This is a genomic window from Acinetobacter sp. 243_ASPC, assembly GCF_001054715.1.
Taxonomy (GTDB): domain Bacteria; phylum Pseudomonadota; class Gammaproteobacteria; order Pseudomonadales; family Moraxellaceae; genus Acinetobacter; species Acinetobacter soli.
This window is the reverse complement of record NZ_JVOR01000074.1, coordinates 1-115,343: the sequence shown is the minus strand read 5'-3', so window position 1 is coordinate 115,343 and position 115,343 is coordinate 1. Positions and strand designations below refer to the sequence as shown.

102 protein-coding genes and 1 pseudogene (1 of these 103 running past the window's edge) are annotated in these 115,343 nt (G+C 45.3%); 66 read left to right on the top strand and 37 right to left on the bottom strand.

The genetic code is table 11. The annotated features are described in order from the left end of the window. Positions 1–201: the 5' portion of a hypothetical protein gene (locus ADA42_RS07925; RefSeq protein WP_004934193.1), read on the bottom strand. 96 nt of this gene lie to the left of the window's left edge; only the first 201 of its 297 coding nucleotides appear in the window; it begins with the start codon at positions 199–201; its stop codon lies off the left edge, out of view. A gap of 405 nt (positions 202–606) precedes the next feature. Between ADA42_RS07925 and ADA42_RS07915 the strand changes: the two genes are divergently transcribed. The 8 genes from ADA42_RS07915 (at position 607) to ADA42_RS07880 (ending at position 9,893) form a co-directional block, all read left to right on the top strand. Next, positions 607–1,608, top strand: coding sequence for a sulfate ABC transporter substrate-binding protein (locus ADA42_RS07915; protein ID WP_048764523.1), 1,002 nt, complete (start codon positions 607–609; stop codon positions 1,606–1,608). Positions 1,609–1,869: 261 nt separating this feature from the next. Continuing rightward, positions 1,870–2,781: a 16S rRNA (cytosine(1402)-N(4))-methyltransferase RsmH gene (gene rsmH / locus ADA42_RS07910; RefSeq protein ID WP_004934200.1), complete on the top strand. Its 912-nt coding sequence runs from the start codon at positions 1,870–1,872 to the stop codon at positions 2,779–2,781. Between the two features lie 60 nt (positions 2,782–2,841). Then, positions 2,842–3,123 (top strand): cell division protein FtsL, encoded by a 282-nt coding sequence (ftsL, locus tag ADA42_RS07905; RefSeq protein WP_307888367.1) that lies wholly within the window; start codon positions 2,842–2,844, stop codon positions 3,121–3,123. A 10-nt stretch (positions 3,124–3,133) separates the two neighbouring features. Next, a complete protein-coding gene (gene ftsI / locus ADA42_RS07900; RefSeq protein WP_004934206.1) occupies positions 3,134–4,972 on the top strand; it encodes a penicillin-binding protein PBP3 in 1,839 nt (612 codons plus the stop codon). Between the two features lie 10 nt (positions 4,973–4,982). Beyond that, positions 4,983–6,479, top strand: a complete 1,497-nt coding sequence (locus tag ADA42_RS07895; RefSeq protein WP_048764519.1) for a UDP-N-acetylmuramoyl-L-alanyl-D-glutamate--2,6-diaminopimelate ligase — start codon at positions 4,983–4,985, stop codon at positions 6,477–6,479. 8 nt (positions 6,480–6,487) lie between these two features. Further along, complete coding sequence (locus tag ADA42_RS07890; protein ID WP_048764518.1) at positions 6,488–7,894, top strand: UDP-N-acetylmuramoyl-tripeptide--D-alanyl-D-alanine ligase; 1,407 nt, start codon at positions 6,488–6,490, stop codon at positions 7,892–7,894. Beyond that, positions 7,895–9,013 (top strand): phospho-N-acetylmuramoyl-pentapeptide-transferase, encoded by a 1,119-nt coding sequence (gene mraY / locus ADA42_RS07885; protein WP_004934213.1) that lies wholly within the window; start codon positions 7,895–7,897, stop codon positions 9,011–9,013. A gap of 58 nt (positions 9,014–9,071) precedes the next feature. Continuing rightward, a complete protein-coding gene (locus ADA42_RS07880; protein ID WP_048764516.1) occupies positions 9,072–9,893 on the top strand; it encodes a putative RNA methyltransferase in 822 nt (273 codons plus the stop codon). Positions 9,894–9,910: 17 nt separating this feature from the next. Here ADA42_RS07880 and ponA read toward each other — a convergent pair whose 3' ends face one another. Further along, a complete protein-coding gene (ponA, locus tag ADA42_RS07875) occupies positions 9,911–12,442 on the bottom strand; it encodes a penicillin-binding protein PBP1a (RefSeq protein WP_048764514.1) in 2,532 nt (843 codons plus the stop codon). Between the two features lie 166 nt (positions 12,443–12,608). Between ponA and ADA42_RS07870 the strand changes: the two genes are divergently transcribed. The 14 genes from ADA42_RS07870 (at position 12,609) to ADA42_RS07805 (ending at position 30,132) form a co-directional block, all read left to right on the top strand. Beyond that, on the top strand, positions 12,609–13,679 hold the full coding sequence (locus ADA42_RS07870) for a pilus assembly protein PilM (protein ID WP_004934220.1): 1,071 nt from the start codon (positions 12,609–12,611) through the stop codon (positions 13,677–13,679). After that, the gene (locus tag ADA42_RS07865) at positions 13,666–14,304 is read left to right on the top strand and encodes a PilN domain-containing protein (protein WP_048764556.1); all 639 of its coding nucleotides are present in this window, start codon (positions 13,666–13,668) and stop codon (positions 14,302–14,304) included. The genes ADA42_RS07870 and ADA42_RS07865 overlap by 14 nt, the downstream gene beginning before the upstream one ends. Then, a complete protein-coding gene (locus ADA42_RS07860; protein WP_048764512.1) occupies positions 14,301–15,035 on the top strand; it encodes a type 4a pilus biogenesis protein PilO in 735 nt (244 codons plus the stop codon). The genes ADA42_RS07865 and ADA42_RS07860 overlap by 4 nt, the downstream gene beginning before the upstream one ends. Continuing rightward, positions 15,035–15,559 (top strand): pilus assembly protein PilP, encoded by a 525-nt coding sequence (locus ADA42_RS07855; RefSeq protein WP_004934225.1) that lies wholly within the window; start codon positions 15,035–15,037, stop codon positions 15,557–15,559. The genes ADA42_RS07860 and ADA42_RS07855 overlap by 1 nt, the downstream gene beginning before the upstream one ends. Before the next feature lie 59 nt (positions 15,560–15,618). Then, positions 15,619–17,715, top strand: coding sequence for a type IV pilus secretin PilQ family protein (pilQ, locus tag ADA42_RS07850; protein WP_171249924.1), 2,097 nt, complete (start codon positions 15,619–15,621; stop codon positions 17,713–17,715). Positions 17,716–17,751: 36 nt separating this feature from the next. Beyond that, the gene (gene aroK, locus ADA42_RS07845; protein ID WP_004934229.1) at positions 17,752–18,294 is read left to right on the top strand and encodes a shikimate kinase AroK; all 543 of its coding nucleotides are present in this window, start codon (positions 17,752–17,754) and stop codon (positions 18,292–18,294) included. Positions 18,295–18,317: 23 nt separating this feature from the next. Continuing rightward, positions 18,318–19,406, top strand: a complete 1,089-nt coding sequence (gene aroB / locus ADA42_RS07840; RefSeq protein WP_048764509.1) for a 3-dehydroquinate synthase — start codon at positions 18,318–18,320, stop codon at positions 19,404–19,406. A 9-nt stretch (positions 19,407–19,415) separates the two neighbouring features. Further along, positions 19,416–20,264, top strand: a complete 849-nt coding sequence (locus ADA42_RS07835; protein WP_004944984.1) for a hypothetical protein — start codon at positions 19,416–19,418, stop codon at positions 20,262–20,264. Between the two features lie 455 nt (positions 20,265–20,719). Continuing rightward, on the top strand, positions 20,720–25,201 hold the full coding sequence (gene gltB / locus ADA42_RS07830) for a glutamate synthase large subunit (protein ID WP_048764508.1): 4,482 nt from the start codon (positions 20,720–20,722) through the stop codon (positions 25,199–25,201). 73 nt (positions 25,202–25,274) lie between these two features. Further along, complete coding sequence (locus ADA42_RS07825) at positions 25,275–26,696, top strand: FAD-dependent oxidoreductase (protein WP_048764507.1); 1,422 nt, start codon at positions 25,275–25,277, stop codon at positions 26,694–26,696. Positions 26,697–26,862: 166 nt separating this feature from the next. Further along, positions 26,863–27,753 (top strand): metal-dependent hydrolase, encoded by an 891-nt coding sequence (locus ADA42_RS07820; protein WP_048764505.1) that lies wholly within the window; start codon positions 26,863–26,865, stop codon positions 27,751–27,753. Between the two features lie 128 nt (positions 27,754–27,881). Beyond that, positions 27,882–28,472, top strand: coding sequence for a LemA family protein (locus ADA42_RS07815; protein WP_025094669.1), 591 nt, complete (start codon positions 27,882–27,884; stop codon positions 28,470–28,472). A 23-nt stretch (positions 28,473–28,495) separates the two neighbouring features. Continuing rightward, on the top strand, positions 28,496–29,578 hold the full coding sequence (locus ADA42_RS07810) for a TPM domain-containing protein (protein WP_048764503.1): 1,083 nt from the start codon (positions 28,496–28,498) through the stop codon (positions 29,576–29,578). Then, on the top strand, positions 29,572–30,132 hold the full coding sequence (locus ADA42_RS07805; RefSeq protein WP_004934250.1) for a TPM domain-containing protein: 561 nt from the start codon (positions 29,572–29,574) through the stop codon (positions 30,130–30,132). Before ADA42_RS07810 ends, ADA42_RS07805 begins: the two co-directional genes overlap by 7 nt. 1 nt (position 30,133) lies before the next feature. Here the strand turns inward: ADA42_RS07805 and ADA42_RS07800 are convergent, their stop codons facing one another. From ADA42_RS07800 to ADA42_RS07785, 4 genes are all read right to left on the bottom strand, one after another. After that, complete coding sequence (locus ADA42_RS07800) at positions 30,134–31,150, bottom strand: C45 family autoproteolytic acyltransferase/hydolase (protein WP_048764501.1); 1,017 nt, start codon at positions 31,148–31,150, stop codon at positions 30,134–30,136. A 9-nt stretch (positions 31,151–31,159) separates the two neighbouring features. Continuing rightward, positions 31,160–32,623, bottom strand: a complete 1,464-nt coding sequence (locus ADA42_RS07795; RefSeq protein WP_034440443.1) for a biotin carboxylase — start codon at positions 32,621–32,623, stop codon at positions 31,160–31,162. 137 nt (positions 32,624–32,760) lie between these two features. Then, positions 32,761–35,550 carry an aminotransferase class I/II-fold pyridoxal phosphate-dependent enzyme gene (locus ADA42_RS07790; RefSeq protein ID WP_048764499.1) on the bottom strand — a complete coding sequence of 930 codons (2,790 nt, stop codon included), beginning with the start codon at positions 35,548–35,550 and terminating at the stop codon, positions 32,761–32,763. 61 nt (positions 35,551–35,611) lie between these two features. Continuing rightward, complete coding sequence (locus tag ADA42_RS07785) at positions 35,612–36,478, bottom strand: carbon-nitrogen hydrolase family protein (RefSeq protein ID WP_048764554.1); 867 nt, start codon at positions 36,476–36,478, stop codon at positions 35,612–35,614. Between the two features lie 825 nt (positions 36,479–37,303). Here ADA42_RS07785 and ADA42_RS07780 point away from each other — a divergent pair. Together ADA42_RS07780 and ADA42_RS07775 are read left to right on the top strand one after the other, a co-directional pair. Further along, positions 37,304–37,756 carry a pilin gene (locus ADA42_RS07780; protein ID WP_048764497.1) on the top strand — a complete coding sequence of 151 codons (453 nt, stop codon included), beginning with the start codon at positions 37,304–37,306 and terminating at the stop codon, positions 37,754–37,756. 53 nt (positions 37,757–37,809) lie between these two features. Continuing rightward, a complete protein-coding gene (locus tag ADA42_RS07775; protein WP_048764495.1) occupies positions 37,810–39,090 on the top strand; it encodes an O-antigen ligase family protein in 1,281 nt (426 codons plus the stop codon). Positions 39,091–39,130: 40 nt separating this feature from the next. On the opposite strand, the gene bfr is transcribed toward ADA42_RS07775, so the two are convergent. From bfr to gmk, 6 genes are all read right to left on the bottom strand, one after another. Further along, positions 39,131–39,595 (bottom strand): heteropolymeric bacterioferritin subunit Bfr, encoded by a 465-nt coding sequence (bfr, locus tag ADA42_RS07770; protein ID WP_004934272.1) that lies wholly within the window; start codon positions 39,593–39,595, stop codon positions 39,131–39,133. A 249-nt stretch (positions 39,596–39,844) separates the two neighbouring features. Then, positions 39,845–40,039: a bacterioferritin-associated ferredoxin gene (locus tag ADA42_RS07765; protein ID WP_004934275.1), complete on the bottom strand. Its 195-nt coding sequence runs from the start codon at positions 40,037–40,039 to the stop codon at positions 39,845–39,847. 152 nt (positions 40,040–40,191) lie between these two features. Further along, a complete protein-coding gene (locus ADA42_RS07760; RefSeq protein WP_004934278.1) occupies positions 40,192–40,575 on the bottom strand; it encodes a RidA family protein in 384 nt (127 codons plus the stop codon). A 75-nt stretch (positions 40,576–40,650) separates the two neighbouring features. Next, a complete protein-coding gene (locus tag ADA42_RS07755; protein ID WP_048764493.1) occupies positions 40,651–42,765 on the bottom strand; it encodes a RelA/SpoT family protein in 2,115 nt (704 codons plus the stop codon). Positions 42,766–43,154: 389 nt separating this feature from the next. After that, positions 43,155–43,436 (bottom strand): DNA-directed RNA polymerase subunit omega, encoded by a 282-nt coding sequence (gene rpoZ, locus ADA42_RS07745; RefSeq protein WP_004934284.1) that lies wholly within the window; start codon positions 43,434–43,436, stop codon positions 43,155–43,157. 68 nt (positions 43,437–43,504) lie between these two features. Continuing rightward, complete coding sequence (gene gmk / locus ADA42_RS07740) at positions 43,505–44,128, bottom strand: guanylate kinase (RefSeq protein ID WP_025095725.1); 624 nt, start codon at positions 44,126–44,128, stop codon at positions 43,505–43,507. A 135-nt stretch (positions 44,129–44,263) separates the two neighbouring features. Here gmk and ispH point away from each other — a divergent pair, with 135 nt between their 5' ends. The 12 genes from ispH (at position 44,264) to rplS (ending at position 55,629) form a co-directional block, all read left to right on the top strand. Next, a complete protein-coding gene (gene ispH, locus ADA42_RS07735) occupies positions 44,264–45,214 on the top strand; it encodes a 4-hydroxy-3-methylbut-2-enyl diphosphate reductase (protein ID WP_048764489.1) in 951 nt (316 codons plus the stop codon). 120 nt (positions 45,215–45,334) lie between these two features. Next, positions 45,335–45,781, top strand: coding sequence for a pilus assembly FimT family protein (locus ADA42_RS07730; RefSeq protein WP_048764487.1), 447 nt, complete (start codon positions 45,335–45,337; stop codon positions 45,779–45,781). Beyond that, positions 45,778–46,314, top strand: a complete 537-nt coding sequence (pilV, locus tag ADA42_RS07725) for a type IV pilus modification protein PilV (protein WP_025095723.1) — start codon at positions 45,778–45,780, stop codon at positions 46,312–46,314. Before ADA42_RS07730 ends, pilV begins: the two co-directional genes overlap by 4 nt. Continuing rightward, the gene (locus ADA42_RS07720) at positions 46,315–47,283 is read left to right on the top strand and encodes a PilW family protein (protein WP_048764485.1); all 969 of its coding nucleotides are present in this window, start codon (positions 46,315–46,317) and stop codon (positions 47,281–47,283) included. After that, the gene (locus ADA42_RS07715) at positions 47,280–47,948 is read left to right on the top strand and encodes a PilX N-terminal domain-containing pilus assembly protein (RefSeq protein WP_025095721.1); all 669 of its coding nucleotides are present in this window, start codon (positions 47,280–47,282) and stop codon (positions 47,946–47,948) included. The genes ADA42_RS07720 and ADA42_RS07715 overlap by 4 nt, the downstream gene beginning before the upstream one ends. A gap of 17 nt (positions 47,949–47,965) precedes the next feature. Next, on the top strand, positions 47,966–52,327 hold the full coding sequence (locus ADA42_RS07710) for a PilC/PilY family type IV pilus protein (RefSeq protein WP_048764483.1): 4,362 nt from the start codon (positions 47,966–47,968) through the stop codon (positions 52,325–52,327). A gap of 65 nt (positions 52,328–52,392) precedes the next feature. Further along, positions 52,393–52,866, top strand: coding sequence for a type IV pilin protein (locus tag ADA42_RS07705; protein WP_048764479.1), 474 nt, complete (start codon positions 52,393–52,395; stop codon positions 52,864–52,866). Next, a complete protein-coding gene (locus tag ADA42_RS07700) occupies positions 52,866–53,300 on the top strand; it encodes a type IV pilin protein (protein ID WP_048764552.1) in 435 nt (144 codons plus the stop codon). Before ADA42_RS07705 ends, ADA42_RS07700 begins: the two co-directional genes overlap by 1 nt. Positions 53,301–53,441: 141 nt before the next feature. Beyond that, positions 53,442–53,699, top strand: coding sequence for a 30S ribosomal protein S16 (rpsP, locus tag ADA42_RS07695; RefSeq protein WP_004934313.1), 258 nt, complete (start codon positions 53,442–53,444; stop codon positions 53,697–53,699). Between the two features lie 17 nt (positions 53,700–53,716). Then, entirely contained in the window at positions 53,717–54,265 is a 549-nt protein-coding gene (gene rimM / locus ADA42_RS07690) for a ribosome maturation factor RimM (protein WP_004934317.1), read from the top strand. A gap of 48 nt (positions 54,266–54,313) precedes the next feature. Beyond that, a complete protein-coding gene (gene trmD / locus ADA42_RS07685; protein ID WP_004934319.1) occupies positions 54,314–55,048 on the top strand; it encodes a tRNA (guanosine(37)-N1)-methyltransferase TrmD in 735 nt (244 codons plus the stop codon). A 209-nt stretch (positions 55,049–55,257) separates the two neighbouring features. Beyond that, the gene (gene rplS, locus ADA42_RS07680; protein ID WP_004934323.1) at positions 55,258–55,629 is read left to right on the top strand and encodes a 50S ribosomal protein L19; all 372 of its coding nucleotides are present in this window, start codon (positions 55,258–55,260) and stop codon (positions 55,627–55,629) included. A gap of 66 nt (positions 55,630–55,695) precedes the next feature. Here the strand turns inward: rplS and ADA42_RS07675 are convergent, their stop codons facing one another. Both ADA42_RS07675 and ADA42_RS07670 read right to left on the bottom strand, forming a co-directional pair. Continuing rightward, a complete protein-coding gene (locus ADA42_RS07675; protein WP_048764474.1) occupies positions 55,696–56,667 on the bottom strand; it encodes a lipase family alpha/beta hydrolase in 972 nt (323 codons plus the stop codon). 131 nt (positions 56,668–56,798) lie between these two features. Beyond that, complete coding sequence (locus ADA42_RS07670; protein WP_048764471.1) at positions 56,799–57,836, bottom strand: lipase secretion chaperone; 1,038 nt, start codon at positions 57,834–57,836, stop codon at positions 56,799–56,801. 148 nt (positions 57,837–57,984) lie between these two features. Between ADA42_RS07670 and truB the strand changes: the two genes are divergently transcribed. The 3 genes from truB (at position 57,985) to ADA42_RS07655 (ending at position 60,279) form a co-directional block, all read left to right on the top strand. Then, positions 57,985–58,890 carry a tRNA pseudouridine(55) synthase TruB gene (gene truB / locus ADA42_RS07665; protein WP_048764468.1) on the top strand — a complete coding sequence of 302 codons (906 nt, stop codon included), beginning with the start codon at positions 57,985–57,987 and terminating at the stop codon, positions 58,888–58,890. A gap of 13 nt (positions 58,891–58,903) precedes the next feature. Then, entirely contained in the window at positions 58,904–59,674 is a 771-nt protein-coding gene (locus tag ADA42_RS07660) for a sulfite exporter TauE/SafE family protein (protein ID WP_025095713.1), read from the top strand. Positions 59,675–59,829: 155 nt separating this feature from the next. Further along, positions 59,830–60,279, top strand: a complete 450-nt coding sequence (locus ADA42_RS07655) for a hemerythrin domain-containing protein (RefSeq protein WP_004934341.1) — start codon at positions 59,830–59,832, stop codon at positions 60,277–60,279. A gap of 39 nt (positions 60,280–60,318) precedes the next feature. On the opposite strand, the gene ADA42_RS07650 is transcribed toward ADA42_RS07655, so the two are convergent. From ADA42_RS07650 to serA, 3 genes are all read right to left on the bottom strand, one after another. Continuing rightward, positions 60,319–61,185, bottom strand: a complete 867-nt coding sequence (locus tag ADA42_RS07650) for an EamA family transporter (RefSeq protein WP_004934342.1) — start codon at positions 61,183–61,185, stop codon at positions 60,319–60,321. Positions 61,186–61,207: 22 nt separating this feature from the next. Next, positions 61,208–62,083, bottom strand: coding sequence for an EamA family transporter (locus tag ADA42_RS07645; protein ID WP_048764464.1), 876 nt, complete (start codon positions 62,081–62,083; stop codon positions 61,208–61,210). A gap of 90 nt (positions 62,084–62,173) precedes the next feature. Then, positions 62,174–63,406 carry a phosphoglycerate dehydrogenase gene (gene serA, locus ADA42_RS07640; RefSeq protein ID WP_004934348.1) on the bottom strand — a complete coding sequence of 411 codons (1,233 nt, stop codon included), beginning with the start codon at positions 63,404–63,406 and terminating at the stop codon, positions 62,174–62,176. A 358-nt stretch (positions 63,407–63,764) separates the two neighbouring features. Between serA and ADA42_RS07635 the strand changes: the two genes are divergently transcribed. The 6 genes from ADA42_RS07635 (at position 63,765) to ADA42_RS07610 (ending at position 69,217) form a co-directional block, all read left to right on the top strand. Continuing rightward, the gene (locus ADA42_RS07635) at positions 63,765–65,174 is read left to right on the top strand and encodes an FAD-binding oxidoreductase (RefSeq protein WP_004945052.1); all 1,410 of its coding nucleotides are present in this window, start codon (positions 63,765–63,767) and stop codon (positions 65,172–65,174) included. Between the two features lie 102 nt (positions 65,175–65,276). Next, entirely contained in the window at positions 65,277–65,651 is a 375-nt protein-coding gene (locus tag ADA42_RS07630) for a hypothetical protein (RefSeq protein WP_004945055.1), read from the top strand. A 169-nt stretch (positions 65,652–65,820) separates the two neighbouring features. Further along, complete coding sequence (locus tag ADA42_RS07625) at positions 65,821–66,495, top strand: CsgG/HfaB family protein (protein WP_004934354.1); 675 nt, start codon at positions 65,821–65,823, stop codon at positions 66,493–66,495. Positions 66,496–66,512: 17 nt separating this feature from the next. Next, on the top strand, positions 66,513–66,878 hold the full coding sequence (locus tag ADA42_RS07620; RefSeq protein WP_048764462.1) for a DUF4810 domain-containing protein: 366 nt from the start codon (positions 66,513–66,515) through the stop codon (positions 66,876–66,878). Continuing rightward, a complete protein-coding gene (locus ADA42_RS07615; RefSeq protein WP_048764460.1) occupies positions 66,875–67,549 on the top strand; it encodes a DUF799 domain-containing protein in 675 nt (224 codons plus the stop codon). Before ADA42_RS07620 ends, ADA42_RS07615 begins: the two co-directional genes overlap by 4 nt. 120 nt (positions 67,550–67,669) lie before the next feature. Further along, entirely contained in the window at positions 67,670–69,217 is a 1,548-nt protein-coding gene (locus tag ADA42_RS07610; protein ID WP_048764459.1) for an anti-phage dCTP deaminase, read from the top strand. Between the two features lie 41 nt (positions 69,218–69,258). Here the strand turns inward: ADA42_RS07610 and ADA42_RS07605 are convergent, their stop codons facing one another. Together ADA42_RS07605 and ADA42_RS07600 are read right to left on the bottom strand one after the other, a co-directional pair. Beyond that, positions 69,259–69,561 (bottom strand): putative quinol monooxygenase, encoded by a 303-nt coding sequence (locus ADA42_RS07605; protein WP_048764456.1) that lies wholly within the window; start codon positions 69,559–69,561, stop codon positions 69,259–69,261. After that, positions 69,558–70,184 (bottom strand): NAD(P)H-dependent oxidoreductase, encoded by a 627-nt coding sequence (locus ADA42_RS07600; RefSeq protein WP_048764455.1) that lies wholly within the window; start codon positions 70,182–70,184, stop codon positions 69,558–69,560. The genes ADA42_RS07605 and ADA42_RS07600 overlap by 4 nt, the downstream gene beginning before the upstream one ends. A 504-nt stretch (positions 70,185–70,688) precedes the next feature. Here ADA42_RS07600 and ADA42_RS07595 point away from each other — a divergent pair. Beyond that, positions 70,689–71,918 carry an MFS transporter gene (locus tag ADA42_RS07595; protein ID WP_048764453.1) on the top strand — a complete coding sequence of 410 codons (1,230 nt, stop codon included), beginning with the start codon at positions 70,689–70,691 and terminating at the stop codon, positions 71,916–71,918. A gap of 8 nt (positions 71,919–71,926) precedes the next feature. Here the strand turns inward: ADA42_RS07595 and yccS are convergent, their stop codons facing one another. From yccS to ADA42_RS07575, 4 genes are all read right to left on the bottom strand, one after another. After that, positions 71,927–74,077, bottom strand: a complete 2,151-nt coding sequence (yccS, locus tag ADA42_RS07590) for a YccS family putative transporter (protein WP_048764451.1) — start codon at positions 74,075–74,077, stop codon at positions 71,927–71,929. A 184-nt stretch (positions 74,078–74,261) separates the two neighbouring features. Further along, a complete protein-coding gene (locus ADA42_RS07585) occupies positions 74,262–74,873 on the bottom strand; it encodes an NAD(P)-dependent oxidoreductase (RefSeq protein ID WP_004934372.1) in 612 nt (203 codons plus the stop codon). Between the two features lie 253 nt (positions 74,874–75,126). Continuing rightward, positions 75,127–76,236: an AI-2E family transporter gene (locus ADA42_RS07580; RefSeq protein ID WP_004934373.1), complete on the bottom strand. Its 1,110-nt coding sequence runs from the start codon at positions 76,234–76,236 to the stop codon at positions 75,127–75,129. Between the two features lie 126 nt (positions 76,237–76,362). Continuing rightward, positions 76,363–77,007, bottom strand: a complete 645-nt coding sequence (locus ADA42_RS07575; RefSeq protein ID WP_048764450.1) for a ParA family protein — start codon at positions 77,005–77,007, stop codon at positions 76,363–76,365. Positions 77,008–77,129: 122 nt separating this feature from the next. Between ADA42_RS07575 and ADA42_RS07570 the strand changes: the two genes are divergently transcribed. Continuing rightward, positions 77,130–77,600 carry a Holliday junction resolvase-like protein gene (locus tag ADA42_RS07570; RefSeq protein ID WP_025095699.1) on the top strand — a complete coding sequence of 157 codons (471 nt, stop codon included), beginning with the start codon at positions 77,130–77,132 and terminating at the stop codon, positions 77,598–77,600. 117 nt (positions 77,601–77,717) lie between these two features. Further along, the gene (locus ADA42_RS07565; RefSeq protein WP_004934380.1) at positions 77,718–78,278 is read left to right on the top strand and encodes a hypothetical protein; all 561 of its coding nucleotides are present in this window, start codon (positions 77,718–77,720) and stop codon (positions 78,276–78,278) included. Positions 78,279–78,362: 84 nt separating this feature from the next. Here the strand turns inward: ADA42_RS07565 and ADA42_RS07560 are convergent, their stop codons facing one another. Together ADA42_RS07560 and ADA42_RS07555 are read right to left on the bottom strand one after the other, a co-directional pair. Beyond that, complete coding sequence (locus tag ADA42_RS07560) at positions 78,363–78,917, bottom strand: hypothetical protein (RefSeq protein ID WP_228137566.1); 555 nt, start codon at positions 78,915–78,917, stop codon at positions 78,363–78,365. 16 nt (positions 78,918–78,933) lie between these two features. After that, positions 78,934–79,704 (bottom strand): class I SAM-dependent methyltransferase, encoded by a 771-nt coding sequence (locus ADA42_RS07555; RefSeq protein WP_048764448.1) that lies wholly within the window; start codon positions 79,702–79,704, stop codon positions 78,934–78,936. A gap of 206 nt (positions 79,705–79,910) precedes the next feature. Between ADA42_RS07555 and ADA42_RS07550 the strand changes: the two genes are divergently transcribed. Together ADA42_RS07550 and ADA42_RS07545 are read left to right on the top strand one after the other, a co-directional pair. Then, positions 79,911–80,753 carry an aldo/keto reductase gene (locus ADA42_RS07550; protein WP_048764446.1) on the top strand — a complete coding sequence of 281 codons (843 nt, stop codon included), beginning with the start codon at positions 79,911–79,913 and terminating at the stop codon, positions 80,751–80,753. 202 nt (positions 80,754–80,955) lie between these two features. After that, positions 80,956–82,221, top strand: coding sequence for a hypothetical protein (locus ADA42_RS07545; protein ID WP_048764445.1), 1,266 nt, complete (start codon positions 80,956–80,958; stop codon positions 82,219–82,221). A 69-nt stretch (positions 82,222–82,290) separates the two neighbouring features. Here ADA42_RS07545 and ADA42_RS07540 read toward each other — a convergent pair whose 3' ends face one another. Continuing rightward, positions 82,291–82,851 carry a hypothetical protein gene (locus tag ADA42_RS07540; protein ID WP_004945091.1) on the bottom strand — a complete coding sequence of 187 codons (561 nt, stop codon included), beginning with the start codon at positions 82,849–82,851 and terminating at the stop codon, positions 82,291–82,293. A 315-nt stretch (positions 82,852–83,166) separates the two neighbouring features. Here ADA42_RS07540 and ADA42_RS07535 point away from each other — a divergent pair, with 315 nt between their 5' ends. After that, entirely contained in the window at positions 83,167–84,129 is a 963-nt protein-coding gene (locus ADA42_RS07535; protein ID WP_048764444.1) for a 2-hydroxyacid dehydrogenase, read from the top strand. Here ADA42_RS07535 and ADA42_RS07530 read toward each other — a convergent pair whose 3' ends face one another. The 3 genes and pseudogenes from ADA42_RS07530 to ADA42_RS07520 all read right to left on the bottom strand — a co-directional run bounded on the left by ADA42_RS07530 (position 84,130) and on the right by ADA42_RS07520 (position 86,133). Next, entirely contained in the window at positions 84,130–84,615 is a 486-nt protein-coding gene (locus ADA42_RS07530) for a hypothetical protein (RefSeq protein ID WP_004934400.1), read from the bottom strand. A gap of 174 nt (positions 84,616–84,789) precedes the next feature. Then, positions 84,790–85,179 (bottom strand): hypothetical protein, encoded by a 390-nt coding sequence (locus ADA42_RS07525; RefSeq protein WP_004934404.1) that lies wholly within the window; start codon positions 85,177–85,179, stop codon positions 84,790–84,792. A gap of 78 nt (positions 85,180–85,257) precedes the next feature. Continuing rightward, a pseudogene (locus ADA42_RS07520) lies at positions 85,258–86,133 on the bottom strand (LysR family transcriptional regulator). 111 nt (positions 86,134–86,244) lie between these two features. Between ADA42_RS07520 and ADA42_RS07515 the strand changes: the two are divergent. The 3 genes from ADA42_RS07515 (at position 86,245) to ADA42_RS07505 (ending at position 90,628) form a co-directional block, all read left to right on the top strand. After that, complete coding sequence (locus ADA42_RS07515; protein ID WP_048764443.1) at positions 86,245–87,141, top strand: DMT family transporter; 897 nt, start codon at positions 86,245–86,247, stop codon at positions 87,139–87,141. Between the two features lie 141 nt (positions 87,142–87,282). Continuing rightward, positions 87,283–88,815: a peptide MFS transporter gene (locus ADA42_RS07510; RefSeq protein ID WP_048764441.1), complete on the top strand. Its 1,533-nt coding sequence runs from the start codon at positions 87,283–87,285 to the stop codon at positions 88,813–88,815. Between the two features lie 4 nt (positions 88,816–88,819). After that, positions 88,820–90,628: an aminopeptidase P family protein gene (locus ADA42_RS07505; RefSeq protein ID WP_048764440.1), complete on the top strand. Its 1,809-nt coding sequence runs from the start codon at positions 88,820–88,822 to the stop codon at positions 90,626–90,628. Positions 90,629–90,681: 53 nt separating this feature from the next. Here the strand turns inward: ADA42_RS07505 and glyS are convergent, their stop codons facing one another. Both glyS and glyQ read right to left on the bottom strand, forming a co-directional pair. Continuing rightward, positions 90,682–92,751 (bottom strand): glycine--tRNA ligase subunit beta, encoded by a 2,070-nt coding sequence (gene glyS, locus ADA42_RS07500; RefSeq protein WP_048764439.1) that lies wholly within the window; start codon positions 92,749–92,751, stop codon positions 90,682–90,684. Further along, the gene (gene glyQ, locus ADA42_RS07495) at positions 92,751–93,740 is read right to left on the bottom strand and encodes a glycine--tRNA ligase subunit alpha (RefSeq protein WP_025095686.1); all 990 of its coding nucleotides are present in this window, start codon (positions 93,738–93,740) and stop codon (positions 92,751–92,753) included. The genes glyS and glyQ overlap by 1 nt, the downstream gene beginning before the upstream one ends. Before the next feature lie 169 nt (positions 93,741–93,909). On the opposite strand from glyQ, the gene ADA42_RS07490 reads away from it, so the two are divergent. Together ADA42_RS07490 and ADA42_RS07485 are read left to right on the top strand one after the other, a co-directional pair. Beyond that, positions 93,910–94,863 (top strand): alpha/beta hydrolase family esterase, encoded by a 954-nt coding sequence (locus ADA42_RS07490; protein WP_048764436.1) that lies wholly within the window; start codon positions 93,910–93,912, stop codon positions 94,861–94,863. Between the two features lie 103 nt (positions 94,864–94,966). Next, positions 94,967–96,073, top strand: coding sequence for an HPP family protein (locus tag ADA42_RS07485; RefSeq protein ID WP_048764434.1), 1,107 nt, complete (start codon positions 94,967–94,969; stop codon positions 96,071–96,073). A 66-nt stretch (positions 96,074–96,139) separates the two neighbouring features. On the opposite strand, the gene ADA42_RS07480 is transcribed toward ADA42_RS07485, so the two are convergent. Then, a complete protein-coding gene (locus tag ADA42_RS07480; protein ID WP_004934426.1) occupies positions 96,140–96,412 on the bottom strand; it encodes a PspC domain-containing protein in 273 nt (90 codons plus the stop codon). Between the two features lie 312 nt (positions 96,413–96,724). Here ADA42_RS07480 and ADA42_RS07475 point away from each other — a divergent pair, with 312 nt between their 5' ends. Then, a complete protein-coding gene (locus ADA42_RS07475; protein ID WP_004934427.1) occupies positions 96,725–97,372 on the top strand; it encodes a hypothetical protein in 648 nt (215 codons plus the stop codon). A 39-nt stretch (positions 97,373–97,411) separates the two neighbouring features. Here ADA42_RS07475 and ADA42_RS07470 read toward each other — a convergent pair whose 3' ends face one another. After that, positions 97,412–99,235 (bottom strand): acyl-CoA dehydrogenase C-terminal domain-containing protein, encoded by a 1,824-nt coding sequence (locus ADA42_RS07470; RefSeq protein ID WP_004934431.1) that lies wholly within the window; start codon positions 99,233–99,235, stop codon positions 97,412–97,414. Positions 99,236–99,470: 235 nt separating this feature from the next. Between ADA42_RS07470 and ADA42_RS07465 the strand changes: the two genes are divergently transcribed. Then, positions 99,471–101,744: a hypothetical protein gene (locus ADA42_RS07465; protein ID WP_048764431.1), complete on the top strand. Its 2,274-nt coding sequence runs from the start codon at positions 99,471–99,473 to the stop codon at positions 101,742–101,744. A 147-nt stretch (positions 101,745–101,891) separates the two neighbouring features. Here the strand turns inward: ADA42_RS07465 and ADA42_RS07460 are convergent, their stop codons facing one another. Further along, entirely contained in the window at positions 101,892–103,604 is a 1,713-nt protein-coding gene (locus ADA42_RS07460; RefSeq protein WP_048764428.1) for an electron transfer flavoprotein-ubiquinone oxidoreductase, read from the bottom strand. Between the two features lie 185 nt (positions 103,605–103,789). Here ADA42_RS07460 and ADA42_RS07455 point away from each other — a divergent pair, with 185 nt between their 5' ends. The 5 genes from ADA42_RS07455 (at position 103,790) to ADA42_RS07435 (ending at position 108,194) form a co-directional block, all read left to right on the top strand. Continuing rightward, positions 103,790–104,401, top strand: coding sequence for a DUF1285 domain-containing protein (locus ADA42_RS07455; protein ID WP_048764426.1), 612 nt, complete (start codon positions 103,790–103,792; stop codon positions 104,399–104,401). Positions 104,402–104,447: 46 nt separating this feature from the next. Beyond that, on the top strand, positions 104,448–105,338 hold the full coding sequence (gene murI / locus ADA42_RS07450) for a glutamate racemase (protein ID WP_004934445.1): 891 nt from the start codon (positions 104,448–104,450) through the stop codon (positions 105,336–105,338). 78 nt (positions 105,339–105,416) lie between these two features. Further along, positions 105,417–106,454, top strand: a complete 1,038-nt coding sequence (locus ADA42_RS07445) for a DUF4062 domain-containing protein (RefSeq protein ID WP_004945132.1) — start codon at positions 105,417–105,419, stop codon at positions 106,452–106,454. Positions 106,455–106,512: 58 nt separating this feature from the next. After that, on the top strand, positions 106,513–107,535 hold the full coding sequence (gene hemH / locus ADA42_RS07440) for a ferrochelatase (protein WP_025095682.1): 1,023 nt from the start codon (positions 106,513–106,515) through the stop codon (positions 107,533–107,535). Between the two features lie 14 nt (positions 107,536–107,549). Then, the gene (locus ADA42_RS07435; protein WP_025095681.1) at positions 107,550–108,194 is read left to right on the top strand and encodes an MBL fold metallo-hydrolase; all 645 of its coding nucleotides are present in this window, start codon (positions 107,550–107,552) and stop codon (positions 108,192–108,194) included. 24 nt (positions 108,195–108,218) lie between these two features. Here ADA42_RS07435 and ADA42_RS07430 read toward each other — a convergent pair whose 3' ends face one another. The 3 genes from ADA42_RS07430 to ribA all read right to left on the bottom strand — a co-directional run bounded on the left by ADA42_RS07430 (position 108,219) and on the right by ribA (position 110,292). After that, positions 108,219–108,425 carry a hypothetical protein gene (locus ADA42_RS07430; RefSeq protein WP_004934454.1) on the bottom strand — a complete coding sequence of 69 codons (207 nt, stop codon included), beginning with the start codon at positions 108,423–108,425 and terminating at the stop codon, positions 108,219–108,221. Positions 108,426–108,635: 210 nt separating this feature from the next. Then, positions 108,636–109,574, bottom strand: a complete 939-nt coding sequence (hemF, locus tag ADA42_RS07425; RefSeq protein WP_048764422.1) for an oxygen-dependent coproporphyrinogen oxidase — start codon at positions 109,572–109,574, stop codon at positions 108,636–108,638. Positions 109,575–109,689: 115 nt separating this feature from the next. Next, positions 109,690–110,292 carry a GTP cyclohydrolase II gene (gene ribA / locus ADA42_RS07420; protein WP_004934462.1) on the bottom strand — a complete coding sequence of 201 codons (603 nt, stop codon included), beginning with the start codon at positions 110,290–110,292 and terminating at the stop codon, positions 109,690–109,692. A gap of 300 nt (positions 110,293–110,592) precedes the next feature. Between ribA and dxs the strand changes: the two genes are divergently transcribed. The 3 genes from dxs to ADA42_RS07405 all read left to right on the top strand — a co-directional run. After that, entirely contained in the window at positions 110,593–112,506 is a 1,914-nt protein-coding gene (dxs, locus tag ADA42_RS07415) for a 1-deoxy-D-xylulose-5-phosphate synthase (RefSeq protein WP_048764421.1), read from the top strand. A 118-nt stretch (positions 112,507–112,624) separates the two neighbouring features. Next, on the top strand, positions 112,625–113,455 hold the full coding sequence (locus ADA42_RS07410) for an inositol monophosphatase family protein (RefSeq protein WP_004934467.1): 831 nt from the start codon (positions 112,625–112,627) through the stop codon (positions 113,453–113,455). Between the two features lie 419 nt (positions 113,456–113,874). Beyond that, on the top strand, positions 113,875–115,343 hold a 1,469-nt coding region (locus tag ADA42_RS07405; RefSeq protein ID WP_048764419.1), incomplete at its 3' end, for a DEAD/DEAH box helicase.

Sequence of the window (115,343 nt, the reverse complement as noted above, 5' to 3'; positions counted from 1 at the left end):
ATTGAGCATGATCAGGTCGTTGTCGTTGCCTAAGGCCGAGACATTACGTTTTTGCTGATTGAGCGCCTTTTCAATTAAAGGCGACGGAGCAGTGGTGATTCCAGATGTTTTGACTGCACTATTGTCGAGTGATGCAGCAAATCCCATAGGCGCTAGAATACTTAAGCTCAAGCTGAGCCCCAAAATTTTAACAAACTGCATGTTCATTTCCCCAAAATTACAACGATGAATTGTTTTTAGCGTCCATCTTACGTAGCACTAATTGTACAAATTCACCATGTTTTATCAATATAAAATTTGAACTACGTCACATTTTTTACAAAAAGACAAAGAACTTGGTGAGCTTTTAGCGCGCTAGAGAGACTCCGATGCTCCAAATCTATTATTTAGAAAAACTATGGACAAACAATGAAGATTATAAGAATGATTCCTATTTGTTAAGTCAGGCTACACTTAATCTGATGATAAATATGAGTTTAGCCGAAAATTTATGCATAGCAGAAATAGCGATGAAGACTGATTTTTTTCGTATAACTACTCGTTTGTAACTTTGTTTATGCTTTAAAGGGGTTTTTCTTATCAAAAAAATAGTAAAGGTGAACAACAATGAAAAATATTTTAAAGCTGTCTTTTGTGGCATTGCTGGGGTGGGGTGCTGTACAAACGCATGCAGCAAAAGACTTTTTAAATGTGTCTTATGATCCTACACGTGAGTTTTATCAGGAATATAACCAAGCCTTTTCACACTTCTGGAAATCGCGAACAGGGCAGGAGATTAATTTTAAACAGTCACATGGTGGCTCTGGAAAGCAGGCACGAGCGGTCATAGATGGTTTACAGGCCGATGTGGTGACCTTGGCCTTGGCCAATGATATCGACGAAATTGTCAATGCCGGTCTGATCAAGAAAAACTGGCAGCAGCAATTTCCAAACAATGCAGCGCCGTATACGTCAACCATTGTATTTTTGGTTCGTAAAGGTAACCCTAAAGCCATTAAAGACTGGAATGATCTGACCAAACCGGGCGTGGAAATTATTACGCCAAATCCAAAAACTGGAGGAGCACCACGCTGGATTTACCTTTCGGCATGGGGGTATGCGCTGAAACAACCGGGAGGTAATGACAGCAAAGCCCGTGCCTTGGTTAAGGCCTTGTATCAAAATGTCAAAGTACTCGACTCGGGAGCGCGTGGCTCACTGACTACTTTTGCCGAACGAGGCATTGGTGATGTTCTATTATCTTGGGAAAATGAAGCACTGCTGGCGACACAGGGCCTTGGCAAAGATAAGTTTGAAATTGTTTATCCTTCAATTTCGATTTTGGCTGAGCCATCGGTAGCGATTGTCGATAAAACGGTCGATAAGGATGGAAACCGTAATCTGGCCAAAGCGTATTTGAACTATCTGTATTCACCTGCGGGGCAAACACTGGCAGCCAAATACAACTTTAGACCGCGTAATCCACAGGTTGCAGCAAAATATGCAGCGAAATTTCCCAAGATTAAATTATTTACCATCGATTCCGTCTTTGGTGGCTGGGCCAAAGCGCAGAAGACCCATTTTGTGAATGGCGCCATCTTTGATCAGATTTATGCAGAAAAGCCGTAATGTCGCATGATCTGAAGGGAGGTTATATGTGCTGAATGTTTGAGCAGTTGAAGTGAGGGTAAAAGGCCAAAAATTCATCTGCTTGCTTTCAGTTTTAGCAAGACTGTGCTAAGTAATTGATTTAAAGCTAAACAAAAAAGAAAAATTAAATGAATTTATCGATAAAAAGTAATATTTCCCTACAAAAAGACATTTGGAGCTTTGCTCAAACAAGGTGATAATGTGCAGTTAAATTTTTAACATTTTTCTGACGCCTTACCTATGTCGCATATTTCTGTCTTACTTCATGAAACTGTAGATGCCTTACTGGCCAATCGCGACACAGGAATTTATATTGACGGCACCTTTGGCCGTGGCGGTCATACCCGTTTATTGCTGTCCAAATTGGGCCCAGATGCGCAAGTTTACGGATTTGACAAAGACCCGCAAGCGTTGGCGGTGGCACACCAGCTTGAGCAAGAAGATTCACGCTTTCACATTATTCATGCCAGTTTTGCCGATATTCAAACCGAGTTGAACCAGCGGGGCATTGAGCATGTCGATGGCATTATGGCAGATCTTGGTGTGTCTTCTCCGCAGCTCGATCAGGCCGAACGTGGTTTTAGTTTTATGCAAGACGGTCCACTCGATATGCGTATGGACAACTCTCAGGGTCAGACCGCCGCAGAATGGTTGCTGCATATTGAAGAAGAAGCGTTAGCCAATATTATTTATCAGTATGGCGAAGAACGATACAGCCGCCGTATTGCCAGAGCGATTAAGCAAGCGGGTTTACTTGAAACTACAGCACAGCTGGCGGAGTTGGTAAAAGCTGCACATCCGAAGTGGGAAAAACATAAACACCCAGCCACTCGCACCTTTCAGGCGATTCGAATTGCCATTAATAAAGAGCTTGAAGATATCGAGCAGTTTTTGCCACAGGCGGTCGATTTACTCAAACCTGAGGCCCGTCTGGCAGTGATAAGTTTCCATTCGCTTGAAGATCGATTGATTAAGCAGTTTATTCAAAAGGAATCGACCATTGCAGAAGATTCTGGCTGGGGCATGCCGCAACAGCAAATCGATACGCGTCGTTTAAAGAAAATTTCCCGGATACGGGCCAGTGAAGAAGAAGTAAAAGCCAATCCGCGTTCGCGTAGTGCATGGCTTCGGGTTGCTGAACGTTTAGTATAAAGGCAGAGCATGGATAAAAAAGACAACGTAGACAAAGCAGGATCATTGCCGATAAAAAAAATGATGGTATATGCCACAATGGTGATTCTGGTTTTTGTTAGTGCGCTGATGGTGGTATTTCAGGTGTTTGAGTATCGGCACGATTATCGAGAACTGAGTGGCTTCATGCGTGAAAAAGACGATTTGAATGCCGAGTGGGGACGCTTGCTGATTGAGCAACAAACCTTTGGTGCAACTGCGCAAATTGGTTCACGTGCCGTGACCCAATTACGCATGTACTCTCCACCTGCTGCGCAAACGGCAGTCATTTCATTGCCTATGACCTCTGAGCAAAAACACTAAGGCCTGCTGTATGATCGACAAGCGAACCAAGCAAACAAGAAAAAAACAGCAATCTATTACAGAGAAACCCACGCTGGCGTTTGATCTGTGGCGGTTCTACTTACTGTGGGCGGTGGTATTGCTCTGCTTTGCCATTTTGATTGCACGTGCCTTTTATGTACAGGTGATCAATAAGGATTTTCTGCAAAATAAGGCCAATGCCAATATTTTAAGAACAGAAAAGCTCAAAGCGATGCGCGGCGTGATTAGTGATCGTCATGGCGTGCCACTGGCGATCAGTACGCCAATTATGCGGGTCGTGGTTGATCCACGTGACTATTTCGATACCAAAAAAGAATACGATGAAATTTCTGCCGAGCTGAAAAAAGATCCGAACAATCGCAAGCTCAAGCGACAGTTACCAGACAAAAACCTTAATCTGGATGAACTGGCCGATGCAGTCGGGATGGATCGTGCTGAACTCAAAAAGCAGATGTATGCCCGACCGCGTTCGCGCTATCTGGTTTTGCAAAAAGAGATTCCGCCGCAGCAAGCAGATCTGATCATGAAGCGTAATTTTCAAGGTGTTTATACCGAGAAAAACTATAAGCGTTTCTATCCACAGCCGCAGGCCAATGCTCAGATCATTGGTTTAACCAATAGCGAAGGCATTGGGGTTGAAGGCTTGGAAATGCAGCTGAACAAGCAACTGGCCGGAATTGATGGTGAGCAAAAAGTCATTCGTGATAAGCGCGGTAATCGTTTAAAAATCTCCGAAGTTATTCGAGAGGGTGAGCCGGGCGAAAATATTACTTTGAGTATCGATTCACGTCTGCAATACATCATGTATCGTGAGTTAACTGCTGCGGGTGTGGCCAACAATGCGCGTTCGGCCTCTGCCATTGCAGTAGATGTAAAAACCGGTGAAATTCTGGCGATGGCGAGTTGGCCATCGTATAACCCGAATGACAAAAATGGTCTGTCAAATAAGGATGCCATGCGTAACCGCGGCGCGATTGATATGTTCGAGCCGGGCTCGACCATGAAGCCTTTTACGGTGGCAGCAGCGCTCGAAAGTGGTCAATATACGCCAAATACCATTGTCAATACATCACCGGGCTCGATGCGTTTAGGCTGGCATACCATTCGTGATACGCATAACTATGGCGCGCTTACTCTAACAGGGGTAATTGTAAAGTCGTCCAACGTCGGTTCTGCCAAAATTGCCCTTTCGCTACCGAAAGATTCGATTCCGACCTTTTTCCGCCGTGTCGGTTTTGGTCAGCGCTCAGCCGTGCATTTTCCCGGCGAGAGTGGTGGTCTGATTTTACCTGCAAGCAAGCTAACCCCGTCGCAAATTGGAACCATGGCTTATGGTTATGGCCTCAATGCCACCATTTTACAGTTGGCGCAAGGCTATGCCATGCTGGCCAATCATGGGGTAAAAATGCCATTGAGCCTGCGTAAACTGGATGAAAAACCTAAAGGTGAGCAGGTCCTCAATCCAAAAATTGCCGATCAGGTGCTGATGATGCTTGAGCAGGTGACGATGCCTGGGGGAACTGCAACACAGGCCAATATTCCGGGATATCGTGTTGGGGGTAAAACAGGAACCGCGCATAAATTACGTGCCGATGGTAAAGGTTATGCACAAAATGAATACCGCGCCCTGTTTGCGGGTGTAGCGCCAGTGAGCGATCCGCGCTTGGCCATGATTGTGGTGGTGGAAAACCCGCAAGGACGTTACTACGGCGGTTTGGTGGCAGCGCCTGTATTTACCAGAATGATGCAAGAGTCACTTCGCTTAATGAATGTTCCACTCGATAAACCATTGGATACGCCAAGTAATCCAATTTTAAAACGCCAATAAGAGGTGGAGAATGCGCGTTTCATTTCAAATGATCGCTGCAGTAGATGCGGCGGTTTGCTGGCGAGATCAACCGTTTCAGGGATTTTGTCTCGACAGCCGTTTTATTAAAAAAGATCAGCTTTTTATTGCACTGACCAGTTATTCACAGCCAGAAAAAACCCGTGCTTTTGCCGAAGCGGCACTGGCACATGGTGCTTTAGGTGTGATTTGCGAACAGCCTTTGGGGCTGGAAAAAGAATGGGTGTGTCCAGATGTCCGCCACCGCATGGGTATCTGGCAACGTGCTTATTTGCAGCATACTGCACCTGTTGAGCCTGCACGGATTGTCGCCGTCACGGGGACCAATGGTAAAACCACCATTTCACGCCTGATTGCAGAGCTATTGACTCTACAACATCAGACCTGTGCCGTGATGGGCACCACTGGTAACGGAATTTTACCGCATTTAAATCCATCGACGCACACCACACTCGACGCACTACAGCTTCAGTCTGCCTTACATGACTATGCACAGCAAGGCGCCAAATTTGCTGCGCTAGAAGCCAGCTCGCATGGACTAGAGCAAGGCCGACTGCAAGGCTGTGCCATTGAAATCGCGGTATTTAGTAATTTAAGTCGTGATCATCTGGATTATCACGGCACGCTGGAAGCGTATGCAGAAGCCAAGTCGCGTTTGTTTGCCTTTGAATCATTAAAAGTTGCAATTATTCATCTAGACGATGCCTTTGCACCGCTCATGCTGCAAGTGGCTCGCGCGAATCCCGCTCAGCCTAAAGTGCTTACCTATTCGCTTAAACAGGCCGCAGACTATAGCGTTAAAGATTTAAGCTTTAGCTTGGAAGGTGCGCGCTTTACTTTGGTTACGCCGCAGGGCGAGTATCCGGTACACAGCCCATTGCTTGGGCATTTTAATGTCGAAAACTTGGTTGCTAGCTTAATTGCAGCAGAGCAAGCCGGTTTTGATCTGGCAGTGCTTTGTGCAAGCACCCTACAGCTCAAAGGCGCGCCAGGGCGTATGCAAGTGATCCGCGATCAAGAGCGCGTTTTTGTAGTGGATTATGCCCATACACCAGATGCGCTTGAACAAGTGCTGAAAACTTTGCAGCGTCATGTCGGACAGCGTTTATGGGCGGTGTTTGGTTGTGGTGGCGATCGAGATCGGGGTAAGCGCCCGCTGATGACCCAAGCAGCCTTAAATGGCGCAAATCCAGTCATTTTGACATCGGATAATCCACGGACAGAAAATCCAGAGCAGATTTTTACAGATATGAAAGCCGGCATCGATTTTTCTGGTCATGAGGTGTATGAACTACATGATCGACGTGATGCAATCCGTTATGTGGTCGATCATGCACAAGCGGGCGATATTGTGGTGATCGCTGGAAAAGGCCACGAAAATTATCAGGATATTCAGGGTGTACGCCATTGGTTTGATGATGTCGTCGAGGTACAAAATGCCCTAGACGCTCAGCATCAATCGATTTCTTCGGCCTCTTCTGCGCAGTAGGTTTTTTTATGCATACGTCGACAACCAGTACGGTGCCACTTGAGCCGTGGACCGCAGCACAATTACAGCACGCGACCCAAGGCCATTGGCACAACGGGCGTGCGCCAAGTACGCAAATTAAAAGAATTTTAACAGATTCACGCCACGCCGAAGCGGGCGATGTGTTTCTTGCCCTCAAAGGTGAGCGCTTTGATGCCCATGACTTTGTGGCACAGGTGGCTGCCAACGGCTGTCAGATCGCGATTGTAGAGCATCCACTAGATTTAGACATTTGCCAATTGGTGGTTTTGGACACCCGCTTGGCGCTTGGACACTTAGGTGCTTATCGTCGTCAGCAATATCCAGACTTACAGGTCATGGCGCTAACTGGAAGTAGTGGTAAAACCACCACGAAAGAAATGTTGGGCAGCATCTTGTCGCGACTGGCGCCGACGCTGGTCACGCGCGGTAACTTAAATAACGATTTGGGTGTACCGATGATGCTGCTTGAGCTAAAACCCGAGCACCGTTATGCGGTCATGGAGCTGGGTGCCAATCATCAGGGCGAAATTGACTATACGTCGAAACTGGTACAACCTCATGTGGCGGGTATTTTAAATATCGGTACGGCACATTTGGGTGAGTTTGGTGGGCGTGATGGTATCTGCCGGGCAAAATCCGAGATCTATCATCATATCGATGCTGCAGGCACTTCAATTGTGCCGGCCAATGACGACTTTACCCAGCAGATTCGCCAAGCCGTCCGTACCCAAAAATATTTAAGTTTTGGTGACGGGGGCGAGGTATATGCCACGGATGTGGTGCTGCATGCACAATCGAGTGAATTTCATCTGCATACTCCACGTGGTCAAGCGCATGTGATTTTGCCCTTTGCCGGTGAACACAATGTCGATAATGCATTGGCCGCAACTGCCTTTGCGTTGGCAATGGGTATTGAGCTGAATGATATCGTGACAGGGCTTGAGCATGCGCAAGGCGCTAAAGGACGACTCAACTTTATTCGTCACCAGCAGCATCTGTTTATCGATGATACCTACAATGCTAATCCGGGATCCATGCGGGCTGCCGCAGGCGTACTGGCGCAGCAGACCGGTGTAAAAGTGATGGTGACGGGTGATATTGGTGAGCTCGGTGACGCCAGCACGCAGGAACATTTCGATTTAGGGCATGATCTTGTGCTCGAAGCGATTGATTATGTCGTGGCGGTAGGTGAGTATGCGGCTGCCATGCAACAGGGTGCCCAGCGTAGTAAGCATCCAGAAAAATTAACTGCGTTTGCAACACAGGCAGACGCGCTGCCATTTTTAATTGAATTAACACACCAACATCAACCCCAGTCCATGAGTTTCTTGTTTAAAGGTTCTCGTTATACCCATATGGAAACGTTGATGGCTGATTTGATGGAGAAACTTTAAATGCTGTTATGGTTGTTTGAACATCTATCGGGCTATAACAGCTCGTTCCAAGTGATTCGTTATTTAACATTACGTTCGTTGCTCAGTGTCCTTACGGCACTGGCAATTGGCTTGATGCTTGGTCCGATGATGATTCGTAAACTACAAGCATTGAAATACGGTCAGGCCGTTAGTTCTTTTGCACCTGAAAATCATGCCAAAAAAATGGGAACACCCACGATGGGTGGTGTGCTCATTTTGCTCTCGATTGGAATCAGCACCTTACTCTGGGCAGATTTATCCAATCCATACGTTTGGATTGTGCTGGGCGTGATGGTGGTTTTTGGCGCTGTGGGCTGGGCCGATGACTGGATCAAAATTCGTTATAAAGACAATGCCGGACTGCCTGCACGTAAAAAGTTTTTCTGGACGTCGCTGGCCTCTATTGGTGCGGGAATCAGTTTGTATGTAATTGCACAACATCAAGACAATCCGATTCACACTGCCAACATGCTGGATTTATTGATCCCATTCTTTAAAAATCTCACCATTCCGTTATCGGCCATTCCTTTGGGTCTGGCATTCATCGTATTTACTTATCTGGTGATCAATGGTGCTTCCAATGCGGTCAATCTGACCGACGGTTTGGATGGTTTGGCCATTATGCCGATTGTAATGGTGGCAGCAGGTTTAGGGGTATTTGCGTATTTGGCTGGTGACATCCGTTTTGCCAATTACCTGCACATTCCATATGTGAAATATACCTCTGAGCTGGTAGTGATTTGCTCGGCGATGGTGGGTGCAGGCCTTGCATTTTTATGGTACAACGCACACCCTGCGCAAATCTTTATGGGTGATGTCGGCGCGCTTGCACTGGGTGCGATGCTGGGCACGATTGCAGTTATGGTGCGTCAGGAAATCGTATTTGCCATTATGGGCGGTGTCTTTGTGATGGAAGCCGTTTCGGTATTTTTACAGATCGGATCGCTGCGAATGCGCAATAAGCGGGTGTTCTTGATGGCGCCGCTGCATCACCATTATGAAAAACAAGGTTGGAAAGAGACGCAGGTCGTGACGCGTTTCTGGATTATTACAATTATGCTGGTGGTTTTGGGGCTAATGACTTTAAAATTGCGTTAAGCTACCCATCAGACAAAAAGAGCCGGCACCGCCGGCTTTTTTTATGAGGAAACCGAATATGAATGTGTTGATGTGCCCGGTGTGCGGCGACAAACTGGCGCTTAATCAGATGACTTGGCGCTGTACGCAAGGACATAGCTACGATGTGGCCAAACAAGGCTATGTAAATTTGCATGTGGTGCAGCACAAGCACAGTAAAAGTCCGGGCGATACCCCTGAGTCGGTTCAGGCCCGACGTGCTTTTTTAAGCGAGGGATTTTATCAGCCTTTACGCGATGCCTTAGAAGCTGAACTCGCCAGCTTAAATCCAAAGTACTTGCTCGATATTGGCTGCGGCGAAGGATATTACACCGATGCCATGCAACAGCATGTAAAGCACTGTATTGGGCTGGATATCGCCAAGACGGCGGTTCAACGTGCAGCAAAACTGAATCGACAGGTGACGTGGGTGGTTGGAACTGGCGCAGTGCTACCGGTACTGGATCAGTCCATAGATGTCTGCACCAGTCTATTTAGTCCGATTCCCCAAAAGGAAATTTTACGTGTCCTTCAACCGGAAGGTTACTTGATAGTGGCTACGCCAGCACCCCAGCATTTACTTGGTATGCGCGCGGCCTTGTTTGATGAAGTGAATCCGCATACTCCTGAAAAGTTTGTCGAGCAGCTTCAGCACGATTTCGAACTGGTTAAATCTGTGAGTGTGGAAAGTACGTTTGATTTAAATCAAATCCAACTCAAGCATTTAATCGCCATGACGCCATATGCGTATAAAGCTAAAGCTGAAAAACGAGAAGCACTTGAAGCGCAAGAGGGCATGCACCTCACCGCAAGTTTCCAGCTTTATCTATTTAAAGTCCGAAAAAAACAGCCATCAATTTGATGGCTGTTTTTTTTCGATTAAGTGACCTGATTAATCAGGCCTTCTAGCGCATCGCCGCGTTTGGGCGCATCGCTTTTCTTGGGTGTCGATGGCGCGGTATTCGATGGTGGAACCTGAATCTCTTCACCCGGTAAATCGGCAAAATCACTGTCAGGTGTTGCAACAGGTGCCACAGGCGCAGGCACATATAGCGGACGTGCCAGCGGTGGTGAGGCTTTATCGTCATTGCGATTATTAATTTCAATGGTTGGTTTTTCGCGTGAAATTGGCGCTTTGGCATTTTTGTCCAGACGTACCCACGCAGATGGTGTATTTTTTAGCGACTGATCCATGAAGTTGGTCCAGATCGGTAGTGCTGCAATACCGCCATATTCACGTCGGCCCAGCGTTGTAGGCTGGTCGAAACCGACCCATGCCACTGCAACGAGTTTGCCATTAAATCCTGCAAACCAAGCGTCTTTGGCATCGTTGGTGGTACCGGTTTTACCGCCTAAATCGTCACGACCAATTTTAAGCGCCGCGCGCCCTGTACCATGCAAAATAACATCCCGAAGAATATTGGCCATGTCATAAGCTGAACTGGATTTTAAAATCCGCTGTGCTTGACGATAGTTGGCAGTGTCTTCAGTTGCTGTTAAAGCAGGAGCGGGTGGTTGCTGCAAGGTCTGGTTATTGACCTCAATCACTTCATCATCTGGGGTTTGAGGTGCTGTATCTGTAGCAGCAGGCTGTTCATTGATACAAGGAATACAGGCATACTCAGGTTTTGCTTCAAAAATAACTTTGCCGTAAGCATCTTCAATACGACGGATAAAGTGCGGTTGAATACGATAACCGCCGTTGGCAAAAGTGGCATAGCCAGTCGCCATTTGGATCGGTAAAACTTGCGGGGTACCCAAGGCAATAGTGAAGTTGCGTGGAATCTGATTGTCTTGCAAACCAAAATCCATCAGCAACTGGCGGGCCCGTTCAACGCCCACTGTTTGCAATAAGCGCACCGAAACGGTGTTGCGTGATAAATACAGCGCGCGACGTAGTGGAATCATGCCTAGATAGCGGCCATCGGAGTTTTTCGGCGACCAGCGTCCGATGGTAATCGGGCTATCGTTGACCATGGAGTACGGTGTCATACCACGCTCAATGGCCAAGGCATAAATAAACGGCTTGATGGTCGAACCCGGTTGACGCCAGCCTTGTAATGCGCGGTTAAATTTTGATTGGTAAAAGTTATATCCACCCACCACGGCTTCAATCGAACCGTCATTTGGATTCAATGCAATTAATTGACCTTGAACCCGTGGAATTTGCACTAACGACCAAGCAGATTTATCGTCGTTCGGGCGCAAGCGCACAATATCTTTGACTTTCACAATTTGCGAGGCACGTGACGGCAATTCGCCTACGCTATTGGCATTGCGATAGCGGCGTGCCCACGACATTCCCGACCAAGGCACCGTGACAGTCTGTCCATCCTGCATGCGTGCTTCAAATGTATTGCTTCCGACTTTAATGACTTCTGCAGGAAAGGTATTGGCATAAGGAATGAATTGATTCAGCGGTTTGTCATGTGCCTCTGCACCCCGCCAGCCGTGTCTGCGATCATAGGCTTCAAGTCCATCTTGTACCGATTGCTCGGCGTAGGCTTGGCGCTGGCTATTAATGGTGGTGTAAACCTTATAACCAGAATCGACCGCCTGTTCACCAAACTTTTCGACCAGTTCTGCACGTACCATTTCACCAATATACGGGAAGCGGTTACTTACACCACGGTCTGGCATATCGAGATTGATAGGCTCAGCCACCGCTTGTTGATACTCGGTCTGATTGATATAGCCAAGTTGCAACATGCGTCCTAAAATCCAGTTTCGGCGCTCAAGTGCGCGCTCTGGATTAACCACGGGATTGTACTTAGAGGGTGCTTTAGGCAAGCCCGAAATCATGGCCATCTCAGCAATACTGAGCTGATCAAGGGTTTTGTTATAATAGATCTTGGCGGCAGCCGCGATACCATAAGCATTTTTTCCCAAGAAAATTTTATTGACATATAGCGTCAAGATTTCTTGTTTACTCAGGTTTTGCTCAATTTTTCGCGCCAAGAAAATTTCAGTCAGTTTACGTTTTAAAGTACGCTCTGGCGATAAATAATAGTTTTTCGCCACCTGCATGGTAATGGTTGAGCCACCCGTTTGTACATTTGAACCGGTTACGGTTTCACTTAATGCACGCCCCAAACCCTTAAAACTAATCCCGCTGTGCTCAAAAAAAGATGAGTCTTCAGCTGCCAAAAAAGCATGAATAAAATGTGGTGGAATTTGATTATATTCAACCGGAACTGAAAGTTTACCGCCATATTCTGCGATTAATTGATTGTCTGCGGTATAAACCTGTAATGGTTTAAGCAACGGCGCCTTTTTCAAGGAGCTCATTTCAGGCAAAGACGGGGCAATATAGAGATACATGCCATAAAAACCCATCGGAACTGAGACAAGTACCATGATAATGAACAAAAAAAATGGGTGAACGCGGCCTGAACTGGATAGCTTTTTCATAACAAGTGGGTTTTAATAAGAGCTTAACGCAAACTAATTGTGGGTCAGTATATCCTTTAGAATAGCGGATTGTTAGATGAGATATTGTATCCGCATAAAATTAATGACCTAGATAAAATTAGTCAGCGCTTCTTTGGGGACAGAAAAATAATAGGACAACATTTACGTGCTCAGATTATACCGTAAAACCAATAAGGGGTTGGTTGGGGTTGATATCAGTTCGACTTCGGTCAAAGTACTCGAGCTCTCTGCCAAAAATGATCGTTACTGTGTAGAAAGTTATGGCTTGATTCCGCTGCAAGAAAGCAGTGTGGTTGAGAAAAATATTCTTAATCCTGAAGCGGTGGCCGACGCATTGACGCGCGCCATCAATCTGGCCAATCCACAAGCGACCCAAGCGGCCATTGCAGTGCCCACCTCAATGGTCGTACACAAACTGATCGAAATGGATGCCGACATGACCGATGATGAGCGAGAAGTTCAGATTCGAATGGATGCCGAGCGTTTTATTCCATTTCCTTTAGATGAAGTCAGTCTTGATTTTGAAGTCACGCCAGAACGCCCAGCCAATCCTAATCGGGTCAATGTCCTGATTGCAGCGACACGTACCGAAAATGTCGATACGCGTGTTGAAGTGCTGGAGCTGGCAGGTTTAACGCCTAAGGTGGCAGATGTTGAAAGCTATGCCATGGAGCGCGCATTTCAGGTTTTTGCCGATACCTTGCCGATGGGCGTAAGTACGGTGGGAATTTTAGATATTGGCCATACCATGACCACGCTGTCGGTGATGCAAAAGGGCAAGATTATCTATACCCGCGAGCAGGTTTTTGGCGGTAAACAACTCACTCAAGATGTTCAAAAACGCTATGGAATGTCTTATGAAGAAGCAGGACGTGCCAAAAAAGACGGTTCGTTGCCCGAGGATTTTACCGCAGAAGTGTTTGAGCCCTATCTAGAAGCGCTGGTTCAGCAGGCGGCGCGTTCATTACAGTTTTTCTTTTCATCTTCGCAGTACAACGAAATTGACCATATTTTGCTCGCAGGCGGAAATGCCAATATTCCGGGGCTGGCCCGATTGTTGCAGCAAAAACTGGGCTATCGGGTGACGGTGGCCAATCCGTTTTTACAAATGGATTTTTCACCACAGGTGGATGTTCGCAAGATCGAAAATGATGCTGCATCGCTCATGGTGGCATGCGGGCTGGCCCTGAGGAGTTTCGATGATGACACGCATTAACCTCCTTCCATGGCGCGATGAACTGCGACAAAAGCGTAAAAAAGAATTTATTTTACTCAGTGGTCTAGTGGCAATACTCGGATGTGCTGCCGTTGCATTGGGCTGGACTTATTTTAATTTCAAGCTTAATGATCAAGAGCAGGCCAATCAGTTACTCATCACTACCAATCAAGCCTTAGACCATCAACTCAAAGCACTCGATGGTTTACAGCAGCAGCGAGATGCGATTGTAGAACGGATGAAACTGATTCAGGGCTTGCAATCGCAGCGTCCTGTGGCAGTTCGCCTCATTGATGAAATTGTTCGGGTTACACCAAACAATATGTATCTGACCAAATTTACCCGGACTGGCGATAAATTCACGCTAGAAGGCCGAGCCGAAAGCCCGAATACCGTAGCCGAATTATTACGCAACCTTGAGGCATCGCCTTGGTATCGTAATGCTTTTATGAATTCATTTCTGGCGGTCGACGATACCAAAGAGAAGGCGCCAACGTCTGTTGTGCCAAGACCTGAAGAAGCATACGGTAGTTTTGTGGTCAGTGTCGATTTGGGTGAAATTGGTGTGGCCTATGCGCCACCAACCACTACTGCAACAGCAGCCAATGCGGGGGCCAAGCCATGAAACGAGATCCAGTCGATCACACGGCACCTGAGCAAGCACCTGTGCAGAAAAAACGCATGACGGTGGATAAGTTTTTTCAGCAGTTTAATACGCTCGACATGAGCAATTACGGGAGCTGGCCCAAATCGGTCAAAATCACCTGCTGGATATTTATTTTTTTCTTAGTGGTGGCGCTTGGTTATTTTGTCATGATTCGTCCGCAGTTAGACACCATACAGACCGCGCGTGCGCAAGAACAAAACCTTCTGAATGAGTTTAAAGAAAAAGAATCCAAACTACGCAATCTACAGCAGTATCAGCGTCAATTGGTCGAAATGCAGGCCAGCTTTAATCAGCAGCTGACGCAACTTCCAAAGGAAAGTGAGATTCCGGGCTTGGTAGAAGACATCAACATGACGGGTGTGAACTCGGGTTTAAAATTTAAAAATATTCGGCTTGAAAATGAGGTCAAACAAGAAATTTTTGTAGAGCAGCCAATTTCGATTGAAGCCACGGGTGACTACCATGCTTTTGGTGCCTTTGTCAGTGGTATTTCGGCCTTGCCGCGTATCGTGACCATACATGATTTTGTCATTGAAGCAAAACCTGCCAAAGAAACCTCGGATATTCCGCAGGTCGATTACAGCGTCAAGGCGAAAACATATCGTTATATCGGTGTAGACGAGCAAAACGCTGCCTCGTCGGTTCAGCCATCTGCCGCACCCGCAGCAGCACAAGGGGGGACACCTTAATGATACGTCAACTTCTGTGCTTGAGTGTGGTGGTGCTGGGGCTTGCGGGTTGTGATTCACGCATTGACAGTGTGCAGCAGCAAATGGCCGCTATTCGAAGTCAGCCACCGTTACCGATTGAGCCTGCGCCTGTATTTATGCCTGTTCCGCCCTACCTTTATTCTGCCAATCAGTTACGCAATCCATTCTTGCCGAACTCGATTGCCGCAGAACTCAAGGTGATGTCTGGAAAACGCGTTTACCCAAATCTATCCAGACCCAAACAGCCACTTGAAAGTTATGCGCTTGAATCATTAAACATGAAAGGCAGTATGCGCCGCATCAATGGCCAAATTCTGGCATTAATTCAAACGCCTGATGGTGAAATTGAGCGTGTACAAATTGGCAATTATATGGGGCTGAATGAAGGGCGGATTGTAGCCATCTCACCCACACAAATTGATTTAATGGAAATTGTGCCAGATGGACGTGATGGATTTATTGAACGGCCACGATCTTTGGTTTTAATTGGACCGAAGCCCTAGTGCACAGGGGAATAATAATGAGAAAAAGCTTGAACGTTTTTATGCTTGGGGGAGTCTCGATGAAACAGGTAATTCGTCAATTTACGATGGCAAGTGTGACCTATGCCGTGATGCAAGTTGCAAGTGCGCAGGTCGCCATTACCAATGTCGTCCCGATGACGATTCCGGGACAAGGGACCGAAGTGCGGATTATGTTTAATGGACTGCCGCCACAACCTCAGTCGTATCAACTTGAGCAGCCTTCTCGTCTGATTCTGGATTTCGATCAAGCCACGCAAAAACTGGCCAAACGCAGTATTGCGCTCACCAGCAATGAAGCCTCGGGAATTGAAGTCAGTGCAGATGAAAAACGCGCCCGTGTCACGGTGAATCTTAAAAATTCAGGTGCGTTTACCACACGTGTAGAAGGCAATGTCTTCATTCTTAAAATTAATAATCTGGTCTCTGCCGCGACTCCACTTGCCGCTCCAGCCCCAAAAAACCAGCTTTCTATTGGAAATATTGGATTTCAAAAAGGAGCACAAGGTGAAGGACAGGTGGTGATTGATCTGCAAGGCAGTACCACGCCTGTCGATGTGCAGCAAGAAGGCAGCAAGGTAGTGGTGCGTTTTCCCGGCATAAAAATTCCGACGCATCTGGCGCGCCGCCTGAATACCACCGAGTTTGCAACGCCTGTGGCATCGATTGATGCATTCAATAATGGCAGCAACGGTGTGGTCTCGATTCAGTCGACGGGCAGTTATGAATACATGGCGTATCAGGCCGAAAATAAACTTACCATCAGTCTAAAGCGTCCACAAGATAATGTCAGACTAAACTCAAAAAACAACCAAAACTATACGGGTAAGAAGATCTCACTGGATTTTCAAGACATTGAAGTACGCCGCGTATTACAGTTACTTGCCGATTTTACCAATATCAATATGGTGACCGCAGATTCTGTACAAGGCAATATTACCTTGCGCCTTAAAGACGTGCCGTGGGATCAGGCGCTGGATATTATTTTAAAAACCAAAAATCTGGACAAGCGCCGTAATGGGAATGTGATCTGGATAGCGCCTGTCACCGAGATGATCAAGTCTGAAGAAGATGAAGCCAAAGCGATTGCACAAAGTACCAAGCTCTCGCCGTTACAAACCGAGTTTATTCAGCTTAAATATGCCAAAGCGGTAGATATTGAAAAATTGATTACTCAAGGTCGAAACAGCGGTACTACCAGTACTGCTACGACTGGTGGTGCGACGGTGGAGCCTTTGGGCGATAGCGTTGGCACTTTGTTAAGCCCGCGTGGCACGATTTCTTTTGATCCGCGTACCAACACTCTTATTTTAAATGACACTGCGCAAAAGATTGACCAGATCCGACGCATGATTGATTTGCTGGATATTCCGGTGAAACAAGTCATGATTGAAGCACGGATTGTGCGTGCATCGACCTCGTTTAGTAAAGAAATGGGAGTGAAATGGGGCGTCTTGTCGACAGGCAATGATTTACAGGTCACAGGTAAAAATTCAACCTTATGGAACTTGCGTAATGGCGACACCATTAACAATAACTTAAGTGTTGACTTAGGGGTATCGACAGCAGGCGCCAGCAGTATTTCATTTGGTTTAATCAGCTTGTCTGATTTTATGCTGGACTTGGAGCTGTCTGCCTTGCAGGCTGACGGATACGGCGAAGTGATTTCAACACCGAAAGTGATGTCCGCCGACAAGCAAAAAGCTAAAGTAGCAACCGGTGTGGAAGTGCCGTATCAGTCCACCACCAATTCGGCAGCAGGATCAACTGCCACAACCTCATTTAAAGAAGCATTGCTCAGTCTGGAAGTCACACCCAACATTACCCCAGACGGTAAAATTTTGATGGAACTGAATATTGCCAATGACTCGATCAATAGTTATGCCCAAAACGGTGAGGCCATTTTAAATAAAAATGCGATCAATACCAATGTCTTGGTGAATAATGGTGAGACAGTTGTCTTGGGTGGTGTATTCGAACAAACCACGTCTAATGCGGTGACTAAAGTGCCATTTTTAGGTGATCTGCCTTATGTGGGGCGTTTATTTAAAAAGACCGCAAAAAGTGAAGCGAAAAATGAACTGCTAATTTTTGTGACACCTCGAATAGTTAATGACACTATTGTTGGAAATCATTAATATAGTTTTAATTCAAGTAATTCAATAGGTGACTCCTTGCCAAGCAAAGAGTTTGACAGCCTACCCAATATTTATTTGGTAGGTCCCATGGGAGCAGGAAAGACCACCGTTGGGCGGCATTTGGCAGAATTGTTGGGGCGTGAATTTCTCGACAGCGATCATGAAATTGAACGCAGAACAGGTGCTACAATTCCATGGATTTTTGAAAAAGAAGGTGAATTGGGCTTTCGTGGCCGAGAAACCAATGTGCTCGATGATCTTACCTCTCGTCACCATTTGGTATTGGCTACAGGTGGTGGCGCTGTCACCCAAGCAGCAAACCGAAACTATCTAAAAACACGCGGCGTCGTGATTTATCTGTTTACGCCTGTCGAGTTACAATTACAACGCACCTATCGTGATAAAAATCGTCCTTTATTGCAGGTCGAGAATCCGGAGCAACGCCTTCGAGATTTACTCAGTACCCGAGATCCGTTGTACCGTGAAGTGGCCCATCATATTATTGAAACAAATCAAGGCGCAGCACGTGATCTTGCCCAGCAAATTTTACGCGTGATCTTAACGCCCCAATTGCACTAGTTTTCTCACCGGTTTAAATGTTTATGCAAACACTTCACGTAGAGTTAGGCGATCGCCGTTATCCAATCTTTATTGGTAGTCAATTACAGCCACATAACCTGCTTGCGCCGTATATCAAAGGTCGTCAGGTGATGATCGTGACCAATACCACGCTGGAACAGCTCTATCTGCAACACTATGTAGATGCGTTGACTGCTCTAGACAAGCAAGTGGCTGTATGTGTGCTGCCAGATGGCGAGAAATACAAAAATATCGAGCACTTGAATCTTATTTTTGATGCGCTGCTCCAAGCCGGGTTTAATCGGGATTGTACCGTGCTGGCGCTTGGTGGTGGCGTGATTGGCGATATGGCTGGCTTTGCCGCAGCGAGTTTCCAGCGTGGCGTATGCTTTATTCAGGTGCCAACCACATTGTTGTCTCAAGTCGATTCAAGTGTCGGTGGAAAAACAGGCATTAATCATCCATTAGGCAAAAATATGATCGGGGCCTTTAAGCAGCCTGAAGTGGTCATGGCCGATATGTCACAGTTAAAGTCTTTACCACCGCGTGAGCTGTCTGCGGGCCTAGCCGAAGTGATTAAATATGCCTTGCTCGGGGATCTTGAATTTTTGGCATGGCTCGAAACACACATGGACGAGTTGGTCGCTGGAAATGAAACTTTGCTTGCAGAAGCGGTGTATCGCTCATGCGCTCATAAGGCGCGAATTGTAGCAAACGACGAAAAAGAGCAAGGTGAACGCGCTTTACTTAATTTGGGTCACACCTTTGGTCATGCCATTGAATCATATTTGGGTTATGGTGAATGGCTGCATGGCGAGGCAGTGGCAACTGGTATGGTTATGGCGGCTGATTTGTCGCAGCGCATGGGCTGGATTTCTGAAGCAGATCTGGCGCGTACAAAAAAGATTATTCAGCGTGCGCGTTTGCCGATATCATGTCCGCAAATTCCGTTGGACGCATTTTTGTCTTATATGTCGCATGACAAGAAAGTGCTCAATGGACAGCTAAGACTGGTATTATTGCAGCGTCTAGGTCAGGCAGTCATTACCAAGACTTTTGATGTCGATCAAATGAAAGCCGCAATTCTTGCAAATCAAACTGTAAATCAATAAGGTGAATGCATGACAGCACATCGCACACTATGGCAAAAAATTCAGCATTACAGCTGGCTGGTGTGTGCGCTTGTCTGTCTGTTTTTTGCATTGGTGTTTTGGGCAATTAACGACACCGACAAGCTGGTCGAAATGGATCGTACTGATATTGCGCAAACCCAAGTGCAAATTCAACCCGAGAAAGTGGCGGCCACCAGTCATCTTGGGATGCTATCTCAAGAAGTGAAACCTCTGGATTTAACCACCCGCGTGGTTACGGCCAGTTTGCATGAGTCCGAGTTTCGGGGCACCAAGTTCGTCAGTGAAAACAAGAAAAGCTGGACGATAGAGCTTTTTCGCGCTTCAGATGAAGACATCATTAAGAACTATTTAAAAACTCGTGCTGACCGAAATCAGTTTTACTACTTCCGTCTAACTGGGCCCGATCAGCAAGAGCAATATATGCTGGTTTACGGCACCTTTGGAAGTGAGTCTGCTGCCAATTCGCAGTTAAAACAGCTTGAATTAAAACTACCGGCATCGGTTCGCCCGCATGCAGTATCTTTTGCCAGTCTGGCGCCTCTGGTGAATGATCTGGGGTCTGATGAGTTAGGGCTGGTGGCACAATTGCATGAAATCAATTTAAAACCAGCCGCATTGCCGCGCGTGGAACCTCAAACTTTTAATCCATTGGCAAACGCGCCGAGCTCATCTACGACCAGCACCACGGTTACGCGCCGTGATGCGCAAGGCAATGTGGTGGATGTTCGCCAGTCACGCTCCAATGCCGAATTACCAGCGTCTTCAACCAAAGCATCAGCCATCGATCAAAAGGCACCAAAACAGACCGAGCGCGAAATCAGCGACCCATTTAATTGACGATAAAAGAACCAAAATAGAGCATTATTTTTGATCAATATCAAAATTTTGCAATATTTTGGTGCATTTTAAAAGTGTGCTTTTAGTTTTACAGAATAATAAAAAATATTATTGCTATACAAATAAATAAGTTAACCGTTTATAAATAAATGTGGCATCTTTTTTGCATGTTTGATGCGCTAATTGATCAATTTGTCCTATTTTGGCGCTAAGCCGTCATAAAATTCAATTAGCATGCGAAATCGTCGTTTCGCCTGCTTTAAAAAAGTGCGAAATAACTCAACACGTTTTTGTCATGAAGTTGCTGCCATATAGAGCTAAAAAAGCGTATATTCAGGAAGTAACGCAAAAATGGGTTGTGGAACATTTAGCTTTACGTGAGTAATGAGACAACGTCGCGAAGAAATAATTGATCGTTATACGCTCGAAAGAGCCATGTTGAAGAAGGGTACGCTATGCATTTGCCATCGCCTCACACTGTAGCTCCCGCTCAAGGTTTATACCAACCGGATGAGTTTAAAGATAACTGTGGTTTTGGTCTGATTGCCCATATGAAAGGGGATTCTAGCCACCATCTTGTACAAACCGCAATTCACAGTTTAAGTTGCATGACGCACCGTGGTGGTATTGCCGCAGATGGTAAAACCGGGGACGGATGCGGTCTACTATTGGCTATGCCAAAGCAATTTTTCCGTGAAGAAGCAAAAAAGCTCAGTGACATTACACTCAGCGAAATTTTTGCAGTCGGTACGGTGTTTTTAAATATTGATCCTGCCTTGGCGCAACATGCAAAAACGATTTTAACCAAAGAAATTGAAGCGGATGGCCTGCGTGTCATCGGGTGGCGCGTTGTTCCAACCAATAACGACGCGTTAGGCGAAATTGCTTTGCAATCGTTGCCGGGCTTTGAACAAGTATTTGTGAACTGTCCAATGGGCGTGACTGAGGTTGAATTCAACCGTAAGCTGTTTTTGGCGCGCCGTCGTGCAGAGCAGCAACTCAGTAACGATCCGTTGTTTTACGTGACCACGTTATGCTCGACCGTAATTAGCTATAAAGGCCTCATGATGCCAGCAGCGATTGCGGACTTTTATACCGATTTAGCAGATGAGCGTCTTGCATCGCATATTGTGGTGTTCCATCAGCGCTTCTCGACCAACACCTTACCGCGTTGGCCGTTGGCACAGCCGTTCCGTTATCTTGCCCACAATGGTGAAATCAACACGATTACTGCCAACCGTAACTGGGCGATGGCACGTACACCAAAATTTGAAAATCCACTCCTTCCTGGTTTGACCAAGCTCACACCGATTGTTAACCGTACCGGATCAGACTCATCTAGTCTCGACAACATGCTTGAGATTCTGATCGGCGGGGGAATGGATCTATTCCGTGCCTTGCGCATGCTGGTGCCGCCTGCATGGCAAAACGTTGAAACCCTAGATGCAGATTTACGTGCATTTTATGAATTTAACTCAAAGCACATGGAAGCATGGGATGGCCCAGCGGGTCTTGTGATTCAAGATGGCCGTCATGCCATTTGTATGCTAGATCGTAATGGTTTGCGTCCAGCGCGTTGGGTGATTACCAAAAATGATTACATCACTTTGGCCTCTGAAATCGGGGTATGGGATTATCAACCAGAAGATGTGATTTCGAAAGGCCGTGTTGGCCCGGGTCAGATTCTGGTGATCGATACCTTTACAGGTAAAGTGCTAGATACACAAGATGTCAGCAACCATCTTAAACGTATGCGCCCGTACCGTCAGTGGTTACGCGAAAACTCGCTGCGTCTACAAGGTAGCCCAGAGCTTGAAGAGCATTTAATTGATAAAGGCTTGGCAGGCGACAACCTGAAAGCTGCACAAAAAATGTTCTTGGTAACTTTTGAAGAACGTGATCAGTTGTTACGTCCTATTGCTGAAAGTGGTCAAGAAGCGGTTGGTTCAATGGGTGATGACACGCCAATGGCGGTATTGTCTCGTCAGGTGCGTCCTGTATCGGATTATTTCCGTCAGCAGTTTGCACAGGTCACCAACCCGCCAATCGATCCATTACGTGAATCGATTGTGATGTCGCTTGAAACCTGTATGGGGCGCGAGCAAAACGTATTTGAGCAAGGGCCAGAGCATGCCGATCGCTTGATTATTTCAAGTCCGGTATTGTCAAACTCCAAAATGCATCAAATTCGTACCCTCGGACGTAAAGGCTACGAAATTGCCGATATCGATCTGAACTATCCAGAAGAAGAAGGCTTACAGGCCGCGATTCAGCGTATTTGCGAGGCATCTGCACAGGCGATTCGCGATGGTAAAACCTTGCTGGTGATTTCGGATAAGAAAATCCGCGAAGGTTACCTACCAGCCAATGCAGTATTGGCCACTGGCGCCATCCATCACTATTTGATCAATACCGGCTTACGTACCGATGCCAACATTATTGTTGAAACCGGTGTGGCGCGTGACCCGCATCAGTTTGCGGTGATCTTGGGCTTTGGTGCGACTGCGATTTATCCATACCTGGCTTATGACGTGATCAATGACTTGGTTGCCAAGGGTGAACTCCTCGGCGATCCGGTACACGCTCAGGCCAATTTCCGTAAAGGTATCGAAAAAGGCCTGTTGAAAGTCCTTTCAAAAATGGGGATTTCAACCGTTGCATCATACCGTGGCGGTCAGTTATTCGAAGCGGTGGGACTATCGAAGGAAGTCGTCAATACCTGCTTTATTGGTGTACCAAGCCGTATCGAAGGCGCAACTTTTGCCGATCTTGAAAATGACCAGAAAAAACTGGCCGCAACTGCATGGAAAAATCGTCAGCCGATTGACCAAGGCGGTATGCTCAAGTTTGTATTTGGCAAGGAATATCACGCCTTTAACCCAGACGTGATCAATGCATTACACAGAGCTGTACGTTCTGGCAATTACCAAGACTTTAAAGAATACGCCGAACTGGTCAACAATCGTCCGGTAGCAACTATTCGTGACTTGTTCAAGCTTAAAATCAGCAATTCAATTGCGCTTGAACAGGTGGAGCCGGTTGAGCAAATCTTACCGCGCTTTGACTCGGCAGGGATGTCGATTGGTGCCTTGTCGCCAGAAGCGCATGAAGCCATTGCGATTGCCATGAACACCATGGGTGGACGCTCAAACTCGGGTGAGGGCGGTGAAGATCCAGCACGTTACGGTACCATTCGTAACTCGAAAATCAAGCAGATCGCATCGGGCCGTTTTGGTGTGACACCGGCTTACCTTACTTCTGCAGAAGTGTTGCAGATTAAAGTGGCACAAGGTGCAAAACCGGGTGAAGGCGGTCAGTTGCCGGGCGGTAAAGTCAACAGCTTGATCGCGCGTTTGCGTTATGCGGTGCCGGGTGTGACCTTGATTTCACCTCCTCCACATCACGACATTTACTCGATTGAAGATTTGTCGCAGTTGATTTTTGACTTGAAACAAGTCAACCCGCAGGCAATGGTATCGGTCAAACTGGTGTCTGAGCCGGGTGTAGGAACAATTGCGGCGGGTGTAGCAAAAGCCTATGCCGACTTCATTACTATTTCAGGCTATGACGGCGGAACTGCGGCATCTCCATTGTCTTCGATCCATCATGCCGGTTCGCCTTGGGAATTGGGTTTGTCTGAAGCGCATCAGGCACTTCGTGTTAATGACCTGCGTGGCAAAGTACGCGTACAGACAGATGGTGGTCTCAAAACCGGTTTAGACGTAATTAAAGCCGCCATTTTGGGTGCGGAAAGTTTCGGTTTTGGCTCGACTCCAATGATTGCATTGGGTTGTAAATACCTACGTATTTGCCACCTTAACAACTGTGCAACCGGTGTTGCAACTCAGCAAGATCACTTGCGTAAAGAGCATTATATTGGTGAGCCAGAAATGCTGATCAATTTCTTCCACTTTATTGCGGAAGAAACACGTGAATGGTTGGCTGCACTAGGTGTCGCATCGCTTAAAGATTTGATTGGCCGTGTCGACTTGCTTGAAATCTTGCCGGGTGAAACCGACAAGCATGCCCATCTAGACTTAACACCTTTAATCCAGTCGCATCCATCGGCTGAAGGCAAGGCACAATATTGTCAAGTTCAGGGCAACCAGCCGTTCGATAAAGGCATTCTTGCTGAAAAAATGGTGAGTGCAATGCTCCCTGCAATTGAAGCTGGTACTGGCGGCGAGTTCAATTTCGAGATTGGTAACTGTGACCGTTCAATTGGCGCACGTTTATCGGGCGAAATTGCACGCCGTTATGGCAACCTCGATATGGAGGCGCATCCGGTCGTACTTAATCTTAACGGTACAGCAGGTCAGTCTCTGGGGGTATGGAATGCCGGTGGTTTGCACATTAAGCTTGAAGGTGATGCCAACGATTACGTAGGGAAAGGAATGGCAGGTGGTCGTATCTCGATCTTCCCACCAAAAGGTTCGCCGTTCCAGACTCAAAATACTGCCATCATTGGAAACACCTGTTTGTACGGTGCGACTGGCGGTAAGTTATTTGCTGCCGGAACTGCGGGTGAGCGTTTTGCAGTACGTAACTCTGGTGCATTTGCTGTTATTGAAGGTGCGGGCGATCACTGCTGTGAATATATGACCGGCGGTATCGTGACTGTATTGGGTAAAGTGGGGCATAACTTCGGTGCTGGTATGACCGGTGGTTTTGCATACGTTCTGGATCTTGAAAATAACTTCGTCGATTACTACAACCATGAGTTGATTGATTTAACTCGTATTTCAACTGAATCGATGGAAGATCATCAAGAAAACTTACTGCGTATTCTGGATGAACACATCAAAGAAACAGGCAGTGCATGGGCGTATAAGATCCGCAACGAGTTTGATTTCTACAGTCGCAAGTTCTGGTTAGTCAAGCCAAAAGCTGCTAACTTACTGACGCTGTTGAAAGCAACCAAAGCCGATCCTCAATAATTCCACTACTCATATTTTGACAGGCAAGTGTGGATAACTTTCGAGTTTTCCACACTGACCCACGGAGCAAGACATGGCAGAGCGCCTAAATAATGACTTTCAGTTTCTGGATGTAGCACGCCAAGATCCAGAGAAAAAAGATATTGATGTCCGCAAATCTGAGTTTGTGGAAATTTATAAACCGTTCACGGCTGAGGTGGCTGCCAATCAGACCCATCGTTGTTTGGGCTGTGGTAACCCATACTGTGAATGGAAATGTCCGGTACATAACTATATTCCAAACTGGTTAAAACTGATTGCAGAAGGCCGTATTTTTCAGGCGGCAGAATTGTGCCATCAAACCAATACCTTACCGGAAGTGTGTGGTCGTGTGTGCCCACAAGACCGTTTGTGTGAAGGTGCATGTACCCTCAATGACGGTTTTGGTGCGGTAACAATTGGTAATGCAGAAAAATATATCAACGATACAGCCTTTGCACTGGGCTGGCGTCCAGATATGTCGTCAGTGAAATGGACCGATAAAAAAGTGGCCATTATTGGCGCAGGCCCGGCAGGACTTGGCTGTGCAGATATTCTGGTACGCAATGGTGTAAAACCGGTGGTCTTCGATAAGCGCCCTGAAATTGGTGGTTTGCTGACTTTCGGTATTCCTGAGTTTAAAATGGAAAAAGACGTGATGAAGCGTCGCCGTGAAATCTTCACGGGCATGGGCGTTGAATTCCGTTTAAATGTTGAAATCGGAACGGACATCACCATCGACCAGTTACTGCAAGATTACGATGCAGTATTTATGGGAATGGGCACCTACACCTACATGAAGGGTGGTTTCCCGGGCGAAGAGCTTGAGGGTGTGTATGATGCACTGGATTTCCTGATTGCCAACGTCAACCGTACGCAAGGCTGGGAGCAAAACCCAAACGAATACATCAGTGTTGAAGGCAAGAAAGTGATCGTGCTGGGTGGTGGTGATACGGCAATGGACTGTAACCGTACTTCGATCCGTCAGGGTGCGGAGCAGGTCACCTGTGCATATCGTCGTGATGAAGCCAACATGCCGGGTTCACGTCGTGAAGTAAAAAATGCACGCGAAGAAGGCGTTAATTTCTTGTTTAACCGTCAGCCAATCGAAATTGTGGGCGAAAATGGTCAAGTGACTGGCGTCAAAGTGGTGACCACACAGTTAGGTGCACCAGACAGTCGTGGCCGTCGTAGCCCAGAACCGATTCCGGGTTCCGAAGAGGTTCTAGCAGCCGACGCCGTGTTATTGGCATTTGGTTTCCGTCCAAGTCCGGCAGACTGGTTTGCACCTGCCAATATTGGTTTGGATGGCTCGGGTCGCGTACTTGCTGCTGAACAGCAACAATATAAATTCCAGACATCTAACCCGAAAATCTTTGCGGGTGGCGATATGGTGCGTGGCTCTGACTTGGTTGTGACTGCAATCTGGGAAGGTCGTCAGGCAGCAGAAGGTATTTTGGATTACCTCGACGTGTAACGTTAAAACATCCAAAGACCCATTTCCAAAAGCCTGCACGGATGCAGGCTTTTGTTATTTTTGTGCATTAATCGGGTTGAGCAGTTCGGTCAATTGTACAAGCAGTTTTGCCATAGGGTTTTATCGATTCACTCGCCATACTCGAAAAAAACAGCAGGATTCGGCCATGGCAACAGTGATTCAGCAGGCATCGAAAGCATATCAGCAGCGTCCTAAAGCGTTGGGCATTACCGTGCGGCGCTTACAATTCCATCCTGAAAAAATCAAGCGGCATTACTTTGCCAATTCACCTGTCATGTCGCATTTGCTCACTGCACTTTCATCGACCTTTCCAATAGGAGAGCAGTTTTTTGTGCATAGCGTGCGTAATGTGCGTGATCGAATTGCAGATCCACAGCTTCAGGCTCAAATTGCAGCTTTTATTGGTCAAGAGGCGATGCATTCCAAGGCGCATACTGAGTTTAATGATGCATGGCGCAAAGACGATTATAATCTGGATCGCTTTCAAGCATGGCTTATGCGAAAAGATCGTCATGTACGTAATTTGAATCCGAAAGTGCAGCTTGCCATTACCTGTGCATTTGAGCATTTTACTGCTTTGTTGGGAGGCTATATTTTAAGGCATCCTGAGGTACTCAGTACATTAGATGAAGATGCCATGAAGCTCTGGGTATGGCATGCGATTGAAGAAATCGAACATCGTGCTGTGGCCTTCGATGTGTACCAAGAGATTTATGGCGATCATAAGCTGCGCACTCTGATAATGCGAAGTGTCACCACAGGCTTTGCCAGCCTTACCTTTTACTCGGCCAGCAAACTGTTCATGCAGGATCGACGTAAAAGCTTACCTAAAGTGGGAGCTAATCTTTTCGGGGTTTATTTGGTGGCCAAAATGTTTGTGCAATTATTGCCAGAATATCTGGCCTATTACAAACCAGATTTTCACCCTGCCGATCACGATTACAGCGAACTGATTGCATACTGGAAAGAAAAAATGGCGGCAGATTATGATATGCCGGCATTTCAGGAGACTTCCGCCCAGCTTCGTTACAGCTGAACCTGAATCAACCAAAAAGCGGGCGTCTGGCCCGTTTTTTTATGATAAAGAAAATAAACAAAACAGCGCTAAAATCCTCGTTACAATGCCTTTAAAACACAAATTTTAAAAATAATGAGGTGATTAACATGAATTTATTTAAAAAATTGGCACTTTCCAGTGTATTGGCCAGTACGCTTATATTTTCGGGCTGTGGCTACAACACCTTGCAGGCCAAAGATGAATCGGTCACGGCAGCATGGTCTGAGGTACAAAACCAGTATCAGCGCCGTGCCGATCTGGTTCCGAATCTGGTCAATGTGGTGAAAGGCTATGCCAAACACGAGCAGCAGGTGCTGACCGACGTCACGCAGGCGCGTTCAAACGTGGCTGGCTTGAAAGTTGATAAAGCCGTCCTTGAAGACCCGCAGCTTTTTGAAAAGTATCAGCAGGCACAAAGTCAGCTGACTGGCGCATTGTCTCGTTTGATTGCTGTCTCTGAAAACTATCCCGATTTAAAAGCCAATGAGCAGTTCCGCGATTTACAGGTTCAACTCGAAGGTACAGAAAACCGTATTGCGGTGGCACGTAATCGTTATATCAGTACGGTACAGGATTACAACACCTATGTTCGACAGTTCCCGCAGGCCATGACAGCCAAAGTGATTGGGATGCATACCAAACAAAACTTTAGTGCAGAAGCAGGCGCAGAGAAAGCACCAACAGTCTCATTTAATTAATTTTGCCTGAACTGGAGAATGCCATGACGCTCCCTCTGGCTAGATTACGATGGCGCCTATATCAAGGATCTTGGGCAGTTATACTCGGCTGTTTGACGCTGATGTGGTGCAGTCTCGCATTTAGCGCACAAGGTAGCGACCAAACCCAAGACAATACCGAACTGCTGGCAGCACAACAGATCATTCAACAGCAGCAAGGCAATCAGAAAGCACCCTCATCGAGTGTGGCTGCTGCACAGCAACCCCAAATTGCCAATGATCTGGCCGAAGGGCAATCGATACGATCATTACCCAGTTTAAATGCCCCCGTGATCGATCAGGCCAATTTACTGACCGAGGCACAAAGACAGCAGATTGAGCAACAAATCCGTCAGTTGTACGAAGCAAAAAAAGCCCAGATTGCGGTGGTGATTGTGCCGACTACAGGTCAAGAGGATATTTTTGATTATGCCATGCGTGTGGCACAACAGTGGCAATTGGGTAGTGCCAAGCGTGATAACGGTATTTTAATGACCATTGCGGTCAATGACCGTCGGATTCAGATTCTGACTGGCTACGGTGTAGAAGGCGTTCTTCCAGATATTGTGGTTGGGCGGATTATACGTAATCAAATCACGCCGTATTTTAAGCAAGCTCAGTATGCGCAAGGGATACAGGCAGGTTTAAATGAAATTGAAAAAATTCTGAATATGGATCCCGAGGTCGCGCAGCAGGCAGCGCAGGAGTTAAAAGAGAGCCAAGAACAGGCACTTCATGAGCAACAGGCCCGTTCACAAATGCTCACTTATTCGATGATTATTATTGTGGTCGGGATTTTTGCATCCTTTATTGTGGGGAATCGACTCAGCGCGGCAACAGCAGGCGTTGCGGGGATTGCAGCTGGTATCATTAGTGGTGTGGGAATTATCACCAGCCTTCTGGCAGGTCTGGGTATTTTTCTATTGCTGGTCACGTCTTTGGCACAATTAATTTTTCAGCTGTTTGCATCGGGCGGTGGTCGCGGTGGTGGGGGCGGTTTTGGCGGCGGCGGCGGTTTCGGTGGCGGTGGTGGCTATAGCGGCGGTGGCGGCGGCTTTGGTGGTGGGGGAGCATCAGGATCATGGTAACAACAACCGATACAACACAAATTATTACCCAGCCTAAAATTAGGGCGCAAAATCAACCCAGTTTAAAACGCTGGCTGAAACATTTTTTCTTTTTGCCTGCGGCGAAGCGTTACTTTTCTAAAACCGACATGACTGCAATTGCGCAGGCGGTGACACAGGCCGAACATGGCCACGTGGGTGAAATACAGGTGGTGATTGAAGGTCATATCCCATGCTTGCAAGCCTATCAACAAACTCCGAGGCGCCGAGCCGAGCAACTCTTTGCCGAACTTGGTGTCTGGGATACTGCCCATAATAGTGGCATTTTGCTGTATCTGAATTTATGTGAACAGCAGGTCGAACTGGTGGTAGATCGAGGAATTTGTACCGAAACGCATACGCTGGCGTGGGAAGCTATTTGTCGCACTATGGTGCAACAACTGAAGCACGGTGATTATCGTGCTGCGGTTGTCGATGCGGTTTTGGCGATTGGTGAGGTGCTGGATCAGTTTTATATGCAGCACGATGATCAAGACCAGAATGAGCTGGGCAATGAGCCCATTATTCTGGGTTAGTTTATGGCGCTGAATACAAGATTGGATCGGCTTGTGCCGCCAAGATAATGGTGCGCTGCTCTTCGGTAAACTGTTCAAATGACTGTGGCCACAGCTGTTGTGGCCAATACAGTTCCACACGCTGGGACACCGGACGATAAATCGCGGTGTACAGTGTCCCGTAGCCCCGAAGCCATGCATCTTGGTAGAGCGGTTTGGTGAGCAAACCTTGCACCACCTGTGACGAATGGGTGGAGTGTGTGAGAACCTGTTCTAAAAAGTTCAGACGTTCGTAAGAAAGTGTGGCAGTAGCATGCTGTGGCCATTCAATCTGATGCTGATAATTGGTCACCGCATGGCGTTTAACCACTTCAGTTTCCCGATCTGGACTCACAAAAACGGTGCGCCAGTCTCCGTTACGATCGAGTAGCGTGACGTTATAGGTCATGTGCACAGGCACGCGCTTTAAAATAGCCACGGCTTCTTCGGTGTTTTGCGCCATTTCCAGTACATAACGCAGTACCAGTGGAATACCAAATCCTGTGCCAGTGATGGTTCGCCCCCCAAACGAAAGCGAAGCCGAAACACCTGCTTCATTTACGCCATCGAGTGCGCCCCACAGGCAATCACTCATGGCCATCACGCGTTGATTCACCCAGCGTGTATTGAGCAGATTGCCTTCGAGTAATACAGGTGCAAAATCATAATTACGAAGCAGGATCGGTTCTTCTTGGGTATGAGGATCGAACCATACGCCTTGAGAGCACCCAGCGATGTACGCTGGTGGACACCAAAGTGATAAAAAGCGTGCTTCTACGTCACCGCCTCCGGTCAGTGCAATGAGTTTTTCCCAAATTGGGATCAACTCTGGCATGTAGGTGCGTAATGCCTGTCGACACTCCAGATAGGTTGGACGTCCTGCAACACCACTACGCAAGAACCATGCACGATACCCTGGCCAGAATTGCTGGAAGATCGCTTTCCATTTTTCATCGGGCGTATCTTCTAAAATAGCTTGGAACTGAAGTTCGACAGACATAAGTTTTCCTTAGAGTATTTTGAAAGATCCAGGCGCAGGGGCCAAATCGTGATGTGTTGTGGCAATCGGCTTACCAGCATAATAACTCTTGATTCCACGAATCCAGTCGCGTGCGCGAATGTTAAGACGGAAGTTATCATCCATAGAGCGGCCACGTGTAATCAAAATACCTAAGTCGGCACCTTCATAACGAAAATCGCCAGGGCCTGTGATTCTCAAGAAAAAGGCTTCACGTTCGGTATCGATGGCGCGGCGTGCATAATCGAAGCGCTGATAAGAGATGCTGCCATCTTCAGCCATACGATAAATCCCGGTTGGCGGTGCATGGGTAACTTGATCGACTTTATCTTCGGTGTATTTAATTACCACCTGTGACCACGAATCGATAAAATGCGGCTGCGCCCAACGCTCGTTAATTTCTTTTACATTGAGATCAAAAGGTACGCCTGAAAATTCTAGTAAATGAAATAAGAATAAAGGCGCATCGGCATAGGCAAAAGCAGCATGATTGGTCATCGGGCTGGCGCCACAAATGCGAGGATTCAACTCACCCAAGTAGACTTCATCGGTATCGATATCGATTAAAAAATCCAGATCGAAATAGCCACGATAACCTTCGTTGAGTAATTGATTACCAAATTTCTCCGCCATTTCGCGTGCCTTAATTCTTGCCCGCTCTGAAAAAGCGCCCGGAAAAATTTCATTGCCACACCAGCCGCCTTGATAAGGCGTCAGTTCACGCGCACCGACCACTTCGGTCAGTAATGGCCCCACCAGTGTTCCAGATTGCGTGGCACAGGCTTCAAGCGTTGCGCCGCGGCAGTTGATGCGTTTCATGATCTTGACTTCAGGATCATGAATAATCTCATCTTTATGTTTGTTAAAATCATTTTCGCTGGCAATAAAAAAGGTGGTATGGCCCGAATCACCAAATGCAGTTTGAATTACTAGATCATGGCCTAAACCATGACGGTCGGCAATTTGCAGCAAATGCTCATAGCTGCTCACTTTGGCAAGTGCATTGGGTACCGAATATACGCCGGCTTTATTGCCAATCCGTACAGTTTCCATTTTATTGTCGCAGCGCTGACGTAATGCCGCAGGTGGGAACCAGATGTCCAGACCAATTTCTTTGGCCAGTTCCTCGGTTTTTTCATCAAACATCAAAAAGGTGGCCACTGGATTTCCACCACGCCGCTCGATCAGATCGACCACATCTTTATGTTGCAGCAGATAATTATTGATGTCTTCAATCGAATTAAAATCGTCGTGCAAAGATTCGGGTGGAACAAAAACATTTGGATGACGACCATCAAAACAGTCGATGTAATTGATATAGCGAAAGCGGTTAACCCAACGATCGATGCCCAATAAGTTAAAATTTGTCGCGCTGATGAAGTAAATCGGACGTTCGTTACGATGAAACATCAGCAACATATCAGAAATGCTCGTCACTTTATTACTATAATTCATGTTCACTTCCTTAAGCTCAGCGGTTTTCTGAGGCGTACTACTTGGCCAGTATTTTCTGAGGAACGCATAAATAGAGGGCAGAGACTGAAGACTCATATTTTGTGTTCCGTACGGTATTTGAGTGCTGTGCGCAGGAACTAACCTGCGCGTAAATGATGAATATGTTGGTATTGCTGCAAAGACTCATAGGTCTCTTTGGCTTGCTGTACCCGATTCAGCGTGTCTTGCGTAAACACTCGAAAACCAAGCTCAGGTCGGAAGCCATGAATTTCTTTGACATCTAGTGCAGCCATAAATTGTAAAATTTCTGCGCTGATCACTTGGCCTGGCACCAAAATCGGGAATCCGGGTGGATACGGAATAACAAACAATGCTGAAACCAGTTCTCGTCCGGCTGCAATCGCCGCTGCAGCATCAGCAATATCGATATATTCACAGCTGGTATCTTCATACGACAGGAAAAAGGCCTGACGGATATTGCCATCTCGGGTTTGTATAGCCGGATCAAGACGCTGCCCCTGAAATGCAGCATGGAATGCCGAAAAGTCAGGCAGTGGTGGCTGTTCTTGCGTGAGAGAATTCACGCGCTTTTGATGAATACGCCGTTCTGCCGAGCTCATATCTGCTACGCGTCGATCGACATCGCGGGCAATCTTGATCAGTACTTCAATCAAATATGCAATTGCGGAGCGCGTTGTACCAATATTGATAATAAACAGTACGGTGTTTCGGGAGGTTTTATTGATTTGAATACCGTATTTGTTCATTAGTTCGGTATTTTTAAAGGTATCGCCGTCCATACCAACCATGCCGATCATGAGTGTTGCGCGGGTTGGGTCCATGACAAACTCATCCATGCTCCACGCTTTTTCCAGATTGGCCCAGCCTTTGCCTTCATCAAAATAACTATTTACGCCCGATTCGCGGTAAGCCTCCGGAATAATATTGCCCACGCGTAAAAAGTGAAAATGACGCTTGAGCAAAGGGTGATGCATCACTTGCTCGCGCAAGCTCATGGCCAGCTCTAACTGACGCTGCACCAATTGATAACCTTCCATTTCGACTTGGCGACGTCCGACATCTAGCGATGCCAAAATTTGGTAATTGGCCGATGTAGATGTATGGGTCATGTAGGCTTCGATAAAGGCTTCTTCACTTTTTTCTTTAAAGTCTTGATCCCAGATATGAATCATTGAGCCTTGACGCAGTGCGGTAAGGGTTTTATGGGTCGAGTGGGTAGAATAAACTCTGACACGTGCCTTTGAAGGATCTGGCATCAGACGGGTGTCGAGTAACTGTTCATCGTTATCCCAATCAATCGTCTGTTGCCACTGTTCATACTGTGCTGCATACGTGTCGCTTTTAAAGCGCTCGGCCAGTTTGGCAGCATTGGCCATGGCAGTTCGCTGACGATAAATCGGATGACAACTTGCAAATGCAAACCATGCTTCATCCCATAAAAAAATGAGATCGGGTTTTATGGCCAAGCATTCCATCATGACACGTTCGACATCGTATACCACGCCATCGAAAGTACAGTTGGTCAGTAAAAGTAATTTGACCTGATCGAGTTTGCCTGCATGCTTAAAGTCGAGCAACATTTGCTTGATATGGCGAATCGGCACCGCACCATACATGGAATATTCGTTCAGCGGGTACGAGTCCAGATAGGCCGCATTGGCGCCTGTGAGCACTAAGCCATAATGGTGTGATTTATGGCAGTTACGGTCGACCAGTACGATATCGCCTTCGCGTACCAGTGATTGCACCACAATTTTATTGCAGGTCGAGGTGCCATTGGTGGCAAAGAAGGTCCGTTTGGCACCAAAAGCGCGTGCTGCATATTCCTGTGCATGTTTAAGCGGGCCAATAGGTTCAAGTAAGGAATCGAGGCCGCCTGAGGTTGCAGAGGTTTCAGCCATAAATAAATTCATGCCATAAAACTGTGCCAGATCACTAATCCAGTGGCTGTTTAAAATGGCTTTACCGCGCGCTAGGGGCAAGGCGTGAAACATACCGGTAGGTTGTTTGGAATAATCACGTAAAGCATTAAAAAATGGCGTGCGATAACGCTCGCCCACACCTTTCATGATGGCATTATAAAGCTCGATATGATCTTCTTCACCGAAAAAAATTCGTTTGAATACTTCGCCGCCAGCCTGTGAGGCAATGTTTTCGACGCCCGCATCATTGACCAGATACAAATCCAGCTCTGGGCGTAGTTGTGCAATCCGGCTACCGAGCAAGGTGCCACGCTCGATTTCCGGCAAGCTTTCGATATCTCGATCCAGATCGATCATCAGACGATCCAGAATATCGAGATGATTGACCGAGCGATATGGAAAGCCATGACGAATTACGACGGCCTGTAAGTTAAAATTGATGAGCGTGGCAATGAGGGCATCTTCAAAACTCGGAACCACCACAATATCGAAAATAAACGGATCATCGGCATTGCGTTTGCTGATGACTCGGCGTCGTAACGCATCTTCTTCTGCTGCACTCATTTCATCGACAATCAGAACCTCGAAGTACGGCTGAGATAACCGTGCTTGCTGATCACTTGTGGTTTCAATCTGACACGACAATTCACGTTCGCTTTGTAAAACAGTATGATCGTGACGATAGCTTCCGGCCGAGAGCGCACGATGAATCCGGCGCGCTAAAACGCGTGCTGTAGAAAACTCTTCTCGCTCGATATTCTGGCAGAGTTCATTAAAAACGCGTTTACTTGGAAAGGCCCAGTAACTTTCAATGGGAACCAGAAAATCGAGCGTTAATTTAACCCGTGTAAGTGCCTTAGCACGCTCCACATGATCGACTGCTAAATCCGTTAGATACCCAATATCTTCAACTAAATTAATCCAGCTATCCGAGCGTATCTCCCATACGCTACGGTGCTGGCTTAATGAATATGTATTTTTCATAAGCATATGTCTTTTTTTATAGAAATTTTCTTTATCTTGTAAAGCTCAGGCGAGGCGTGAGTTAGTCTTCAGGTTTGACCAAAGGCCCTAAGCTATCCAGATAAGGAAATTCAGTATTGTCTTTTTGGTACACAGTAAAATGGCAATCGCGGTCACGAAAGCTTTTGAGTGGCTGCCCCAGACTACGAAGTCCGCGTCGACGTTCACGACGTACTTTTTCTAAATCGATTTCAATTGGAATAATTTCTGCACCTGCTTCCGATTGATGCAAAACATAACCCGACGGATCGACCACAATCGATCTGCCATTACCGCCATCACCCACACCATTGATGTCGATGAAATACACCTGATTTTGAGCAGCAGAGGCCCGTGCAATCGCCAGTTCCACATCACGATCAATCGTGTCGGTCATGGTCGGGTGTAAAATCACTTCGGCACCCATTGCAGCAAGCGTTCGTGTAGTTTCCGGGAACCACATGTCATAACAGATCGAGACGCCAAAGCGGCCTACATCGGGTACATCAAATACACAGAATTGATCACCACCCGCCACATCTTTTTCATACGGGCGAAACGGAAACATTTTGCGATAACGAGCAACAATTTGTCCTTCTGGATTAATCACCGATAAAGTGTTGTAAACAATCTCGCCGTCTGGCCCTTCAGTACGTTCGAACAGCGAGCCTGGTATCACCCATAAACCTGTTTCACGTGCCAGTTCTGCCAATTGTACTTCGGTTTGACTTGGCAGTGCTTCTGCCATGTGATGCTTGGGACCGAGTGGCGCCAGTTCTGAAAAAAGCACCATTTTGACCCATGGGAAACGCATGCGAATATGACGCATGTAATTGCCCATTTGCTCGACGTTACTGGTAAATGCAGATACCTGCATTTGAATCCCTGCTATACCAAAGGTGCTTGACATCATTTTCCCCTCACTTACATGTCCTACGATATTTGAATGTCATTGTTTTAACGTATGGTTAAAGTTGATGATTCTAGATCGAAGGAGTAGATCTGCCTTTGTTTAAAAAATCGTTTTTAGGCACATCTTTACGCCGCTAATAATCAGTTTTGGCAATAAAAAATTAAAATTAATTGCATAAAAAATATGTTCTTTTTTAAAAAACTTGCATCACTCCATGATGTTTTTTTTCACACCTACAAGATTAATTTCTGCTTTCGAGATCGTTCGTACAAGGGCCAATTTGATCAAAATACTAGGTGCCAATTTTGGTCATTGTAAAGTATTGTTTAACAAATAACTTTTAAAAATAAAAGCTCGGGTTTTAAATTTGATTGTTTAAAAAAGAAACAATTAAGTGTGTCGGGTGTTCAAAGAAAGCTTAATCCTTTTAGGTGTTGTGTCGTTTAAATCAGCAAATGAACAAGTTTGAAGAAAAACTAAAAAATTTGTTTAAATAGTCAGATAGTGGATATATCACATGATGTTTTATCGTTTTTTTGTCTGAAACACTAAAGTTTTTAGCTGAAAACTGAATTATGCCTAGCTTTATGTTCTAACTTTATTTTTACACTAAATGACCTGACAATTTTTACACCCTTCGACTGACAAAATTTGTCAGTTTCTTACATTTTATGTGACTTAATTTAAAAAAATATTCTCAGAATATGAATAAGTAATTGTTTTTAATGGTTATTAAATTAAATGAAAAAGTTGGCATATTCTGTGCAATCACTTACATAGCGATACACGCGATATAAAAAACAATACTATTGGAGAAGTTTTATGAATGCACAAAAAGGTTTTACCTTAATTGAATTGATGATCGTGGTGGCGATTATTGGTATTTTGGCGGCGATTGCGATTCCTGCTTATCAAAATTATATTGCTCGTTCTCAGGCTACTGAAGCACTAAATCTTGCTAGTGGTTTAAAAGGTCCTGTTGCTGAATATTTTAGTCAAGAAGGAGCTTGTCCGAATAATGATAGTGCAGCTGTTGGCGGAATAGCAGCTAAGGGTTCAATTACTGGAAAATATGTTGCTTCAGTTGCAACAGGAACTACTTCTAATAAATGTACTATTACAGCAACTTTTATTAATTCAGAAGGTGTTAATGCAGGATTAAAAAATCAAACTATTACTTTAACAATGACAGATAATTCTGGTTCAAATTCATGGGCTTGTACTTCTACAGCGAATCAAAAATATTTACCTAAATCATGTAGTGGTACTTCGTAACAAGCAATCATAAAGAGAGAGGATGAATCCTCTCTTTTTTGAGTTTTTAAACTATGTTGCCATATATTCTCTTTTGCATTACTTATAATGTTGGTCAGTTTTCATCTTATGACCTGAATCGAATTGTTCAAATCTTCCTTCCTTTTTTAATTTTAATCACTTTATTCAAAAAAATTGAATTTTCAAAAACTACATTGCTTTTTTTTACAACAATTTTATTCACTCTGCTTTTTCAATTTAGTACTTATGGTGTTTTTCAATTACAAGATTTACTAATGTGGTTGATGCTCTTTTTATCTTTCATTTTTCTGAAATCTGTATATAAAGAGTCCAACTATGATCTGTTCTTCATCTGGCTGTTGGGTGCTTTAAGTACTCTTTCTTGTTTTTTTATATTATTGAGTATCTTTAACTTATTAATACATAATCAGTGGTTTGATTGGCAACTCAATGGCGGTAGTTTGAGAGTTTATGACAGCGTTTTAGTGTGCAATTTCTGGCTGCTGACTTATGTATATTCAAAAAAAGATTTAGTCATTAATAAACTCTATTACTTTTTAGTTTTTTTTATTTTTTTAGGTGTATTTTTTGATGGTGCAAGATCCGCATTCTTGTCCATTTCTTTACCTTTAATAATCCTTTTATTTTATCGAGATTATCGCAAACAACTATTGAAGACAGCTTTAATGGGATGTTGTGCTTTTTTAATTTATAAAAGTACTTCATTTGTACATGCATTTTATTGGGAAAGCACTCAAAAATTAATTGAAATTAATCGATTTTCTAGTTCTGGTCGCATTGAAATGTGGACCTTTATGTTTCAAGAGTGGTCAAAGCAGCCATTGAGTGGATTGGGTGGCGGATACTTAGCAAAAATAGATTATCCAATTGCACATCATGCCCATAATGTTGTACTGCGGCTTATATTTGAATGGGGATGGTTAGGTAGTCTTGTTTTGCTCTGGTTGCTTATTAAGTTAAAAACATTCTTTTGTTCCAACACGCATATTGTGCTCAAAATAGGCGTAATTGGGCTTTTAATCGATGGGCTTTTATCTGGAATGTTCATCTATCCTGTGACACAGATGATGAGTGTACTTTTCTTAGCGGTTGCATTGAGTGATCAACAACAAATTTATACGACTAATTGGAGAACAAAATATTCAAAAGCACTGCTTATCGGTTTTATTGGTTTATATACATTTTTAATTTATCAGTATTTTTATATCGATCTTGTATGTTTAGATTGTTCAAGCCAAACTGGAACATCTTGGCCATATTTTTGGCAATATGGTAGCTCAGAGCATCTGACCCAAAACCATCTCAATCAATAAGAAAGACAAAAAAATTTGTCTTTCTTATTGGAATCACGCATTACACCTGACTTTGAATATAATTTTCAATGCCAATAGTTTCAATCAGATCCAGTTGTGTCGTGGTCCAATCCCAATACTCTTCTTCTTTTTCTAAAATCTCTTGAACTAAATCACGAGACACATAATCCTGCTGGATTTCGCTAATTTCAACCGCTTTTTTGAGCGTCTCAATATTTTCTTTTACTTTACGCACGTCACAGTTCAGCACTTCTTCGGTATGCTGACCAATATAAAGCTTACCCAGATGCTGTAAATTTGGCAGACCTTCTAAAAACAAAATACGCTCAATGATTTTGTCTGCGTGTTTCATTTGGCGGATCGATTCTTTGTATTCGGCAGAGCCGAGTTTTTCAATGCCCCAGTCATTAAACATGCGTGAATGTAAGAAATATTGGTTGATTGCGGTCAGGTGATGATACAGCACTTGATTAAGTTGATTAATAACGTCCCGATTGCCTTTCATGATATGACTCCAACAACAAATGATGCGCCTTATACAGTTAAGGCAATATGCTTTAAAGTTTAATCAACTCTTTAGGTGCTGGCGAGTAGTTTATTGAACAGCAAATGAAAATCGCAATCAAAAACAGTCGAATATCGTGCTTTTAAAAAAATAAACCCGCTGACTGTGATGCGCGGGGAGGAGTATGAAAACTGAATATCAATTAAAAGTTATAAAATAAATTAAGTACTTATTCACACAGCGTATGGTTTATGCAGCGACAGAAATGCGTGCGGCAATTTCAGCTAGTTCTTCATTGATGATACTTTTGGCTTCAGGCGCACAGCGGCCACAGCACGTACCTAAATCGAGCAATTCACGAATCTCGCGATAGCTTTCAGCACCATTGGCAACGGCATCTTTAATATCTTGATCTGTAATACCACGACACAAACATACATACATCGGAGTGATTCACAATCTTAAATGGGATAATAGGTATTATTGATAATATTTATCGTTTGTCAATGAAATTCATTTGGAATTGCTATTTTCATCATTGAGTTTTTGAATAAAAAAACACCACCTTATAGGTGGTGTTTATGAAGAAATATAACTTATTGATTTATAACAACGATACCATCCATCTCAACCAAAGCACCTTTAGGTAAGCTCGCTACACCTAAAGCAGCGCGCGCCGGGTAGGGCTGGGCAAAATATTCACCCATAATCTGGTTGACCAGCTGAAAATGACTGAGATCGGTAAGGAAAATGTTGAGTTTGGCAATATCGGCTAATGAACCACCCGCAGCTTCACAGACGGCTTTTAAGTTATCAAACACACGGCGAATCTGAGCTTCAATGCCTTCAACCAATTCCATACTGTAAGGATCTAAACCGATTTGGCCTGATAAATACAAGGTGTTGTCAATCAGGATCGCTTGTGAATATGTTCCAATAGCGGCAGGTGCATTTTCAGTATGAATAACTTGGCGTGACATCGATGACTCCTCTTCTCAATACAAAATATCATAATCGATGAGTCCAAAGGACAACAGTATCATCGATATAATTGATTAACTTGCTTTAATTTTATTTACTTCGGTTACCGCAGAAGGAAGATATAACCGAGAAACGCGTGGGAATCCAAAAAGCATGCGCAGATCGCGAATAATTTGTGCCACCACTTTACGGTTACTAACCACAATATTGGCATAGGTATGATCGCCATGCGGCTGAACCATTTCAACGCCCGTATGCGATTTACGGCATAAATAAATCAGCTCTGAAATCTGTTCGCCATCGAGTGGCATATCGATGCACAAATATGCGGTAAAGCTGACATCATCCAGATCGTCTGAAGTCCATTGCAGCGGCATGATATTTTCCGGGTGCATATGTTGTTCATGTAGCAAATTACGACAGCGCGCACGGTGTACGATCAGGCCACGACGAGACAAATGCCCCTGAATTGGGTCACCTAAAATCGGATTACAGCAATGCGCATATTTGACATCGACGCCTTCTGTTCCCTGAATCAATCGGTCCGACACTTCATCGGTTTTTTGTGGCGTATCTTGAGAAAATAAGTGGTTGGCCACCAGTTGTGGCAATAAATCACCCACAGCAATCTGTTCAAAAAGCGCTTCTTTGGTTTCTACATGGCGCCATTGCAAGACACTTAACCAGTCTTTTTCCGACAAATCATGAATCGAGCGATTAAACAGCTTGAGAGCACGGTTGAGTGCTTGTTGACCCACCAAGAGTTGCTCATCGAAATCTTGATCGCGCAGCATATTTTGGATTGCGCGACGTGCCTTTTGTGTATTGATAAAGCTGAGCCAGTCTGGATTCGGCGTCGCTAGTACATCGGTAATGATATCGATCACCTGTCCACTCACCAATGGGGTCGAGAGCGGGCGAATTTCACCGTCAATTTTGGCTCCGACTGCATGGTTGCCAAGAAATAAACTGGCCGAATAGGCAAAATCAATCACTGTGGCACCTTGCGGTAATTCGTGCAAATGCCCGTGCGGGGTATAAACCCAAATTTTTTCCTGATGCAGATAGTCAAGCAGATCGTTAAATGTGGTTTTGGCACATTCACCATCAATTAAGGTCGTAAGATTCTGCATAGAGGCTTGAATCGCCGAGCGGCAAGCTTGCGGTGCATTCTCGCCAAGTACCACCCCAAAGCGCGCTGCCTTACGCATCAGTTCAGTCTGAACGGTCAGAGAAAGCGTGGTTTGTTCACCTTTTAACTTCATCATCAGAGACTGATTTCCGCCGGGTAACGGGCGTCGGATGTGATCTTCAAAATCGACAATCTGGAAGTTTTCTTTGAGTGCTTCGACTAAACGGTCACAGTCTGCAATGCTTTGCAAGATAATTTCAAAGGCATGGCTGTGTGTGAGTTCGTGAAGGTTAATTTCATTTTTAACAAAGTGACGCAGTAATTCGATATTGTTATTTTTCTTTTTAATTCGGCCTTGAATTTGGTAGGTGTTTAATAAGTCGCTTAAATGTCGTTCCCAGTTGCTTTGATATTCACATCGTTTAGATTTGGTTTCGAGCAATGCTTCTTGCACATTGTTATACATATCTAAATCGAGATTTTGATAGCACAGTAGCTCAAGGTTATCGGCCATTTCATTCATGCCCACGATACGTGCCATGGGAACAAAAATATCGAAGGTCTCTTGGGCGATACGGGCACGTTTATCTGGACGCAGTGCATCAAGCGTGGTCATGTTGTGATAACGATCGGCAAGCTTGATGATAATCACGCGTGGATCTTGTAAGGTGGCTTGCAAAATTTTTCGAAACGATGCAGCCTTGTTGTACTGTTTATCGCTTGAATGAGTCAGCTTCGTCACACCATCGACCAGATCTGCCACTACTTTTCCAAAGCGTTCACTAATTTCTTCTTTGGTATAGTCGGTATCTTCAATCACATCGTGCAACAACGCGGCCATGAGTGTGTCGGCATCGAGACGCATATGTGCCAAAATACAACTGACGGCAATCGGGTGCACAATATAGGGCTCACCGCTTTTACGGGTAATGCCTGAATGCGCTAGATCGGCAAAATCGCAAGCAGCAAGCACATTATCGACGTCGCTTGCATCCAAGTACGCTTCGATAATTAATTTAAGCTGTTGCTTGGCTTGACTGACCTCTTCACCTGGCATAAAACACCTTTTGATCGCTTGGGAGATGGATAACGATATATCTCTTAATGAAAAGCATATTGCGAAACTTGTCAATTTGTTCACAAAAAAAATCGCAAATATTTTTCTATCGTTAAGATTGGGAGAAACGATGTAAACCTACATTTGTATCAAATCTTTGCTTGAAGCGCACTAATTTAATGAGACTTATTCCTCAATTTGCGCATTTTTTTCTCTTTTTTTGTTGATATTTTGATCGGTTATAGTGCCGCATCGAATTATTTGCTGATTGATTGGGTCGATTTAGCTTCAAAAGCACCGGATTATTTTCATTTTTGGGTTTTGATTTTTATATCAACTGGCATAAAAAAAGCGCCAAATAATGGCGCCTTTTTGCTCTTGTCTTAAACTTATTGGAAAGAAAAACCTTCCAAGTTTAAGCTGTTTGCAGACAACGCAAGATCAAGAGAAGAAGTCTGATAGTCTTGCTCGCGCTGTTTTAAAATATCTTTAGTCACATGACCTTCTGCAATTTCACGAAGTGCAACAACGGTTGGTTTATCGTTGTCCCATTCTACAGTTGGCTCGATGCCTTGACGAGCAAGTTGACGCGCGCGCTTGCTTGCCACTAGTACAAGCTCAAAGCGGTTGTCTACATGGTCTAAACAATCTTCAACGGTTACGCGTGCCATATATGTTCTCGGTTAAGTAAATCTGACTAGACTGCGAAGTATAAAATGCTTTCAATTTATACTCAAGTTTATTCGTTGTTCGGTGTGATAAGTTGTTGAATGAGTTGTTGATGACGGTGTACCTGCTGATTCAGGGTCAGACGGTTGGCACTAATCACCGACTCTAGCTCATGCAAAGCCTTGTTAAAGTCATCATTAATAATGATATAGTCAAAGTTGACGTATTGCTGCATATCTTCTACCGCGCAGCTTAAGCGATGCTCAATCACTTCTACGCTATCGGTTCCACGGTTAGATAAACGCTGACGCAGATCGAACTGACTTGGTGGCAAAATAAAAATTTGTTTGGATTCAGGAAAAAGTTTGCGAACCTGCTCTGCACCTTGCCAGTCAATTTCAAGTAAAACATCATGACCTTTGGCGAGCTGTTGTTTCACTGTGGTTTGTGAGGTACCGTAATAGTTACCAAAAACTTCTGCATATTCAATAAAGCCGTTTTGCTCAACTTGAGACAGAAAGTTTTCTTTGCTGGTAAAGTGGTAGTGAACGCCATCAAGTTCACCAGGTCTTTGGCCTCGTGTGGTGTGCGATACAGAAACGTGTAAATTGGTCACACGCTCTAAAAGCGCTTTGACGAGAGAAGTTTTGCCTGTTCCTGATGCAGCAGAAACGACAAACAATAGACCCGACATGATATTTTTCCTGATTATGATAAAATATCTTGGCTATTGTAGTGTACTACGGACCTAAACAAAATATAGTCCACTATAAAAGTTTATACCGACGCCAAATTTGAACGAAACATCTAGCGAATAATTGAGGATTCTATGGAAATTGTGTTGGCAAATCCACGTGGTTTTTGCGCAGGTGTTGACCGCGCCATAGCAATCGTAAATCGTGCACTTGAATGTTTTAATCCGCCTATTTATGTTCGCCACGAGGTGGTACATAACAAATTTGTGGTCGATGATCTGCGTCAGCGTGGTGCTATTTTTGTCGATGAGCTTGATCAGGTACCTGACGACTCAATCGTCATTTTCAGTGCGCACGGTGTGTCAAAGGCCGTACAGCAAGAGGCTGAACGCCGTGGTTTAAAAGTGTTTGATGCCACTTGTCCATTGGTCACCAAAGTGCATATTGAAGTAACCAAATATGCGCGTGAAGGTACCGAAGCCATTTTAATTGGACACGAAGGCCATCCTGAAGTTGAAGGAACCATGGGCCAGTACGATAAAACTAAAGGTGGCCATATCTATCTGGTTGAAGATGAAGCGGATGTTGAAGCACTGGCGGTTCGCCATCCAGACAAGCTGGCCTTTGTTACCCAAACGACACTGTCAATTGATGATACCGCCAAAGTGATTGATGCACTGCGCAGCAAATTTCCCCAGATTCAGGGGCCGCGTAAAGATGATATCTGTTATGCCACTCAAAACCGTCAAGATGCGGTTCGTGATCTGGCCAATCGCTGCGATGTGGTCTTGGTGGTCGGATCGCCTAATTCATCTAACTCCAATCGTCTGCGTGAATTAGCAGAGCGCATGGGCAAGGCGGCGTACTTGGTCGATAACGCGGATCAGCTTGAGCAACAATGGTTTGAGGGTGTCGATAAAATTGGTGTGACTGCCGGTGCTTCCGCACCTGAAATTTTAATCAAGCAAGTGATTCAGCGCTTGCAAGATTGGGGGGCAGATGCACCTAAAGAATTAGAAGGGCGCGAAGAAAATATTACCTTCAGCTTGCCTAAAGAATTACGTATTCAGGTGACGCAAGCTTAAGCCTGAGCTGTTTTAAAAAAGCGGATGAGTGTCACTCATCCGCTTTTTTATGCCCTTAATCTTGATTGTATGGGTTGTGTAAAAAAATAAGTTAAGCTAGACACTAGGGGGAGTGACGATATGCAAAAAATGAAAGGATTTACCCTCATCGAACTCATTATAACCATAACTGTTTTGGCAATATTGGCCACAATCGCAGTGCCATCATTTAACAGCTTGCTCAATAGGCAAAAGCTGAATGCCTCGGCGCGTGAATTAATGTCGAAATTGGTCGAGGCACGCACTCAAGCTCTGACTATTCGCCAGACCACGGGCGTATGCGTCAGCACTGTGACTAATTGCGCAGAAAACCTTTCTATTTCAAGCAATATTAGCAATCGCATTTTTGTTGCGCAGCTCGATAAGGAAGTCACTCTTGCATCTGGTTCAGCCATACAACTGATTTTTCGTGTAGAGGGAATTCCAGTTGCGAGTAGCAAATTTTCATTACAGCGCCAAGGCATTGCACGTTGTATCGAAGTCGGTGTAACAGGAGACACCACTTACAAAGAAGGAGCGTGCACATGAAGCTTGCAGGGCCTCAACGTGGTGTCGGTATAGTGGAAGTGATGGTGGCGTTGTTGCTACTGGCCATCGGTGTGCTTGGCTTTACAGCGCTTCAGTTGCGTGCGGTAAGTGCCAGTATGGAAGCAGGCAATCAAGTGGCTGCGCTCAATATTGCACGAGACCTAACCGAGCGTATGCGTGCCAACCCTCAGGCCACACAATGTAAGCTGTATCACACAGAAGGTTCTATTAACAGCTCAACAAAGGCCTATACCAAAGCCTCTAACTGCGCCACAACTGTGAGTAGTCAGGCCAGTGCCCAAGCCACCAGTGATTTACAATATATTTATAACCAAACCACAAATTCAGGTATGAGCGTTATTGTGAATACCTGCCCCAATGCCAGCAATGCAGGAACAAATTTGGGGCGTCAATGCATTTATGTGGCATGGGATAAAACCGCACAAAGTTTTAGCAGTTCAGAGACATGCTACAAAAACGGTGCCACCAGTTATGAGCGCAATGCGACGTGTATTTTTCTGGAGGCCTATTAAATGACCCGATTACATCAGGCTGGATTTACACTGATTGAACTGATGGTGGCCATTACGCTGGGGCTTTTGATTACAGCGGCAGCTATTCAGCTGTACCTCACCAGTGTCACCAGTTTTAATGTGCAAAAAGCCATGGCGAATATTCAAGACAGTGCCAGTTTTGGGGTGAACTATATTTTAGATGATGTTCGAAAAGCCAACTTGAGCGCATCCTCTGCATATATCAACGATCAACAAGCAAATGCGGGATTGCTTCTGACTGCAAGTAACGTCAGTGATCAAGTGAGTGGAAAATACTTATTAACGCTTGCCGAGACGGCACTGACCAAAAGCGCAGTTGGAGACAGTAATGTCGATCAAAAAAGTGATCAGCTTACGATTCGTTATCAGGCAACGCAAAGCGACTATGACTGTACCGGCAAAACCCTTGCCGCAGGTACCTATGTGGCTCAGCGATATTTTGTTGGTAGTGACAAAGCGTTGCGCTGTGTGGCCGATCAATATATGCGAAATGGAAACACGATAACCGCAGTAGATGGTAAGCCAAAAACCACACTGGATTTGTCTGGCACGGGGCAAATTATTATTCCCTCGGTCGATTATATGCGCATTAAAGTGGGCTATGTGAAAGGCGCTTTGAATAATCCAACAGCGCTCAATTACGTGTCTGTGGCAGATTATCTCGACACCGCAAAAACACCCGCAATGACCAAAAATATTGATGGTATCTCACAGCAGATCAAGCCATACATCAATGTGATTCAAATTGGCTTACTGGTGCAGTCGAATGAAACAGCAGGCAATGATGTAAACGTTAGAAATCGTAATAAAAAGACTTTTGATGTGTTGGGGCAGTCGGTTGCATTAAACAGTACAAATCAAGATACACGATTGCGTCAGGTAGTGACTCAGACCATTTCATTAAGAAATGCCATGGGTTGGGTGGAAGAGGGGTATGTCACACAATGAAAACCAATCAACAAGGTGCAACCCTGATCGTGGTGCTGATGATTTTACTCTTGATCATGGTGGTAGGAACTTTGGCCATCCGACAAAGTGTCAGCTCGCTCAAAATGGTTGCAAATAATCAGATTCAGGCTTTATTGCTACAAAATTCGGATGCTGCCCTGATGTATTTCCAAAATCCTGTGAATACTAGCACCTTGGCTTCTGCAAATGGTGTCGTTAATTATTTTCGTAATGTCGGTAATCTTAATCAGGAAATGGTGAGCTGCTTTAATAAGACAGCGCCGTTTGTGATGAGCAATATGGGTGTGGTCAATAGTTCAGGCACGGTCGATAACCAAGCCTCATGTAAAAGTACCGATGCTGCGGGTGGGCGCACGCAGGTGGTCACACAGGTGTATATCAAAAAGGCAGCATCATCGGACAATCAGCCATTTGCTGACTATGCGCGTGGTACCGATATTACCACTGCAAAAACGGAAAGCAGTTTACGCCTACAACTGACTTCAGTTTCTGTCATGACCGGATTTTCATCTGCCGAAGATATCAATACCTGTTTGAATAAATCGGCCAGCAGTGCCATCAGTTGTTTGAGTCAGAAGCAGGCCTTGTTTAATTCACAAGTGGCCGAGTATCGCTTCTTATCTGACTTTGAGCCACCTAAGTAGGTCAAGGGAGAACAATCATGAAAAACAAGAAATCTAAAAGATTTAATCCCTTACTAGGTACCGCTACACCTCAGCATCATCGGATGCTGTGTACAGCTATGATGAGCGTTTCACTGATAATTGCATGCAACGCTCAGGCCAGTGATGTCGAGGTTTATCATCAAGGAGCACAATTTGATAAGCGTTTAATGCTGATGGTCGATCAGTCCCGCACCATGGGGGGAGCAGGAGCACTCGATTTATTAAAAGAATATCCTATTTGTGTGGGGAAAGGTGTCTCTAATATTTTAGGTTCAGGGGGTGGGCTGGGGCTGCTAGGCGATAAAGATGCGCTTGAGTTGGTCACCAATACCGTAGGTGCAGTCGATCAGGTGGCTTTACAGGGCTTACTGGGCGGGAGTCTGGATCCGCTGTTAAAGATCACCACAGAGTCACCGAGCAGTAAATACAACTATGCACGTAATTACTGTACCGTAGTCACCACAGATTTGGTGGTAAAAACACTCGATGGCTTATTAAAACCGCTGCTGGGTGCAACCGGGCTAGACGCCAAAAGTTATATCGAAAATACCTGTGATTTTCAGGCCAATGTTAAACTGCTGAACAGTGTTTCTGCGGTGGGTGTATATCGATGCTATGACAAACTTTCGCGGGTCAAAAATGCCTTAACGGACGTATTGCTTGGAAATAGTAGTACAGGGCTCAAACCTCTGCCAGACAATGTCAGTGTCGGGATATCGGTCATGCCGGTTGATGTTATGACCAATGATCGTGCGGGACGTATTTTGGCGCCTGCTTGTAAGCTGTCGACCACTCGAGCCAGTGATACCAATTTCCGTTGTTTTGAAAAGACCTACTCAGGGAGTGCCACCACGTATCGTAACTATCTAGTCGAAAAAATTGCAGGAAATATTCAGTCCAAAGGCGATTTTAATCTACAAAATGTATTGGTTATTGTGCCGAAACTGATTGCAGCGTTGGTGGGTGATATCTTTAGTAAACTCTGGAGCATTCTTTCAAATCCAGTAAAAGGTTTGTCTGAGTTATTAGAATTTAAGGGTACAGCCAGCACCGTCAATGATTTACTCAAAACTCTTGGACTCGCAGGGAATGTTCCAACCGCCAGTACCTATGCAGAGACTGGTGCCTATTTAATGGGAACCACTACCAAGGGTACTGGTGCTAGACAAATAGCAATGAGAATTATTCCAGTAAAAATTCTATTTCTTCCACTATTAGGCTGGTACGATTATAAATGTGATAAATACGGAACAGATAGCTGGCAATCTGATGGTGTAACGTGTAAGGATGATGCTTGGCAGTATAAGTCTGGTGGAATATCAACAACTAATCTTATACAGATAAATGATGATCTGGTCAGCTCCCTTATCAGTGATGGAGTGGTAGGGGGGCTTTTAAATGGTGTGGTTGGTAACATCTTGGGAATCAAGGTCTCAGAGAAACATCTCTACTATGGCTATGATTCACAAGCTGATATTGAATATAGCGGCTTTAGTAATTCGGTCGATGCCAGCAAACGTTCTACTACATTTTATCGCGCACCGACAGATACACCGCAATGTAATGCTAACGGTATTATGGTGATTACTGGTGGCGTACCAAATATCACCCCAACGGTTACCGATGCACTGCTTAAGCAAGGTGCGGAAGGGTTGGGCACACAAAATGCGATTGAGCGTTTGATGGGCCGTTCACTCAATACTTCGGCCACAGACTTGTCGAAGCTCGACCTCAGTAACGTTTTTCAGTGTGATGCATCGGCAGGATTAAAATCGACCACTTTAAGTAGCCGTGATTATGCCACGTGGAGCTGCATTGGTAATTACACCAAAAAGCTACTCGATAAAAATATCACCACGGGTGTGATTGGCGTTGGGCGTGAATTTACCACGATTCCAAGCACTACAGATTCAGCCCAGCTTGAAGCATCTATGACGGGTGTAAATAATTCGCTATTGGGTCAGATTGTTCCGAATTTATTAAAGGATACCTTAAACGTATTGCTTGGTGGTACGTTGGTGAATGGTTTAACCAGTTTGCTTGGCAATGTGTTTCCAACCGATGCCGAGGATGTCAAAAATTTGGCACGGTGGGGCGTATTGGGTAAAGGGGGCTGGTATAACTCAGCCAGCTCAGAAAATATTGCCAACAGTATTTATAACTTCTATGCCAATTTGGGCATTAGTAACCGGGAAACCTTTTTAGGCGTACCTGTGGTGCCAACAGATCCACTTACCCCATACAATCTTGATAACTATGTTTTTCAAAACATGTTTGTTCCCGACGACAAACAAACTTGGTTTGGGAATGTAAAAAAATATTTGGCCGATACAGGTGAAACCATACAGACCAAAACCATCACCGATGTCTGGAGTAATAGCAACATACAATCCACCAAAACCAGTATTTTAACGGGTGGGTTTTCAGACAAATTACCTACAGCGACCAGTAGCAGTGCATCTAGCCGGCAGTTATACGTGAACCGCGCGTGTATCACGAAAGATAAAAAATATGATGTTTCCGCTTCAATTGGGCTGATTGGAAACGACTACTACACCAAGCTCTGCGAAAGTCAAAGTAAAGACCCGCGCCGTAGCGATTTGATGAACCTGCTGGGCTATCAAATTCAAACCACCAATAATCAAGAAAGTCTGATTGCCAAACCTGAATATAAAAAAGTCGGGATGGTGCTTCATTCATCGCCAATCAAAATTACCCAGTCGGCTACCATCAAAAATGATGGTTCTATGACACGGGATGATTATTTGGTATTTGGTACCGTGCAAGGGCTTTTACATGTGGTCAATGCCAGTACAGGTGTAGAAAAATTTGCATTTTTACCCAATGAGCTACTTGAAAATGCCAAGCAGCGTAAAGCCTTTACAGGTACAAATCTTGAGGGACACGACAACTTTAACAATATGCAATACGGCATTGATGCGCCGTGGACCGCCTACAGTGAATATGTGTGGAACACTAAAGATAGCAAACTCACTGTTGGTAAGTCGGCCACAGATGCAACCTGTATAAAAGATGGCGTCTCGACGGGCGCCTGCGGTAAGCAATACCTTTATGGTGGATTACGTATGGGTGGACGCAGTTATTATGCCTTGGATTTGAGCCTATGGGATGATCAAACCAAACCAAGCTTAAAATTCTATATTGATCCTGCTTCTGGCAAAGTTTATTCATCGACCACTCCAGAAGGAAAAAGCTTCGATGCCATCAAGTACATGGGGCAAAGCTGGTCGAAACCAACCGTGGCATGGGTAAACTGGCAGGGCAAACGCAAATTGGTCATGTTTGTGGGTGGTGGCTACGATGCGGGTGGAACCGATGGTAATGCCAATAATGGCGGATACGAACAGGTCAGTTACGCTCAGAGCAATAAGATTGGTTCGGGTGTGTACATGTTTGATGCCGAAAATGGCGATCTGCTCTGGTGGGCCAGCAATTTGGCCACCACAGCCAATACCGGTGCCACCATGGCCTTGAAAACCAACATGCAATATAGCGTCGTCAGCCGGATCAATGCAGTAGATCGAAATGGTGATGGTTTGGTGGATCATTTGTACTTTGGTGATTTGGGCGGACAACTCTGGCGTGTCGATATTAATAACGGCAGTAATCCTCAACAGTTTGCACAGGCAGCACAGTTGCTCGATCTGCAAAACAATAAACCAAGTGATTTAACCGATGCCAATTTACGTTTTTATGAAGCACCTATTTTTAGTGTGTATGGATATGGCGCCAATTCACTTGCCGTGTTGAGTATTGCAACCACTAACCGCAGTTTACCGATTAGTGATCAAAGTGCCGGGGTGGTATTTAATCTTTTCGACAACGATGTCACACAGGTGGGTTTTAGCACCCGTGATATGGCAGCAAACAATAAAAATTTAGTCGCTTATGCACAATTGCAAAAATATGGGGAGCTGACCATGGTCAATCGCCCGCAATATGGTTGGTATGCCAAATTAAGCAACCAGCAAAAGGTGATGGATGAACCTGTGGTCATCAATAAAAACCTGTATGTGAGTATTTTTGATCCGATTGCACAAGAAGGACGTGTGGCAGATTGCTCAATTGGTGTGCAAGGTTTGAGTAGTGTCCGTCGCTTTTGTCTGCCATATGGTGTGTGCGAAAAGTCGGCTGACCTGACAACAACACTTAAACTTGGAAAAGGCATTTTACCCGTGACGATTGGCGCCGGTACCACCAGCAATGGCGTAACGACCCGACAAATCTTGGGGGGGAGTTCAACCGATCGTGACTCGACCAAAGATGTGCTCTCAAGTACCCAAACCACGCGGCGTCAAATTGTGCCATTAAAATGGTATGAACAGTACACCCCTTAAATGCAGATTGCTTCACATCTCTTTATGGGGATGTGAGCTGTCATCATCCAATCAGGAGCGCATCTATGTCGCGTAGCACGCAAGGGTTTACCTTAATTGAGCTGATGGTGGTCGTGGTCATGATTGCCATTGTTGCCACCATTGCGATTCCGAGTTATCAGGAATACGTCCGTCGCTCTAATCTGGCAGCGGCACAGCAAGAAATGCAGAAAATTGCAGCCTTGCTAGAACGACATCGTTCACGTAACTTTAGTTATTCAGGCTTTGCCTTAAAAGGAACAGCCGACAGTAAAGGGCCTTATTACGATGTCGCGAATGCGAGTGATACCACTTTACTATTGCCATTAAACAGTAGCAGTGGGTCGCAAAAATACACATTAGATCTGAGTTTAAATACACAGGATTGGGCAATTAAAGCCAGTAGTGCCGATTCAAATAATTACTCGTTGCTTCTGACCAGTACTGGGTTTCGCTGCAAAAATAAAACAACAAACAATATCGATTTTACGACCTGCGGTACAGGTTCGGAGACATGGTGATGCAAGCAAAGCAAGGATTTACCTTAATTGAGCTGATGATTGTGGTGGCAGTCATTGGGATTCTGGCGGCAATTGCCTATCCGAGTTATCAGAATTATAAAATACGAGTGAATCGCGGTGAGGTTCAGGCCGAGCTGATTCGTGTGGCGCAGCAATTACAAAGTTATAAAGTGGTGAATCGGAGTTATGCCAATGCTTCACTCAGCGGTTTGGGTATTACATCGAATTTTCCGGCTACAGGAACAGCATTTTATATATTAGGATTAACGCTCGATACCGACAATCAGGGCTATGTGCTGACGGCAACACCCAATGCATCAACGATGCAGGCCGGAAATGGTATTGTATGTTTGAATCAGGATGGACAAAAGTACTGGGCCAAAGGCAGCAGCAGTTGCAGCTTGAGTAGCGCCTCGGACTGGGATGGAAAATAAATTCAAAACTATGGATAAGTCAAAATTTAATCTTTCATTCGTTTGCGATTTGACGTAGAATACTGCCCTCTATGAAAGGGGTTTGAAGTGTTGCCGATGGTCGGCGCAGGGATAATCCGTAAGAATTATAAGGCTTTTATCATGGTAGTTATTCGTCTTGCACGCGGTGGCGCAAAAAAACGTCCATTCTATCAAATCGTTGTTACGGATAGCCGTAATGCACGTGATGGTCGTTTCATCGAACGTATTGGTTTCTTCAACCCGACTGCTCAAGGTCAAGCTGAGAAACTACGTTTAGATGCTGATCGTTTTGCTCACTGGGTATCTCAAGGTGCTCAACCATCTGAGCGTGTTGCTTCTTTGGCTGCTCAAGCTAAAAAAGCTACAACTGCTGCATAATTTGTAGTAGGTAGCCCATGACACCAACACAGAATGTACCTGAAGATCGTCTTCAGATTGGACAGTTACGTTCCGCTTATGGATTAAATGGGTGGCTCTGGGTGTATTCCAATACAGAACCTATGAGCAACATGTTTGACTACCTGCCTTGGTACATTCAGACCAAAGCAGGTTGGCAAACTGTCGATGTAAAACGTTGGAAGCCACATGGCAAAGGGCTGGTTGTTTCGCTGAAAAATGTCAGTGACCGTACAGCAGCAGATAACCTTGTGGGCGCCACCATCTGGATTTCAAAATCACAACTTCCGAAAGCCGATGTAGACGAGTACTACTGGTCAGATTTAAAAGGCCTGACAGTACTGGGTCTGGATGAAGAAGAGCATGAAGTGAATTTGGGTCAAATCCATGAGTTATTTGAAACCGGTGCCAATGATGTCATGGTCGTACGTGCGACTGCGGACAGTGTGGATGCTGAAGAACGAATGATTCCATGGCATAAAGATGTGGTACAACGTGTCGATCTGCAAGCAGGTCGAATTTACGTCAATTGGGGCGTAGATTACTAAAATCGTGGGCTTAGCCACAAACGCAGTTGGAAAATATAGGAGTCTGCGATGTTTTTTGCAGTCATAACACTTTTTCCAGAAATGTTTGATGCAATTACGGCTTACGGAATTAGTGGACGCGCAACCAAGCGTCAGATTGCAAAAGTCACTTGCATCAACCCACGTGATTTTGCACAGGGTAATTACAAACGAGTGGATGAACGTCCATTTGGTGGAGGCCCTGGCATGGTAATGATGGCAGAGCCACTGGCAAAAGCAATTACCCATGCAAAAGCGCTTGCCATGCAAGCAGGCTGTCAACATGCACCTGTAGTGTACATGTCGCCACAAGGCAAAACCTTAAATGAAACCGCCGTGCAGCAGTTCGTTCATTATGATGGATTGATTGTGCTTTGCGGACGTTATGAAGGGGTCGATGAGCGACTGATTCAACACTATGTCGATCAGGAATGGTCGATTGGTGACTATGTCCTGTCAGGCGGTGAGTTGCCAGCAATGGTACTCCTCGATAGCATCATTCGGCGTTTGCCCGATGCAATGTCTGACGAACAGTCACATGTACAAGATTCTTTTGTGGATGGTTTACTCGATTGCCCACAATATACCAAGCCTGATCATTTTGAAGGGCTAGATGTACCCGAGGTACTTAAATCGGGGCATCATGCCAATATTGAAAAATGGCGGTTTTTGCAGCGTTACCAACGTACACTTGAGCGCCGACCAGAGCTGGTTGAGCACGTCGAGTTGAGTGCGCAGCAAAAAAAATGGCTAAAAGATAAGTAAGGACAGCCAAGTCAAGTGCGAGTTTGTCCTTGCACCCTACGAGAAGCCATGCTTCGAGTTACTGCTTAAACATTGTTTAAGCTGAATAATAGGCTCTTTAAAGTAATGTTGCTTTAAAGGGAAAGTTAAACAGGGTGATATGCGCTTTAGCCTCTATCCCCAGCGGCGTCAGAGACCTCTTCTCGCCCGCACATATTGGAGATTCCACAATGAGTGGTAAACATCCTTTAGTTCAAGCTGTTGAAAATGCACAGTTGAAATCTGATATCCCTGCTTTTGCTCCTGGTGACACTGTTGTTGTCCAAGTTAAAGTAAAAGAGGGTGACCGTGAGCGTCTTCAGGCATTTGAAGGTGTTGTAATCGCGAAGAAAAACCGTGGTTTAAACTCTGCATTTACAGTACGTAAAATTTCTAGCGGTGTTGGTGTTGAGCGTGTTTTCCAAACTCACTCACCAGTTGTTGCTAAAATTGAAGTGAAACGTCGTGGTGACGTACGTCGTGCTAAACTTTACTACCTACGCGAGTTGTCTGGTAAAGCTGCACGTATTCGTGAAAAATTGCCAGCACGCAAACAAGGTTAATCTTAACGTTGTAAGCTTGCAAAAAAATGCGCCCGTTGGGCGCATTTTTTATGTTTGAAATTTAATTTATAAGCCTTGCAGTTTAAGACGGTTGGCATGTTGACGGAAAATCGATACCGGATCTTGAGCAAAGACCGAGCGAAGCCCAAGCACCTGATTCACTTCATCCAGATGATTCAACACGTAATTGTCGCGTATGACTGTACCAATATGGCTACTACAGGCCGGTACCAGCCCATCATTATTCTGGCCACTAAACACACTGGTAAGGCCAAGTAGGTAATCGGTTGGATCAACAGGGTTGGTTAAAACACTGGCGCCACTCCATGAATAATATTGAATACCATTGACCTTGGCTGCGCCCTGTCCGCAAGCTGTTGTGGGTACACCAGCAGAAAAAGTGGCATTAAACTTATTGGCACCTTCGGTCGAGAGGCTATAGGCTGCGCCAAGTGAATCCATCGGATACTGGCGTGGATCGTCGAGTTGACCAATGGTAATGAAGTTGGTGGCTGCATTGACCAGTGTTGCAATCGGTGCTTCAAGTACCGTTCCAGCTAAGGATTTATAAATTAAATCGGCCAGAGGTGCTCCTTTTGCAGGCCCGCCCACAGTAGACACCGAAGCGACTCGATCCGGCAGTACCCCTGCCACATAGCGAACCGATTGTGAACCATGGCTATGGCCAATCAGATTGACCTTTTGTGCACCGGTAATGGCTAAAATATCCTGTACTTCTGCCAGTAATTGTTCACCGCGAACTTCGGATGTATTGGCTGCAGATTGGCGCGTGGCCCAGACATTTGCCCCGTTTTTGGCTAAATCCTGCGGAATCTGATACCAATAATCCAGACCAAACGCTTCTGTACCCAGTTTATTAAAACCGAATAAGCCATGTGCCAGTACAATTGGATACTTGGTTTGGGCGTAGCTTGAAATGACAAAGGATGTCTTGGCATTTTGAATAGGCGCAGAACTGGCCAGAACCGGCTGAGCCAATACCATTAAAATACCAGTGAATAATAATTTAACTTTCATTGAAGTGTTCCCTGCATTTATTTTTTCTGGATTTGAACCTGCTGATGACGTTCAAATCGGATGTTATGTCCTTGTTAACATGTTTTATTTTTAGTGTAGCTCAACTCCTTTTTTAATGATCAAATTGTGAATTATTCTGTAAGTGGCAAGCGCTGACCACGATCTTTCGCGGCTTCAAAGGTTTGAATACGCACTTGATCTTGCTGGCGACTAAAAGTGGAATTACGAAGTGATTCGATGGCTTTTTGCTTGGCGCTGGCACTCATGGAGCTGTCTAAAATGCTTTGACGCGCATCAAGATATTGGGTCACGGTGGCTTTCCACGCTGTACGCTGTGTATCGAGATTTTCTAAACGAGTAGTGGCTTCGGGGCCAACCAGTTGGGTTCGCATATCGTGTAATTCTTGTGCTGAGCCACCTTTACGTTTTATGGAGGCGGTTAGCTGACGTAAATCATCGAGTGTTGAAAGCTGTTCCAGATTGGCTTTCCAGTCTGTAGGTAACTGATCAAACAGTGCCCGCAGTTGCTTGGCCTTTTCTACATCGCTCAGTGCATTGTTATTTAAAATGCGCATACGATTAAGTGTGTACTGATTGTAAAGATCTTCTGAGCCAAATAAGCCTTCAATCTCGGGGGCAGAAAAGAAACGCTGCCGAAGTGCCATGCGCGATGCAAAAACACTTTGGAAGTAAGCCAGCTCATTTTTAGGGCCAGCGGGTTCAGGTAGGGTGCCCAGAGCCTCCCGATATTTTAAGTAGCGTTGCCACAGATCCGTGGTCTGGCTTAAAGCAGGATCGGTTAAACTCGCGGCGAGGTAGGCTTTAAAATCCTGATCAATTTGGGCTATGGATTTTTCACCATATTGTGTTAGGAAATATTCAAAGCAATTGCGCGTTTGCTCATTGACCACCAACCGATTCGATCCATCACGTTTGAGCTGACAATTGATCTCGGTATCGCGTTGGCTGGTGCTGCTAAAGGGCATTGTAGTATTGGCAGCATTTTGTGCAGAAGCATGCAAAGCACTTGCTGCCGACAATTGCGTTGCAGTCACATCACTGCGCTGTGCTGATGAAGCCGCAGGCCTTAACCACATCACCAGTAAGGTCACCAAGACCACCAAACCGAGGACACCTGTCCAGATATAAATTTTTTTCGATCCTTGCATACAACATTCCAAACCGCACTTATTTTTATTCGATGATGATGTCAATCAATCTCACTAAAAAAATAGCATATCTCTGGCGAAATAATTAAAAAACGGATGAACGGATTTGATACCATGGCGGCTGATTTTATTGACACACAGTACGATTATGACCGCAGATTCTCGTAAGCCATCCAAACGTCCAATTAGTGGAGTATTTTTACTGAACAAACCGCTAGGTCTGAGTTCAAATGGTGTCTTACAGAAAGTTCGATGGTTATTTCGTGCACAAAAAGCCGGGCATACGGGCGCGCTTGATCCGCTTGCCACCGGACTCTTACCGATTTGTTTAGGTGAAGCGACCAAGTTTTCGCATTATTTACTCGATTCAACCAAGCGCTATCAAACCGTGGTCAAGCTGGGTCAAACCACCACCACAGGCGACGTTGAGGGCGATATTGTCCAGACTCGCCCTGTACCTGTATTGACACGTGACCTCATCGAAACGGTATTGGCGCAGTTTCGCGGTGAGATTCAGCAGATTCCCCCAATGTATTCGGCGCTCAAGCGTGACGGTCGTCCCTTGTATGAGCTAGCGCGTAAAGGGGTCCAAATTGAGCGTGAAGCACGACCGATCACGATTTATGATTTAAGCTTGATCGATTTTAATGCCGATAGCCTCACGCTGGATGTGACTTGTTCCAAAGGTACTTATATTCGTGTATTGGGTGAAGACATTGGTGAAGCACTCGGTTTTGGTGGGCATTTAAAAGCATTACACCGAACTCAGACTGGCCATTTTGATTTAATTCCAGAATACACGCTTGAATATTTAGAACAGCTCAATGAATCTGAGCGTGATGTGCTATTATTGCCGCCCTATGCACCAGTTGAATATTTACCAAAGGTTCAAATTCCGGACGGTCGCCTGAAATTTTTCTGCAACGGGCAAGAAAGCAATATCGATCATGATGCAGCGTCAGAAGTATTGGTGTTTGATGGCGAACGATGTCTAGGACTCGCTGAAATTACAGATAAAAAAAGATTGGTGCCGAAACGTATTTTAAATTTATAAGGCATAACCTCAGATGGAAATTGAAGTTCTACTCAGCTTAATCTTTTTTGCGTTTTGTGCAGGTGCAATTGATGCGGCTGTTGGGGGAGGTGGGTTGATTCAGATTCCCGCCATCATGAGCACATTTCCGCAAATGTCGCCCGCAACGGTGATTGGTACCAATAAATTATCATCGATTTTTGGTACAGCATCAGCAGCCTATACCTTTGTTCGCAAGGTCAAACTTCAATGGAAATTACTGGCAGTGATTGCCGTATGTGCATTGATCAGTTCGTTTCTGGGCGCTGCTTGTTTGTCCTTGATTCCACAATCGTTTCTACGACCATTTGTGTTTGTGATGCTGATCGTGATTGCAGTGTATACCTTGCTCAAGAAAAATTTTGGGCAGGTACATTCTGAAATCTCGATTACCCCTAAACTCCTGGTGCTTGCAGCAATTGGCAGTTTACTGATCGGCTTTTATGACGGTATTTTTGGCCCAGGCACGGGCAGTTTCTTCATCTTCTTTTTTATTCGTTTTCTAAATGTTGATTTTTTACATGCCTCTGCCTTGTCTAAAATTGGTAATTTTATGACCAATCTGGCAGCACTGAGCTTTTTGGCACCCACAGGTCATGTCATTTTCCAGATTGGTCTGATGATGGCTGTTGCCAACGTGATTGGTTCGGTGGTCGGTGTTCGTGTGGCCTTGAAATATGGCAGTGGCTTTGTCCGGATTATCTTTTTAATTCTGGTATCTGTCTTGATTTGCCGTATTGGTTATCAAATGTTTGTGACAGGATAAATTCGGCTACAACGTTTTTGATACACAGCACTGACACGAAGTATTCAATTTAGTTTCAAAATTCGACATACACTCTAAGAGCAACTTGATGCGCAGGTTGCTCTTTTTTTTCTTGTTTAGCCAAAATTATAAATAGCCAGAATAGGAAATATGACATGAATATTTTTGAAGCCTTACGTGAAAGCCACGACCAACAGCGTCACTTGTCTGAACAACTGGTTCAAACCAGTGGGGATAGCGATGAGCGCCAACAACTGTTTGATGCACTGAAAAATGAACTGTATGCACACTCGGTGGCAGAAGACCGCTATTTGTATATTCCGCTGATGTTTAATGATACCGGTCTGGATATTACACGCCATGCTCTGGCCGAGCACCACGAAATGGATGAAATGGTCGAGGAGTTAGAACAAACCGATATGAGCAGTCCAAGCTGGATTGCAACGGCGAAAAAACTGGCGGACAAAGTACATCATCATTTGAAAGAAGAAGAACACAAGTTTTTTCAGCAGGCCGGTAAAATTCTCGACGATGCTGAAAAAGAGAAACTGGGCAAGCAATATTTGAACGAGTATGCCAAGTACAAAAAAACAGCGTCTGTGTAACCTGTCTATTTGGTCTGTAACTGTGCGATCTTGCACTATTTAGGTAGCAAGATCGACTTTCTTTTTAAAGGTTACGCCAATCGAGGCCAGAATGACACAGCCCAATGCCAGCCACTGCAATGCGGTAATTTGCTCATGTAACAAGATCAGTCCAGCCAGTGCTGCCAGTGCCGGTGACAGGCTCGATAAAGTACCATAGCTGAGCTTGGTTAAGCGCTGAAGTGCAAACAGATCTAAAGCATAGGGAATAACAGTCGCCAGTACTGCAATTAACAGTGCTTTAGGCCAAAATGCTGGCTGAAGCAGATGTTGTGGCTGATGTATGAGCCCCACGGGAAGTAGCACTACAGCAGAGAGGGTAATGGCAATGGTTAAGGCGTGCATACCAATATTTTGCCGAACCACTTTATGACCAAAATAAATATAAAATGCCCAGCACAGTCCCGCACTCAAAGCAAACACCGCACCTAACAATGAAAAATTGGCCTGTGCTGCATCTTGCCAAGGCACCATCAGGGCAATCCCTAAAATTGCAAATAAAACCCAGATCGAATCACTACGCTGCTGGATCGACAGCAAGGCCAAACCCAGTGGCCCAATAAACTCAAGCCCCACCGCAATACCTTGCGGTAATTTGCCCAGCGACATATAAAACAAAACGTTCATTAAGGCCAGTGCTGCGCTATAACACAGTAAATCGCGCCAAGCGAGTACTGGCAGCTTACGCAAGATTTTCCATGAGCGAAACATGATAAACACCAGAATCGATGCGAAACATAAACGCAAAATGGTCACACTTAAAGGATCGAGTACGGCAATCAGCTGTTTGGCAAATGAGGCACTGATTTGATAACAGGTCATGGACAGCAGCATTGCAATCACGGCGATCAGCGTTGAATTGGGCATAAAGAGATCCAGTTTAAATTATTTAATCCTGCATTTTTCGGGCACGTTGAGTGGTGAGGGTGCAACCGACCGACGCTGTGATAATGGTCGCCAAGGCCAACCACTGATTCCAAAGCAGTATTTCACCCAGAAAAATAAATCCCGAAAATGCGGCAACTGCAGGTTCGAGGCTCATTAAAGTTCCAAAGCTTAATGGCGTTAAACGCTTCAAGGCCAGCATTTCCAGTGAAAAGGGTAAAGCGCTGGCCAAGATGGCCAAAATAATAAATAGAAAAAGATTTGGAAACTCAAACACCTGACCAATATTTCCGCTGAGCAAGGCAAAGGGCAATAAAATCAGTGCGCCAACCGTCATTCCCAAAAATACAGTATGATTTCCCGAAACACCTGAAGGTTTTTGGCCCGCAATAATATATAACGCCCAGCAGGCGCCAGCCGCGAGTGCCAGTACAATGCCCAAGCTGTCTAAGCCATGCTGTGCTTGACCAAAAGGAAACAGCAAAATCAGGCCCAGAATGGCACACCCCACCCAGAGCAGATCGTATCTTTGCCGTGCGTAAAACAGGGCCACGCTTAATGGCCCAATAAACTCAAAAGCCACCGCAATACCTAGTGGTAGGCGCTGGAGTGACAAATAAAACAGCGCATTCATTCCGGCCAGTGCTATGCCATAACTGATAATTGCCCGCCAGCGAATTTGCCCCCAGTTGATGGTCCATGCTTTAAAAATAACCGATAAAATAAGCGCCCCGAAGCATAAACGCATTGCAGAAACGGTCAGTGCTGGATACTGTGCAAACAGCATTTTGGCCAACGAGCCACTACTTTGCACACTAATCATCGCAATCAAGAGGACCAAGAGTGCGTGTAGATGAGATTTGGAATCAGATAAAGACATTTTTAATGTTTGGTATATTTTTGCCGATCATAATCGATCTACACGTAAAAAAGCCACAGGCTGTGCTGTGGCTTTTCAAAACATACAGGCTTAGAACAAGACGCGAACGCGAATTGTGCCTTCAACCTGATTGAGCATGTCTAGGGCTTCTTGAGACGCCGATGCATCGACATCCATAATGAGATAGCCAATGTCACCCTTGGTCATCAGGCTTTGGCCTGAAATATTGACATTTTGCTCTGCAAACAGGTTATTGATTTTAGACAACACACCCGGCACGTTTTTATGGATATGTAATAAACGATGTTTGCCTTCAGTCAGTGGCAATGCGATTTCTGGGAAGTTCACCGCAGAAAGCGTCATACCTTTGTCTGAATACGCAACAAACTTTTCAGATACTTCAAGTCCGATGTTCGCTTGCGCTTCCATGGTTGAACCACCCACGTGCGGTGTCAAGATGACGTTGTCTAGACCACGCAAGGCAGATACGAATTCTTCACCGTTTGCTTTTGGCTCTTTCGGGAATACGTCAACAGCTGCACCCGCAAGGTGACCAGATTTTAGCGCATCGGCTAAATCTTCGATGATCACACACGTACCACGTGCTGCATTTAAGAAGATTGCGCCTTCTTTCATTTTGGCAAACTGTTCTTTCTTGAAGAAGTTACGTGTAGACGGTACATCAGGAACATGTAAGGTCACTACATCCGCAGTGGCCAGAAGTTCGTCGAGTGAACCGACTTGACGCGCGTTCCCCATTGGAAGTTTGGTTACTGCATCGTAATAAATCACGTGCATACCCAGACTTTCAGCCAATACTGAAAGCTGAGAACCGATGGAGCCATAACCAACAATACCTAATGTTTTGCCGCGTGTTTCATACGAACCCACTGCAGATTTGTCCCAACCACCGCGGTGACAGACTGCCGACTTTTCAGGGACACGACGCAAAAGAAGGATTAATTCCGCAAGCACAAGTTCAGCTACTGAACGGGTATTGGAATAAGGCGCGTTAAATACAGGAATACCACGTGCCATTGCTGCTTTTAAATCTACCTGATTGGTTCCGATACAGAAACAACCCACTGCGATGAGCTTGTTCGCAGCTGCAAAGACATCTTCGGTTAATTGAGTACGGGAACGAATACCAATAAAGTGAGCATCTTTAATGGCGTCTTTTAACGCATCGCCATCCAGTGCTGTTTTACGATAATCGATATTGGTATAACCCGCTGCATGAAGCGTGTCGACGGCGTTTTGATGAACGCCTTCTAACAACAAGAAACGAATTTTGTCTTTAGGTAGTGATAGATGTTGGCTCATTACGGCTCCGCTACAAAGGCCAAATTTAGTCGCGGTATCATATCACAGAGTCATGCAAGTTGTTCATTTCTTATATACCGACTTGTCATCGGAAAGCGTGTATTTGCAGGGGAAATGTCGCGCCATCATGCCCCGAAGCGGTGCGTTTTATAGATTTATTCGTGTTTTCTTACAAGTTTTAAAAGCGAATATGCATTATGCGTGCGTATACGCTTTATCCGCTCGGCGCTTACATGTAAAATAAATAGACTGCTTGGCTCTCAGACTTGAGATGCTTAAGAGGCCTTGCCCGTATTGCGCTTGTGCCGTGATGCGATGGTCTCTTCCCACCTGTTACTTCTTGCTAGGTCTGCAAACGATGAACGCTCCAGTCGCTTTAACACCTGAGTTACTCACCCAATTAACGGCAATTGTCGGTGAAAACCGCATTAAAACAGATGCCGATAGCCTTGAAAATTGGGGGCGGGACTATACAAAGCATTTTGATCCGAATCCATCCATCATCGTATTTCCGTCGACTACGGAAGAAGTTCAAGCTGTGGTTCAGCTTGCCAACCGCTTTAATGTTGCGATTACGCCATCTGGCGGACGTACCGGACTTTCAGCAGGTGCTGTGGCAGCCAACGGTGAAATTGTCATCAGCATGGACAAAATGAACCAGATCCTTGAGTTTTATCCTGCAGACCGTATGGTGCGTGTGCAGGCAGGTGTGGTGACCGAACAGTTGCAAAACTATGCCGAAGAACAAGGCATGTATTATCCGGTCGATTTTGCCTCTGCGGGTTCAAGCCAGATTGGCGGTAATATTGGCACCAATGCCGGCGGTATTAAAGTAATTAAATACGGCATGACCCGTAACTGGGTGCTCGGTTTAACCGTGGTCACCGGTAAAGGTGATGTTTTACGTCTGAATAAAGGCATGATCAAAAATGCGACGGGCTATGCCTTACAGCATTTGTTTATTGGTGGTGAAGGCACCTTAGGCCTGATCACAGAAGCGGAAATCAAACTCGAGCGTCAACCGCACAACTTACAGGTGATGGTACTGGGCGTACCAGATTTTGATGCGGTCATGCCAGTCTTACATGCATTTCAAAAAGAAATTGATCTGACTGCATTTGAGTTCTTTGGCGAATTGGCCATGCAAAAAGTGCTCGATCACGGACATGTTCAGCGTCCGTTTGAAACCCAATGCCCATTTTATGTGTTGCTTGAATTTGAAGCGCCGTATGAGCCTATTATGGACAAGGCGATGGAAATTTTTGAACACTGCATGGAACAAGGCTGGGTATACGATGGTGTAATGAGCCAGACACTGGATCAGGCAGCCAACCTATGGCGTTTGCGTGAGGATATTTCAGAATCGATTGCGCCGTTTATTCCGTATAAAAACGATATCTCGGTGTTGATTACTCATGTACCGGCGTTTATTCGTGAAATTGATGCCATTGTACAAGAAAACTATCCGGACTTTGAGATCTGCTGGTTTGGTCACATCGGTGACGGCAACCTGCATTTGAATATTTTAAAACCTGAAAACTTAAGCAAAGACGAATTTTTTGCAAAGTGTCAGGTGGTCAATAAGTACGTATTTGATACGGTTAAAAAATACGATGGCTCGATTTCTGCCGAGCATGGTGTGGGCATGACCAAAAAGCCGTATCTGGAGTACTCACGTTCTGCTGAAGAAATCGAATACATGAAAGCACTGAAAAAAGTATTTGATCCAAAAGGCATTATGAATCCGGGTAAACTCTTTGATTTATAAGCAGAATAATGCTGTGTGACTACATAGTTACCACATTGTAATCCTTTAGGGCGTAGCATCTTGATGCTACGCTTTTTTATTTTCAAGATGTATTGGATGACGATGTTACGATTAGCTGCGATTTCAGGTTTATGTGTGGGACTCATGACCGGCTGTGCTACCACCAGTAAATTGATGCCGTTTAAGGACAAAGCAGGCCAAACGCCAATGCAACAGGTACTCCATGCGCAACCTGAAATTGCCAAAGATTATCAAAATACCTCGATAGAGCAGGTATTTAACCGCGCCGAGTCGCCGACTGTGTCACGTATTACCGTGATTCAAACCGGCTTGCTAGACGATTCAGTCCGTGCGATGCGTACCGAATATATGTTTAAGCGCCTCGACAATGCATGGCAATTGCAAAATAAACAACTGAGTTACCAGTGCGCACGCGCTAAATCACATCGTGGTTTTCAAACGGCAAAGTGTAATTAATTCTATTGTATGCGGGTCTAGATTCATCTGTGCTCGATGGATGGCGCTATACCCGCATGTATTTACTCAACCGATCACGCACTAAAATAAGTCCAATCTAAAGATATTAAGCCGCGTTAAATTTTTTTATACTATGCGTTCTCTTTAAAACCATATCTTTAATTAAACAATGAAAAATGTATTGATTCTCAGTGTGCTGGCAGCATCTGCTCTTATTAGCGCATGTTCAACAACAGAAACATCTAAAACAATTCAGAGCCCGCAGGTTACTGCTGCAACAGCTCAAGTACGATACGCAGGGGTAAAAACACCAGTTTCGATTGGTAAATTTGATAATCGCTCAAGCTACATGCGCGGGATTTTTTCAGACAACGTCGATCGTTTAGGCGGACAAGCCAAAACCATTTTGGAAACGCATTTGCAGCAATCGGGCTATTTCTCGGTTTTAAATCGCGATAATTTGTCTGAACTCAAACAAGAAGCAGGCTTTAGTAACGGCACACAAGCCATCAAGGGCGCGCGTTATGTGATTACTGGTGATGTCTCTGAATTTGGGCGCAAGGAAGTTGGCGATCAGCAGTTATTTGGTATTTTGGGCCGTGGTAAAGAGCAGATTGCCTATGCCAAAGTTAATTTAAATGTGGTGGATGTACGCACCTCTGAAGTGGTGCATTCGGTGCAAGGCGCTGGTGAATATGCGCTGAGTGCCCGTGAGGTGTTGGGCTTTGGCTCTACCGCTTCATATGACTCAACCTTAAATGGCAAGGTTCTGGATTTGGCTGTACGCGAAGCTGTTAATCATTTAGTGACTGATATCCAGTCGAATCGTTGGTCGATGCAGTAATAGCCGAGCCACCGCAAATGAAAAAACTAATTCTATTGAGCAGCTTAAGTGTGCTCTTTACAGGCTGTGTTTCTGCACCCAAATCGTTGTATAGCTGGGGAAGTTATCCTGAGCAGTCGTACCTGATGTACAGTGCGCCGCAAAAAGCCACGCCGGCCGCGCAAATTATCAAGCTTGAAGCCGATATTGAAAAAGCGAAGGGCAAAGGTCTGGCTGTTCCGCCAGGACTATACGCACATCTTGGGCTGATGTACCTCCAGCAAGGCAACAGCCAAAAAGCAGGCGAGTATTTTCAGCTTGAGAAGCAGGTGTATCCTGAATCGAGCATTTTGATGGATCGTCTTTCGAAAAAACTTACGGCAAGTGGACAGGTACGCTCATGAAATCACTTTTAATGTTGTTTGGCCTTGCCACAACCGCACTGATGACAGGATGTGCCAGTTCGACTGCATTGCAAAAAGACACCACGGCCTATCAGCAGCATATGCCTAAATCTATTCTGGTTTTGCCACCGGTTAATGATTCACCCGATGTCAAAGCGACCTACAGCTATTGGTCGAGTGTAACCGTGCCGGTTGCAGAAGCGGGTTACTATGTATTCCCGCTGGCTGTTGTCGACAGCATGTTTAAAGAAAACGGGGTCACCAATGGCAGCGATGCACAATCGATTGCTCCGCAGAAGTTGCAGGAGATTTTTGGGGCCGATGCCGGGTTGTATATCCGTGTGAAGGAATACGGATCGAGCTATCAGGTGCTACAGAGTGTGACCACAGTGGCCGCCGATGCCAAATTGATCGATCTGAAAACCGGAGATGTGCTCTGGAGTGGCAGCAAGCGAATTGCGCAGTCGAGCAATAACGGCAATGGCGGTTTGATTGGTGCTCTGGTCGGTGCATTGGTCGAACAGATTGCCAGTAACTTAAATGACCGTGCTTACCCAATTGCCAGCGCAGTCAATTATCAAATGCTTACACCAACGCCTGCAAATCCGGGAATAGGGCTACTTTATGGCCCACGTTCACCGCAGTTTCAGCATCAGACGAGCGCGAAATAACCGCTTGTTGATTACCAAGTATGATTTCATTCAGATCGCAGCGGACCAATGTGCCGCATGCGATCTTTTTTGATCTAAACACGTTACACTAATCAAGTCTGTCAATCTGTTTGCTGGAGAATGCGGTTGCTAGAGCAAATACAAAAAGTAAGCAATGAACTGATTATCGGGTTAGTCGGGGCGGTGGGAAGTAGCCTGAACATCCTGACCGCTACACTCACCGATCTGCTAGAAACCGAATTTGCTTACGACGTCGAGATTATTACGGTATCCAAAGATATTCTGGCGCAGCATGTCGACGAGCCAGCACATCCACTGAATGCATTTGAACGGATTTATCGTTATATGGATGTCGGCAATCAGCTACGCCATGACCACGATACCGACTTTTTGGCCCTTCAGATTGCACGTCTGATTGCCAAGCACCGTCAAGCATGGCAGGCACAACATCCAGACCAAGATGCAAGCCAGCGCCGTGTAGCCTATATCATCGATTCGTTAAAGCATGAAGCCGAAATTCAGGCGCTCAGACAAATCTACACCAATGGTTTTTTTCAGCTGTCGTTATATGAATCAAAAACGGCGCGTCACAGTTCATTGATTCAACATTATGGCATTAGCCCGGAAAGCGCCCGCATCTTGATTGAGCGCGACGAAGGCGAAGCCAATGCTTATGGTCAGCACACCAGTGAAGCGTTTCACTTGGCCGATTATTTTTTAAAGCTCGATAAGTATAATCCTGAACAATCACGTCAACCTGAGCTGGAGCTACGGGCATCATGTTTGCGCTTTTTAAGAATTCTGTTTGCAGACCCGTACATCACGCCAACCTTTAACGAGTTTGCGACCTATATGTCGTTTACGGCCAGTGTACGTTCAGCCGATCTGTCGCGACAGGTTGGGGCAGTTATTGCGCGTAACAATACGATTTTGGCAGTGGGATCGAATGATGTACCGAAATTTCAAGGCGGTACGTACTGGCCGTATCTAGATGATGAGACAGGCGAGGTACGCGATCTCGAATCGGGCCGTGATTTTATGCGTGGTTTCGATGCCAATACCATTGAAAAAAATAAAATTATCGATGACCTGTTTCAGCAACTGGCTGAGGTGATTGATCAATCGGTAGAGCAAGAACGAACAGCGCCATTAAAACTTCAAATTCAGCAAATCTTAAAAGAAAGTAAAATCAAAAAAATTACCGAATATGGGCGGGTGGTCCATGCTGAAATGGATGCCTTGCTCAGCTGTAGTCGAAGCAACATTTCAACGCAAGGGGCGACATTGTTTGTAACGACTTTTCCGTGTCATAACTGTGCCAAACATATTATTTCTGCCGGTATTGAAAAGGTCGTTTTTGTTGAGCCATACCCTAAAAGTAAAGCCCTGATGATGCATGAAGACTCCATCATGCAAAAATGGGAGGGTCGAGAAGCGGCCGATCAGCCAAAGTTAATCTTTGAGCCATTTGTGGGCGTTGGTGCGCGTAGCTTTGTCAATCTGTTTTCGGTGTCGCTGGGGATTGGACGTAAACTCAAACGTAAATCCAAAGATGGGTATGTGTTGCAGTGGGATGGCAAAACGGCGCAGCCACGCTTGCCGATGTATGGTCAATCGTACCACGAGCTAGAACAGCAGATTGAGCAGTTGCTCAAAGACCAAAATTAAAACAAGGCCCAATGCAGGGCCTGTTACATCGGCCTAAAGCCTTAGCACGCATGATCCAGAATACGAATATCAACCTCGATCACGTGTGCTTTTACACGCGCTTGATAAGCTTGCATGTGTGCAGTCTGTAAATGTGCAACGCTTTCCCAATGTTCAAGCATGACGATTGACTGTGCATCGTGACGTTGAAAACTGACCTCAGACGCATGATCAATCATCGGCTGGTAACCATGGCAGCCATCTTCTGCAAGCACTTCAGTGCGAATACTGTGTAGAGCAGCCAGCACGGCTTCACGATGCTCGGCACCTGCGTGGGTTTTGATTTCGGCAATCACGGTAATCATGCATGCTGCTCCTGATCGTGCTGCTCAAATGATAGAGCAGTCGATGCAAACACGGTTTCAAGGTGTCGACGATACGCCGTTTTATAGGCCTCGATTTCTGGCTGCTTAATCACGTCGTTGGCAATAAAGGTTGGTAGTGCCGTCATACCTAAAAACTGGTTGGCTTTATGAAAAGGGAGATACACACCATCGACCCCTACACCATGAAAGAACTGATCTGGATCTTCAAATGCATCGAGTGGGGCATTCCACGTTAAGGACAACATATACTGTTTGCCTTGAATCAGGCCACCTGATCCGTAAGTCTTCGTACGATCTGAGCGGCTACGGCCATCGCTGGCATACAAACTGCCATGGCCTGCGGTAAAGACATCATCGATATACTTTTTAACTGTCCACGGTGCACCCATCCACCAACCGGGCATTTGATAAATCACCACATCCGCCCAGAGATATTTTTCAACCTCTGTATCTGCATTGTATTTACTGTCTGCACGCGTAACCTGTACCTGATGCCCCAGTTCACTCAATACGTCTGTGGCGAATTCGGTCAGGGTGTCATTCAGTTCACCTTTGGAATGTGCAAAGGTTTTTGCACCATTAATCAGTAAAATTTTGCTCATAGGATTGGATAGAAATTGTAAAAATTGAAGGCAGTATAAAGCGCATAATGTTGCTGAAAAATGCTGGAATGAGAAAAAGATTATTGATTAAAAATCATGAAAACATCTATTTACACAGTCGAACTGAAATTTTTACACTTCAATTTCAATCGGATTAAAAGAACATTTAGCCTGTAATTGCGTGATTTCAAGCTAAAACAAATCAGCTGTTTTTAAGTGGCCTTAGCAGACCGTCAACAATTCTCGCATCGACGATTTAAGTCAAAAATGCTAAAATCATCACATTGAAATACAGATCAGGCATTATGCAAATCGTGCTTTAAAACGCACACGCAGCATAATGATCTTGGCTTTATTCTCACCTTGTATGCAGGGTGAATTTTATTGAGCAGTTCAGCTCTTGATTCATATCAATTTTTTAATAGTTGGTGCTCGTCATCAGGGGCTTTATTTTTTCAAAAATACCGATGCTCGATAATGAGCATGTGAGATACGTTGAGCATCATGCAAAAGAAACACACTACTTCCCTAAATCGTGCAACGTTGATGTTTCCGCTGGCCTTGGTGCTGTTTGAGTTTGCGGTCTATATCGGCAACGATCTGATTCAGCCAGCGATGTTGGCCATTACGCAAGACTTTGGTGTTAGTGCCACATGGGCGCCGTCGTCGATGTCGTTTTATGTTCTTGGCGGTGCCTGCGTGGCTTGGCTGCTGGGGCCATTGTCGGATCGTTTGGGGCGTAAGCGTGTTTTGCTGGCTGGCGTCTTGTTCTTTGCAGTGTGTTGTTTGCTGATTTTACTCACACACAATATGGCCCAGTTTTTGGCATTACGCTTTTTACAAGGCATTGGTTTAACTGTAATTTCTGCTGTGGGTTATGCGGCTGTTCAGGAAAATTTCGAAGAGCGGGATGCCATTAAGGTGATGGCACTGATGGCCAATATCTCGTTATTAGCACCATTGCTTGGCCCGGTACTGGGCGCTTTTTTAATTGATTATGTTTCTTGGCACTGGGGATTTGTCGCCATTGCTGCCTTGGCTTTTTTAAGCTGGTTTGGGCTGAAAGCCAAAATGCCGAGCCAGCAGCAAAGTGTAACGCGTCAGCCATTTATATATTTATTCGATGATTTTAAACGCATTTACAGCGATAGCACCTTTTTAGGCCTCACGCTGGCACTCCCACTGGTGGCGATGCCATTGATGCTCTGGATTGCGTTATCCCCGGTGATGCTGGTGGATGAGCTAAAACTGAGCAGTGTGCAGTATGGTTTGGCTCAGTTTCCGATTTTTCTGGGGCTGATTGCGGGCAATATTGTTTTAATTAAAATCATCGATAGGTTGACTTTAGGTCGCACCATTTTAATCGGACTGCCGATCATGCTATTGGGTACTTTGGTGCTCATGGTTGGAGCGATCTGGCAGCAATATCTCATACCATGTTTATTACTCGGAATGACTTTGATCAGTTTTGGTGAAGGTCTCAGCTTTTCGGTGATTTACCGTTTTGCATTGATGTCTTCACCTGTGGCCAAAGGCACAGTAGCCGCAGCGGTATCCATGTTATTGATGTTTAGTTTTTTCCTGATTATTGAACTGGTGCGCGCGCTTTATGTCGAGTTTCATATCATGGCATTTAGTTTATCTTCGGTGTTTCTAATTACATTATGGTTTGGCTTTCCGCGTAAGGTACTGCTGCAACAAATGCGTATCCGCAAAGCCAATGATCAATTCTAACTTAAGCTTTAACGAATCTCTTGCTGCAACAGTTGCGTACGTAAGTTGATCAGCTCGGGAAGGGTTTCCAAAATCAAACTGATCTGTTTGAGCACCAGCATCAGGTTATCGGCGCCTGAGTTGCTTTGTGCCAAACGCTCAATTTCACGCAATTGTTGCTCGATTTGATCGTGAGGTAATGGCTGGTGCTGCTGTAAAACGGCATGCAGCATCTGCTGACATTTTTGCATGAGTGTCAAAATCTCTGGATCCTCCATCTTTTCCCGATGACTCCCTAAAGCCGAAATGTAACTTAACTGACTGTGGCTATAAACCAAGTAGCGAAAAGCCGAATGAATTAATTCGGGGTTCGGGTGTGGCTCTGCACTAAGACTCGAAATCATGGTCGAGAGTTCAATTTGGCTGTTGTGTGCCAAGCGCCGAGCAATCCGGTACGCCATGCTATTATTGCGGCCCGTTTGATATTGCTCAATCACAGAAGAAAAATACGCCACACAGGCTTGGCTACTGTTACGAATATTGTTGGAAATATTGCGAAAATTCCAGTCAGGCCAGATGAAACTGACCGCAAACCAAGCCACGGCACAACCGAGTAAGGTATCGATCACACGCGGTAAAATAATCGCGTAGCCTGCACCTTTTAAATTAAAAATAAGCAACACCATAAGCGTGGCCATACTGGTGGCCAGCGCGTACTTTTTTTGTCTAAGATAAAAGAAAAACACCCCACAGATCACGGTGATCATGAGTTGCCCATCAACGCTGGGAACAAAATACAGGATGGGCAAACCAAATATAACGCCGAGCAGGGTGCCAAGCGTACGTAATCTTAAGCGACTTTTGGTCGCAAAATAAGTCACCTGACAGACAAACAGTCCGGTCAGTAAAATCCAGTAGCCATTTTGCGCAAAAGGCAGCAGCGAGATGAGCGAACCGGCAGCAAACACAAAGGCGATACGCGTGGCATGACGAAATAAGGCCGATTGAGGCGTCAGATGCTGGCGAAACTTAAGCCATAAATCCCGTATGCCATGAATATCGTCATCCAGTAAGTTCAGGTTATCGATATGATGTTGCATCCGCTGTGGATAGGTGGCTTGAAGATCATCGAGGTTACTCAGTTGATCATCCAGATTATGTAAATTCTTTAAAATTAATTTGAGATTTTTCACCTCGATGTTGTGCGGGTTTTCGGCAATCCAGTCTTGCATCGACAGCTCTAGTTGCATCAATGACTGCTTGATTTCAGGTCTAGGCTGATAGGGTTGGCGACTCAGAATGCATTGGCTTAATTGTTCGCAGGCCTGTGCTTGCAGGCGAATATTTTTTTGAATCCGAAAAATCAGATCGCTGCGGCTAAAATTGCGCTGAATTTGCTCATAATGCAAATAGTTGGCGCTGACCTGTTCATGGATGTCTTGTGCGACAAAGTATAAATGTAACCATTGCATACTGTTTTTATTGACCCGCGATGCCTTTAAACGGCTGAGTAATGAACTTTTGGCACTGTTCAGACTTTGCACGGTTTTGCTGTTTTCGAGTGAAAGTTCAAACAGCAACTGCTCAACATTGTCGAGATTATCGGGATCAAATAAGCGTGACTTTAAGGTGAGTACTTGCGATAAATTTTGAAAAATCTGAGCCAGATTGTCTTGCACGGCAAGTGTAGGCTTGATCATAAAAAACAGTACAGAGGTCAGGCCGTACCAAAGCACACCATAAACAAAATACAGAGGTTGCTGATACCAGTGTGTGTATTCTCCTAATCCAAAAAGGGTATAAACAGACAGCAGCACAGTACCAAATGAAATGATCGCATAACGTTGACCAAGTGAACCCAGCAAAATTAAAAAGCCACTCGATAACGACAGGTACACAATAAAAAAAGCGGGATAGGGCGCCAGTAATTCAAGTATGGTACTGACCACAAAAAATAGTACCGACACATACATTAAATTGCGTAAACGAATAGTCAAGCGGTCATCAAAATCGGTGAGGGCGGTTGCAATTGCACCCAGCGTCACTGGAATGATCAGTTCATGTAGACCTAAGCTTCGAAGCCCCAAGGTGGTCCCGAGCAAAACAATAAAAATCTGGACGCAATACACCAGCGTTGCATTAATTTGATAAGACGACAAAAATTCAAAGCGACTGCGCATAAATGTTATAGTTGTTAAGTTTTTTATGTTTGTAGATTGGGCTTTTTTACACAGGCTGTCAATCCGTTTACCGTATCATCGCTACTAGCACGCTCATGTAAAAAAGGAGCCATTTGAAGGCTCCTCTTTCAAACTGCGAACAAGAATGCAGTCATCAACAGCGACTGAAAATCAGAAACTGAAATTAATAACCTACGGTAAAGCGTTCCTGAACATGGTTGCGCTGTTCAAGTTCATCGGCCAATGCAACGGCAAAGTCCTCGGTTGAAATTTTACTGACATCATCGGCAACCAGCAGTTCATCTTTACCCAAACGGAACTCGCCGGTACGTTTACCCGGGCCGAATTCGGCAGATGGCGAAATATAGGTCCAGTCCAGATCGTCAATCTGTTTTAATTTATCCAGAAAATGTCCTGCTGCCTCAGCTTCGGGACGATACGCCTCTGGGAATTCTTCTGTATCGATTAATCGAACATTCTGATGCGGAACATGTAAGCTACCTGCGCCGCCCACCACGATATAACGTTTCACTTTCGATTCGTAAATGGCTTTGAGCAATGCATTAGCATCGAGGCCATGAAAACGCACTGAACTGATCACTGCATCTTGGCCTTTCAACGCATCGACCAAAGCATCGTGATCATTTAAATCTAATGCAACCGCCATAACGCGTTCTGTTTCTGCAACTTTATGAATATCTCGAGCAATTGCCTTAACATAGTGACCGCGTGACACCAACTCTTCTAAAATTCGAGAACCCGCCATACCTGTTGCACCAATTAATGCAATTTTCATATTTTATTCCTCTGACGTTTATAAAATGCACAAAAATAAAAGTGACTGATTCAAAACTATGACAGTTCGTTTTGTAAATCGCGTTCAGTTTATGTCCGTCAGATGTAAATCAAGGTAGTGCTTTGATGACCAAATAGACGCTTGTGTAGCAGTTTTTTCACAGATATACGGGAGTTTAATGAGCAATGTAAATGGTTTTTGTACCCCATCATGTGGATAACTTGATTGTTATCCACACGAACATAAGGAGGCGTTAGAGTTTTGGGTCGTCCAGATTGTCGTAAATCATTGTGGTTTTAGGCATTGGTTCCGGTTCGATATTTTCATGCAGCCATTCGCGCCAGATCGCCAAAAGAACTGCCAAAATGACCGGGCCAATAAAGAGGCCGACCAGTCCAAAGCTGGCAATTCCACCCAATACACCAAACATAATCAGCAAAAAAGGAATTTGCGTCGCGCCAGAAATGACCAGTGGACGAATTACATTGTCGGAGGTGCTGACAATACAAACTCCCCAAAGCATTACCCCAATCGCACCGACCATCTGGCCTTGAGAAAATAGCCATAAGGCCACCGCGCTATAAGCCAGCGGTGTACCGAATGGAATTAACGCCAGCAAGAAAGTGACTAGGGTCAGTACCATCGGGTTAGGGACGCCCGCGACAAAGTAGCTCAGCCCGGCCAAAATAGCCTGTGCCACAGCAGTCAAACCCACCCCATACACCACCGCACGTGTGGTTTCAGAAATCGTATCTAAATAATGATGAATTCGAGGGCCAATCACCATTTCGAGGGCTTTACTCACTTGCGATAAAATCGTTTGACCATCACGGTAAAAGAAGTACAACGACAGCAAAGCAAAGCACAGTTTGACCAGATTTTTACTGATTTCACTTAATACAAAGCGCCCATAGCCCATATGGCTTTGCAGCCAAAGGGTCACGTTTTGGGTAATATTGCTCGGATTGGTGTTGATTTCATTGAGAATACGTACAATTTCCTTACCTACAATCGGTAGGTCACGGACAAAATTTGGTGCGTCCAGATGCCCAGAAAAAATTTGCTGCTGTAACTCAATAAACAGATTGCGCCCTTCATGCTGTAAAATAAACACCGCAAAGGTAAGCGGAACTCCAATCACTAAAATGATAATGCTGATCATGATGGTGGCGGTCAGATTCGGGCGATGTTCACCAAAAAAACGCTGAATCCGTTTGTATAGCGGCCACGTCATATACGCAATAATCGCTGCCCATACCACAGGAACAATAAAATATTTCAGAATGTGAAAACCCAAAAGTAGCAGGATAATCAACAAACCGAATAATAAAGCACGTTGCAGGGTTGGCGCGTATTGTTGCACAGAACTCTCTAAATCATGATGGGCGAGGCCAAATCATATTAACTGAAAATAACTGACTGGCAAATAAACAGTTGGTTTTATTACGTAGCCAAAAATAAAACTGTTTTATCTGTTAAGAACATTGTTTTAGAACCATTTGCTCTTATCTTCAATCAGTGCATCTAGAAGCGGTTGCCACTGTTTTTGCAACTCAATAAAATTCTTCTGAGTTTTATCAAAAATACTTAGACCCTGCATGGCGAGCTGACCGTAGGCACTGCGTTCATTGATCGATGCAATCGGCGCTTGTTCAATCTTGTCAAAAAACTGTTGAATATCTTTACTGCTTGAGCTGTTGGCTTTCATGCGATTGGCCAGCAATAAAATTTCGACCTTGCCCTTACGAATCCGCTTGATATCGTGGATATCTTTTAAAAAGCGCTTGGTGCTATCAATATCAAAAAAAGAGGGTTGTAGCGGAGTGACGATGGCATGTGATTCACTGATCAGATGCAGTGCCTGATCATCTGAAAGCGCGCCCGGTGCATCAATAATTAAATACTCGATTCCTTTGGGCACTTCACCAATCGATTTTTCATGACGCCAGTCCAGACTTTGAATGCCTGCAACATGACTTGGCCGTTGTTTTAACCATTGCCGTGCCGATTTCTGATTGTCGGCATCGGCCAGTGCAACGCGATAACCTTTTTGTGCCAGTGCAGAGGCAAGTGTGATTGCTGTTATGGTTTTGCCACAGCCGCCTTTTTGATTTGCTATAAGTATCGTTTTCATGCCAGATATAAATGCTTAAATTTCTGATTTAGATTAGCATCTTTTTTCGGGAATATGCGCAGACATGACAAAAGTGTTGCGCTTATTTAAAGTGTGGCTCACATTTCAAAACAGGAATTCTTATGTCCATCTGGATGGCAATGCTGATCGGGGTGTGTATCGGGGTGGTAGTGACCACCTTGATTCTTTCAAACAGTCGTAACGGGCGGATTAAAGCCGAGTACGAGCAGTATATTGCCGAGCTTGAACTTGAGCATCAGCAAGCGCTGATTGCAGCACAAAAGCGCAGTGTCAATACCAGCCGAGCGGTCCTGAAAGGCAAAATGGCCGAGCAGTTTGCGCCGATTTTGCCAGAATTCCGTTATTTACCGAGCGATGCGAAATTTATTGGCGATCCTGTCGATTATCTTATTTTTGATGGCTATACCGATTTTAGAGATGGCGAAGGACATGCCGATGATATCGAAGTGATTTTAGTCGATATCAAAAGCGGAGGCGCACGCCTGACCAAAGGACAGCAGGCGATTGCAGAAGCGATTCGTCGAGGACGGGTGCGTTTTGAAACGATACGGATTGATTTTGATGAGGTTTAAATACGACTACGTATTTTACATAGACGGTTACTAAATGATGCTAATTTTTCCATGGGTTTGAGCATAGTATAATCAATATATCCACATGATTTCATTGCATTCCCGTCGAGGTTCTCTATGCGCAAACGCTTACTGATCAGCTTGTGTGCTGCGTTGTGGCTTGGGCAGGCCAGCGCATCAAATTCTATCGAATACAATATTGCCCGTGGCCTTCAGCCCGAAGCAAAAGGACAGGCAATTTCTGTACTAAAACCGTTTTACGGTGATTTTCGGATTTTAGGTTCAAAGCAGTATTTTCATGATGAACAGGCCAAGTTTTCACCCATAGACTATGCTGTGAGCTGGGGCTTGTTTGCACATCCGAATATTGCATCGCAAATCAAGATCAATCAGTATGACCGCTATTTAAACTGGAGTATGCGCACCGTACCCGTGCCGCCCGAGCAGGCCTTAAAAATGGTGTCGAACATGCACATCATTCCTGCCAATCCAACAATTGCCAAACAAATTACGCAGGTTAAACGAGGTGATTTAGTTCGACTCAAAGGCGACTTGGTTGAGGTAAAAGACAACAATCTGGTCTGGACATCATCGTTAGCGCCAGGCGGGGTTGGTGATGGTGCCTGTGAAGTCTTTCGCGTGAGTTCAATCCAATGGATCGAACGTCAAAATATTTAGCTTGAGATTAAAGCATTTGAATTGAACATATCGAGATACTTTATTCTGATAAAAAAACGGCCTATAAGGCCGTTTTTTTAAGGATTAAGATTTTGTTTTGAGCATCTCTTTCCAGTGTCGAAGTTGCTCTTGTGCCTGCAAATAATGCCCTAAACCTTGGGTCATGGGGGCGCTATGTGCGGTACTGCTGGCAGCGGAGGTCTCGGTAGTGCTATAGGCTTTGGCTTGAATATCCCAATACTGGTAAAACAGTCCCTGAATATAGCGGCCTTGTTCGGTCTTTAAATCCAGTGCTTTGAGCATTTGCAGCGCAGAATTTACGGTATCGGCTTTTCGGTTGCGTTCAAACTCAGGCGTTAAATCTCCGCTTTTTTGCAACTTGATCAGTTCTGCTTCCATGTCGCTGTTCATTGCATTAAAGCGTTGTTCAAAATCATCTAGCGCGGCAATATCCTGCGCATCTTGCGGGGTATTCTCAAAGCTTTTAGGTGGTGGTGTTTGAAGCTGCTTCATCACATCCTGCTGCTGTGCGCTAGCTGCGGGTTTCTCGGTGCTGTCGGGCGTTTTATTGCAGGCAGTGAGTAATAGCGAGCCACTTGCGGCAACAATCAGTGCATACACATACGTACGGGTTTTCATTTTCATCACCACTTTTTTAAATTTTTTTAAAGTCATAAACATAGGTTACATAAGGAAAGGTAATTTGGTCGGAAGGTCGTTTTCCAGTGAAGCTAAATATCACGGCTTCAAATTCAGCTTTCAACGCCAGTTGCTCAGCCCCGGGCATGGCCGCAATAAAACTGGTTGAGAGTAAGCGCTGGCTCACCACCTGCTCGACGCTTCCACAGTGCGAATGTGGAAACACATGCGCGCGTTCAAGCTGAAATAATTGCTGATACTCAAATACTTTTTTCCATTCGCCACTGTGATAGCGCGGTGTATCGCCTTCTAAGGGTGCCAAAATATCTGCAATGGCTTTTACCCAAGGCACATGCTCATCGCGCTGATTCCATATCAAGCCCAAATGTCCTTCAGGACGAAGCAGCTGATGCATTTCATTGAGAGTTTCGATATTGGCAAACCAATGAAAAGATTGTGCACACACAATCGCATCAATGCTTTCAGATGCAAGTGGAATGGCTGTGCTGTGTGCCTGAATCGCGATGACATCAGGATGTGCAGCCTGAAGCTGTTGCAACATCTCGCGTATTGGCTCTACAGCATAAATTGCTGAGGTGACTTGTTTGAGGTAGGGAAGAAATTTTCCTGTACCCGCACCCAAATCAATCACACTGGACTGCGCATCAAGCGCCAAGTCTTGCTTGAGCCAGTTCACCACTGCTTCTGGATAGTTCGGGCGCGCATGCTGATACAGTTGTGCAGCGTGACTGAATCCTTGTTGTGCCGTCTGGTGAATCTGATTCATGGTGGCGTACTCGTACGAAGTGAGAGGGCTAACTGCCTTCATTCATTATAGAAAGATCTGCTGAAGTGGTGATTGAAATAGCATTTTTAATACAATTTAATCCGTTCTGAACCAGTTTTCGTTTTAGCATGGCTCTGTGGTATCCATAAACATAAAGCGTGACATGATCCTGATGGATCGAACACCTTGAACCTAATGAGTAGAACATGACCCAGAATATTCCTTTGATTCAGCTGCACGACGGCAATACCTTGCCCGTACTCGGATTTGGTACCTATACCCTAAAGGGGAGCGCAGGCGTCGATACCATGCTGCGCGCCTTGACGCACGGTTATCGTTTTCTCGATTCGGCATTTAACTATGAAAATGAAGGCGCTGTAGGTCAAGCGCTACGGCAGTCGGGTCTGCCACGTCATGAGGTGCAAATCAGCTCTAAACTACCAGGGCGTCATCATGCTTATCCTAAAGCACTGGAAACTATTCAGGAGTCGTTGTATCGCATGCAACTGGATTATCTGGATCTGTATATGATTCATTGGCCTAATCCAGCGCAGGGTTTATATATCGAAGCATGGCAAGCCCTGATTGAGGCGCAGCAACGCGGATATGTGCGCTCGATCGGCGTGAGTAATTTTCTTCCCAAGCATCTGGAAATTTTGCGTCGAGAAACCGGTGTGGTGCCAGTGATTAATCAGGTCGAGATGCATCCTTATTTTAATCAGGCCGAACAGCGTGCCTACGATCAGTCGCACAATATTGTGACCATGGCGTGGAGTCCGCTCGGACGAGCAAATACAATTCTTGAGCATGTCCAATTAAAGCAGATTGCACAGCAGCTTAATCGCTCAGTGGTACAGGTGGTGTTGCGCTGGCATCTTCAACACGGCGTGATTCCGATTCCTAAAGCCACGAGTGATACAAACCAGTGTGCCAATTTAACCATTTTTGATTTTGAATTAAGTTCCGAACAGATGCAGCAAATTGATGCCTTGACCCGTGCAGATGGTCGATTACGCGACCAAGACCCGGCGAGTTATGAAGAATTTTAATGGGTTGTATCTCCCGCTTCATTTCTAAAATGGCGGCGTAACAGGGCAGGCTCAGAGCAGATGGCTTGCCAAGAAATCTGCATTGTGTCATCTTTTGCCCTGTTTTATCTGGCATGCCCTTATAAAATAAGCAATTCACGCTGTAGTGCAGTGGCTTGCCTTAACGCAAAAATGAACATTGGTCATAATTTTCGGTGTATCCATGGACAAACAAATAATTTTTGAAGATGAACATATCCGTGTCATTTTTCTCAAAGGAACCTCAAGTGAACTGGTCATCTCTTTTGGTGATCTGATTACACGGGCCAAAGGTTTGTCAATTAATGCCGAAAAATCCTTAGTCAAATACGACTATAACGTGCTCGGTATCATGCCGAAAGTGAAATCATGGTTTCCCGAAGCATCGATGCAACAGATGATGGAGCAGGTCAATCCGATTTTAGACACCTTTGAAACGGTGGTCGGATATGGCGGCTCAATGGGGGGATATGCGGCCATCAAGTTCTCTGCTTTACTGCGGATGCAGCGCGTAATTGCCTTTGTGCCACAGTATTCGATCGATCCGCAAGTGGTCGAAGACCGCCGATATGCCGAATTTTTTGATGTTAATGTGCATCGCGATATGGAAATTCGTCACGAAGATGTTTGCAGCGATGCCGAATATATCGTGGTGTACGATCCCTACTACCGTGAAGACCGTGAACATTACCTCAAAATCAAGCAGGTGGTACCGCAGCTTTTGACACTGCATTTGCCATTTACCGGGCATGAAGCTTTATCTGTGCTGGCCAGTTCGAGCTTGCTCAACGATTTTATTCGCCATCCGCTCGATCAGCGTTATTTTTATCAGCAGATGCGTAGCGTTAAGAAAAACAGTAAATTTTACTACCGTACCGTCATCCATAACCTGATGTCGCGGCACAGCGCGGCACTGGGCCGGATTTTACGCAGTAATGATTTGCATCTGGACGATCAATATCTCGATGCGAATTTGAAGCAACTGATCACGCGAGTTATGCTCAACCGTCGTCAGGTGACCGAGCAAGATTTACAAAAGCTCGGCATCAAAGTGAACTTGTCGCAGGCCACCAGCAACCAGTTACAAGATCATTTTGGCAATCTGGTGGTGTTTAATCTGATTAGCCACAAGATTGAGTGTTATCCTGAAGAAGCAGTAACTCGTAATAATAAATACTTGATTGCGGTCGAAGCCAAAATGAGCGGCTTGCTCAAAATAGAAATTAATGGCGAGCATTATCTGGTGGTCATGAATGATCGGCGGGTGGCCAAATTATTTAAAGAGCATGAAACGCTCACTCCAGATATGAATCCGATTGTGATTAAAAAATATCCTGATTATTATGTGCTTAGTTATAAAAACTTAAACTTAAGCAGCGATGAGCATGGACTATGTCATTTTGCTGAAGGCTCAGTGGGTGAGCTAGAGAAATTCAGTGCCGTCCAGTAAGTGCATACTATATAAAAAAGGGACGAGATATCGTCCCTTTTTCAATTCATATTCAATATGGCTAAACGCTTAGCGTCCCACACCTACTTGTGTTTGTACGCCAAGATTACGTGGGGATACATTGGCATCGACACCTGCATTGGCATTGATCGATCCGACACGAACCCCCACTTGTGTATTGGCTTTTACGCCAGCGTTTGAGCGCTCTTTTTTCTGATTCGACCAGCGTGAATCTGCACGTGCTTTTTGTTCTGCACGGTACTGGCGCGCTTGTTCACGTTGACGCTGCTCTTCATAACGTGCTTGTTCAACGCCACGTTCACCACGGTCGGTCACACGGTCTGCAACACCAAATGCACGATCAGTCGCATTCACTGCGATATCGCGCGATGCATGAACAGCTTGACCCGCAACACCGAGTGAAGCACCAGTGGCTGTGGTGGCAATATCACGCGTGGTATGCAAAGTAGTACCCACGATGTTGCCTACGCCACTACCTACACGGCCCAGTAAACCACCATTCGAATCAACTTGTGCATTTGCACCTACATTGAGCGCAGCACTCCCCGCGAAAACACCAGCAGAAGCAAGTACGCTCACAGCCAAAACAGCAGATTTGATCATTTTCATTTTTCTGTCCTTTAAAATCACACTCGGCGCAAAGTCGAGCGGTTGACATGTGTATCATATTCAACAAATCGTGATTTGTGTGCGTTCCATCAAAAAAATTACACGCCAAGAACAGCAGAAACGTAGATGCGGAGAAATCGTGAAGAGCAGCAAACAGATCGATTTTATCGTTTGATCAAGGGTAACTAGACAGTATTTATAATCGGCAAGCCTTGATATTGTTCAGACTGAAGCCGTATAAAGAAAGAGCGAATTCGGGTGCTGAGCATCTGTTCAGCAATCCCTTTTTTTATAATATTTACAAAAGAGCAGCATATGAGTCTCAACGCGGCATTTTTAGATTACGGTTCACTCGATATGAATGATCTGGATTTTCAGGCATTACGCGACTGTTTTCAACGTTTTGAACTTTATACAGCCACGACACCAGATCAGGTACTTTCACGCTTACGCAATATCGATGTAGCGATCACTAATAAAGTGGTTCTCGATGCACAAACAATTGAACAATTACCACACTTGAAACTGATTTTAATCTCGGCAACTGGAACCAATAATGTCGATTTAGCGGCAGCCAAAGCACGCGGTATTGTGGTGTGTAACTGTCAGGGCTACGGCACAGCTTCGGTTGCCCAGCACACTTTAACGCTCATGCTGGCGCTGGCAACATCTCTCATTCGTTATGATCGCGCCGTTGCGGCAGGTCGCTGGCAGCAGGCATCACAATTTTGCTTTTTAGATTATCCAATTATAGAACTCTCTGGAAAAACTTTGGGAATTGTTGGTTATGGGGAGTTAGGTCAGGAAGTTGCACGTTTGGCACAAGCCTTTGGTATGCAGGTGCTGGTGGCCAATATTCCCGGACGGCCAGCACATGCAGATCGACTTGCGCTTGAAGAACTCTTACCTCAAGTTGATTTTTTAAGTTTGCACTGTCCGTTAAGTGAACACACCCGACATTTAATTGATGCAGAGGCATTGGCGCGTATGAAGCCTACGGCTTTCGTGATCAACTGTGCCCGCGGCGGAATTGTACATGAAGCCGATTTGTTAGCGGCTTTAAATCAGGGCATTCTTGCTGGTGCTGCAACAGACGTACTGAGCGTCGAACCGCCTACATCCGGGAATCCGCTGCTCGATCACACGCCCGATAATTTGATGATCACGCCACATTCAGCGTGGGGCAGTGTGCAAGCCAGACAGCGGATTGTCGACCAACTGACCGAAAATACATTGGGATTCTTACAGGGTCAGATCAAGCGTCGAGTCAATGTCTGATTAAGGTGTAGCACTTTCACCAAGAGGCGTGGTCACAGCACCCGATGGCGCAGCAGATGACGGTGCTGGAGATGCTGTCGTTGACGGCTGGCTCAGGCTACGCTGTTCAATGGGAACGGTAGCACTTGGGTCACCTGCAACTGCGGCTTTGGTTTGTTGCCATTTTTGTTCGGTATAGCTTTTGGCATTGCTGGCTTTTTGCTGTGCAACCTGAGACTGCTCTTGTCCAAAGTTTTTGGTGTCTTCCCATTTTTCATTGATTTTGGCAGAGGATTTATCAGCACCGCGTTGGATCGAATTGCCAAGACGGTTCAGGTTTTCTCCTGCCTTGTAAGTTAACACTCGAAAAATATTGGGATTATCGCCATACGGTGGCGTTTTGGCATCTGAGGGATTGGATGCTGTGCTGTTTGCTGCAAAGGTCACGCTGGTGATGGTCAGCGCTGGTACGCTCAATGCAAGACTCAGCAGTAAAGGCTTTAACATAAACACGATCCTGTGAAGTTCATCTATCAAGTCTGCTTTATATTAACCAGATCGGCGCCAATAAACAGCTTTTTAGAAAAAAACCTTACAGCTTGCTACACGAGGCATACAGGTGTGAGGAAGAAATAACAGCAGGACTCTGCCCTTAAACACGTTAAGGGCAGAAGAATTGGTTTATTGGCACAGGGCCACGTTTTCTTTCTTAAAGTTGTCACGCAGTGATAGGAAGTTGGCTTGTACGTTTTTATCGTATAAATCGAAAGTCTTAGCGGCACTTGTACCATCTTTGGCAATCACGATAGAGGTTGCCGAAATGAGGGTATTGCCACTAAAGGTCCAGTTCTCGCGTGCCTTACCGGCTTCCATCATCCCGGTAAATTCGATGGTGCATTGATTTCCTAGTTTGATCAGTTTGGCCTTGTTGTGTTTGGTGTCCGGAAAGGCCTTGATATCTTTAACTTCTTCAATCACCCCAACTGTGGTTTCAGGAAGAGGTGGATTACTTGAACATGCAGTGATAGCCAAACAAGTAAATCCCACAAGTGAAAGCGTTTTTAAGTTCATATTTTCAGTCTATGTTGTTGTTCATTTTCTTGAGTATAGCGAACTTTAAACCAGAAGATAAAATCAAAAGCCCGGTTTTTAGCAATTTTTTGTAGAAAATTCCTGCTGTAGCAAAGCTAAAAAAGCATCGCGAGCTTTATGATTTAAGACATTTTGATGCTAGAAAAACTGATTTTGAATCGCGGTCAGATGATCAAACTGATAAGCGCAAAGCTGAGGCAGATTTTTGTATTGCTCATACATGCTTTTGGGAATCAACGACACGCCTGAGCCTGCACTCACGCAGCCAATAATGGTGGCATAGCTGGTAATACTGGTCATCGGGAGTGAAATATTTTTAAGTTTGAGCCAGTCTTCAAGTGCTGCACGATAAGGACAGCCTTCGGTCCACATAAAAATTTCTTTGCCAATCAAATCTTCTTGCGTCGAAATTTCGCCAAGCGATTCGGCCGCAATCAACACCATGTTTTCTTGATAAATCTCAAATTTTTTGAGCAATGGAAATTCAATCGAACCTGCCACAATCGCGCCGTCGATTTTATGCTGGCTCACATCGAGCAGAAGTTGTTTCCATGTCCCTGTGGTGATTTGAATGTTAACCTCGGGATAGCGCTGATGAAATTTAGCGAGTAACTGCGGCAGGCGCGTGGTGGCCGAAGATTCGATTGCACCGATGCGTAATGGTCCTGAAGGCGCAGCATCGAGATGAACACTACGTTTGGCTTCATCGCACAGTGCCAAAATTTTCTGACAATAGTCCAGAAAGATTTCTCCCGACGGGGTGAGCTGTAAGCGCTTTCCATCACGATAAAACAGCGCCGTATTTAATTCTTCTTCAAGCTGTTTGATGCGTGTGGTGATATTGGAGGGCACACAATGTAGTCGAAGAGCGGCTTGCACCATACTTCCTGCCTCGACAATTGTATGAAACATACGAAGTTGACTAATTTCCATGATCATACTTCATTAAAAATGAATGATGCAATCAATATAAGTTAATTTTTCTTAATACAACAGTCCGCTACGCTAAAGCCATCGCCACTTGAGATCACAGCCGAGTCCACCATGGCCATATCACTTTACTCACCACTACGGGTACAGAAATATCCAGTGAAGCTCTATGCTTGTATTGCCTTGACCGTATTGTGCTGGGGCTACTCACCGATAGGTGTACACAGTGCACTGATGGCCTATCGTCCCGAGCAGATTGCACTATTACGATTTATATTGGCGTCGCTATTTTTACTGGTGCTGGTGGCCAAAAAAGGAATTCAACCGCTAAAGATTAAAGATCTTCCTGCGCTGGGTATTCTGGGTATTTTTTCAGTCACCTTGCATCATTTACTGATCAACGCCGGACAGCAATATGTGAGTGCAGTGGCTTCAAGTATTTTAAGCCAATCGATTCCGTTGTTTACCTTACTGATTTCAGCATTTGTGCTTAAACAGCGCATTCAACTGAAGCAATGGGGCTGTATTTTACTCGGGCTTGTGGGCGCTGTACTGGTCATCACAGCGGATCGTGGTGTGGAGCCTCCTAGCTTGTACAGCCTATTCATTGTATTGGCAGCGGTGGCATGGGCAATTTATTTTAATCTATATAAAAAGTTCGCCCTCAATTACGACGTACTCAGCATGATGTGTTATGTCATCTGGTTGGGGACACTGCCTTTATTGCTGTTTAGTCCACATCTGCCGCAAGCGGTGATGGCTGCTTCGTGGCAAGCCAATCTATCCATTATCCTGTTGGGGATTTTTCCGAGTGCATTGGCGCATGTGTTGTGGGGCAGTGTACTGAAAACACTTCCGTTAACTCAAGCATCAAGCTTTTTATATTGTACGCCACTCGTGGCGATTGCACTGGGCCTAATCATGACAGGAGAGAGGCCGTCATTAGGGGTACTCATAGGTGGTGCAATTATTATTATGAGTCTCATCATAATGAACTATATTAAAAAATAGCGCTTAAAAAATGAATAAAATTAATCTAATTATCGTAAATTGACATTTTGTCTAAAAAATAACAACACGGCGTCATTGTGCCTGGCTTCCGTTTTGTTAGGCTGATCTCTTCAAAATAAAAAAATAATATGAAGGATTCATATGACGAAGGATGAAACAAAACGATTAGACCGCGGATTTTTAGGACATCCCAAACCGCTGCAAGGGTTGTTTTTGACCGAGCTTTGGGAACGCTTTTCCTACTATGGGATCCGACCACTGCTGATTTTGTATATGTCGGCTATGGTGACTCAAGGTGGACTTGGGCTTCAACGTACCGATGCAGCGGCGATTGTCGGCTTATTTGCTGGATGTATCTATCTGTTTACCTTGGTCGGTGGCTGGCTGTCCGACCATTGGTTGGGTCAAGAGCGTGCGGTATGGTACGGCTCAGTGATCATTGCACTGGGGCATTTATCAATTGCACTCACCGCATGGTTTTCAACCGTGTTTTTTTATTTAGGGCTGGTGCTGCTGGTGATTGGTTCGGGTTTATTTAAAACCTGTATTTCGGTGATTGTGGGCACACTTTATCAGGCACAAGATCAGCGTCGTGATGCGGGATTTTCCATTTTCTATATGGGAATTAATCTCGGCGCATTTCTGGCACCTCTCGTCACTGGATTGCTCTTACAACGGTACGGTTGGCATGTCGGCTTTGGTATTGGCGGTATCGGTATGTTGATTTCCCTGCTGATTTTTCGTTGTTTGGCTATGCCACAGGTACGCCAATTGAACCAGAATATGCCTGTGCAAAGCTCGGTACTGCGTGATCCTGCCAAAATTCGTAAGATTAAGCAGGGTCTTAGCCTAGTCGCTGTGTTACTTATAGCTGGATTTTTTTCCCTCTATCGAGGTTGGATCGTGATTCAGCCTGTGGTGATCGTGGAGTATTTCGCCTTAAGTATATTGGCGATTGTGACGGTCTATTTTGCCTATTTATTTTTGTTTCATCGTTTAAATCGTATTGAAAAAACCAAACTACTGATCTGTTTTATTTTGTTTTTGGCCGCCACATTATTTTGGGCTGTCTTTGAGCAACAGCCCACTTCATTAAATCTTTTTGCATTGGATTATACCGAGCGTCATATCGGTGGCTTTGAAATTCCGGTGGTTTGGTTTCAATCAATTAATGCCATCTTTATTATTATTTTCGCACCACTGGCGGCATGGTTATGGATCACGCTGGCACGACGCCAACAAGAGCCAGGCTATTTAGCCAAGTTTAGTCTGGCCTTAGTTTTTGCAGCATTTGGCTTTCTGGTGATGATTCTGGCTGCCCAGCAAGTACTGCATCATGGCGGTTTAGTATCGCCGTTCTGGCTTATCGGATGTTTGCTGTTCATGACATGGGGCGAGCTATGTTTAAGCCCTGTCGGCTTGTCGGCCATGACTCGTCTGGCGCCGAAAGGTTTGTCTGGGCAAATGATGGGCATTTGGTTTACTGCTACAGCGATGGGCAATCTGGTGGCAGGCTGGATTGGTGGTCATGTTTCTGGTCAACAACTGCACCAGTTACCGCCGTTATTTTCAAAATGTGTGGTAATTTTATTGATTGGCGCAGCCGTGATTGCGCTGTTACGAAAACCGATTCACCGTTTGATGCAGCATCAACACGAATATCAGCAAGGGTAAGGTCATGCAGATTCAACAACTCAGTGCACAGTACCGTTTGGCACAATTACGGGAGCAGATGCAACAGCATGCTATAGATGCCTACCTGATTCCCAGTGCCGATCCGCATATGTCGGAATATTTACCAGAACACTGGCAAAGCCGCAGCTGGCTTTCTGGTTTTACCGGTTCGGTGGGAACCCTGGTGGTGATAGCCACTGAAGCGGGTTTGTGGGTGGACGGCCGTTACTGGGTACAAGCCGCGCAGCAGCTTGCGGGCAGTGGCATTGTATTGCAAAAACAAACGCCAGATCCGCGTACTTCCTATGTGACTTGGCTGAGCCAACACTTGCCTGAGGGTGCACATATTGCGATGGATGGTGAAGTCACCTCACTCCAATTATTCGAGCAACTCAACACAGCGCTCGGAGCAAACTATCGTCTGAGTACCGATCTGGATTTAATTGATCGTATCTGGACGGATCGGCCTGTGTTGCCCTGCGCTGCGCTATATGCATTGCCTGAGCAGGTCATTACACAGTCACGACAGGAAAAAATCGCTGCAATTCGTGAGCAGATGACACAAAAACAGTGTCAGCATCATTTCATATCTGCATTGGATGATATTGCTTGGATCTTGAATTTACGTGGTGCCGATGTCGAGTTTAATCCGGTTTTTTTGGCACACTTATATCTCGATGATGATCAAACCTTCATTTTGTTTATCGATGATGCCAAGCTGTCGAGCGAGATCAAAGCCAGCTTGATCCGCGATGGCCTGCAAATTATGCCTTATACCGCCACCAAAGAGGTATTGAGCCAGCTCAAGGCAGGCACATTGTTGATCGATGCAGCGAAAATATCGGTTGCCCACGTTCAGGCCTGTCCGGCACAGATCAAGCGCAAGATCGACCTGAATCCGAGTAGTCTGTTTAAAGCCCAGAAAACACCTATCGAAATTGAGCGGATGCGCCAGACCATGGTCAAAGATGGTGTTGCATTGGCACATTTTTTTGCTTGGCTAGAGCAGGCTTTGGCCGAGCAGCAGCCAATTACAGAGCTCACGATTGATGAACGTCTTACCCAGTTTCGTCAGCAGCAATCTGGATTTTTAGGGCTGAGTTTTGCCACCATTGCAGGATTCAATCAAAATGGTGCCTTGCCACACTATCGTGCCACAAACAGTTCATTTGCCCAGATTCAAGGTCAGGGCTTATTGTTGATCGATTCAGGTGGCCAATATCAGACAGGTACCACGGATATTACCCGTGTGGTGCCGATTGGGTCACCCACACCCGCGCAATGCCGCGACTATACTTTGGTGTTAAAGGCACATATTGCACTTGCGCAGACCGTATTTCCTGAAGGGATTGCAGCACCTTTACTCGACAGTATTTGTCGAAAAGAATTATGGCAGGCGCAACTGGATTATCGTCATGGCACGGGTCACGGCGTTGGCTTTGCGTTAAATGTGCATGAAGGCCCGCAAGTACTGTCTTACTATGCGCCAATCACGCCCTATTCGGGTATGAAAGCAGGCATGATCACCTCCAATGAGCCGGGACTTTACCGCGAGGGGCAATGGGGGATTCGACTTGAAAACTTAGTGGTGAATCAGCCTATGGCCGATGCCCAGTCGGACTATGGTAACTTTCTTTATTTTGAGACACTGACGCTATGTCCGTTTGATGATCGTTGTATTGATATGGCATTGCTCAATGAATCCGAGCGCCGCTGGCTCAATGATTATCATACCTTGGTGTGGGAAAAACTTTCACCTCATCTGACTGGCTCAGCGAAAGACTGGTTACAGCGGATGACGCAGCAGCAATAAAAAAAGCCATGTTTTTATCAGATAAAAACATGGCTTTAATTACAAAGTAGGAATTAACCCTGCAATACACTCACATCCGCAACCGCAGTAAATAAGTGACGCAACTGTGCCAACAAACGTAAACGGTTGGCTTTTAACTCTGCATCATCAGCCATTACCATCACGCCATCAAAGAAGGCATCAATCGGTGCGCGAAGTGCGGCAAGTTTAGACAGTGCAGCAGTGTAGTCTTTTGCTGCAAGTAATGGCTCAACCACAGGCGTGACGGCTTGAAGCTCAGCAAATAATGCTTTTTCTGCATCTTCTACTAAATTGGCTTCAACGACTGCACCTTCTGGTGCCGCTTCTTTGGCAAGAATATTCGCCACGCGTTTATTTGCAGCAGCCAGTGCTGCCGCTTCTGGCAAGGCACGGAAGTGGTTGACCGCATTCACGCGCTTATCAAAATCGAGTGGTGATTTTGGTGCCAGTGCTTGAACGGCTTGAAGTACGTCAACGGCAACGCCTTGGTCTTCATATTTGGCACGGTAACGACCTTCCAAGAAAGCCACTGCATCAGTACGGGTTTTATCGTGATCTTTGACGATATCGCCATAGCCTTGAAGTGCAAGATTGACCAATTCTTCAATGGTCACGTTCAATTCATTTTCAATGATTAAACGCAAGATCCCAATAGCAGAGCGACGAAGTGCAAACGGGTCTTTCGAGCCTGTAGGCGCTTGCCCAATACCAAAAATACCCACCAGCGTATCCAAACGGTCTGCAAGGGCAACCGTGGTACCGGTTTTAGTTTTAGGTAAAACATCACCGGCAAATTTTGGTAAATATTGCTCACCTAACGCTTCTGAAACCTCAGTGTTTTCACCTTCAATACGCGCATAGTAAGTACCCGCAATTCCTTGAAGTTCTGGGAACTCGCCCACAAGTTCAGAGGTTAAGTCGCATTTTGCAAGTAATGCTGCTTTTTCAGCATCAGCTGGGTTTGCATTCGTAATTGAAGATAATGCAACAGCAAGTTTGGCAATACGTGTTGATTTGTCCCAAAGCGTACCAAGCTGTGCTTGGAATACCATATTGGCCAGCTTTTCCTTACGAGACGCAAGCGGTTGCTTTTGATCTTGTAAGAAGAAGAACTCAGCATCAGACAAACGAGGACGAACAACTTTTTCATTACCTTCAATAATTTGTGTCGGATCTTTTGACTCAATATTCGATACTGTAATGAAGTAAGGCTGTAATTTACCTTCCGCATTGATCAAACAGAAATACTTCTGGTTGTCTTGCATGGTGGTAATCAGTGCTTCTTGAGGAACAGCTAAGTAGCGTTCTTCAAAGGTTGCACGTAAAGCGACAGGCCATTCAACGAGGCTTGTTACTTCATCAAGTAAGTCGGCTGGAACAATTGCAGTCGCATTCACTTCATCAGCTAACTTTTTCACTTGCTCTTGAATGGTTGTCTGACGCTTTTCAAAGTTCGCAACAACGTACGCTTTTTCGAGTGCAGCTAAATAGTCATTGGCATGCGCTAAAGTTACAGCCTCAGGTGCATGGAAACGATGACCATAAGTCACATTACCCGCTTGGTGATCTTGAATAGTGGCGTCAACCACTTGATCATCTTTAAGCAACACCACCCATTTCACTGGACGTACAAACTCGGTACGGCTTGCCGCAGAGCGCATACGCTTGGCAATCGGTAAATTATCTAAGGCTGTTTGTAAAATCTGTGGCAGTAACGCGTCTAGGCTTTGACCTTTGACGTCTTTTAGGTAGCAGACCTTCTCGACTTTACCCGCTTGAAAAGTACTGACTTGATCGGCGCTAATGCCCTGACCACGCATAAAGCCTTCAAGTGCTTTAGTTGGTTTGCCTTCTGCATCGTAAGCCGCCTGAACAGCTGGGCCATCAAAACGTTTTTGTGTGTCTGCTTGTGCGGCATCGACATCAATAATTTTCAGCGCTAAACGACGTGGTGCTGCATACGCTTCAATGGCAGCGAAGTTTAGACCAGCATCTTTTAAGCCTTTTTCTGTTTCTGCTTTTAAGGCATCACGTAAAGTTTTTAAGCTTTTTGGTGGAAGCTCTTCGCAGCCAAGTTCGAATAAAACAGTATGTTTGCTCATTATTTACTCTCCTTGGCTTTTTCAGCTTGAGCTGCTTCACTTTCCGCTTGTGCTTTTAACTGTGCCAATACTTCATCACGTAAATGTGGTTCAGCCATTGGGAAGCCAAGTTCTGCGCGCGCTTGTACATAGCTTTGTGCAATCGCACGAGCCAGTGTACGTACACGTAAAATATAACGCTGACGTTCAGTGACTGAAATCGCGCCGCGTGCATCGAGCAAGTTAAAGGTATGCGACGCTTTAACGACTTGTTCATAAGCAGGCAAGGAGAGTTTTGCGTCAATTAAGCGATTCGCTTCAGACTCGTAAAAATCGAACAATTCAAACAGTTTGTCTACAGGCGCATATTCGAAGTTATAAGTTGATTGCTCAACTTCATTTTGATGGAACACATCGCCATAAGTCACTGTACCAAATTGGCCTTTGGTCCAGACCAGATCATAGACTGAATCGACACCTTGCAGATACATAGCAAGACGCTCAAGGCCATAGGTGATTTCACCCGTGACAGGATAGCATTCGATGCCACCGACTTGCTGGAAGTAGGTAAATTGTGTCACTTCCATACCGTTGAGCCACACTTCCCAGCCTAAACCCCAAGCGCCAAGCGTTGGCGATTCCCAGTTGTCTTCGACAAAACGGATATCGTGAGTCAGCGTATCAATGCCAATCGCTTTGAGCGAGTCGAGATAAAGCTGTTGAATATTGTCTGGATTTGGCTTAAGCACCACCTGAAACTGATAGTAGTGCTGCAAACGGTTTGGGTTTTCGCCATAACGGCCGTCTTTTGGACGACGAGAAGGTTGAACATACGCCGCATTCCATGTCTCAGGTCCGAGCGCACGTAAGAAAGTTGCAGTATGAAATGTGCCTGCGCCCATTTCCATATCGTAAGGCTGGAGAACCACACAGCCTTGTTCGGCCCAGTAATTTTGTAGGGCAAGAATCAAGCCCTGAAAGGTATCAATATGAGAGATGGCGCGACTCATGTGCATCCACTAATTTATGCGAAAAAATTGTTCATAAGTATAAGGATTTTGCAGGGGAGTGGCAAAGGTTCTGTGTAGCTCGCAGCAAGAAAAAACAACCAAAAGCCACATTGATTGTCGGGAATGAGCGCGATATTGTGGAATCAAAATCTGTCGCCGAGCACCCGATATGTTTGAAAATAAAGTTAAAACTCGATCTTCGCAGCGTCGTATTCTGCTGGCAATCTTGGCCACACTCGGCTTGAGTACAGCAACGCAAGCAGGCTGGGTGACGGAGAAAATTGTGACGCATATTCAGCAGAGTATCCGCTATCATCAGTTGCCGATTGTGCACAAGCGGCTCAATGTTGATCAGCGGGTGCGTAGTTTCGAACTGTTCAATCCCAATCCAAATGCCCAGTCACAGCCGCTGGTGATTGCCTTACATGGTGGTGGCGGTAACTCCTCACAAATGATCAAGCGTTTTCAAGCACAGGCAGAAGCGCAGGGATTTTTATTGGTGGCACCTCAAGGGATTGGGCCTTCAGAAAAAAAAGGCGTCTGGAATAGCGGTGGCTGTTGTGGCGATGCCGTGCAACAGCAAGTGGATGACGTGCGCTTTATTCAACAATTAATTGCGTATCTAAAGCAGCATTATGCAATAGATAGCACTCGTATTTATATTGCCGGATTTTCTAACGGCGGCATGTTGACGTATCAGTTGGCTGAGCAAATGGGCACTCAGTTGGCCGCAGTGGCGGTGGTGTCAGGTGCGATGTTTGAACAGCCGCCGGTTGCCAAGGCACCTGTGCCAATCTTGATGATTCATGGTACGCGTGATCATGTGGTTCCGGTGGCAGGTGGAGTCAGCTCAATCGGTTTTGTTGCCAAGGCGCAGACCAAAGCCTTCGAGCCTGTTCAATTTCCACTTCAATACTGGAAAGCCGCCAATCAGTGCCAGACATTAAGCGAGGAAGTAATGAGTAAACAGGTCACACGTCTAAAAGGAGAGGGCTGTGCGGCTGATCTGATGTTTTATCAGCTCGCCAAAGGCCACCATGTTTGGCCTGCTAGCACCAATCCGCATGATCGTGTCGATGCATCGACCCTGATCTGGAGTTTTTTTGAGCGGCATCATCGTTAATCAATTTTACTGCTGTGTATAAGATATAATTTAAATGCATTTTTAAGGTTGGTCTGTTTATACTTTTGTCCCTCAGGCAGTTCAATACCGAGGCGTACGACAGGTGAATCCAACAAAGCAAACTTGGCTAAATGATCTAAAACCCGATTTTCGCGTGCTGGCGCTCAAAGAGCGGATGTACTGTGCAGTGGGTGCCTTGTTCGGATTGGCTATTTCGTCTTGGGTAAGCTGGTGGGTACTCCATGGCATGAATGCTTGGTACATTGCGCCGATGGGGGCTTCATCTGTATTGCTGTTTGCTTTGCCATCTAGTCCTTTGGCTCAGCCGTGGAATATTGTGGTGGGCAATACTTTGGCCGCTCTAGTAGGCGTGAGCTGTGCGCTCTGGATTCCAGATCAAACCCTGGCATTGAGCATTGCGGTCGGTATTGCAATTTTTCTAATGATGTCGACCGATGCCTTACATCCGCCGAGTGGTGCTGTGGCCATTACCGCAGTATTGGGTGGTTCGACGGTACATGAACTGGGCTATGCCTTTGTGATATATCCCGTCCTGCTCAATTCTGTTTTATTAATGGCTTTTGCAATCGGATTTAACCGTTTGATTGGTCGTCAGTTTCCGTATCCTCGGCATGTCAATACGCGTTCGAGTGATCCGACACCCACACAAAAAGTCACCATTCAGCCACAAGATATCCAGCGTGCTATGCAGGCACAGACTGAGCTACTCGACATCAGTCAGTACGATTTAGAAAAAATCATTTTAGATGCACAAGCGCAGGCGCAGCAGCGCCAGATCAGCCATTTTGTCTGTGCCGATATTATGAGCAAAGACGTCATGACGCTTGATCAGCACGAAGAAATTCAAGATGCACTAGAAAAATTTAAACAGATTAACTTGATGAGCTTGCCCGTGATTGACCAGCATAAGCAGGTGGTCGGCACGCTAGCGCTTTATGATGTGGTGGAATGGTTTAAACGCGCAGCAGATCCACGGGCATCGTGGGAATTTACAGTGAATCAAATTATGAATCGGACGGTGATCACGGCACAGCCGCTACAGCCGATTGGCGATTTAATTCCTTACTTTGTCGAAAAATCGTTTAATTATATTCCTGTGGTCGATCAGACTCAGTTGGTGGGGATCATCAGCCGCGCCGACATGATTGCAGCACTCCAGCAACAACTTATTTTACATACGCAAAGTTAAACAAAAAAAAGCTACGGTTGATGTTAGGGGAAACAACCGTAGCGACCAACATGGTCAAAGGGTGGGTTAACGTGAGTGTCGATCTTCATGTACGGTGCGAACCGGATGGCTATATCCCTCATTGACTGTACTATAGGCCAAACGTTTCGGTTGCTTTGGCATCACCAGCCATAAAATCAGGTAGACCAAAATACCCGGAAAGGCGGCACTCATCAGTGAAATCACAATAAAAATCAAACGAAGTAAGTTCGCGTTCCAACCAAAACGTTCAGCAATACCGCCCATTACACCGGCGATCATATGTTGTCGGTTGGAACGGTATAAACCCGTAGTGGCCATTGACGTTTCTCCTTAAAAATAATATCGGCAAACATCTTGAAACTCGATGCTTGTATTTTTATTTGTGGGGCAGGTCGCCCTGTTTTAAAGTGACAAACGCAACTAAAAGGTTAAATTATGTAAAGCAATCCCACCTCAAGGCGTGATCCATTTTACAATTGCATTCATTTTAAACAGCGGATGTTTAAACTTTAGCTGGTGAGTATCAGGCTGCAGTCTTGCTACGACCACGCTCTTTTTTTTTCACGCTCTTCAACAATTAAGTCTTATCACGCACTTATTTGTTTTGTCTTGTTTACGGTATTTTGTGATATGAATATGATGCCTTTTTCATCGTCACAGCAGATCAAGCTACCTCACCTGATGTGTATGGGGGTAATCGGTATGAGTCTGACCGCTTGTGATGCGAGCAATCCTTCGCACGAGCATGTGTCGAGTCAACATGTACGCCCTTCAGAAATGAATGTACAGATCGATTCGGGCAAAAAATTATCCGATGTTGCTGGGCAAGCGACGTTGCCAGTTTCACAGCATGCATTTAAAAATGCCGAAATTTCTGAAGATGCTTTGCGTTATGTCGGGCGTTATCACACGCGTATTGCCTGTGTAGATACGGCATTTAATTGTCCGCAGGGCAGTGCCGAATATATTTTGACGTTATTAGAAGATGGTACAGCACATCAGACCTTGGTGAATCCGGGACGACTGGGCGCAGAAGGCAACATCAAGGAAAAAAGTGCCTACCGTCAAGATAACTGGACCTTAGATAAAACCCACAACCAGATCGTGATAGAGCTAAACGAAGGCGTCGACATTTACTACAAAATTGAACCCGATCAAGATTTAAAGCTTAATCTGGCGCGTACGATCGATCACGAAAAATTAAATCCACGCCGTGAACTAGAATTTGGACTCATCGCACCTAAGCAAGAATATATTCTAGAAAAAAGAGACGATTAAAAAAAAGGGCATCATCGGATGCCCTTTTTTGAATTTGAATTAATAATCAAAACTGAAATGTTCTGAAGGCAGTGCCATCAAGGAGCGAGATGGATTCACCATTGATTCTGCATGCCCTTGAGTACGTGGCAACAAGCGTTCAAAATAGAAGTCTGCAACTTTAATTTTAGCTTTGTAAAATTCCGCAGTTTCTTTGCCGTCACCTGCTTCTAATTTCTCAGAAGCAATCACTGCCTGCTGTGCCCAGAAGTAAGCCATCATCACGTAGCCTGAGAACATCAAATAATCCATTGAGGCAGACGATACAATGTCACGGTCTTTACGTGCGGCAAGCATAATACGTACAGTCAGCGTATTCCACTGTGCGCATAGTTTGGTTAAATCCCAAGCAAAACGGCGCAGATATTTGTTACGTGCATGACGGCCACAGAATTTCAAAATTTCGGCAGTATAGTCACGAACTACTTTACCTTTTGAAGACAATAATACTTTACGACCAATCAAATCGAGCGCCTGTACGCCTGTTGTTCCTTCATACAAAGTGGCAATGCGTGCATCACGTACGATTTGTTCCATACCCCATTCTTTGATGTACCCATGCCCACCAAACACCTGCACGCCATGATTGGCAGCTTCGAGGCCCAGCTCGGTCAAAAAGCCTTTCAAAATTGGCGTATAAAAGCCTAATTTATCGTCGTATTCTTCATACTTTGCCTGATCGCCCACCAGAAGTGCATCGGTCATTTTATCGGCCAATTGTGCAGCATGATAAATCATGGCACGACCACCTTCGGCAATTGCCTTTTGAGTCAACAGCATACGACGTACATCGGCATGATGGATAATCGCATCGGCCACTTTATCTGGATCTTTTTTCCCAGAGAGTGCACGCATGGACATACGCTCTTTGGCATATGGCAATGATCCCTGATAAGACAGCTCGGCATGTGCGATCCCTTGTACCGCTGTCCCGATACGTGCGGTATTCATAAAGGTAAACATGGCATGCAAACCTTTGTTGATTTCACCAATCAGATAAGCGGTTGCACCATCAAAGTTAAGCACTGCAGTAGCTGAAGCTTTGATTCCCATTTTATGCTCAATCGAACCACAGTTCACCGTGTTACGCTCACCTACACCGCCGTCTGCGGTTGGCAAAAATTTTGGCACAATAAATAGTGAAATACCGCGTGTTCCCGGAGGGGCATCTGGTAAACGTGCCAACACAATATGCACGATATTTTCTGTCAGATCATGTTCACCCGCCGAAATAAAAATTTTGGTCCCGGTGAGCTTGTAGGTACCATCTGCCTGAGGTTCGGCTTTGGTTTTGACTTGTCCCAAATCTGTACCACATTGTGGCTCGGTCAAACACATGGTGCCCGACCATGTTCCTGCCACCAAGTGCGGCATGTAAGTATTTTTTTGTTCTTCACTACCAAACTGCAAGATGGTATTCATACAGCCCATACTTAGGCCCGGATACATGGTGAAAGCCCAGTTTGCAGTACCCATCATTTCAGATTTGATGAGATTAAGTGACATAGGTAAGCCCTGACCACCAAATTCTTCCGGATACGAAAGACCCTGCCAGCCGCCTTGTACGAACTGGTCGTAGGCTTCCTTATAACCTTTTGGAGTGCGCACCTCACCGTTTTCAAAATGACAGCCTTCATCATCACCGCTTTGATACAAAGGTGACAATACATTTTCACAGTAATCGGCCGCACCTTCTAAGATCATGTCGATGGTATCTGGATCTGCATTTTCTCCGTTTGACAGAGTTTTAAAGTGCGCAGGATAATCAAACACTTCATTCATCAAGAAACGTACATCACGGAGTGGGGCTTTATACGCTGGCATCGTCTTAACTCCTAAATGGATTGGAATAGAGTGGCTCTATTGATGATTTATTATTGACACAGCTGGCTAAAAAAACATTGATAACGTGACTTGAAAAAAATGTCAGAAAAGCGAATTGAAGATCGATGTGGTTCGTTTTGATTCTGATTTTCTGATACAGTCAAAAACCTGTGTTTTTTTCAAAAAAACAAGTTGAAGCTTTGAAACTATAACTATATTAACGGTGTAATCGGTAATGATACGTCTAAAATACTTAACTTTTTGTTTATTGGGTTTGAGTCTGAGTGGTTGTACCCAACATGTCATAAAAACCAATAATGAAAAGCAAGCGCTTGATCAGCAAGCTGTTCGTGGTTTAAATGCCATGTATCAATATCCAAGTTATGACTATAGCGGTCATTTTTCAGTAAACGTGGATGCATCGACAGCTCAAAGTCGCAAAAATCACCCAGCGCCTGCTTTGCTTGATCCAGCCTTACAGCTGAAAATCGATCAATTTTTAGCAGATCAACAGATTAAGCTGAGTTCTGCGGAGAAACAGGCCTTTTACGCGGCCATTGCGCAGCAAAAAAAATCGGGTGCGCTTGATCCATCGCGTTTTGAAAAAATAGCCGAGACCTTACTCAATATTTTAAATGACGTTCAATTTAAATTTGACGGCTCCATTCACTATCGCGAACGGATCGGCAGCTTTAATTTAACGGCACGTTATGAAAAGCCCACCTTGCTGGTGCAGGCCAAAGTTCCGATGATTCTGGATTTAAAAGCCTATCGTTTTTATACCAATTATTTTGCCATTATGCCGTATCTGGTGAATCAGGAGAGCCAAGACTCATTGGCCTATCTCGATTTTTCTAAATATTCAGAGCAATTGAAACAGGTCAATATGCAAAAGCTGGTCGAGTATCTGAAGGCCTCGACTGCTGTGATGTATGATCTGGCCGAACCCGGACAATTACAGCATCTATCGGTAAATCGTGATGATCAAGCCAAAGGTGTGGTTGAAAAAATCCGTCTCAAGACCACGCTTGAGGATGTATCACTACAATCGGGCATGTTTGAACAGGTCAATCAAAAATACTTTAACCAGTCTGTTTTAGGGCTTAAAGATCAATCGCTTGAGCAGTGGGCGGAAGGTGAGGCCACAGCTCAGCAAGCCGAAAAAATCGTGACTGGCAAAGAGACACCAGAGCAACAAGCCGATGCTGCTGCACTGTCGCTGTATCAGTTACTCAATCAAAAATTTAATTTAACGGCCAGCGAAGAACTCGAGGCAACTGAGCTTGAGTCCGAATCTGACTCTGAGGCATCGGATCAGGAGACGTCTGTCGCGGTTGTAGACGGTTTAGATGCCGAAGCATGCCAAGCCTTGAATAAGTCAAATCAGCCGATTGCGGCAGGCGATGCGACCTATTGTATGCAACAGTACGACATCGATGTTCTGCAATCGGTGCAGACATCAAAAATGTTGGGTCTCACTGAAGCACGTGCTGAACTGTCCAAAACTTTTGCGGCCTACGATCAAAACCAGTTTATCGATCAAGATGCGTTTAAAGCTTTATGGAATAAACATCAAGCTGAGATTCAGCGTGTAAAGGCGAAGGTACAAAGCTCCAATCCGTTTGTCATCGATGTCGGTCTTGATGCTCAAGGTCGAGCGGCTACCATCGACTATAATCTCGGCTTTACTTTACCGGGCAGTGACAAAAAGCTTAATCTTCGTGCCGATACCCTAATACAAAACTATGGCCATGCGACACCTATCGATACCAAGCAGTTAAAACAAGCCAAATCATTTAAGGAGGCCAGTAAGGGCTCCATGATTGAAGGGCTTGTGGGAAATCTAAGTAAAACCTTAGGGCAGGACACCACATCAAAGACCTCTTCAGGTGCTGAATTGTCTTGGGACGATCAGTTAAATCAACTGGCTGAACGCACTTACGATCAAACCCGATCTTATGAAAAGACCTTTAATGCCGTGTTCATTGCCAAGCTCACGGCAGATTCACCTGAGTTTGTTCGACATTATTCACGTCAGGATTTAAACGAAATTGCGCAGGTTTATGCTTATTGGTATTCAGATGAAAAAACCAATCCGCTTAATGCAAAGCGTTTGGCCGTGATAAAACAGTTGCAACAAAAGCATAAGTTGGTGCAGGACGATCAATTTGATGCTGAACTCGGCTATGACGTTGACCGTATCGTGACACAAGCCATGCAAACCAAAACCGAGCGTCAGCAGTGGAAGACGTTGCAGCAACAATTTAAACATCAGCCACAACGCTTGTTTGCCCAGCAGTATATGCTGAGCTTTGAAAAAGAAAATGAGCTGGATGCGACTCAGCGTAAACAGTTGCTCGAGGTGGCCAATATTTTAGGGCTTGTTTATGTCGATACCCGTCAAAATAAACTTAGCCCAGCAACTGTACAAGGCGTACAGGAAGCACATCTTGAATATATCGACTACGATTTATTTAAACAGGTCTATGTGCAGTTACTGACGCATTAATTATTCATACTGAAAATAAAAAAACTGGATCCTTGAGCCAGTTTTTTTATGCGGGTGGTTTGTTTAACCACCCGCTCTAGCTTAGGCGTATGACGATATATTTTGAGATGAGAAGCGATTATCGCTTCGCAAGAACGATCCAAATATTTACATATTTGGATAGTTTGGACCACCACCACCTTCTGGTGTCACCCAAGTGATATTTTGCGAAGGATCTTTAATATCGCAGGTTTTGCAGTGTACACAGTTTGCAGCGTTGATCTGGAAGCGCGGCGCAGCACCATCTTCTGCCACAATTTCATATACACCCGCAGGGCAGTAACGCTGTGCCGGTTCATCCCATTTAGGCAGATTCACTGCAACAGGAATGCTGGCATCGGTCAATTTCAAATGCGATGGCTGATTTTCTTCATGCAAGGTATTTGAAACAAACACAGAAGACAAACGATCAAACGTAATCTTGCCATCAGGTTTTGGATACGTCGGCTTAACACTGACTTTGTCTTGTGTTTTTAAAGCACTATAATCCGGTTGCAGATCATGCAAGGTAAATGGCACTTGAAAGATATTTTGGTCAACAAAGTTAAATGCACCACCGATCCAGAGGCCAAACTTGTGCATGGCTGGACCAAAATTACGGGTACGGTGTAATTCTTCTTTGAGCCAGCTGTTGTCAAATTTGTGCGTGTAGGCAGTCAGTTCTTTGTCGAACAGATCATCACCTTCCACGACACGGGCAACAGCCAAGTCACCGCCTTTTTCGACACCACGTGCAATCGCTTCAAATACCGCTTCGCCACACAGCATGCCAGATTTCATGGCAGTGTGAGAGCCTTTGATCTTGGCAAAGTTTAAGAAACCTGCGTCATCACCAATTAAGCAACCGCCTGGGAAGGTCAGTTTCGGCAATGAGTTCAAACCACCTTTCACCACAGCGCGCGCGCCATACGAAATACGTTTGCCACCTTCAAGATATTGCTTGATGAGGGGATGGGTTTTCCAGCGCTGCATTTCCATAAACGGGAACATGTGCGGATTCTCATAAGATAAATCCACGATCATGCCCAAGGTCACTTGGTTATTTTCAGCGTGATAAAGCCACCAGCCGCCCGATGAGCCTGTTTCACTCAATGGCCAGCCAGAACCGTGCATCACCAAGCCCGGTTTGTGTTTCGCTGGATCGATTTCCCAAAGCTCTTTAATCCCGATACCGTAATGCTGTGGATCGGCATCTTTGTCGAGATTAAATTTGTTGATCAGGCGTTTACCTAAATGACCGCGGCATCCTTCGGCAAACAAGGTATATTTGGCATGCAGTTCATAACCTGGCGCAAAGTTATGCGTTGGTTCACCATCTTTACCAATGCCCATGTCGCCGGTCTGAATACCTTTAACGGTGCCATCAGCATGATAAAGCACTTCTGCTGCAGCAAAACCTGGGAAAATAGACACTTCCAGTTCTTCTGCCTTTTGACCCAACCAGCGCACCACATTGCCGAGTGAAATGACATAATTGCCATCGTTATGCATGGTTTTAGGCACCATCCAGTGTGGTGCTTCTTGAGACTTTTCATCAGACATCAAGAAATAGGTTTTATCTTCGGTAACCGGTACATTTAGCGGCGCACCTTCTTCTTTCCAGTTCGGAAAAAGCTCATTCATCGCGCGTGGCTCAAGTACCGCCCCAGACAGGATGTGAGCGCCTACTTCGGAACCTTTCTCGACGACGCAGACGGATAGATCGGATAAATTATTTTCAATCGCGAGTTGGCGAATTTTAATCGCAGCAGACAGACCTGCAGGTCCTGCACCAACGATCACTACGTCAAACTCCATCGCTTCTCGTTCGATGTGTTCCATGTAGGACTCCTTATATTGCTAAGGGTGGCAACCGTAATTTGATATTCGGTGCTGCCATGAGTGTTCTGAATCTCTAGACACAAGCCACGGATCGTGTCTTTAATAGTCTGGGCTAGTATAGATTTAAACCGTCATCTAGCCAATTGGCTGAGTCGTTATATTTTCTCGTCAGCAAGGCATAAACTATGGTAAATCAAAATAATTCATCTCAGGAGAGTGAAAAATCACCCTCAGATGATGATAAAAACTTAATCAACATTGCACAATACGTAAAAGATGTACAGCAAAGTCACAAAAGGTCAATACCACCTCTCGACCAGTGGCACCCAAAGCATTGCGGTAAAATGGATTTGATCATTAAAGCCAATGGAGAATGGTGGCACGAAGGTCAATTGATGAAACGACAAAGCATGCTGGATCTGTTCTCAAGTGTACTGTGGCAAGAGGCGGGCAAATTTTATCTGAAAACCCCGGTCGAGCAAATCGAAATCAAGGTTGAAGATGCGCCTTTATTGGTCAATCGGGTCGAGCAAGTTCAGATTGACGGGCAGGCGTATTTGCAATTGACCACGACCAATCAGGATGTGGTGCTGGTCGATGATGCACATCCGATTTTTATGCAGGAATACGCTGGCGAACGGCGTCCCTATGTACATGTACGTTTTGGACTCAATGCCTTAATTCAACGACAGGTATTTTATCATCTGGTAGAACTGGGCCAGCTCGATGAAACACCAGATGGAAAAGTGGTTTTAACACTAAAAAGTGGTGATTTGCTCTTGCATTTAGACAGTTGAGGTTTAAGCTTGATGCTCAGTTCCATCTTGTCTTTGAAGTGCTGAAATGACTGCCATCTTTCCTGTTTCTCTTGAACTTGACCCGATGCCTGCGGCGTCTGCCGATGCACCCATCGGGGTGTTTGATTCGGGTGTAGGTGGCTTGTCGATTGCGCAGGAAATTGCCCGCCATTTGCCCAATGAGCAGATCGTATATTTGGCCGATACAGCGCATGTACCTTACGGACCACGGCCCGATCACGATATTCGTCAGTTGACGGCCCGTGGCATTGAATGGTTATACCGTCAGGGCTGTAAAATGGCTGTGGTGGCCTGCAATACTGCATCCGCTTTTAGCCTAGACAGTTTGCGTGCCCATTATGGCGAATCGTTTCCGATTGTGGGGCTGGTACCTGCGTTAAAACCTGCGGTGCTCCAAAGTAAGTCGAAGGTGGTTGCGGTCTTGGCAACGCCGGCCACCTTTCGTGGACAGCTCATAAAGGATGTAATCGATCACTTTGCACAGCCTGCGGGGGTGCGCGTGATACCATTGACATGTCTGGAGCTGGTGCCACTGATTGAAGCGGGGCAGGAAATGAGCCACGCCTGTTTGACGTTATTGCGTCAGATATTGCAACCCGTGATTGATCAGGGGGCAGATCATCTGGTGTTGGGATGTACCCATTATCCATTTTTAAAAGATGCGATTGAGCAGTTATTTGGCAGCCAGCTCATTCTGATTGATTCAGGTGTTGCGGTGGCACGACAAACGGCCCAAATTCTGATTAAACATCAACTGATTGCTGAACATGAACATGCCTCTGGATTGCGGATCGCGTGCTTTGTCACAGGTCAGCAACTTGAACAGACCCGTCAGGTGGTTGAGCACTTGATTCCATCGCATCTTACGTGGCAGCTAAACTCGATTCAGGTTTATACTGCGCAAAAGACCAAATAAAAAGATTCGATTCATGATAAATATAAGATTGATCTTTATTTCCTTGCAATCCATCAGTAGCTGAAAGAGGACTGCCGCATGCTCGATCGGCGCTATCAAGTGTTTGTCGCAACCTCAGGTGCAGAAATGTCGCCTGAGCGCCGTGTGATTGCACAAACCTTGATTGGAATGGGTTTTTCATCGTGGTGTGTCGAACAGCGCTCACCCGTAAGCACCGCAATTGCTCGTCGGCAAATTGATGATTGTGATTATGTGATTTTGCTTTTGGGTAGCCAATACGGCGACTGCTCGGTTTCGGGCATTAGTTATATGCATCTGGAGTATATCTACGCCATCACCAAGCAAAAGCCTATGGTGGTGTTCATGCATGCCGATCCCGATGCGCGTGCAGAAGAATTACATGATGCATCGGCACCTGCTCGTGCAAAATTTATCGAATTTCGTAAGCAGCTACAGCAAGAAGTCGATCAAGTATTTTATTATCAAAACTTACGTGAATTAGAACATACCTTGCGCAGCAACATGCTGCATATGCTGGAGTGCTTTCCGGTACTGGGCTGGATTCGTCCGCAAAATATGCAAACTCTGCAAGATGAAATTGATCATCTGCGCAGCAAGCTTCTGCAATTACAACGTACATTGCGTCAGTGCGAAGAGGATATGGTGGCCATTTGTGATGTGTCCATCGACGACGTGTATCGGTTTGAATACCGTATTCAGGCCTATGAAGATGGCCATATTCACGAGTTAACCTTGCAACGCACCGAGCCATGGGGGCGCCTGCTATATGAACTCTCCAAGGTGTTTCAAAGCCCAATCCCCGAAGAATATTTTGCCAAGTGCCTCAATGATTACCTCAATGATACTGCCTTAAGCGACATACAAAAAACGCTGCCTCAGGTCTATGCGGTCGGACGGGCACAAATTCTGGTGCATGGCTTGTATCACATCAAACTGCAAATGCGACAAAACGAATGGATTGTTCCGGTTCAACGTGATGAACAGCAACGAATGCAGTGGCGACTGACCGCAGCAGGGCAGCATATGGTTGATCGCTACTTTCAACATCAAAATCGAAATTTTCAATCAAAAACTGATTCATATTCCAATTTATAAATAACCTGAAAACCTGATACATTAAGCTCAGTCATAGGGTATTGATACAGGACAAAGTATGCCAAGCATACCTAAACCAAAAGTTACAGTGATTTTGGCCAATCTGGGCACACCCGATGCTGCGACAGCACCGGCTGTGCGTGAATTTTTGCGACAGTTCCTATCGGATCAGCGGGTAATCGAAATTCCAAAAGTGATTTGGCAGATTATTCTGAATTGTTTTGTATTGCCGTTTCGTCCCAAGCGCGTTGCAGAGGCGTATGCCAGTATCTGGAATCAGGATTCACCCATGCGGGAAATTCTGTATGCACAGGTTGCGGGCATTAAGCAGCAGCTCGATACGCAGTATCCTCATTTAGACCTGAATATTATTCCGGCCATGTCATATGGCAATCCGGGCATTCAAGCGGTGCTCAAAAACTTGTCACAAATGCCACAAGAGCATGTGATTGTATTGCCATTATTTCCGCAATATTCGGCTACTTCAACTGCACCACTATATGATGCCTTTGCGCGCTGGATTCCCAAGCAACGCCACTTGCCGGGCCTGACAATTCTGAAAGATTACTATCGTCATCCTTTATATATCGAAGCACTGGCCAACAGTATTTCACGTTTTCAGGCAACTCATGGCAAGGCACAAAAACTCTTGATGTCGTTTCATGGTATTCCACAGCCTTATGCCGACAAAGGTGATCCGTATCCAGAGCGTTGCCGTGAAACGGCTCGACTGGTTGCTGCACATTTGGGATTACACGACGATGAATGGGCCATCAGCTTCCAGTCTCGTTTTGGAAAGCAGGAATGGGTCAAACCGTATACCGACGCCTTGCTTGAAGAGTGGGGCAAAAGTGGCGTAGAAAGTGTTCAAATTTTAAGCCCGGCGTTTTCTGCGGACTGTTTGGAAACTTTAGAGGAACTTGAAGTAGAAAATGCTGAACTATTTTTGGAATCTGGTGGTCAGCGTTACGAGTATATTCCAGCATTAAACACCAATGCTGAACATCTTGAGTTGCTAACACAACTGCTTAAAGTGAATCTGGATGCCCTAGATTACACGCTTGCATATCGTGAGCATTGAGTGAAGAGAACACTATGTTACAAGTGAAAATCGTGCCGGTTACGGCCTTTGCGCAGAACTGCTCAATTTTGTGGGACAGTGAAAGTAAAGAGGCTGTGCTGATTGATGCGGGCGGTGAAGCTCAAAAGTTAAAACAGACTGTTGAAGAATTGGGTTTAACAGTAAAAGCCTTATGGCTCACGCATGGGCATCTGGATCATGCAGGTGCGGTTGGAGAGCTTGCCCAGCTGTGGCAAGTGCCTGTGATTGGCCCGCACAAAGAAGATGCCTTTTGGCTCGATATGATTCAAGAAGTCTCTGCGCGTTATGGCTTTCCCATTCCACAGCCAGTTCGAGTGGATCAATGGCTTGAGGGCGGAGAAGTACTGACCCTCGGTGAAACTGAGTTTGAAGTGCGCTATGCACCTGGGCATACGCCAGGTCATGTCATGTTTTATAGTGCAGACTATAATTTGCTCTGGACAGGTGATGTGTTGTTTAAAGGCTCAATTGGGCGCACAGATTTCCCGCGCGGTGATCATGCCCAATTACTCGCGTCTATCCAGCGTGAATGTTTTAGCTTGCCGGATCAAACCCAGTTTATTTCAGGCCACGGCCCGATCAGCACCATTGGTTATGAAAAACAGTTTAATCCGTTTGTGGCGGGCAAAGCGGGTTAAGTCACAATGCGGTGATTAAAGAGCTTAGGGATTACAAATCGACTCAAGCTCTTCGATCACATGGGTCATCATCATCAAAAATAGTCCGACACTGGCAAAGACGTTAATTGGAATCGAGATACCATCGGAATAGACGTTATCAAATCCGAGCGTAATAACAGACGAAACAATCAAGATTGCAACGGTCATCCAAAATAACAATGCGCGATTATGTTCAAAGAGATGGGACATGGAGATAGCCTTTTCATAAGAATTGAATAAGTAAAACAAACCTTGATGAAATAAGCATGACATGCAGGATCGATTTACACTGTAAGCATCTTTCTTGGTTTGCAACCCCTAAGTGCCTGCATCAGGGATTTCCATGTTAGAGCATAAACGATAATTCAAAATAGACAAGAGACTGTCTCGATAAGAAACAGTCTCATTTGCAAGGAGATATTACAGCAGACATAACCAATCTTGTGGTTTGAGGTAGTAATCGGTGAGCTTTTTCTCGGCAGAATCTTGATCCCATTCAGGACGATAGGTCCATGCAGCGAGGTTAGGTAAACTCACTAAAATCGATTCAATTCGGCCCCCCGTTTGTAAGCCGAATAAGGTGCCGCGGTCATAGACTAAATTGTATTCGACATAGCGCCCGCGACGATAAAGCTGAAAATCACGTTGCGCTGGTGTGTAGGGCTTATCACGATTGCGCTCAAAAATTGGCAAGATCGCATCCAGATAACCGTTACCTACGGCCTGCATGTAAGCAAAACAGGTATCGAAATCCCAAGCATTCAAATCATCAAAAAATAAACCACCCACACCACGCTGTTCATCACGATGCTTTAAATAAAAATAGTCATCACACCATTGCTTATGCTCGGCATATACACCATCGCCAAAAGGTTGGCACAAATCAAATGCTGTTTGATGCCAGTGTTGGACATCCTGATCATTTGGATAAAACGGGGTTAAATCGAATCCGCCACCAAACCACCAGATCGGATCATGTCCTTCAGGCTGAGCCACAAACAAGCGTACATTGGCATGTGAAGTCGGAATATTCGGATTTTTAGGATGGATGACCAGTGATACGCCAAGCGCCTGCGCTTTGGCACCGGCAATTTGAGGATGGCGTGCCGTAGCAGAGGCGGGCAGTTGAGAGATGTTGATGTGTGAAAACATCACACCACCTTTTTCAATCACGTCACCATTTTGCAACACCCGAGATCGGCCACCGCCACCTTCTGGACGTTCCCAATCATCAATCACAAACGTCGCACTTCCTCCCCCAAGCTGTTCTTGCTGTTCAAGGCGGCTACAAATACGTGCTTGAAGATCGAGAAGAAACTCACGGACCCGTTGAATATCGTCTGAAGTTGGATGTTGCATGCTGTGCCTCAAATAAAAACTTAAACGCGTCTGATCATCAAAACATAAAACCTTAAAAAAAGTAAGGGATTTTGAGCCAAAAATGACTCAAGCGTCAATTTCAATGATCTATCGCTTAGAAGTCATCTTTTTGATAGAGGTGAGACATGCGCTCTTTTTTGGTTTTAAGGTATTGCTCGTTAAACGGATTTTTGCCCACTGTGAGAGCAACACGTTCGGTAACATCAATGCCAAGATCGGTTAGCGCATTCAGTTTGAGTGGGTTGTTGGTAATCAGCTTGACCTGCTTGATCTGTAAATGATCCAGCATGATAGTACACATGTCGTAGCGGCGTGCATCGGCAGGTAGGTTCAACAGTAAGTTGGCATCTACGGTATCGTGTCCCTGATCTTGCAGTGCATAGGCACGGATTTTATTGGTCAATCCAATGCCACGGCCTTCCTGACGTAAATACAAAATCACACCCTGACCTGCTTGATTGATCAGTTTCTGTGTAGCTTGCAGCTGTGGGCCACAATCACATTTGAGCGATGCAAATGCATCGCCAGTGAGGCATTCTGAGTGAATACGCACCAACACTGGCGCCGTCGGTGGTGACTCTAAGCCTTTAGACAATGCAACGTGCTCTTCGCCCGTTACAGGATCTTGAAAGACTGAAATATTGAAGTCACCAAATTGGGTCGGTAGTTTAGAGGTCGCGACAAACTCAATAGCCACAAATTACTCATCTTTAGGTCAATGAAATCGGCTAAAGTATAGCGTAATGCTTAGAGATTGGTAGAATTGTCATGTCGAAATTATTCAGAACCTTTTCTTTTTTTTAGAAAGCGGACAATAATGGTTGATAAATTGTGAGATTATTCAGGATAATCTACGCCACCCTAAGCACATGTTAGTTGTGCTCAATACTGCATCGTTAGAAATGTGGCTGATTGAAGGTGATTTAATTCGATATGCGTATCGAATTCCCATTTACCCAGCTTAGGATTTGCCAGGCTTAAAAAGGCTTTGCCACATATGTTGTATACCGAAATTCCAACTCACCGTCCTGTTACGCCATTGTTAGATGAAATTAATCATCCGCAACAATTACGTCAGCTCGAACCTAGCCAACTGACACAGGTGGCTGATGAGTTGCGTCAGTTTATCTTGTATGCGGCAGGTCAAAGTGGCGGCCACTTTGGTGCCAATTTGGGCGTGATCGAATTAACGGTTGCTCTACACTATTGTTTTAATACACCAAATGACCGTCTCATTTGGGATGTAGGACATCAGGCCTATCCGCACAAAGCACTTACAGGTCGTCGTGAACAACTGACGACTATTCGTGCACAAAATGGTCTTGCGGCTTTTCCTGCACGCGAAGAATCAGTATTTGATACCTTTGGTGTTGGGCATTCGTCTACTGCAATTTCCGCAGGTTTGGGCATGTCACTGGCACGCCGCTACCAAAAAAATCCGTGTGAGGTGGTCAGTATTGTAGGCGACGGTGCCATGACTGCAGGTATGGCATTTGAAGCCATGAATGATGCCGTCGCGCACAACGCAGATCTGATTGTCATCCTCAACGATAACGACATGTCGATTTCATGTAGTACCGGTGGTTTTGCCAAACACTTGGCTGCCATTTGGGAAAAAGGTCATTTGGTCAATATCGATGCAGAGGGGCAGGCTTATGTCCAGCCGCATCCGCAGTGGACCTATAATTCACGCCTGCATCAGTCGGCTACCGATGCAGCTGATAACTTATTTAAAGCGATTGGCTTTGATTATTTTGGTCCCTTTGATGGCCATGATGTCAATCAGCTTGTTGATGTGTTCCATGCCCTCAAAAAACGCAAAGGGCCACGTTTAATTCACGTATATACCAAAAAAGGCAAAGGTTTTATCCCGGCCGAAGCCGATCCGATTACTTATCATGCGATTAGTAAAGTCGCGCCTGTGACCACCGCGCCAGCCAAGAAATCTCCCCCTAAATATTCTGATGTATTCGGACAGTGGTTATGTGATGAAGCGGCGCAAGACTCACGCTTAATGGCAATTACGCCAGCGATGTGTGAAGGTTCGGGTATGGTCAAATTTGCTCAGCAGTATCCGGAGCGTTTTTTTGATGTGGCGATTGCCGAGCAGCATGCGGTCACGTTGGCTGCTGGCATGGCCTGTGAAGGGCTTAAACCTGTTGTGGCAATTTATTCGACTTTCTTACAGCGTGGTTATGATCAGCTGGTTCATGATGTGGCGTTACAAAATCTGGATGTGACGTTTGGTATTGATCGTGCGGGACTGGTCGGTGAAGATGGTCCGACACATGCAGGTGCATACGATTATGCTTACATGCGTACAGTGCCAAATCTGATCATCATGGCGCCTAAAGATGAAAATGAGTGCCGCCAAATGCTGCATACCGCTTATGAGTATCCAGGCCCGGCTGCGGTACGCTATCCGCGTGGTGCAGGCTTAGGCGTTGAGATTCAGTCAAATCTGAGCAAACTGGAAATCGGTAAGGCTGAGGTGGTCTTTGAGTCGAGTACGACTCACGATGAGCAAATCACGATTTTAGCATTTGGAAGCCGCGTTGCTGTTGCAGTCGAGGCAGCACAACAATTGACGCAAAAATATGATGTAGGCGTATCTGTCGTCAATATGCGTTTTGTCAAACCGCTTGATGAGCAAATCATTCGCGATCTGGCTGAACGCACGCATTTATTTGTGACGGTTGAAGAGCATGCGGTCATGGCTGGTGCAGGCAGTGCAGTCAATGAGTACTTGGCTCAGGCGCAAATCTTGAAGCCTGTTTTGAATTTGGGATTACCAGATACTTTCATTCATCAAGCTACACATGCCCAGATGCTAAAAAATTGTGGATTGGATACTGAGGGGATCCAAAACGCAATTGAAAAGGCTTGGTTAAGGATTGTACAAGCGGTTTAAACACATTCCGCTAAAAAAACTCGAATTTATTTACCAAAAGGCGCGGCAATTTGATAGAATTGCCGCGCTTTTATGCATTATTCTTTGTCAAAATCTTCAAATTTGTAGTGGGTGTTCAATGGAACCTATGGTGGTTATGGCTGCGCGAGCGGCTCAATTAGTTGGTCAAGAGCTTTTAAAAGCACATCAGAATCGTCACAAGCTCGACCTACAAGTTGAAGAGAAAGGCATTGAAGGTCCGGTAACGCGCGTTGACCGTTATCTCGAGCAACTCACAATCGATACCCTTCGTAAAAGTTACAAAAACCATAGCTTCTTGGGCGAAGAGTTTGGTCTGCAAGAAGGCAAAGGCCACGATGCAGACTGGTGCTGGGTGATCGACCCGCTGGATGGCACACAAAACTTTATCAATGGTTTCCCTCATTTTTGTATTTCAATTGCAGTTCAGCACAAAGGTGTGACCCAGCACGGTGTGATCTACGATCCTGTACGCGACGAAATGTTCTCTGCAAGTCGTGGTCGTGGTGCGGTCATGAACCAGCGCCGTATCCGCGTGAATGTTCGTGAAAATTTAGAAAATACGTTCTTGGCTGTAGGCCACCCATACCGTGCTAAACGTAATGGTGAAATCGTTTCTTATGCCGAGCAACATTTTGCATCATTGCTTGCAGTCACTAAAGCAGGTGCTCACATCCGCCGTGCAGGTTCTGCTGCACTCGATTTGGCCTATGTGGCTGCGGGCCGTTTTGATGGTTTCTTTGAAGTAGGCCTAAAACCGTGGGATATCGCTGCAGGTGAGCTGATTGTAAAAGAAGCTGGCGGCGTTATGGTGGATGCACGCGGTGGACATGATTCGTTTGAAAATGGTCAAGTGCTTGCGACCTCAATGAAAATGCTTAAACCACTGATGCAAACCGTGGTGCCTGCATGGGGTGAAATGGCGAAATAATCGCCATGTGGTTGAGTTTACTTAAAAAAACACCCTCATCAAGAGGGTGTTTTTTTACCAGATGGACCATTTAAAGGCCTCAAAAAAGAACATATTATGAAAAAATTGAGAAATAAGGTGACTTTTAAAAAGTTTCTGCTATAATCTCGCAACGCACTTAAATTTCCGTTCATTACCTGAACATTCTGTTCTATTCATTGTATGCGCACGCTGTCCATAGAGAGGACCATTCATTGCGCCCAAATCGCTCAGCGATTCTTCAGGTTCCGGCCGTAATCATGCGTGCGTATAGTCTACATCGTCGTTATTCGGATTGCTGCTGAATTTCATATTATTCAGCCTAAGATGCCGTGCCGCCTTTTGTCGATGTCCATATTTGTATTTATTAAAATGGAGCACCCATTAGGGTGAAACTCTCTATGAGCAAAACTTTTGCCGATTTCTCTCTACACGAATCTCTACAAAATGCACTACAGGATCTTGGTTTTACTAGCCCGACTCCTGTTCAAGAACAAGCAATTCCTGCTGCTTTAGAAGGTAAAGATCTTTTAGTTTCTAGCCAAACTGGTTCTGGTAAAACTGCAGCATTTTTGTTGCCAACACTTCATGCACTTGCGGGTCAAGATACGTTCCTTCCATTTAAAGAACGTATGCGCGCTGTAACTCAACCGAATATTCTTGTCATTTCACCAACGCGTGAACTTGCACAGCAAGTCAGTCAAGATGCGATTGCATTTGTTCGTCACATGAAAGGCGTACGTATTGCTGCAATCATGGGCGGTATGCCTTTTGCTAAGCAAATTCAGCAACTTAAAGGCGCTCAAGTAGTTGTTGCAACGCCAGGTCGTTTGCTTGACTTGGTTAACCGTCGTCAACTTAAACTTGATAAAGTTGATGCGTTAATTGTTGATGAAGCTGACCGTATGCTTGATCTTGGTTTCTCTGAAGACCTAGAAGCGATTAGCGAATTGGCTGCTAACCGTAAGCAGACTCTAATGTTCTCTGCAACATTTGCAGATCGTATTATTCGTCTTGCTGAATGCATGATGCAAGATCCACAGCGTATTGCCATTGAAACGGGTCATTCGACCAACACTGATATTACCCAAACACTTCACTGGACAGATGGTTTTGAGCACAAGAAAAAATTGCTTACCCATTGGTTAAGTGATGAAAAAATGGATCAGGCTGTTGTGTTTGCAAGCACTCAAGAAGACACTGACATGTTAGCTGAAGAACTTGCTGAAGCGGGCCATTCAGTTGTTGCTTTGCACGGTGCAATGCCACAAACCGTACGTAACCGTCGTTTGCGCAGCATCCGTGAAGGTAAAGCAAAAATCTTGGTTGCAACTGACGTAGCAGCACGTGGTCTAGATGTACCAACTATTTCACACGTGATCAACTTCGGCTTACCAATGAAGCATGAAGATTACGTTCACCGTATTGGCCGTACTGGCCGTGCAGGTCGTACTGGTCAAGCGATTACACTTGCAACTTACCGCGAGCGTGGCAAGATTCGTGCGCTTGAAGACTACCTAGATGCGCGTTTAAGCGTTTCTGAAATTGAAGGTCTTGAGCCATCTCCACCGCCTGCACGTTCAGGCCGTGATGGTGGTGGTCGTGGTCGCGGCGGTAATGGCCGTGGCGGTCGTGATGGCGGTGGTCGTAGCTTTGGCGGCGGCGGTCGTCGTTTTGAAGGTGAAGGTAACTTTAAACGTCGCGAAGGTGGTCGTGATGATCGCCCACGTCGTAGCTTCGATGATAGCCCACGTGGTGAGCGTCCGTTTGGTGGTGAAGACCGTCCGCGTCGCGAATTTAACTCAGATCGTCCACGCCGTGAAGGCGGTTTTGATGACCGTCCAAAGCGTAGCTTCGGTGGTGAAGATCG

Bases quoted from the DNA above. Each gene is read 5' to 3' on its own strand.
- ADA42_RS07645 (WP_048764464.1), bottom strand. From the start codon at position 62,083: ATGTCTTTATCTGATTCCAAATCTCATCTACACGCACTCTTGGTCCTC.
- ADA42_RS07490 (WP_048764436.1), top strand. From the start codon at position 93,910: ATGTTTGAAAATAAAGTTAAAACTCGATCTTCGCAGCGTCGTATTCTG.
- ADA42_RS07625 (WP_004934354.1), top strand. From the start codon at position 65,821: ATGAAAAATGTATTGATTCTCAGTGTGCTGGCAGCATCTGCTCTTATT.
- ADA42_RS07600 (WP_048764455.1), bottom strand. From the start codon at position 70,184: ATGAGCAAAATTTTACTGATTAATGGTGCAAAAACCTTTGCACATTCC.
- ADA42_RS07650 (WP_004934342.1), bottom strand. From the start codon at position 61,185: ATGCCCAATTCAACGCTGATCGCCGTGATTGCAATGCTGCTGTCCATG.
- pilV (WP_025095723.1), top strand. From the start codon at position 45,778: ATGAAGCTTGCAGGGCCTCAACGTGGTGTCGGTATAGTGGAAGTGATG.
- ADA42_RS07475 (WP_004934427.1), top strand. From the start codon at position 96,725: ATGAATATGATGCCTTTTTCATCGTCACAGCAGATCAAGCTACCTCAC.
- ADA42_RS07865 (WP_048764556.1), top strand. From the start codon at position 13,666: ATGACACGCATTAACCTCCTTCCATGGCGCGATGAACTGCGACAAAAG.
- ADA42_RS07620 (WP_048764462.1), top strand. From the start codon at position 66,513: ATGAAAAAACTAATTCTATTGAGCAGCTTAAGTGTGCTCTTTACAGGC.
- ADA42_RS07715 (WP_025095721.1), top strand. From the start codon at position 47,280: ATGAAAACCAATCAACAAGGTGCAACCCTGATCGTGGTGCTGATGATT.
- ADA42_RS07720 (WP_048764485.1), top strand. From the start codon at position 46,315: ATGACCCGATTACATCAGGCTGGATTTACACTGATTGAACTGATGGTG.
- mraY (WP_004934213.1), top strand. From the start codon at position 7,895: ATGCTGTTATGGTTGTTTGAACATCTATCGGGCTATAACAGCTCGTTC.
- ADA42_RS07545 (WP_048764445.1), top strand. From the start codon at position 80,956: ATGGACAAACAAATAATTTTTGAAGATGAACATATCCGTGTCATTTTT.
- ADA42_RS07675 (WP_048764474.1), bottom strand. From the start codon at position 56,667: ATGAAAGTTAAATTATTATTCACTGGTATTTTAATGGTATTGGCTCAG.
- rpsP (WP_004934313.1), top strand. From the start codon at position 53,442: ATGGTAGTTATTCGTCTTGCACGCGGTGGCGCAAAAAAACGTCCATTC.
- ADA42_RS07505 (WP_048764440.1), top strand. From the start codon at position 88,820: ATGCAGATTCAACAACTCAGTGCACAGTACCGTTTGGCACAATTACGG.
- ftsL (WP_307888367.1), top strand. From the start codon at position 2,842: ATGATGGTATATGCCACAATGGTGATTCTGGTTTTTGTTAGTGCGCTG.
- ADA42_RS07565 (WP_004934380.1), top strand. From the start codon at position 77,718: ATGCGCAAACGCTTACTGATCAGCTTGTGTGCTGCGTTGTGGCTTGGG.
- ADA42_RS07755 (WP_048764493.1), bottom strand. From the start codon at position 42,765: ATGCCAGGTGAAGAGGTCAGTCAAGCCAAGCAACAGCTTAAATTAATT.
- ADA42_RS07805 (WP_004934250.1), top strand. From the start codon at position 29,572: ATGGTAACAACAACCGATACAACACAAATTATTACCCAGCCTAAAATT.
- truB (WP_048764468.1), top strand. From the start codon at position 57,985: ATGACCGCAGATTCTCGTAAGCCATCCAAACGTCCAATTAGTGGAGTA.
- ADA42_RS07430 (WP_004934454.1), bottom strand. From the start codon at position 108,425: ATGTCCCATCTCTTTGAACATAATCGCGCATTGTTATTTTGGATGACC.
- ADA42_RS07700 (WP_048764552.1), top strand. From the start codon at position 52,866: ATGCAAGCAAAGCAAGGATTTACCTTAATTGAGCTGATGATTGTGGTG.
- ADA42_RS07880 (WP_048764516.1), top strand. From the start codon at position 9,072: ATGAATGTGTTGATGTGCCCGGTGTGCGGCGACAAACTGGCGCTTAAT.
- ADA42_RS07595 (WP_048764453.1), top strand. From the start codon at position 70,689: ATGCAAAAGAAACACACTACTTCCCTAAATCGTGCAACGTTGATGTTT.
- ADA42_RS07525 (WP_004934404.1), bottom strand. From the start codon at position 85,179: ATGAACTTAAAAACGCTTTCACTTGTGGGATTTACTTGTTTGGCTATC.
- ADA42_RS07605 (WP_048764456.1), bottom strand. From the start codon at position 69,561: ATGATTACCGTGATTGCCGAAATCAAAACCCACGCAGGTGCCGAGCAT.
- murI (WP_004934445.1), top strand. From the start codon at position 104,448: ATGACTGCCATCTTTCCTGTTTCTCTTGAACTTGACCCGATGCCTGCG.
- rpoZ (WP_004934284.1), bottom strand. From the start codon at position 43,436: ATGGCACGCGTAACCGTTGAAGATTGTTTAGACCATGTAGACAACCGC.
- ADA42_RS07445 (WP_004945132.1), top strand. From the start codon at position 105,417: ATGCTCGATCGGCGCTATCAAGTGTTTGTCGCAACCTCAGGTGCAGAA.
- ADA42_RS07515 (WP_048764443.1), top strand. From the start codon at position 86,245: ATGGCCATATCACTTTACTCACCACTACGGGTACAGAAATATCCAGTG.
- gmk (WP_025095725.1), bottom strand. From the start codon at position 44,128: ATGTCGGGTCTATTGTTTGTCGTTTCTGCTGCATCAGGAACAGGCAAA.
- ftsI (WP_004934206.1), top strand. From the start codon at position 3,134: ATGATCGACAAGCGAACCAAGCAAACAAGAAAAAAACAGCAATCTATT.
- ADA42_RS07705 (WP_048764479.1), top strand. From the start codon at position 52,393: ATGTCGCGTAGCACGCAAGGGTTTACCTTAATTGAGCTGATGGTGGTC.
- ADA42_RS07535 (WP_048764444.1), top strand. From the start codon at position 83,167: ATGAGTCTCAACGCGGCATTTTTAGATTACGGTTCACTCGATATGAAT.
- ADA42_RS07820 (WP_048764505.1), top strand. From the start codon at position 26,863: ATGGCAACAGTGATTCAGCAGGCATCGAAAGCATATCAGCAGCGTCCT.
- rsmH (WP_004934200.1), top strand. From the start codon at position 1,870: ATGTCGCATATTTCTGTCTTACTTCATGAAACTGTAGATGCCTTACTG.
- ADA42_RS07760 (WP_004934278.1), bottom strand. From the start codon at position 40,575: ATGTCACGCCAAGTTATTCATACTGAAAATGCACCTGCCGCTATTGGA.
- dxs (WP_048764421.1), top strand. From the start codon at position 110,593: ATGTTGTATACCGAAATTCCAACTCACCGTCCTGTTACGCCATTGTTA.
- ADA42_RS07615 (WP_048764460.1), top strand. From the start codon at position 66,875: ATGAAATCACTTTTAATGTTGTTTGGCCTTGCCACAACCGCACTGATG.
- ADA42_RS07670 (WP_048764471.1), bottom strand. From the start codon at position 57,836: ATGCAAGGATCGAAAAAAATTTATATCTGGACAGGTGTCCTCGGTTTG.
- ADA42_RS07890 (WP_048764518.1), top strand. From the start codon at position 6,488: ATGCATACGTCGACAACCAGTACGGTGCCACTTGAGCCGTGGACCGCA.
- ADA42_RS07895 (WP_048764519.1), top strand. From the start codon at position 4,983: ATGCGCGTTTCATTTCAAATGATCGCTGCAGTAGATGCGGCGGTTTGC.
- ADA42_RS07775 (WP_048764495.1), top strand. From the start codon at position 37,810: ATGTTGCCATATATTCTCTTTTGCATTACTTATAATGTTGGTCAGTTT.
- ADA42_RS07795 (WP_034440443.1), bottom strand. From the start codon at position 32,623: ATGAATTATAGTAATAAAGTGACGAGCATTTCTGATATGTTGCTGATG.
- hemF (WP_048764422.1), bottom strand. From the start codon at position 109,574: ATGCAACATCCAACTTCAGACGATATTCAACGGGTCCGTGAGTTTCTT.
- ADA42_RS07835 (WP_004944984.1), top strand. From the start codon at position 19,416: ATGACAGCACATCGCACACTATGGCAAAAAATTCAGCATTACAGCTGG.
- ADA42_RS07550 (WP_048764446.1), top strand. From the start codon at position 79,911: ATGACCCAGAATATTCCTTTGATTCAGCTGCACGACGGCAATACCTTG.
- ADA42_RS07810 (WP_048764503.1), top strand. From the start codon at position 28,496: ATGACGCTCCCTCTGGCTAGATTACGATGGCGCCTATATCAAGGATCT.
- glyS (WP_048764439.1), bottom strand. From the start codon at position 92,751: ATGAGCAAACATACTGTTTTATTCGAACTTGGCTGCGAAGAGCTTCCA.
- hemH (WP_025095682.1), top strand. From the start codon at position 106,513: ATGCCAAGCATACCTAAACCAAAAGTTACAGTGATTTTGGCCAATCTG.
- ADA42_RS07570 (WP_025095699.1), top strand. From the start codon at position 77,130: ATGTCCATCTGGATGGCAATGCTGATCGGGGTGTGTATCGGGGTGGTA.
- ADA42_RS07465 (WP_048764431.1), top strand. From the start codon at position 99,471: ATGATACGTCTAAAATACTTAACTTTTTGTTTATTGGGTTTGAGTCTG.
- aroB (WP_048764509.1), top strand. From the start codon at position 18,318: ATGCAAACACTTCACGTAGAGTTAGGCGATCGCCGTTATCCAATCTTT.
- ADA42_RS07790 (WP_048764499.1), bottom strand. From the start codon at position 35,550: ATGAAAAATACATATTCATTAAGCCAGCACCGTAGCGTATGGGAGATA.
- ADA42_RS07825 (WP_048764507.1), top strand. From the start codon at position 25,275: ATGGCAGAGCGCCTAAATAATGACTTTCAGTTTCTGGATGTAGCACGC.
- ADA42_RS07455 (WP_048764426.1), top strand. From the start codon at position 103,790: ATGGTAAATCAAAATAATTCATCTCAGGAGAGTGAAAAATCACCCTCA.
- ADA42_RS07630 (WP_004945055.1), top strand. From the start codon at position 65,277: ATGTTACGATTAGCTGCGATTTCAGGTTTATGTGTGGGACTCATGACC.
- ADA42_RS07540 (WP_004945091.1), bottom strand. From the start codon at position 82,851: ATGAAAATGATCAAATCTGCTGTTTTGGCTGTGAGCGTACTTGCTTCT.
- ADA42_RS07800 (WP_048764501.1), bottom strand. From the start codon at position 31,150: ATGTCTGTCGAACTTCAGTTCCAAGCTATTTTAGAAGATACGCCCGAT.
- ADA42_RS07560 (WP_228137566.1), bottom strand. From the start codon at position 78,917: ATGAAAACCCGTACGTATGTGTATGCACTGATTGTTGCCGCAAGTGGC.
- glyQ (WP_025095686.1), bottom strand. From the start codon at position 93,740: ATGAGTCGCGCCATCTCTCATATTGATACCTTTCAGGGCTTGATTCTT.
- ADA42_RS07660 (WP_025095713.1), top strand. From the start codon at position 58,904: ATGGAAATTGAAGTTCTACTCAGCTTAATCTTTTTTGCGTTTTGTGCA.
- ADA42_RS07555 (WP_048764448.1), bottom strand. From the start codon at position 79,704: ATGAATCAGATTCACCAGACGGCACAACAAGGATTCAGTCACGCTGCA.
- ADA42_RS07575 (WP_048764450.1), bottom strand. From the start codon at position 77,007: ATGAAAACGATACTTATAGCAAATCAAAAAGGCGGCTGTGGCAAAACC.
- ADA42_RS07435 (WP_025095681.1), top strand. From the start codon at position 107,550: ATGTTACAAGTGAAAATCGTGCCGGTTACGGCCTTTGCGCAGAACTGC.
- ADA42_RS07785 (WP_048764554.1), bottom strand. From the start codon at position 36,478: ATGTCAAGCACCTTTGGTATAGCAGGGATTCAAATGCAGGTATCTGCA.
- rplS (WP_004934323.1), top strand. From the start codon at position 55,258: ATGAGTGGTAAACATCCTTTAGTTCAAGCTGTTGAAAATGCACAGTTG.
- ADA42_RS07610 (WP_048764459.1), top strand. From the start codon at position 67,670: ATGCGGTTGCTAGAGCAAATACAAAAAGTAAGCAATGAACTGATTATC.
- ADA42_RS07510 (WP_048764441.1), top strand. From the start codon at position 87,283: ATGACGAAGGATGAAACAAAACGATTAGACCGCGGATTTTTAGGACAT.
- ADA42_RS07480 (WP_004934426.1), bottom strand. From the start codon at position 96,412: ATGGCCACTACGGGTTTATACCGTTCCAACCGACAACATATGATCGCC.
- ADA42_RS07730 (WP_048764487.1), top strand. From the start codon at position 45,335: ATGCAAAAAATGAAAGGATTTACCCTCATCGAACTCATTATAACCATA.
- rimM (WP_004934317.1), top strand. From the start codon at position 53,717: ATGACACCAACACAGAATGTACCTGAAGATCGTCTTCAGATTGGACAG.
- bfr (WP_004934272.1), bottom strand. From the start codon at position 39,595: ATGAAAGGCAATCGGGACGTTATTAATCAACTTAATCAAGTGCTGTAT.
- trmD (WP_004934319.1), top strand. From the start codon at position 54,314: ATGTTTTTTGCAGTCATAACACTTTTTCCAGAAATGTTTGATGCAATT.
- ADA42_RS07460 (WP_048764428.1), bottom strand. From the start codon at position 103,604: ATGGAACACATCGAACGAGAAGCGATGGAGTTTGACGTAGTGATCGTT.
- serA (WP_004934348.1), bottom strand. From the start codon at position 63,406: ATGAGCCAACATCTATCACTACCTAAAGACAAAATTCGTTTCTTGTTG.
- ADA42_RS07710 (WP_048764483.1), top strand. From the start codon at position 47,966: ATGAAAAACAAGAAATCTAAAAGATTTAATCCCTTACTAGGTACCGCT.
- ADA42_RS07585 (WP_004934372.1), bottom strand. From the start codon at position 74,873: ATGAAAATTGCATTAATTGGTGCAACAGGTATGGCGGGTTCTCGAATT.
- ispH (WP_048764489.1), top strand. From the start codon at position 44,264: ATGGAAATTGTGTTGGCAAATCCACGTGGTTTTTGCGCAGGTGTTGAC.
- ADA42_RS07815 (WP_025094669.1), top strand. From the start codon at position 27,882: ATGAATTTATTTAAAAAATTGGCACTTTCCAGTGTATTGGCCAGTACG.
- ADA42_RS07765 (WP_004934275.1), bottom strand. From the start codon at position 40,039: ATGTATGTATGTTTGTGTCGTGGTATTACAGATCAAGATATTAAAGAT.
- pilQ (WP_171249924.1), top strand. From the start codon at position 15,619: ATGAAACAGGTAATTCGTCAATTTACGATGGCAAGTGTGACCTATGCC.
- ADA42_RS07410 (WP_004934467.1), top strand. From the start codon at position 112,625: ATGGAACCTATGGTGGTTATGGCTGCGCGAGCGGCTCAATTAGTTGGT.
- gltB (WP_048764508.1), top strand. From the start codon at position 20,720: ATGCATTTGCCATCGCCTCACACTGTAGCTCCCGCTCAAGGTTTATAC.
- ADA42_RS07530 (WP_004934400.1), bottom strand. From the start codon at position 84,615: ATGTTAAAGCCTTTACTGCTGAGTCTTGCATTGAGCGTACCAGCGCTG.
- ADA42_RS07635 (WP_004945052.1), top strand. From the start codon at position 63,765: ATGAACGCTCCAGTCGCTTTAACACCTGAGTTACTCACCCAATTAACG.
- ponA (WP_048764514.1), bottom strand. From the start codon at position 12,442: ATGAAAAAGCTATCCAGTTCAGGCCGCGTTCACCCATTTTTTTTGTTC.
- ADA42_RS07470 (WP_004934431.1), bottom strand. From the start codon at position 99,235: ATGCCAGCGTATAAAGCCCCACTCCGTGATGTACGTTTCTTGATGAAT.
- yccS (WP_048764451.1), bottom strand. From the start codon at position 74,077: ATGCGCAGTCGCTTTGAATTTTTGTCGTCTTATCAAATTAATGCAACG.
- ADA42_RS07655 (WP_004934341.1), top strand. From the start codon at position 59,830: ATGAATATTTTTGAAGCCTTACGTGAAAGCCACGACCAACAGCGTCAC.
- ADA42_RS07855 (WP_004934225.1), top strand. From the start codon at position 15,035: ATGATACGTCAACTTCTGTGCTTGAGTGTGGTGGTGCTGGGGCTTGCG.
- ADA42_RS07915 (WP_048764523.1), top strand. From the start codon at position 607: ATGAAAAATATTTTAAAGCTGTCTTTTGTGGCATTGCTGGGGTGGGGT.
- ADA42_RS07860 (WP_048764512.1), top strand. From the start codon at position 14,301: ATGAAACGAGATCCAGTCGATCACACGGCACCTGAGCAAGCACCTGTG.
- ADA42_RS07780 (WP_048764497.1), top strand. From the start codon at position 37,304: ATGAATGCACAAAAAGGTTTTACCTTAATTGAATTGATGATCGTGGTG.